At 33.2% G+C, this 115,343-nt stretch carries 111 protein-coding genes, 3 tRNA genes and 2 pseudogenes (1 of these 116 running past the window's edge); 59 read left to right on the forward strand and 57 right to left on the reverse strand.

Annotated elements, in window-relative coordinates:
• Window positions 1-341: 341 nt before the first annotated feature.
• Together F1Z66_RS01900 and F1Z66_RS01905 are read right to left on the reverse strand one after the other, a co-directional pair.
• Window positions 342-2,018, reverse strand: coding sequence for an acetolactate synthase large subunit (locus F1Z66_RS01900; RefSeq protein WP_438502936.1), 1,677 nt, complete (start codon window positions 2,016-2,018; stop codon window positions 342-344).
• A 347-nt stretch (window positions 2,019-2,365) separates the two neighbouring features.
• Window positions 2,366-2,575 carry a hypothetical protein gene (locus F1Z66_RS01905; RefSeq protein WP_201448613.1) on the reverse strand — a complete coding sequence of 70 codons (210 nt, stop codon included), beginning with the start codon at window positions 2,573-2,575 and terminating at the stop codon, window positions 2,366-2,368.
• Window positions 2,576-3,479: 904 nt separating this feature from the next.
• Between F1Z66_RS01905 and F1Z66_RS01910 the strand changes: the two genes are divergently transcribed.
• Window positions 3,480-3,905 (forward strand): hypothetical protein, encoded by a 426-nt coding sequence (locus F1Z66_RS01910; RefSeq protein ID WP_149861921.1) that lies wholly within the window; start codon window positions 3,480-3,482, stop codon window positions 3,903-3,905.
• 201 nt (window positions 3,906-4,106) lie between these two features.
• On the opposite strand, the gene F1Z66_RS01915 is transcribed toward F1Z66_RS01910, so the two are convergent.
• On the reverse strand, window positions 4,107-4,811 hold the full coding sequence (locus tag F1Z66_RS01915) for a cupredoxin domain-containing protein (protein ID WP_195907448.1): 705 nt from the start codon (window positions 4,809-4,811) through the stop codon (window positions 4,107-4,109).
• 1,523 nt (window positions 4,812-6,334) lie between these two features.
• On the opposite strand from F1Z66_RS01915, the gene F1Z66_RS01920 reads away from it, so the two are divergent.
• Window positions 6,335-6,568, forward strand: a complete 234-nt coding sequence (locus F1Z66_RS01920) for a hypothetical protein (RefSeq protein WP_149861923.1) — start codon at window positions 6,335-6,337, stop codon at window positions 6,566-6,568.
• Window positions 6,569-6,835: 267 nt separating this feature from the next.
• On the opposite strand, the gene F1Z66_RS01925 is transcribed toward F1Z66_RS01920, so the two are convergent.
• The gene (locus F1Z66_RS01925; RefSeq protein WP_149861924.1) at window positions 6,836-7,897 is read right to left on the reverse strand and encodes a PDC sensor domain-containing protein; all 1,062 of its coding nucleotides are present in this window, start codon (window positions 7,895-7,897) and stop codon (window positions 6,836-6,838) included.
• Window positions 7,898-9,179: 1,282 nt separating this feature from the next.
• On the opposite strand from F1Z66_RS01925, the gene F1Z66_RS01930 reads away from it, so the two are divergent.
• On the forward strand, window positions 9,180-10,634 hold the full coding sequence (locus F1Z66_RS01930) for an NAD(P)H-binding protein (RefSeq protein WP_149861925.1): 1,455 nt from the start codon (window positions 9,180-9,182) through the stop codon (window positions 10,632-10,634).
• A gap of 512 nt (window positions 10,635-11,146) precedes the next feature.
• Here F1Z66_RS01930 and F1Z66_RS01935 read toward each other — a convergent pair.
• Window positions 11,147-11,350 (reverse strand): hypothetical protein, encoded by a 204-nt coding sequence (locus tag F1Z66_RS01935; protein WP_149861926.1) that lies wholly within the window; start codon window positions 11,348-11,350, stop codon window positions 11,147-11,149.
• 201 nt (window positions 11,351-11,551) lie between these two features.
• Here F1Z66_RS01935 and F1Z66_RS01940 point away from each other — a divergent pair, with 201 nt between their 5' ends.
• Window positions 11,552-12,136, forward strand: a complete 585-nt coding sequence (locus F1Z66_RS01940) for a hypothetical protein (RefSeq protein WP_149861927.1) — start codon at window positions 11,552-11,554, stop codon at window positions 12,134-12,136.
• Window positions 12,137-12,639: 503 nt separating this feature from the next.
• Here the strand turns inward: F1Z66_RS01940 and F1Z66_RS01945 are convergent.
• Window positions 12,640-12,960, reverse strand: coding sequence for a hypothetical protein (locus F1Z66_RS01945; protein WP_149861928.1), 321 nt, complete (start codon window positions 12,958-12,960; stop codon window positions 12,640-12,642).
• 561 nt (window positions 12,961-13,521) lie between these two features.
• Between F1Z66_RS01945 and F1Z66_RS01950 the strand changes: the two genes are divergently transcribed.
• Complete coding sequence (locus F1Z66_RS01950) at window positions 13,522-13,803, forward strand: hypothetical protein (protein WP_195907449.1); 282 nt, start codon at window positions 13,522-13,524, stop codon at window positions 13,801-13,803.
• 119 nt (window positions 13,804-13,922) lie between these two features.
• On the forward strand, window positions 13,923-14,060 hold the full coding sequence (locus tag F1Z66_RS15160; RefSeq protein ID WP_154670465.1) for a hypothetical protein: 138 nt from the start codon (window positions 13,923-13,925) through the stop codon (window positions 14,058-14,060).
• Between the two features lie 400 nt (window positions 14,061-14,460).
• Here F1Z66_RS15160 and F1Z66_RS01955 read toward each other — a convergent pair whose 3' ends face one another.
• The 3 genes from F1Z66_RS01955 to F1Z66_RS01965 all read right to left on the reverse strand — a co-directional run bounded on the left by F1Z66_RS01955 (window position 14,461) and on the right by F1Z66_RS01965 (window position 17,138).
• Complete coding sequence (locus F1Z66_RS01955) at window positions 14,461-14,793, reverse strand: hypothetical protein (RefSeq protein WP_149861930.1); 333 nt, start codon at window positions 14,791-14,793, stop codon at window positions 14,461-14,463.
• Between the two features lie 1,138 nt (window positions 14,794-15,931).
• Entirely contained in the window at window positions 15,932-16,585 is a 654-nt protein-coding gene (locus tag F1Z66_RS01960; RefSeq protein WP_149861931.1) for a hypothetical protein, read from the reverse strand.
• Between the two features lie 349 nt (window positions 16,586-16,934).
• Complete coding sequence (locus F1Z66_RS01965) at window positions 16,935-17,138, reverse strand: hypothetical protein (RefSeq protein WP_149861932.1); 204 nt, start codon at window positions 17,136-17,138, stop codon at window positions 16,935-16,937.
• Between the two features lie 432 nt (window positions 17,139-17,570).
• Here F1Z66_RS01965 and F1Z66_RS01970 point away from each other — a divergent pair, with 432 nt between their 5' ends.
• Complete coding sequence (locus tag F1Z66_RS01970; RefSeq protein WP_149861933.1) at window positions 17,571-17,756, forward strand: hypothetical protein; 186 nt, start codon at window positions 17,571-17,573, stop codon at window positions 17,754-17,756.
• A 345-nt stretch (window positions 17,757-18,101) separates the two neighbouring features.
• Here F1Z66_RS01970 and F1Z66_RS01975 read toward each other — a convergent pair whose 3' ends face one another.
• On the reverse strand, window positions 18,102-19,598 hold the full coding sequence (locus F1Z66_RS01975) for a UbiD family decarboxylase (RefSeq protein ID WP_230207409.1): 1,497 nt from the start codon (window positions 19,596-19,598) through the stop codon (window positions 18,102-18,104).
• Window positions 19,599-19,934: a hypothetical protein gene (locus F1Z66_RS01980; RefSeq protein ID WP_149861934.1), complete on the reverse strand. Its 336-nt coding sequence runs from the start codon at window positions 19,932-19,934 to the stop codon at window positions 19,599-19,601.
• A gap of 91 nt (window positions 19,935-20,025) precedes the next feature.
• Here F1Z66_RS01980 and F1Z66_RS15165 point away from each other — a divergent pair, with 91 nt between their 5' ends.
• The 3 genes from F1Z66_RS15165 (at window position 20,026) to F1Z66_RS01990 (ending at window position 23,713) form a co-directional block, all read left to right on the forward strand.
• Window positions 20,026-20,199: a hypothetical protein gene (locus F1Z66_RS15165; protein WP_154670466.1), complete on the forward strand. Its 174-nt coding sequence runs from the start codon at window positions 20,026-20,028 to the stop codon at window positions 20,197-20,199.
• 90 nt (window positions 20,200-20,289) lie between these two features.
• Entirely contained in the window at window positions 20,290-21,588 is a 1,299-nt protein-coding gene (locus F1Z66_RS01985; protein ID WP_149861935.1) for a metallophosphoesterase family protein, read from the forward strand.
• Window positions 21,563-23,713, forward strand: a complete 2,151-nt coding sequence (locus F1Z66_RS01990; protein ID WP_149861936.1) for an AAA family ATPase — start codon at window positions 21,563-21,565, stop codon at window positions 23,711-23,713. The genes F1Z66_RS01985 and F1Z66_RS01990 overlap by 26 nt, the downstream gene beginning before the upstream one ends.
• Window positions 23,714-24,082: 369 nt before the next feature.
• On the opposite strand, the gene F1Z66_RS01995 is transcribed toward F1Z66_RS01990, so the two are convergent.
• Window positions 24,083-24,376 (reverse strand): hypothetical protein, encoded by a 294-nt coding sequence (locus tag F1Z66_RS01995; RefSeq protein WP_149861937.1) that lies wholly within the window; start codon window positions 24,374-24,376, stop codon window positions 24,083-24,085.
• Between the two features lie 51 nt (window positions 24,377-24,427).
• The gene (locus F1Z66_RS02000) at window positions 24,428-26,041 is read right to left on the reverse strand and encodes a helicase HerA domain-containing protein (RefSeq protein WP_230207410.1); all 1,614 of its coding nucleotides are present in this window, start codon (window positions 26,039-26,041) and stop codon (window positions 24,428-24,430) included.
• Between the two features lie 281 nt (window positions 26,042-26,322).
• Between F1Z66_RS02000 and F1Z66_RS02005 the strand changes: the two genes are divergently transcribed.
• Together F1Z66_RS02005 and F1Z66_RS02010 are read left to right on the forward strand one after the other, a co-directional pair.
• Complete coding sequence (locus F1Z66_RS02005) at window positions 26,323-27,132, forward strand: inositol monophosphatase family protein (protein ID WP_230207411.1); 810 nt, start codon at window positions 26,323-26,325, stop codon at window positions 27,130-27,132.
• Between the two features lie 201 nt (window positions 27,133-27,333).
• Window positions 27,334-27,621 carry a hypothetical protein gene (locus F1Z66_RS02010; RefSeq protein WP_149861938.1) on the forward strand — a complete coding sequence of 96 codons (288 nt, stop codon included), beginning with the start codon at window positions 27,334-27,336 and terminating at the stop codon, window positions 27,619-27,621.
• A 183-nt stretch (window positions 27,622-27,804) separates the two neighbouring features.
• Here F1Z66_RS02010 and F1Z66_RS02015 read toward each other — a convergent pair whose 3' ends face one another.
• Window positions 27,805-28,029 carry a hypothetical protein gene (locus tag F1Z66_RS02015; protein WP_149861939.1) on the reverse strand — a complete coding sequence of 75 codons (225 nt, stop codon included), beginning with the start codon at window positions 28,027-28,029 and terminating at the stop codon, window positions 27,805-27,807.
• A gap of 599 nt (window positions 28,030-28,628) precedes the next feature.
• Here F1Z66_RS02015 and F1Z66_RS02020 point away from each other — a divergent pair.
• A complete protein-coding gene (locus F1Z66_RS02020; protein ID WP_149861940.1) occupies window positions 28,629-29,036 on the forward strand; it encodes a DDE-type integrase/transposase/recombinase in 408 nt (135 codons plus the stop codon).
• 505 nt (window positions 29,037-29,541) lie between these two features.
• Here the strand turns inward: F1Z66_RS02020 and F1Z66_RS02025 are convergent.
• Together F1Z66_RS02025 and F1Z66_RS02030 are read right to left on the reverse strand one after the other, a co-directional pair.
• Complete coding sequence (locus F1Z66_RS02025) at window positions 29,542-30,801, reverse strand: NAD(P)-dependent malic enzyme (protein WP_201448612.1); 1,260 nt, start codon at window positions 30,799-30,801, stop codon at window positions 29,542-29,544.
• A gap of 87 nt (window positions 30,802-30,888) precedes the next feature.
• Window positions 30,889-31,800, reverse strand: a complete 912-nt coding sequence (locus tag F1Z66_RS02030) for a transcription initiation factor IIB (protein WP_159357561.1) — start codon at window positions 31,798-31,800, stop codon at window positions 30,889-30,891.
• A 121-nt stretch (window positions 31,801-31,921) separates the two neighbouring features.
• Between F1Z66_RS02030 and F1Z66_RS02035 the strand changes: the two genes are divergently transcribed.
• A complete protein-coding gene (locus F1Z66_RS02035) occupies window positions 31,922-32,452 on the forward strand; it encodes a hypothetical protein (RefSeq protein WP_149861942.1) in 531 nt (176 codons plus the stop codon).
• 193 nt (window positions 32,453-32,645) lie between these two features.
• Here the strand turns inward: F1Z66_RS02035 and F1Z66_RS02040 are convergent, their stop codons facing one another.
• Entirely contained in the window at window positions 32,646-32,921 is a 276-nt protein-coding gene (locus tag F1Z66_RS02040; RefSeq protein WP_149861943.1) for a hypothetical protein, read from the reverse strand.
• Between the two features lie 180 nt (window positions 32,922-33,101).
• Here F1Z66_RS02040 and F1Z66_RS02045 point away from each other — a divergent pair, with 180 nt between their 5' ends.
• Both F1Z66_RS02045 and F1Z66_RS02050 read left to right on the forward strand, forming a co-directional pair.
• Window positions 33,102-33,302, forward strand: coding sequence for a hypothetical protein (locus F1Z66_RS02045; protein ID WP_149861944.1), 201 nt, complete (start codon window positions 33,102-33,104; stop codon window positions 33,300-33,302).
• Window positions 33,303-33,551: 249 nt separating this feature from the next.
• Window positions 33,552-33,938, forward strand: coding sequence for a response regulator (locus F1Z66_RS02050; protein ID WP_149861945.1), 387 nt, complete (start codon window positions 33,552-33,554; stop codon window positions 33,936-33,938).
• 278 nt (window positions 33,939-34,216) lie between these two features.
• Here the strand turns inward: F1Z66_RS02050 and F1Z66_RS15170 are convergent, their stop codons facing one another.
• The gene (locus F1Z66_RS15170; protein ID WP_154670467.1) at window positions 34,217-34,378 is read right to left on the reverse strand and encodes a hypothetical protein; all 162 of its coding nucleotides are present in this window, start codon (window positions 34,376-34,378) and stop codon (window positions 34,217-34,219) included.
• Window positions 34,379-35,802: 1,424 nt separating this feature from the next.
• On the opposite strand from F1Z66_RS15170, the gene F1Z66_RS02055 reads away from it, so the two are divergent.
• Window positions 35,803-36,069: a hypothetical protein gene (locus F1Z66_RS02055; protein WP_149861946.1), complete on the forward strand. Its 267-nt coding sequence runs from the start codon at window positions 35,803-35,805 to the stop codon at window positions 36,067-36,069.
• 176 nt (window positions 36,070-36,245) lie between these two features.
• Here F1Z66_RS02055 and F1Z66_RS02060 read toward each other — a convergent pair.
• Window positions 36,246-36,343, reverse strand: a tRNA-Asp gene (locus F1Z66_RS02060).
• A gap of 116 nt (window positions 36,344-36,459) precedes the next feature.
• Between F1Z66_RS02060 and F1Z66_RS02065 the strand changes: the two genes are divergently transcribed.
• The 7 genes from F1Z66_RS02065 (at window position 36,460) to F1Z66_RS02095 (ending at window position 42,024) form a co-directional block, all read left to right on the forward strand.
• Window positions 36,460-37,269 (forward strand): helix-turn-helix transcriptional regulator, encoded by an 810-nt coding sequence (locus F1Z66_RS02065; protein WP_149861947.1) that lies wholly within the window; start codon window positions 36,460-36,462, stop codon window positions 37,267-37,269.
• Window positions 37,270-37,358: 89 nt separating this feature from the next.
• Window positions 37,359-37,568 (forward strand): Lrp/AsnC ligand binding domain-containing protein, encoded by a 210-nt coding sequence (locus F1Z66_RS02070; RefSeq protein ID WP_230207412.1) that lies wholly within the window; start codon window positions 37,359-37,361, stop codon window positions 37,566-37,568.
• A gap of 94 nt (window positions 37,569-37,662) precedes the next feature.
• Window positions 37,663-37,851, forward strand: a complete 189-nt coding sequence (locus tag F1Z66_RS02075; protein ID WP_149861949.1) for a hypothetical protein — start codon at window positions 37,663-37,665, stop codon at window positions 37,849-37,851.
• Window positions 37,852-37,892: 41 nt separating this feature from the next.
• Window positions 37,893-38,912, forward strand: coding sequence for a rhomboid family intramembrane serine protease (locus F1Z66_RS02080; protein WP_149861950.1), 1,020 nt, complete (start codon window positions 37,893-37,895; stop codon window positions 38,910-38,912).
• Between the two features lie 149 nt (window positions 38,913-39,061).
• Window positions 39,062-39,676: a twin-arginine translocation signal domain-containing protein gene (locus F1Z66_RS02085; protein WP_149861951.1), complete on the forward strand. Its 615-nt coding sequence runs from the start codon at window positions 39,062-39,064 to the stop codon at window positions 39,674-39,676.
• Window positions 39,657-41,438 (forward strand): cytochrome b, encoded by a 1,782-nt coding sequence (locus tag F1Z66_RS02090; protein ID WP_230207413.1) that lies wholly within the window; start codon window positions 39,657-39,659, stop codon window positions 41,436-41,438. The genes F1Z66_RS02085 and F1Z66_RS02090 overlap by 20 nt, the downstream gene beginning before the upstream one ends.
• A gap of 109 nt (window positions 41,439-41,547) precedes the next feature.
• A complete protein-coding gene (locus tag F1Z66_RS02095) occupies window positions 41,548-42,024 on the forward strand; it encodes a cupredoxin domain-containing protein (RefSeq protein WP_230207414.1) in 477 nt (158 codons plus the stop codon).
• Between the two features lie 8 nt (window positions 42,025-42,032).
• Here F1Z66_RS02095 and F1Z66_RS02100 read toward each other — a convergent pair whose 3' ends face one another.
• From F1Z66_RS02100 to F1Z66_RS02130, 7 genes are all read right to left on the reverse strand, one after another.
• On the reverse strand, window positions 42,033-42,425 hold the full coding sequence (locus F1Z66_RS02100) for a hypothetical protein (protein WP_149861952.1): 393 nt from the start codon (window positions 42,423-42,425) through the stop codon (window positions 42,033-42,035).
• A 78-nt stretch (window positions 42,426-42,503) separates the two neighbouring features.
• On the reverse strand, window positions 42,504-43,118 hold the full coding sequence (locus F1Z66_RS02105; RefSeq protein ID WP_149861953.1) for a hypothetical protein: 615 nt from the start codon (window positions 43,116-43,118) through the stop codon (window positions 42,504-42,506).
• A 69-nt stretch (window positions 43,119-43,187) separates the two neighbouring features.
• Window positions 43,188-43,463, reverse strand: coding sequence for a hypothetical protein (locus F1Z66_RS02110; RefSeq protein WP_201448611.1), 276 nt, complete (start codon window positions 43,461-43,463; stop codon window positions 43,188-43,190).
• A 117-nt stretch (window positions 43,464-43,580) separates the two neighbouring features.
• Window positions 43,581-44,903 carry a serine--tRNA ligase gene (serS, locus tag F1Z66_RS02115; protein ID WP_149861954.1) on the reverse strand — a complete coding sequence of 441 codons (1,323 nt, stop codon included), beginning with the start codon at window positions 44,901-44,903 and terminating at the stop codon, window positions 43,581-43,583.
• On the reverse strand, window positions 44,896-45,177 hold the full coding sequence (locus F1Z66_RS02120; RefSeq protein WP_149861955.1) for a hypothetical protein: 282 nt from the start codon (window positions 45,175-45,177) through the stop codon (window positions 44,896-44,898). The genes serS and F1Z66_RS02120 overlap by 8 nt, the downstream gene beginning before the upstream one ends.
• Entirely contained in the window at window positions 45,161-46,678 is a 1,518-nt protein-coding gene (locus F1Z66_RS02125; protein WP_149861956.1) for a hypothetical protein, read from the reverse strand. The genes F1Z66_RS02120 and F1Z66_RS02125 overlap by 17 nt, the downstream gene beginning before the upstream one ends.
• A gap of 3 nt (window positions 46,679-46,681) precedes the next feature.
• The gene (locus tag F1Z66_RS02130) at window positions 46,682-47,128 is read right to left on the reverse strand and encodes a 30S ribosomal protein S15 (protein ID WP_149861957.1); all 447 of its coding nucleotides are present in this window, start codon (window positions 47,126-47,128) and stop codon (window positions 46,682-46,684) included.
• A 95-nt stretch (window positions 47,129-47,223) separates the two neighbouring features.
• Between F1Z66_RS02130 and F1Z66_RS02135 the strand changes: the two genes are divergently transcribed.
• From F1Z66_RS02135 to F1Z66_RS02145, 3 genes are all read left to right on the forward strand, one after another.
• A complete protein-coding gene (locus F1Z66_RS02135) occupies window positions 47,224-47,649 on the forward strand; it encodes a zinc ribbon domain-containing protein (RefSeq protein WP_149861958.1) in 426 nt (141 codons plus the stop codon).
• A 91-nt stretch (window positions 47,650-47,740) separates the two neighbouring features.
• Window positions 47,741-48,250: a hypothetical protein gene (locus tag F1Z66_RS02140; protein ID WP_149861959.1), complete on the forward strand. Its 510-nt coding sequence runs from the start codon at window positions 47,741-47,743 to the stop codon at window positions 48,248-48,250.
• A gap of 192 nt (window positions 48,251-48,442) precedes the next feature.
• A complete protein-coding gene (locus F1Z66_RS02145) occupies window positions 48,443-49,351 on the forward strand; it encodes a TIGR00269 family protein (RefSeq protein WP_230207415.1) in 909 nt (302 codons plus the stop codon).
• Here the strand turns inward: F1Z66_RS02145 and F1Z66_RS02150 are convergent.
• The 3 genes from F1Z66_RS02150 to F1Z66_RS02160 all read right to left on the reverse strand — a co-directional run bounded on the left by F1Z66_RS02150 (window position 49,348) and on the right by F1Z66_RS02160 (window position 51,345).
• Window positions 49,348-49,557: a hypothetical protein gene (locus tag F1Z66_RS02150; protein WP_149861960.1), complete on the reverse strand. Its 210-nt coding sequence runs from the start codon at window positions 49,555-49,557 to the stop codon at window positions 49,348-49,350. The two genes, F1Z66_RS02145 and F1Z66_RS02150, sit on opposite strands and share 4 nt — an antisense overlap.
• Window positions 49,558-49,725: 168 nt before the next feature.
• Window positions 49,726-50,151 (reverse strand): aconitase X swivel domain-containing protein, encoded by a 426-nt coding sequence (locus F1Z66_RS02155; protein WP_149861961.1) that lies wholly within the window; start codon window positions 50,149-50,151, stop codon window positions 49,726-49,728.
• Between the two features lie 33 nt (window positions 50,152-50,184).
• Complete coding sequence (locus tag F1Z66_RS02160; RefSeq protein ID WP_149861962.1) at window positions 50,185-51,345, reverse strand: aconitase X catalytic domain-containing protein; 1,161 nt, start codon at window positions 51,343-51,345, stop codon at window positions 50,185-50,187.
• A gap of 108 nt (window positions 51,346-51,453) precedes the next feature.
• Here F1Z66_RS02160 and F1Z66_RS16185 point away from each other — a divergent pair.
• Both F1Z66_RS16185 and F1Z66_RS16190 read left to right on the forward strand, forming a co-directional pair.
• Window positions 51,454-52,203 (forward strand): annotated as a pseudogene (locus F1Z66_RS16185) (DUF763 domain-containing protein).
• Between the two features lie 22 nt (window positions 52,204-52,225).
• Complete coding sequence (locus F1Z66_RS16190) at window positions 52,226-52,630, forward strand: DUF763 domain-containing protein (RefSeq protein WP_159357560.1); 405 nt, start codon at window positions 52,226-52,228, stop codon at window positions 52,628-52,630.
• Window positions 52,631-52,651: 21 nt separating this feature from the next.
• Here F1Z66_RS16190 and asnS read toward each other — a convergent pair whose 3' ends face one another.
• Window positions 52,652-53,962 carry an asparagine--tRNA ligase gene (gene asnS / locus F1Z66_RS02180; protein WP_149861966.1) on the reverse strand — a complete coding sequence of 437 codons (1,311 nt, stop codon included), beginning with the start codon at window positions 53,960-53,962 and terminating at the stop codon, window positions 52,652-52,654.
• 559 nt (window positions 53,963-54,521) lie between these two features.
• Between asnS and F1Z66_RS02185 the strand changes: the two genes are divergently transcribed.
• Window positions 54,522-54,785: a DUF4364 family protein gene (locus F1Z66_RS02185; RefSeq protein WP_149861967.1), complete on the forward strand. Its 264-nt coding sequence runs from the start codon at window positions 54,522-54,524 to the stop codon at window positions 54,783-54,785.
• A gap of 46 nt (window positions 54,786-54,831) precedes the next feature.
• Window positions 54,832-55,203, forward strand: a complete 372-nt coding sequence (locus F1Z66_RS02190; protein ID WP_149861968.1) for a Rieske (2Fe-2S) protein — start codon at window positions 54,832-54,834, stop codon at window positions 55,201-55,203.
• Between the two features lie 47 nt (window positions 55,204-55,250).
• Here F1Z66_RS02190 and F1Z66_RS15755 read toward each other — a convergent pair whose 3' ends face one another.
• Entirely contained in the window at window positions 55,251-55,397 is a 147-nt protein-coding gene (locus tag F1Z66_RS15755; protein WP_195907450.1) for a hypothetical protein, read from the reverse strand.
• 56 nt (window positions 55,398-55,453) lie between these two features.
• Window positions 55,454-55,966, reverse strand: a complete 513-nt coding sequence (locus F1Z66_RS02195; RefSeq protein WP_149861969.1) for a hypothetical protein — start codon at window positions 55,964-55,966, stop codon at window positions 55,454-55,456.
• A 55-nt stretch (window positions 55,967-56,021) separates the two neighbouring features.
• Here F1Z66_RS02195 and F1Z66_RS02200 point away from each other — a divergent pair, with 55 nt between their 5' ends.
• From F1Z66_RS02200 to F1Z66_RS02235, 8 genes and pseudogenes are all read left to right on the forward strand, one after another.
• Complete coding sequence (locus F1Z66_RS02200) at window positions 56,022-56,300, forward strand: RpoL/Rpb11 RNA polymerase subunit family protein (protein ID WP_149861970.1); 279 nt, start codon at window positions 56,022-56,024, stop codon at window positions 56,298-56,300.
• 19 nt (window positions 56,301-56,319) lie between these two features.
• Entirely contained in the window at window positions 56,320-56,670 is a 351-nt protein-coding gene (locus F1Z66_RS02205) for a transcription factor S (RefSeq protein ID WP_149861971.1), read from the forward strand.
• A 57-nt stretch (window positions 56,671-56,727) separates the two neighbouring features.
• The gene (gene pcn / locus F1Z66_RS02210) at window positions 56,728-57,477 is read left to right on the forward strand and encodes a proliferating cell nuclear antigen (pcna) (RefSeq protein ID WP_230207416.1); all 750 of its coding nucleotides are present in this window, start codon (window positions 56,728-56,730) and stop codon (window positions 57,475-57,477) included.
• Window positions 57,478-57,592: 115 nt separating this feature from the next.
• Window positions 57,593-58,984, forward strand: a complete 1,392-nt coding sequence (locus F1Z66_RS02215) for an aspartate kinase (RefSeq protein ID WP_149861973.1) — start codon at window positions 57,593-57,595, stop codon at window positions 58,982-58,984.
• Between the two features lie 150 nt (window positions 58,985-59,134).
• Window positions 59,135-59,908, forward strand: coding sequence for a precorrin-3B C(17)-methyltransferase (cobJ, locus tag F1Z66_RS02220; RefSeq protein WP_230207417.1), 774 nt, complete (start codon window positions 59,135-59,137; stop codon window positions 59,906-59,908).
• Window positions 59,909-59,975: 67 nt separating this feature from the next.
• Window positions 59,976-60,590, forward strand: a complete 615-nt coding sequence (locus tag F1Z66_RS02225; protein WP_149861974.1) for a hypothetical protein — start codon at window positions 59,976-59,978, stop codon at window positions 60,588-60,590.
• An 82-nt stretch (window positions 60,591-60,672) separates the two neighbouring features.
• Window positions 60,673-60,797: transfer RNA gene (locus F1Z66_RS02230), tRNA-Gly, on the forward strand.
• Window positions 60,798-61,258: 461 nt separating this feature from the next.
• A pseudogene (locus F1Z66_RS02235) lies at window positions 61,259-61,795 on the forward strand (VOC family protein).
• A 111-nt stretch (window positions 61,796-61,906) separates the two neighbouring features.
• Here the strand turns inward: F1Z66_RS02235 and F1Z66_RS02240 are convergent.
• The 5 genes from F1Z66_RS02240 to F1Z66_RS02255 form a co-directional block, all read right to left on the reverse strand.
• Window positions 61,907-62,758, reverse strand: coding sequence for an ABC transporter permease (locus F1Z66_RS02240; protein ID WP_159357558.1), 852 nt, complete (start codon window positions 62,756-62,758; stop codon window positions 61,907-61,909).
• Window positions 62,742-63,740: an ATP-binding cassette domain-containing protein gene (locus F1Z66_RS02245; RefSeq protein ID WP_149861976.1), complete on the reverse strand. Its 999-nt coding sequence runs from the start codon at window positions 63,738-63,740 to the stop codon at window positions 62,742-62,744. Before F1Z66_RS02245 ends, F1Z66_RS02240 begins: the two co-directional genes overlap by 17 nt.
• Window positions 63,741-63,831: 91 nt before the next feature.
• Entirely contained in the window at window positions 63,832-64,422 is a 591-nt protein-coding gene (locus tag F1Z66_RS02250; RefSeq protein WP_159357557.1) for an FAD-dependent oxidoreductase, read from the reverse strand.
• Entirely contained in the window at window positions 64,385-64,630 is a 246-nt protein-coding gene (locus F1Z66_RS15760; RefSeq protein ID WP_159357556.1) for a hypothetical protein, read from the reverse strand. The genes F1Z66_RS02250 and F1Z66_RS15760 overlap by 38 nt, the downstream gene beginning before the upstream one ends.
• Before the next feature lie 6 nt (window positions 64,631-64,636).
• Window positions 64,637-65,290 (reverse strand): FAD-dependent oxidoreductase, encoded by a 654-nt coding sequence (locus F1Z66_RS02255; protein ID WP_149861978.1) that lies wholly within the window; start codon window positions 65,288-65,290, stop codon window positions 64,637-64,639.
• A gap of 299 nt (window positions 65,291-65,589) precedes the next feature.
• Between F1Z66_RS02255 and F1Z66_RS02260 the strand changes: the two genes are divergently transcribed.
• The 3 genes from F1Z66_RS02260 to F1Z66_RS02270 all read left to right on the forward strand — a co-directional run bounded on the left by F1Z66_RS02260 (window position 65,590) and on the right by F1Z66_RS02270 (window position 68,759).
• On the forward strand, window positions 65,590-66,990 hold the full coding sequence (locus tag F1Z66_RS02260; protein WP_149861979.1) for a hypothetical protein: 1,401 nt from the start codon (window positions 65,590-65,592) through the stop codon (window positions 66,988-66,990).
• A gap of 221 nt (window positions 66,991-67,211) precedes the next feature.
• Window positions 67,212-67,493, forward strand: coding sequence for a hypothetical protein (locus tag F1Z66_RS02265; RefSeq protein ID WP_149861980.1), 282 nt, complete (start codon window positions 67,212-67,214; stop codon window positions 67,491-67,493).
• A gap of 801 nt (window positions 67,494-68,294) precedes the next feature.
• Window positions 68,295-68,759 carry a transcriptional regulator gene (locus F1Z66_RS02270; RefSeq protein WP_230207418.1) on the forward strand — a complete coding sequence of 155 codons (465 nt, stop codon included), beginning with the start codon at window positions 68,295-68,297 and terminating at the stop codon, window positions 68,757-68,759.
• Window positions 68,760-68,832: 73 nt separating this feature from the next.
• On the opposite strand, the gene F1Z66_RS02275 is transcribed toward F1Z66_RS02270, so the two are convergent.
• Entirely contained in the window at window positions 68,833-69,336 is a 504-nt protein-coding gene (locus F1Z66_RS02275) for a hypothetical protein (RefSeq protein WP_149861982.1), read from the reverse strand.
• Between the two features lie 87 nt (window positions 69,337-69,423).
• Between F1Z66_RS02275 and F1Z66_RS02280 the strand changes: the two genes are divergently transcribed.
• Window positions 69,424-69,924 carry a CopD family protein gene (locus F1Z66_RS02280; protein ID WP_149861983.1) on the forward strand — a complete coding sequence of 167 codons (501 nt, stop codon included), beginning with the start codon at window positions 69,424-69,426 and terminating at the stop codon, window positions 69,922-69,924.
• A 33-nt stretch (window positions 69,925-69,957) separates the two neighbouring features.
• On the opposite strand, the gene F1Z66_RS02285 is transcribed toward F1Z66_RS02280, so the two are convergent.
• From F1Z66_RS02285 to truD, 3 genes are all read right to left on the reverse strand, one after another.
• Window positions 69,958-70,722, reverse strand: a complete 765-nt coding sequence (locus F1Z66_RS02285; RefSeq protein WP_149861984.1) for a hypothetical protein — start codon at window positions 70,720-70,722, stop codon at window positions 69,958-69,960.
• A 165-nt stretch (window positions 70,723-70,887) separates the two neighbouring features.
• Window positions 70,888-71,145 (reverse strand): hypothetical protein, encoded by a 258-nt coding sequence (locus tag F1Z66_RS02290; RefSeq protein ID WP_149861985.1) that lies wholly within the window; start codon window positions 71,143-71,145, stop codon window positions 70,888-70,890.
• 122 nt (window positions 71,146-71,267) lie between these two features.
• A complete protein-coding gene (gene truD / locus F1Z66_RS02295) occupies window positions 71,268-72,566 on the reverse strand; it encodes a tRNA pseudouridine(13) synthase TruD (protein WP_149861986.1) in 1,299 nt (432 codons plus the stop codon).
• Between the two features lie 159 nt (window positions 72,567-72,725).
• On the opposite strand from truD, the gene F1Z66_RS02300 reads away from it, so the two are divergent.
• The 4 genes from F1Z66_RS02300 (at window position 72,726) to F1Z66_RS02315 (ending at window position 78,390) form a co-directional block, all read left to right on the forward strand.
• Window positions 72,726-73,619 carry a hypothetical protein gene (locus tag F1Z66_RS02300; RefSeq protein ID WP_149861987.1) on the forward strand — a complete coding sequence of 298 codons (894 nt, stop codon included), beginning with the start codon at window positions 72,726-72,728 and terminating at the stop codon, window positions 73,617-73,619.
• A 149-nt stretch (window positions 73,620-73,768) separates the two neighbouring features.
• Window positions 73,769-75,946, forward strand: coding sequence for a CDC48 family AAA ATPase (locus F1Z66_RS02305; RefSeq protein WP_149861988.1), 2,178 nt, complete (start codon window positions 73,769-73,771; stop codon window positions 75,944-75,946).
• Window positions 75,947-76,025: 79 nt separating this feature from the next.
• Window positions 76,026-77,252, forward strand: a complete 1,227-nt coding sequence (locus tag F1Z66_RS02310; RefSeq protein WP_159357512.1) for a Ppx/GppA phosphatase family protein — start codon at window positions 76,026-76,028, stop codon at window positions 77,250-77,252.
• 79 nt (window positions 77,253-77,331) lie between these two features.
• Window positions 77,332-78,390, forward strand: a complete 1,059-nt coding sequence (locus tag F1Z66_RS02315) for a tyrosine--tRNA ligase (protein ID WP_149861990.1) — start codon at window positions 77,332-77,334, stop codon at window positions 78,388-78,390.
• A 111-nt stretch (window positions 78,391-78,501) separates the two neighbouring features.
• Here the strand turns inward: F1Z66_RS02315 and F1Z66_RS02320 are convergent, their stop codons facing one another.
• Complete coding sequence (locus tag F1Z66_RS02320; RefSeq protein WP_149861991.1) at window positions 78,502-79,320, reverse strand: class I SAM-dependent methyltransferase; 819 nt, start codon at window positions 79,318-79,320, stop codon at window positions 78,502-78,504.
• A gap of 103 nt (window positions 79,321-79,423) precedes the next feature.
• Here F1Z66_RS02320 and F1Z66_RS02325 point away from each other — a divergent pair, with 103 nt between their 5' ends.
• From F1Z66_RS02325 to F1Z66_RS02335, 3 genes are all read left to right on the forward strand, one after another.
• Window positions 79,424-80,071, forward strand: a complete 648-nt coding sequence (locus F1Z66_RS02325) for a hypothetical protein (RefSeq protein WP_149861992.1) — start codon at window positions 79,424-79,426, stop codon at window positions 80,069-80,071.
• Window positions 80,072-80,133: 62 nt separating this feature from the next.
• Window positions 80,134-82,110, forward strand: coding sequence for an AMP-binding protein (locus tag F1Z66_RS02330; RefSeq protein ID WP_149861993.1), 1,977 nt, complete (start codon window positions 80,134-80,136; stop codon window positions 82,108-82,110).
• A 164-nt stretch (window positions 82,111-82,274) separates the two neighbouring features.
• A complete protein-coding gene (locus F1Z66_RS02335) occupies window positions 82,275-83,168 on the forward strand; it encodes a DNA double-strand break repair nuclease NurA (protein WP_149861994.1) in 894 nt (297 codons plus the stop codon).
• A gap of 325 nt (window positions 83,169-83,493) precedes the next feature.
• On the opposite strand, the gene F1Z66_RS15175 is transcribed toward F1Z66_RS02335, so the two are convergent.
• On the reverse strand, window positions 83,494-83,649 hold the full coding sequence (locus tag F1Z66_RS15175; RefSeq protein WP_154670468.1) for a hypothetical protein: 156 nt from the start codon (window positions 83,647-83,649) through the stop codon (window positions 83,494-83,496).
• A gap of 467 nt (window positions 83,650-84,116) precedes the next feature.
• On the opposite strand from F1Z66_RS15175, the gene F1Z66_RS02340 reads away from it, so the two are divergent.
• Complete coding sequence (locus tag F1Z66_RS02340) at window positions 84,117-84,587, forward strand: hypothetical protein (RefSeq protein WP_149861995.1); 471 nt, start codon at window positions 84,117-84,119, stop codon at window positions 84,585-84,587.
• Window positions 84,588-85,532: 945 nt separating this feature from the next.
• Here the strand turns inward: F1Z66_RS02340 and F1Z66_RS02345 are convergent.
• Together F1Z66_RS02345 and F1Z66_RS02350 are read right to left on the reverse strand one after the other, a co-directional pair.
• Window positions 85,533-86,714, reverse strand: coding sequence for a cupredoxin domain-containing protein (locus tag F1Z66_RS02345; RefSeq protein ID WP_149861996.1), 1,182 nt, complete (start codon window positions 86,712-86,714; stop codon window positions 85,533-85,535).
• Between the two features lie 311 nt (window positions 86,715-87,025).
• Entirely contained in the window at window positions 87,026-89,794 is a 2,769-nt protein-coding gene (locus F1Z66_RS02350; RefSeq protein ID WP_149861997.1) for a glycosyl hydrolase-related protein, read from the reverse strand.
• A 1,669-nt stretch (window positions 89,795-91,463) separates the two neighbouring features.
• On the opposite strand from F1Z66_RS02350, the gene F1Z66_RS02355 reads away from it, so the two are divergent.
• A complete protein-coding gene (locus F1Z66_RS02355) occupies window positions 91,464-92,006 on the forward strand; it encodes a hypothetical protein (RefSeq protein WP_149861998.1) in 543 nt (180 codons plus the stop codon).
• A gap of 3,550 nt (window positions 92,007-95,556) precedes the next feature.
• On the opposite strand, the gene F1Z66_RS02360 is transcribed toward F1Z66_RS02355, so the two are convergent.
• The gene (locus F1Z66_RS02360) at window positions 95,557-96,750 is read right to left on the reverse strand and encodes a lactonase family protein (protein WP_149861999.1); all 1,194 of its coding nucleotides are present in this window, start codon (window positions 96,748-96,750) and stop codon (window positions 95,557-95,559) included.
• Between the two features lie 1,289 nt (window positions 96,751-98,039).
• Between F1Z66_RS02360 and F1Z66_RS02365 the strand changes: the two genes are divergently transcribed.
• Entirely contained in the window at window positions 98,040-98,933 is an 894-nt protein-coding gene (locus F1Z66_RS02365) for a hypothetical protein (RefSeq protein WP_149862000.1), read from the forward strand.
• Window positions 98,934-100,005: 1,072 nt separating this feature from the next.
• Here the strand turns inward: F1Z66_RS02365 and F1Z66_RS02370 are convergent.
• The 3 genes from F1Z66_RS02370 to F1Z66_RS02375 all read right to left on the reverse strand — a co-directional run bounded on the left by F1Z66_RS02370 (window position 100,006) and on the right by F1Z66_RS02375 (window position 103,482).
• Complete coding sequence (locus F1Z66_RS02370) at window positions 100,006-101,118, reverse strand: hypothetical protein (protein ID WP_149862001.1); 1,113 nt, start codon at window positions 101,116-101,118, stop codon at window positions 100,006-100,008.
• A gap of 1,348 nt (window positions 101,119-102,466) precedes the next feature.
• On the reverse strand, window positions 102,467-102,634 hold the full coding sequence (locus F1Z66_RS15180; RefSeq protein WP_154670469.1) for a hypothetical protein: 168 nt from the start codon (window positions 102,632-102,634) through the stop codon (window positions 102,467-102,469).
• 458 nt (window positions 102,635-103,092) lie between these two features.
• Window positions 103,093-103,482, reverse strand: coding sequence for a VOC family protein (locus F1Z66_RS02375; protein ID WP_149862002.1), 390 nt, complete (start codon window positions 103,480-103,482; stop codon window positions 103,093-103,095).
• Between the two features lie 567 nt (window positions 103,483-104,049).
• Between F1Z66_RS02375 and F1Z66_RS02380 the strand changes: the two genes are divergently transcribed.
• Window positions 104,050-104,316, forward strand: coding sequence for a hypothetical protein (locus F1Z66_RS02380; protein WP_149862003.1), 267 nt, complete (start codon window positions 104,050-104,052; stop codon window positions 104,314-104,316).
• Between the two features lie 130 nt (window positions 104,317-104,446).
• Window positions 104,447-104,947 (forward strand): 4Fe-4S dicluster domain-containing protein, encoded by a 501-nt coding sequence (locus F1Z66_RS02385; RefSeq protein ID WP_149862004.1) that lies wholly within the window; start codon window positions 104,447-104,449, stop codon window positions 104,945-104,947.
• A gap of 971 nt (window positions 104,948-105,918) precedes the next feature.
• Here the strand turns inward: F1Z66_RS02385 and F1Z66_RS02390 are convergent.
• From F1Z66_RS02390 to F1Z66_RS02400, 3 genes are all read right to left on the reverse strand, one after another.
• Entirely contained in the window at window positions 105,919-106,872 is a 954-nt protein-coding gene (locus F1Z66_RS02390) for an ABC transporter substrate-binding protein (protein WP_159357511.1), read from the reverse strand.
• Window positions 106,873-107,364: 492 nt separating this feature from the next.
• Window positions 107,365-107,898: a hypothetical protein gene (locus tag F1Z66_RS02395; RefSeq protein ID WP_149862006.1), complete on the reverse strand. Its 534-nt coding sequence runs from the start codon at window positions 107,896-107,898 to the stop codon at window positions 107,365-107,367.
• Window positions 107,899-107,960: 62 nt separating this feature from the next.
• Window positions 107,961-108,251, reverse strand: coding sequence for a hypothetical protein (locus F1Z66_RS02400; protein ID WP_149862007.1), 291 nt, complete (start codon window positions 108,249-108,251; stop codon window positions 107,961-107,963).
• Between the two features lie 284 nt (window positions 108,252-108,535).
• On the opposite strand from F1Z66_RS02400, the gene F1Z66_RS02405 reads away from it, so the two are divergent.
• From F1Z66_RS02405 to F1Z66_RS02410, 3 genes are all read left to right on the forward strand, one after another.
• Window positions 108,536-108,961 (forward strand): hypothetical protein, encoded by a 426-nt coding sequence (locus F1Z66_RS02405; protein WP_149862008.1) that lies wholly within the window; start codon window positions 108,536-108,538, stop codon window positions 108,959-108,961.
• A 465-nt stretch (window positions 108,962-109,426) separates the two neighbouring features.
• Window positions 109,427-109,570, forward strand: coding sequence for a hypothetical protein (locus tag F1Z66_RS15185; RefSeq protein WP_154670470.1), 144 nt, complete (start codon window positions 109,427-109,429; stop codon window positions 109,568-109,570).
• 289 nt (window positions 109,571-109,859) lie between these two features.
• Entirely contained in the window at window positions 109,860-111,137 is a 1,278-nt protein-coding gene (locus F1Z66_RS02410; RefSeq protein WP_159357509.1) for a PQQ-dependent sugar dehydrogenase, read from the forward strand.
• A gap of 264 nt (window positions 111,138-111,401) precedes the next feature.
• On the opposite strand, the gene F1Z66_RS02415 is transcribed toward F1Z66_RS02410, so the two are convergent.
• From F1Z66_RS02415 to F1Z66_RS02435, 5 genes are all read right to left on the reverse strand, one after another.
• Complete coding sequence (locus F1Z66_RS02415; RefSeq protein ID WP_149862010.1) at window positions 111,402-111,602, reverse strand: hypothetical protein; 201 nt, start codon at window positions 111,600-111,602, stop codon at window positions 111,402-111,404.
• A gap of 151 nt (window positions 111,603-111,753) precedes the next feature.
• Window positions 111,754-112,110 carry a hypothetical protein gene (locus tag F1Z66_RS02420; protein WP_149862011.1) on the reverse strand — a complete coding sequence of 119 codons (357 nt, stop codon included), beginning with the start codon at window positions 112,108-112,110 and terminating at the stop codon, window positions 111,754-111,756.
• A 552-nt stretch (window positions 112,111-112,662) separates the two neighbouring features.
• Window positions 112,663-112,737 (reverse strand) — tRNA-Val (locus F1Z66_RS02425).
• Between the two features lie 787 nt (window positions 112,738-113,524).
• Window positions 113,525-113,848 (reverse strand): hypothetical protein, encoded by a 324-nt coding sequence (locus F1Z66_RS02430; protein ID WP_149862012.1) that lies wholly within the window; start codon window positions 113,846-113,848, stop codon window positions 113,525-113,527.
• 366 nt (window positions 113,849-114,214) lie between these two features.
• Window positions 114,215-114,478 (reverse strand): hypothetical protein, encoded by a 264-nt coding sequence (locus F1Z66_RS02435; RefSeq protein ID WP_149862013.1) that lies wholly within the window; start codon window positions 114,476-114,478, stop codon window positions 114,215-114,217.
• A gap of 739 nt (window positions 114,479-115,217) precedes the next feature.
• Here F1Z66_RS02435 and F1Z66_RS02440 point away from each other — a divergent pair.
• Window positions 115,218-115,343, forward strand: the start of a protein-coding gene (locus tag F1Z66_RS02440; RefSeq protein ID WP_149862014.1) for a hypothetical protein. Its footprint extends 129 nt past the window's final position; only the first 126 of its 255 coding nucleotides appear in the window; the start codon lies at window positions 115,218-115,220; the stop codon falls past the right edge of the window.

The raw sequence follows: 115,343 nt of genomic DNA on the forward strand, positions 1-115,343 counted from the left end.
CCGAATGCTTTGATGACTACTTTCCGTGTAGAATGAAGAATTGTAAGTTAAAGCATGTAAGCAACTGGTTAAATCTCTTTGTCGATTATCATAACAAGGAGTTAAAACGCGTTAACTGAACAGAGCCCATACAACAGTCTACAATTTAATAATTGAAGAGTGTAATTTCCTAGCACCACAAAAAATTTGTATTTCTTAATCCAATTCATCCCTTGCTCAATAAAGTTCTTTTTGATTTAATTTAATCAAAACATATGCTATAGTTACTTTTTCAAAGTACGACTTTTCCAAACTATGAATAAATAAATTTGAATAGATTTATTTGAATTTATTTGGTTTCTTTACTGAAAATCTGATATTTCTCCCAATCTTTTTGTCAATTTGATGTTTTCTGAATAATCAACTGGACAGGTAATTACAGACACTGATTTGTTGTCTGCTAATGCATCAATCAGGGAAGGAAGAAGATCTTGTGTCTTTTTAACACGGTAACCTTTTGCACCAAAACTTTCTGCATATTTTACAAAATCGGGATTCTTAAAGTCCACGCCGGAATGGTGTCCAAATTCAGTATCCATTTTCCATTTTATCAATCCATAGGATTGATCTTCCCATATTAAAACTACAATCGGAACTTTCTCTCTAACAGCGGTGGCTAGTTCATTTCCAAGCATAAGAAAACCTCCGTCTCCTGTTGCCGCCAAAACTTTGTCACCTGGCTTCGCCATTTTCACTCCTATTGCACCTGGAAGGGCAAAAGACATTGTGGATAATCCGTTTGAAATAAGGCATGTATTAGGACAATAGGTGGGATATAACCTGGCCATCCACATCTTCAAAGCCCCTGTGTCAACTAAACCTATGTCTTTGTTTCCAAGGGCTTTACGTATGTCATACACTATCCTTTGTGGCTTTACTGGAAAAGATTCTGATTGCTTTCCATATTCTAATTCCTTTCTTAAAAGACTCTGAATTTTGCAAGAATTCGCTATGTCCGTTTCCTTTCTGGCTATTCCTTTGGTAAGTTCTAGAAGAGTTTGTGACATGTCTCCTTGGATACCAACTGTTACTGTATAATGAGCATCGACTTCAGCAGGATGAGTTGAGATGTGAATTATTTGCTTATCATCATTCGGATTTATTTTTATTGGGTCAAATTCTTGCATATCATATCCTACACACAGCAGCAGATCAGCTCTATCAAAACCAAAGTTAACGTAATCATGATGCATAAATCCTACAGTCCCAAGGGAATTTGGGTGATCATCAGGAAATACGCCTTTACCCATAAAAGTAGTGGCTACTGGAACATTTGTATGTTCTGCAAATTTAACTAGTGCTTGTTGTGAATCACTTCTTGCAGCCCCATGACCCGCAAGGACAATTGGATTTCTTGAATTTCTTAACAAGTCCTTAGCACGAAGGAGCTGAGATTCAGAAGGCGAACCTGGATATACTCTTGAAACATGTAGGGGTTGAATTTCTTTTCTAATTGTCGTTTTTTCTAACTCTTCTGGAATGGCTAAATAACATGCACCAGGTCGTTCGGTTTGCGATATCTTGAATGCTTTTCTAACCATTACTGGCATAGTTTCAGGAAGTTTGATTTCAGAAGACCATTTTGTTACTGATTTAAACATACTCACCAAGTCTACATATTGATGCGTTTCCCTATAGGAGCGGTAAAGGCCAACCTGTGCACTAATGGCCACAAGGGGTGAACTATCTGTATTAGCATCTGCTGTTCCCAATAGTAGATTTATGGCTCCTGGACCCAATGTAGATAAACAAACTCCTGCTTTTCCTGTAACACGTCCATACATTTCAGCCATAAAAGATGCCGACTGTTCATGATGTACTAAAACGAACCGGATCGTAGATGAGTTATACAATGCATCAATAATGTGGATATTTTCTTCTCCTGGTATTCCAAATACATATTCTACTCCTTCATTTTCAAGGCATCTGACGAAAAGATCTGAAAAAGCCGTCAATATCGGTTCATCAAAACGCTTCATTCTATGATGACCTGATTTTTTATTCATGCTAGGATATCTTACCTGAAGTAAACAAGATTATAAATCTGAATGTGTTACCTATTGAAAGTCAGGAGTTCCTTAATCTATAATTGATAAATACGATTGATTGGATTACCGATCTTGGTTTCGGAATGCAAATACGGTAATGATCATCTGTCTGTAGATAAAGACGATGTCAAATAAACTCTACTAGTATTGCAGTTTTACTAATATTTGTGAAACTGACCATCCTTGTTCTTCAGAGACAAACGATGCATTCTTTAATTTTAAGTGAATAAAAATGCCGTTATGATGATAATTAATCCTCTACCAAAACATATTCTTCATTAGTTTTGAATTCTCTCTAATACGTCTTGGTAATTTGTTAATGGTACTATTTCTACTGTGTTAAAGGTTGATATTCCAGATTCAATACACAGCTGCTCAATACCGTGAGCACTCTCGGAATGAACCAAAATAAACCATTCATGTTCTAAAACTGACATATAAAAGCCGCTAATTTCCTGCACGTTATACTTTGCCGCATTGGATCGCAATTTGTTATATGTCTCTTTAAAAATCTCCTTTTTGTATTATTGAGAGGACATGACTCAGGACTGTGAATAGCAAAAATTCCAAATAGTTTACTTGGTGAACCCACCTGTCTCGATGACTATTGTCCTAATATATTTTAAGGTATTTACATCTGTGGTAATTCTAATACTGTTGATTTATTGACAACTCATAAAAGTTCCAATTCGACTAAGTATTATCAATTGTGAAAACATTTAGCAATACTTCATCATGGAAGTTACAAATTGGTTTAGCAAATTTTTAATGAGTACCTTGCCAAAAAATATTCTTATATTAAATATCAAAATTGAGTTATCGAAGGATTAATTTGATTTCTTGTTTCTATGACAAAAATATGAAATAATTTCCTGCTATGATAGTATAGAAATTGACTCCTTTGAAATTAGTAAATATAAGAATACAATAATATGTTTTGATGAATTTCACTTTATTTACTAAATGGTAAAACCTTACTAGCTGAGTAAATATTAAATCTTTTGGATTTATCATGGTAACAATTAAAATGAGAATTATAAAGGTGTGGCTCAATTGTATAATATCATTAACTCTGAAAAAGCCTTGAAAGATTGTCGTATTTATGTGGGAATCTCAAATATTAGGGTTTATAAATATATTATGGGGATCTTTTCTTATTTTAAATGTTAAAGTTTTAAAACTTGTTCCTGTCTTCTCATATCCTTTGAGTTTTTTGCCGGTTCATTTGATAGATTGAAATAGGCTTTAAGACCAAAAAATTACCTATTATCTTTGAATATCTCCTATTGAATTTTTGAGATTGACCTGTAAGGAAATTATAAAGTAAGTGGAATGCTCTGTTCATCATGTCAAAATTAAACCTTTTATATATCTAAATTCTAGAACAATCTGATGGATACTAATCTAAAGATTCTTTTGATCGCTTTTGTCACGGGCTCAATGACCTTGGCACCAAGTCTAATTTTTATTAATTCTGTTGCCGCTGCACCTTATTACTGTAAAGACTACAAAGGAGTATCTCAGAACTGGATAAATGGATGCCAACAGGGATGGTGGGATCATAATCATTGCAACGCTTACGATCCTGACGGTGAATCCAATGCATTCTATAACGGCTATAATGTGGGGTGGAAAAAAGGTGAATGCCAGTCTGCGCCTCCTTACTATTGCTCTAATTACTCTGGAAAAAGTAACACTTGGATAAATGGATGCCAACAGGGATGGTGGGATCATAATCATTGTTGGGGATACTCTCCAGGTACTGGTGTTTACGCAAAAGGATACAGTGTGGGTTGGACAAAAGGACAATGCAAATAGCTTGAGAATCTTTATCTCTTTTTATTTACATTATCAGGACATTCTCATAATTAGATGGAATCAATTAGTAAAGATTCAAAAGATTGATTGTCAAAAACCTTGCTATCAATACTTGAACTTTTTCTAAAAAAATTGCTTACTGTGATTAAAAATGAAAAGATGATGAACTATAAAAATGAATTTTCATCTTTTTATCATACGCTATTGTACATTAACACTTCCAACCATCCACGGATGTAGGATACAAACGTAGGGGTATATTCCGGGCTTTTCAAAGGTTACAGTAAACGTGTTTCCAGCACCAGGAAATTCTTGTTCGAAACCTTGGGGCAGAAACCAGCCCGAGTTAACATATTTTTCTGTGCCGGTCATAGTGTAATTTGCATTTGGATTCATAAAGTTTGCACTGCCGTTTGAATCTATCACGACAGGGTTAAAGGTCCTTGCGTTTACTGCTATGAGTGTATTGGTGCCATCAGTTCCTGGTATTAATATTGGTTCATTATTAGATCCTGGAGGAAGTGTCATGAATTCTGTGGCGTTAGATACCCCGAGAGGTGATACAACATCCGCCATAGTATTGTTATCACGAACGAACGTTACAGTGTGAGGTTCGCCTACAGTTGTTGGATTATCCCATGTTACACTTTGGCCAGCTTTAATGTTGATACTTTGAGGTATATATATTGTCCATGGAGCTGTTCCATTGCCTCCCCCTGCAGCCACCCTGACTGGTTCGCTATTCTGAGTTTGATTCGAACTGGTTGTTGCAAGAACTATTTCGGTAGCTCCATTTGTTGAAAATATCATTAAGATAGTAATAATTGTCGCTGCTATCATTATTGATGCCTTTGAGACTATTGTTGATGTTTTTGCCATCTTCAATAGCAAAAGAGAGATCCTCATGATATATTCTTATCTGGCAGCATATATTCAATAGAATCTTTTTATCTGTACTTCTAATACCTTACATGTAAAATCTGAGACTAACTGCCAATTGCTAGTTTGTATAATTTAGAACGACCAAAGAAGTCAACATACTGGTAATGTATCTCGGGCTGTTGATTGACATAGGGGAAAGGATAAAAAATACATCATCATATATAATTATGCAATGGAATTTTACAAACTCACTTCCAATCTCAAACTATTGATTTTTAAGATAAAAACCTCTTTAAGGCCAAAAAATAGAACCGGTAAAATGTAGATTATGAGTTGCAGCAAGATGACTATGAACTACAAGGTCTAAAAAATTTTTATTCTATTGCACACCTAATACGAATCAAGTTATACTGATCTGTTTAATTTAACTAATTCACTAATTATAGATCGTTCTTTTACCGTGAATTTTTAATTCATTTCTTACAGTAATTATATTTTAAAAATAATAGAAAATTGAGAGATTTGAAATTATTCGATCCCTAACTTAGGTAAGATAATCTCTTTTCGTGATTTTTTCTAGATCGTTTGTCTGATACTACGAGTATGGTGACTCTATAACACCAATAGCAATAATAATGGTAGGAGTAACATTTCAGTTAAAAAGATTATGAGATTGTAAATTGAAACTGTCCATGTAACCTAAACCTAAGATGGGCTGTAGTATTATCTTGACTAATAGATATGTTTTATTAAATTCTGTAATCGACCTTGAATACGATGCGTATATTGGAAATCGTTGATAAATTTGCAGCAGACTCATTATTGGGTGAAACATTGACGATTGTGGTATTTGTACAAGGAGCCATAACTGAAGGTTAAAATGCTGACTTGAAAACAGGTATCACATAATTGTTATTATAAAACAGAATATTACTTTATGAAAATGCAACAATGGCGCAATTGAAGAAATCCAATGGTCACAATCCCTTTACAATTTTTAGTCAAAAATCAATATTTAAAACTGTCGCATATTCTCATTTTCGTAACTTTTAGTTTTCTTAGTATTTTTTGATACATTAAATCTAATTTGAAATTTAACTTTGATATATTTAGTTAGTAACCTACTTCATAATTGAAAAAGTTAGTTCGCAAATATATATTATTATTATAAAATATATCAAGGTCTCAATAAAATTATTTTAATTAGAACCTGACATAGCGAAACCAAATCTTTTTTTACACTTCACATGAATTCGTGTTCTTTTTGACAACCATTTAGTTTATGATGACCTTGTTTGCATTATTTTATCTTGGATAGACTCCTTTGCCTCATGAATTTAACCTATTTATCAAGTATTTTTAAACACTATTTCGATAGGTGTTTTTCTTCAATTTCAAGATTAGGTAGCATCGGCAAAACTGTACTTGGTTACAAAGTTTTCTGCTTATTTATAATATATATTTACTTCTCAATCTAAGAGATCATTTAAGAAATAAAAGCAAACAATAAAAAAATAAATGTTGAGGGAGCATTTGACAAACCATTAATGGATCCGAATGGCAATGGGTTAAACGACCCGAGTAGATCTCGATGGACAATTGAGATTACCCCTCTTTTTAATCAGGACAAAGTAGAACATGCGTTTAAAGATAAATATTCTATAGTTAGGAAAACTTTTGTAGACGAGAAACTAATAGAATCAGAAAATATTATTGTAAGTAGAAAAAATCTTCTTCAACTAAAAGACAAAATTGAATCGATATTAAATGAATGTATGTAGATCTAAAACAAACATTTTGGGTGTTCATACAATTTAAAATTTTATCTTAGGCTATAATCCTTATCTTTTAGATAATTTTAGATCCTTTAGTAGCTTTGGATCCGGTGAATTGCATTTTTAATATGTATAATTCGTTTTGAAAAATTAATTACAATACGTGGTTCTATAAATATTATATTAAATAAAAATAAAGAGATAACTCAATACCCCTTGTTCGATACTAATTCTTGAGTATTTTAAAGGCTAAAGATGACTTACGAATCTGTTCTATGAGATTAATTGTTTTATCCATAGCAATGTCCATGAATTTGACGGACCTTGTATTGGGCGATAAGAGACCAATGCATCTATACCGTCAATATCTTCAGTCAAAGTCCCGTTTCTTCCCTCAAGTGCTAGTTTAAATGCAATTAAATCGTCAAAAGAAGTTCTATTTGATGAATTCATCAAGTTTGATTTTGAGCTGGAAATAATCGTGCCGTTGCCATCTGTCAATACCATTACTTCTTTAGATTTGTCCAAATTTGCTTTGGTGTTTAGTAACTTATCAAATGTGTTAAAGTTTAGCCCTGAAGATAAAATTCCAGCCAATTGAAAAGAATTTGAACTGTTCTTAAATGATCCATTTACCTTTACATTTTCGAACAATGGTACTGCAAGCTGTGCCTGTTTTTGACCTGACGATGCTGAGATGATTACATTACCTAGAAAAGGCTTGTGAGAGTTTGTGACATTCTTGTAATAGTCTCGAAAGGATAGATTATGAGTCGTAAGATTTATCTGACGTGAAAAAGGTTCAAGCAAATAGACATCCCCATTAGGTAATTGAAACAAAATCGATACAAAATTTTCGGGATACTGGGAAAGAAGATACCTTACCATGTCTCTTTTCGCCAAATCTAATCCCTCTGGAATACCATTTAGTTTTTCTTGATCGATTTGATTGATAAACGACATGTTTCTAATTTGAGGTACAAAACTAGTGGTTTCTAGTATTGCCTCGGATTTATCAATAACGTTTTCTATTTTAACCCCTATTAAATCGAGCAATAATGCTCTTTCTTGAATACTATTATCATAACTTTGTTTGAATTGTTTCTTGCTTTGTTTATTGGATATATCTGAAATTTCGCTTGGTAAATTTGAATCCGTTTGGTTGGAAATTGGGATGTTATTTGGCTTATCAAGACTATTAGAAGTATTTGAACCCAATTGTCCATATACATTTGGGTTTGAGAATGTCAAAATTAGAATTACGATAGTGACTGCTATGATGCCGAACCTAAAAGAGTTAAGATTCTGATACTCATTCAATAAATTTTTAGTCATTATCTAAGATGCATAAATTATTCCTGTAAAATATCTTTCTAATGAGGTTCAGATAGTTATTTTGAAAATTTATTTTTGCCTTTGATTTAATTTGATACTTTTCCTTTTGTCGTACGGGAGTCGAGATGCAACTAAATTACCTTGTATTATATTCTGTTATATTAATATTTTTTCATTTTTATTAATTTACTCTTAAACTGAAATATATATTTAGAACATTTGCCTTCGTTTCCATAAATATGTCTCTCTCTATTTCTATCGTAATACTCTATATGTCATCTACTTTTCCTGATTTTGGAAGTGAGTCGTTGTATTATTATTTTGAAATATATAATTTTCGTGGTTATTATTTATCAACCCAAAATTGTTGTTGATTTATTTAATATTAAATACTTCTTATTGGGTCATTGCTTTGCACGCATTGAATTATTACAATGCAGGCAACCAATAACTCCATTATTGGTTGCAATCTGATTTATTTAACTGTAGGAATGCGAATCAACTGCTTTAATACGTCTCAAAAATTTTTTGCAATAATTATTATAGTAATTTACTGTCCTATCTATAACAATGCCTTATTTAAGTACTATTTGTTAACGTGGCAACTGATTAATAAATTGAAAACAAAATATGTGATATATCTACCTCAAGTTATATTAAATCTCCTAAACTACTGTTTTAAATTGACCATTAGCCGGTTTCATATTCGAATTGGGAGGTCTTGGATCATTGTAAGCATTAATTTTGTTCCCAACCATTCGACCGATACTTGCTTCATTGTTAAAGCAATATGGATGGGATTGATTGATTCTTATACTGAACTAATAATTGGCTTTGTATTGCATGTAAATACTGGAACTATATTTGGTACGGTGTGGTTACTTTAGGAACGAATTACTCTATGTAATGCTTTACATGGGTTAAGGACCGCTGTAATAGGAGGTGTATTTTGAGGATAGTTTTATCCATTCTGTGACCTCCATGTAAATACAATCAATGCTTGGTGTTCTTGATAGTGATGTATCTCTAAATCAATATGTATTATCTATATTTTCAATTTTAATGATGTGTATTTTACGATCATTTTGGGACCTTAGTTATTTCATATATATCATAGAACGTTACTTAGATACATTTTTAACAGGATGATACATATACAGGCGCTATGTATTAAAGGTCAGCTTATTATTGATTAATTTGATATGTATAATGAAATTTCAATTTATAGTTGATATAAGTAATACTGAATAAAAAATAATATGCAAAGGAACGTCATATTACCATGAAGATCAAAACTGAATCTCCAGAACTCTCTGATATGTTCTACGATTGCAAGCAAAAAGGAGTTCATTTGACGATCCTACTTACCGGTGCAAGTGGATTCATCGGCAGCCGATTATTAAAAGAGCTTGTCAAAATCAAGGAGGGCAACCAAAATGACACTCTTGATTCAAAATCCTTGTCCGTAAGATGTGTAACTCGGAATAAGCGTTTTCTTTCATCTGAAACAATCAAGAAATTGGAAAATTTTGAAATTGTTGAAGCAGACCTAAGCAAATATGAAGATTGCAAACGAGCATTGGAAAATATTGATATTGCATTTTATTTGGTCCACTCGATGGAAGGTTCTTCAAGAAATTGGAAAAAATTCTCTGTTAAGGAAGCCCAGACTGCTGAAAACTTTAGTAAAGCGGCAGATGAATGTAACGTCAAAAGGATCATCTATCTTGGAGGATTGACCCATGGTAATGAAAATGAGTTATCTCAACATATGTTAAGCAGGAAACATGTGGGTGAGATTCTGAAAAATTCAAAATCCAGTGTTACTATTTTCCGGGCAGCTGTGATACTGGGTAGTGGAGGTGGTTCGTTTGAAATGTTAAGATACTTGGTAGAAAGGTTGCCTCTTATGGTTTGTCCCAAATGGGTTCAAACAAAGTGCCAGCCAATCTTTTTGGACGATGTGGTAGCATATCTGTCTAAATCAATGCTCGTCAGAGACACCGAGGATAAAACCTTCGATATAGGTGGACCTGACGTTCTTACATATATGGATATGATGAAGATATATGCAAGAATCCTTGGCAAGTCGATAATTATACTTATTATTCCATTTTTGACACCGAGATTGTCTTCTTATTGGGTAGATTTGGTAACTCCGATAAAAGCTTCCTTAGCCAGACCACTTATTGACAGTTTAAAACACGAAGCAATAGTAAAAGATGACTCTATAGTACATCTCATCCCACTCAAGTTAAAATCATTTGAGGAGTCATTGCAATATTGCCTTATAGAAGAAAACAGATACAAGAAGAACAAAGATCCAAATCATGTCAGAAAGGAGAAAACATCACTTTCACTCAACTACAAAATTCTTTTAACATCTTTAATTCTGCTATTGGCCATTGGCACCACATATTACTTCTTGAACTCGAGAACACAATTTCTAGAGCCATTTTGGTTATCCATTGCCATTATTTGGTATCTGTTAATTCTTTTTGCAATTTACTTCATTCGGTATGGAGCAAGACTAGGAGCACTGTTAGCTGGAATTCTTGCTTGGTGTACCCTCGCCTTTTGGCTGTTTGATGTCTATAGTTTTGTGTTTAGATACTCTGTGATAGTAAATGAACCTGGAAACGACGAAATTCTAAGAGATGTAATTGGGATAATAATAGCTTCATTCACGATAATTTCTTCTCATAATATCTTTCATAAAATACATATCCATGGCTAAATAGGCATTTTTTAATAATAATTTATCCAAATGCAAATTGTTTGCCAAATGCATATTTGAAATTGACAAATAATACTTATTCAAATCTCCATCCTTAAAAGCAAAATTTTGACTCTGTAATTGCTTTTTAGCGAGTTGAAAGTCAATTAAATTCTTGCTTGCTTAAAGTTTCTCTCATCCTTTTTTCTATAAACGACGATTCGTATTTGATTTGTTAAGAGGAGTTTTGAAACGAATTTAGAAATAACTACAAGGTTTCAATTTTAGGATTCTTTATTTAAATTATTTGGTATAAAAAATTGTGATAAAATTATGCTTTAATGTTTTGTGTTTTGAAATTATCAATTTTTTACCCTTCAAAATAAAAAATATATCATAAAATGAATTAGACCTTGATATTAGCCTGTATGATAAATACAATGCATTTCTAATTTGGTGGCTTTGTTCTTATTTAGGAAAAATCTTCCAGCTTGAAAGCAATAAAATAAAAAACTAAAAAAAGGATTTTTTGATTATACTGAAGCCGTTAATGAAGACTGAGTATCAAAGAATAGTGCCGAAGAAGATGACAAACATTCCTTTTCATCACCTGCTTGTGATGCATGTGCTTCTGGAATTCCTGTAATCATGTTATTTATCCCAGGGACTACTGCATTTGTTGCAAACAACATTACTGATGCTAAAAGAGTAATTGCCAAAATTTTTGAACTATTCATATTCTTTTATCATTAAACATTTATTTAAAATTGCTGTCTCCACCTTTATGGCATATCTAATAACACACTCTATTTTTTCTGGAAGAGTTTTGATCCCTAAGAGCTTTCGAATTTATTTTATATTTATTCTTGATATGCCGGTTGTTATTAAGAACTAGGATTATCAATAAAGATATTTAGTACTAGTCATTTAGGCAAATAGTGACACATCACAAAAATAAAGTTACAATTCTGTCTGCAATCTTTTTATCAGCAGCATTTGCAATATCCGGGGTTTTGTTCCATACCGTTTTTGCACAGGTTAATGGGACAGTTACTGGATTGAGTGCTCAACCCCAAGCCTCAGACTTCTCTTCTGCCTTTGATACTTTTGTTACCTCTGCTAGCGGATATGGTGTATATGAGGAAAAAAATTCTAATAACTTTAAGCCTGGAGAGGAAATAGTTTTGTATATCGAACCGGTTGGGTTTGAATACGGAACTGTAGGGGAAGGTAGTAACAATGATGACGAAAGTGGCGATGGCCAACAATTACATACCATCAACTTTTCAGCAGACTTTATAATTTCAGACACTGACGGAAATGTCCTGACTGGACAACAGGGAATTCCAGTTAGCGAAATCGTATCACATCATGAAAATAAGGAAGTCTTTATTCCCTTCACAATAACCCAGACTTCTCCATTTCCTGAAGGTGATTATGTAATTACATATACGATACACGATGATAATTCTGGAAATAGTTTTAACGTAATAAAGGATATTACTATCTCTGACGAGTCTTAATATTTCAATTTTTTTGCTTTATTTTTACCAACGTGAGGATAACGGTGAAACTTATACGTTCAGATGACAAGAGCTGATTATCGTCAATTCTATTAATTACATCATATTGTCTTTCGATAATTGTGATTAAATTCAATTACTGTTAGTAATGCTTTTACTTTGCTAATGTAATAATGCTGGCCCTATTAACATCGATCTATATACCTAAAAAGCACGCCAGATACATCAGCCTAAAGGGCATGTTAGAATATCTTTACAAAAATCCGATCTCCTTTAAGCAGGGACGCAGAAGATGATTTGGGGTAGATGTATTACTATTATTCTCTGCTCTAGGCTAGTTTGATGAATTTTGATTGCAAAAGCAGGACCGCCATTACCTGTCAGATGAGTATCTAAAACCACATCTCACTGGGTTTGTTTAATTTGTTCTCTTTTTGAAATTTGTTGTAGGCATGGGTTGCTGAGGTTGCGGATGCAATATCTATTCCTTTTCCCTTTAAGAATCACCTTATTAAGGTCAGAGGATCTGGTTCAGATTGTACGACTGAAATACGCGCACTATCATCCTCTCCATTAAACTGTTCCTTTGCATCATGAAGAAACGAAGATTGTTTAGTGGTTCTCATCCGCTTGAACCACATAATTACCTTCTCCGACATAGTAATGAGTTGGACCGAACATAGTAAGTTGTAATTGTGAGCAACAGCAGACTTTTCTGAAATCAAATGGCTATTCCTTAATTTTCTTCCTACAGATTCACAGTCATGAAATTTTTTTTGCTTTCCAGTATCTGACACATTCATTTCGCCTATTAAATTACCCAACTTTGTACAACATTTCTTAAATTCATGCATCTTTGACCAAAGTAATTAGGTTCCAATAGCATATTCAGATTAGCAAAGGATGTTAACATTGTTGTTTTTCTTTTTGTCTTTTTATAAGGTGGAGACTATTATCCTAAAATACAATATAGATTTCAGTCTACCTGCTTAGACGGATAATTGTTAGAACATGCTTTAATCACTTCTGAATGAATAAATCCATTTTTTATTGCCATATCGTTGGCAACAAAATAGATAATATATTTTGAAAATTGCTCAATTAAATTTGAAATGTAACTTCTGAAGGATTTCTAAAGCTGTTTCCATAATTACAAGTGATTCAGATGTGAAACTTGAACTTCCTAACCTTTCCATATTATTGTATTGGAGATAAATTTATTCTATATATCTGGTCAGCCAGAGCATAACTGTGAAATATACATAGTCCAAATGATGAGAGAAAGCAGAAATATAATTGATCTAAATTCTATATATTATGGAATTGCTTTTGGTTTACTTGGTATTTATTGAATGATTAAAGAATTTGAGGTCATAAGAAGCACAATGACTTGCATTCATATAATAATAGGAAAAAATCCTGAGAAGGAACCTGTATTTAATTCTATTGACGACTTACTTGACAGTATCTCTAAATGCCTTGATCATGAGAACAATGCCGCCAATAGTGGTTACTACGGAAAGGAGATTCTTGATTCTTTTCTAAGCAATATTGAATGGATGAAAGCCAAAGGTATTGTCACATCAGTAAGGATAAATGGTTCAAACTATGATGGGCCAATTAGAATAGATAAAAAAAAGCTTGTTAAACATATTGTTAACTCTTAATAGTAGTAAACACAGTAATTGAATCTCAATATGAAAGACGAATTTTTATAAACTTTGCTCTGGTATCCAGGATGATTTGTTATATGATCTATTTATAAAATGATATCTAATAGTAAAACATGAGTGTAAGTACTCCAGAAGACTTTGTAACATGCAGAATGTGTAATCATCCAAAATCGCTTCATGTTACCGTGGAATTAGGTGATGCTCCACCGATTTGTAAATCCGTTGGTTGTAACTGTCCTGGATTTGCTTAAACCCAACAAAGCGGTTCCACTAACAAAAATCAAAAAAGTAAATCTAGAATTAGATATTGTCATGATGCAAGATAATCCTTCTTTCATGATCTAGCTTATATATTAAATTAATTTATATTATGTCTTATGGTGTGGTTTGTATATCTCATCTTAATTACCTTGCATGCATGCATGTAAGTATATATGATATATATTCAATACTTGATTTCTACCTGTTAATGGTTATAATGTAGTTTTGTATTATTGATTTTTGAATTAGTTTTTCTGAAGTTATTTTTTATATAAGTGTATACCTGTAGTTTTGCATCGGCTGTTATTTATATTGGAATCGTTAAATAGGGAAATTGCATACGCGATACCTGGAAAAAAAGTGGAGCCACTCTAGGGTGACTGAAAATGACTAATTGGTTATACCTGGAATTGTTGAATCTCCTACAGGTGGTTGATCAATGGTAGGAATACATTCACCATTTTGTTGGGTCTGCAATCCTAGATTATTAGCTGTTAATGCATTAAATTCAGGAGAGACTGATTGTGCACCTGATTCTGCTCCTTGCCCTTGTTCTGCTTCTTGACCTGCAGCACTGTTGCCTTTTTGTCCGGCAGCTTCATTTCCACATAGTCCCAGAGACTCATCATCAGATAATATCGTAGCCATTACGTTTGGAACATGGACTGCAATAATACCTGCTGCAATAAAGACCAAAAGAATTCCAGTTATTAATTTGTTCATGCCATTACCTTAAACTCATTATATATACTACTTGTCAAGAATAGTAGCATTTCTTTGTTATTACACAAAATTAAATTCATCTGTTTGTTATATCTATTGCTGTTAGCAATTAATCCATACGAATCAACAGTCTCGCATGCAGAATTAAAGTATTTACCTTTTTGAAAAAATAGAATTCTGTCTTTGCATCTTCACGGTCAATAATCTTTTTTTAGTAATTACTGCAATCAGTGAAAAATAATGAATTATTATTTTTTTCTTTTGGTTTCTTTCGCTAATATTTCTTGGTTCTTTTTATTTTAATTTGTTTGAATTAACGCCATGATCGAGTTACTTTAGATTCTGCAAACAAAAATAAATAAAAACTTTGTATTGTTTCTCCTTTAGATTGGAATAGGACGACTGGTAGTTAAACAAGGAGGGAGGGGCACAGTATTATTGGATTTAGCCTGAAGGTAATAGAATTAACTTGCGTACATGAATTTATTCAAAAATAATGATGTCAGCTGCATTCTGAGGCGTTTTATGAAATTCTTTTGTCTAGTTATTATGTCTGCGACCTTGAAAAAAGATATCTTTCCGTTTGTTATGTCTCGATAGGAAAGCCGAACATTAAAGCATGCCAAACTCTTTTTCTTCTGGGAAATCGTGGGTATAGAATAGAAACTTGTCTGTCCAATTTCAATTCGTTTTGAAAAATACTAAATCTTCCTGTGAGGTTGCTTATATCTATGTTTGTACAACAATGAATTTACTAGATTTCTGATAAGTAGGTTTAAGATCCGATACCTTGGACATGTTGTTTAAATTCTGTTCGCAGAATAAAATTGATAGGATGGATTCTTTTAATCTCGTCCTCACACACGAGACGCGAAAGTGGTAAGATGATTTCTTTTGTATTTTTCAATAAAAAATTAAAATCTAGATCGGATACCATTAAATTTTTCTATCATGGTCACTGAGTAAAAATAAAAATTCATTTGCCGGTGATGAACATATTTTATTATTAAAAATATCAACATCGTCCAATCCGATTCTTATTTAATATGTCACCGATACTATATGGCAATGGTATTTCAGGGCGCCGTTGAATGTTGCTATAAATCTATTGGGAAGATCCATCTAGTAAAATGAATGGTTATTCCCATAACCACGTTTTGGTCCAATCAGTACCATTAGCGTCCTTCCAGTATAAATATAGGCCCACCTTGCCATCAATAGATTTCATTTCATCGCTATCCGATTCAAAGAACATACTGCCTTTTAGGAACAAATTACCAAAGCTATCATATTTTCCAGTATCCTCTGCCGTAAAGGTAGCTACATTATCATTTTGAACTATCATGCCTTTACCTGTGCTACTGATCGAAGGTGAGGAGTAGGTGGATATATATGTTCCATATTCTGTAACATTTCCTATTCCGCTCATATTTCCGGTTGCTATGTACGAATCTTTGGTTTGCTGAGGATGGATACTAACCACCTCTTTTCCAGTGTCTTTTGAATCCGCAAGTTCGTAAAATGGCTTTCCAAATGCTGCTTCCATTTTTGCTAATACCGCCTCGGGATCATATACACCTGTCTCAGTAATTTTACTTAGAGTCGTATTAGTACCGTCCTCATTGCTTGGTGCAATTGACCCGCTAACTTTGGTGAAAATATCTGGAGATAAAATCAGAAAAGTTGTCATAATTCCAACAAAAGTGATTCCTATCCATAAAGTCAAAATTACTGCATTTTTTATAACTGCAGGTGGATTAGGATTATTGTTTATATTGAATTTATTAATCATTATGTATTAGCAAAAGAAGATTTGTATATAAGATTTTACGGTTTCAGTTAGATATGTTTTCATAGTTTGACATATTACACTCCTATTGAAAACAGAAATTTAATTGATAAATAAATTGATAACCAGGTAAATTTTTTGTGAAGGGCCACCTACATAAATAAATATCCATAATTAATAACTACTTTGAAATTCATTTGGTAGGCTGGAGCTATATAGTTATATGCGAAAAGTGTGGTTATATCTCAACGGAAAAATTATCAGAAGAAAAGGCAAAAGAACTTTTGCTTGAACATGAGCAGGGTTCAAAAACATGCACCACAGGAAATCTAAAATTAATGAAAGTTAGAACCTAAATAGCATTCACAACGCCCGCGCTTTTGTACAACATTTTAACACATTCTGAATAAGTTCTATATTTGAATTTTATTTCACTAATTGGTACGTCTTCATCTAAACGCTCTTTGGTCGTATCAATCTTGTACTTTTTAGATATATCATCCAAAATCGTGTTTATTGTCGAGTTCGTATACGATTCGACTATCAGGCGGTTCATACATAAATTATTCTCTTCCTAGTATTTATTCTTCTATATCAATCTCACAGAATTGTCATATTGCCCAAGTGTAAAGCCATTCTAAAAAGATCCTTTAGGCAACTTCCACCCCCGTGCTACACCACTTTTCTCTCAGTAAATGACAATATTGGTACGGTATCCTGTTTACTTACTCACGCCAATCCAGCCCAAGGATAATTTGTACAAGAAAAAGTGTATTCTTGTCCAAAAAAAAAAACAAAAAAATATGTGTCTATTAGACATTGACTTGGGCTCTAACAGCGAACTAAAAATAAAGAGTCTTCTTAACCTAAAGCCAACCTAAAAGAAGTTCTGAATCATTTTATTTTGCGACCACAAACTAGTTTGACCATGGAATACTTGACTTCTGCTATTATGGGATTTTTTGCTGGTCTATTTTCAACATTTTTAATGACACTTTTTGAGTTACTTTTTTGGAAAAAATGGGGTTTGCAAGGCATTTTTGAGTGGCATGAAAACCAAATTTTGGTTAGCAAATTACTAAGAAAAGATCCAGATAAACTAATCTTTCATGGCATTTTTCTTTTGCATTTTCTAAATGGTGGGTTGGGCGGTACGGGCTCTTCGTATTTGTAGGAATATTTCCGATTTTAGTTAAATACGCTTACATCCTTGGCTTGGGATATGCCATATTTTTATGGGTTCTAACGTTACTTCAAATCCACAAGCCAATAACAGGTATTAATCCATTGAGACATCCGCAGCGGATAGGACCGCTACTTGCCAGTCTTGCTGGTCATGTTATTTATGGAATATCTTTATCATTAGTTCTGTTAAATTATTCTTTATGACACGTAAAGCGAATTGATCCATTCAATACTGGTGCATCCATTCGATAAGCAAACTGATCTAGATACTTTTGAATGGAAGTGACAAAAAACCTTATTCAACTTACCTAATATTGATAAATTTAAAATTTTCTCAGAGGTATTTTCTGACATCAATGCTGTCCGCTCCTGGAATTTTTGCTACCTCAAACCTTTCTCTGTCTTTTAAAAGAGAAATGGTTGCATCTATTCCAAGCTTTGTAGTCAGCAAATTTTTTTGGTCACTTGATGGGTCCAGACTTGAACCTTTTGTATTTGGTATTATGATAAAATCTTTGTCTGCTTGAGTCCTAGTGGATATGGCGTAATCAACCTCCACAGGGTCTAAAGGGTTGATGTCGTCATCTACTACTATGGCCGATTTAAGTGATGGATGGCCTGCAAAAGCTGCAAGAATTGCATTTTTTGGCTCTCCTTCAAGCCTTTTCTTTATTTGTATTACTGCTGATAGCCAATTGCTTCCTCCATCTGATAAATGTACCATCTTTGTAGTAGGAACAGTATTTTTTACCACACTAAAGATTTTGGCTTCTATTGGTAGTCCCATTAAGAGTCTATGTTCAGTATAGCCTGGCAATATATCATAATAAATTGGATTATCTCTATACCAAATTTTACCTACCTCAAAAACTGGTTGCATTCTTATAAAATCATATGTCCTAAGCATTTCTACCATACGTTCTTCTGCGACCTCATCATACAAAATCCTTCCTTCTATAACAATCTCGCTGTTCTTTGGAATTTGTAAATTTGAATAATTATTATTTGTCAATTGCAAATTGCCATTTAGCAAATAATTTGCAATTGATAGCTCGTCTATTCCGTAGGCTGCCTGGTACGCCGCAGCAATATTTACAGCCGGATGGAGACCAATAACTATACATATCTTTAAATCTTCCTTGTGTTCTTTGGCAAAAGTAAAACATTTGTGCAGATGTCTGCCTTCGACCATCCTAATTACCATTTGACTATTGTTTAGCAGTAACATTCTATGAATCGATGAATTTTGGCTTCCACTTTCTTGATCTTTAACATAAACAGTGGATGATGTTATAAAAGGACCAGAGTCTTTCTCAAAATGAGTAACAATAGGTAAATCGTACAAATTCTTGGTATCGTTATTATAAAAAGGTGCATTTGCAGAAATTTTCTTTGGAAAAAACTCTTGGCCAATATTGGCAAAGTTAGATATCTTTGCCTGCTTATTTGATGATTCCACTGCGTACAAAAAACGTTGTCTTGTTCCCAAAATATTGCATACAACATTAAATTTTGATTCATCCACATTGGTAAATAACACTGCTTCTTTTTTGTCAAATTTACTCACAATGGCAGCAAGTTCAAACTTCTTTTTAACTTTCTTATTTATAGTTAAGAGTTCCTTTTTGCTCCTTATGTATTGCAAAAAACTTCTCAAATCTTGTACCGAATCTACCTTGTTCTCTATCGCCTCAGAGCTATCCGTTTCTTCCATGTGTTTAGATGAAGAACTTGATTTTGATGTATCCAGATTCTGTGCCCATTTTCCCTCCTTATTGAAGTCGCCAACATTAATTGAATTTTTAATATAATTTTTTGCTACTTTCATCATTTATTCCTCTACTGCTGATAGCACCTTTTCATTGATTATCTTCATGTCTTCTAGTTGTAATTTATTTTTTGTGTGAAGTGAAATCATGCAGATTCCATTTTTCATCAAAGAAATTCTTGAAGATAAGGTATCGATAAATAACTGATCGTTTTTATCTGGTATCACTTTAGCGGTATTTGATTTGTTTGTTACAGCTAGTGAAACCGAAATCGAACCCAACTTTAATTCAGTCTCTGAAATTGAAATGAAGAATCCGTTATCATATTTTAGAATATTAATCAAAAACTTTCTTCCAAAAGAATCAGAATGTGCCTCAAAAGATGTGAAAATTGACATTGTAATAGGTAAAAGAAATAATACTATTCTTGTTAAATCTTTCCATTCAATCTATACTTATATTATGAGGAAATAACATTAGACTTTATCAATGAAGATTTTACAGATTGATAACACAACTTATAAAAGATTACAATCCTTGCTCGATGAATTTATCTCTATAAAGCAACAAGATGTGGATATGAATGATTTGTTAAATGAATTAATCGATAATTATCAAGAATCTCACTGGGGTGCCCTTGGAGCTGGAGCTGGAGGTGGGTAAGTTGCTTAATCAGGGTAGGCGGATAGACGAGTAAACTAGTTGATTAAAAAAATTAATGAATAAAATAAGGATTTGATCTAAATTTCCTAGTTGCTCATTTCTCATATCTCGGATATCCATCTAGGTTATGCCCAGTTTAACCTGCAAGAAAGAGAAGAGGATTTATACGAAGTATTTGATGAAGCTATCGATAAATCTATCAATGAACATGTAAGAGCGGTGATTCTTGCTGGCGATATTTTTCACAATCCAAAACCAAATGGCGCAGCAATTATAAGGCTGGCACGACAGTTAAAAAAACTTAAAGAAAAATCCATACCTGTTTTGTTTATTTTAGGTGAGCATGATATTAGCAGATCAAATGATGTTCCGTTGCCATACTTATTTCATAACTTGGGACTTGCAAGAAGACTTAAACCCGATACACCATTGCAAGTTGACAACACACTTTTCTACGGTTTTAATAAGGAAAGAAGATCGAATATCGATGGTGGTTTATTGGGGCCATTTAAGAAATTGGAATTAATTCTTAAAAGTGATGTCGAAAAATACTCTATAGAAAACAGAAACCCAAAAAAGATTTTGGTATTACATCAAGGTTTGTCTGATTTTAATAAATTTGCTGGGGAGATCCAATCAAGTGACCTACCTAAGGGATTTGATTATTATGCAATGGGTCACTATCATGATCATATTGAAAAGTCCTTTCCTTATCTAAATGGTGGAATAGTAGCATATCCTGGCTCCATAGATCTTGGCCATAACGAAATAATTTCAAACGTTGAAAAGGGGTTTATAATTGCAGATACTTCAGGCGAATCTAACAATATAAATATCAACTGGATAAGGCTTGATAGACGTCGCCCCCAATTAGAATACTATATTGATTATTCCAATTTACAGACCAACATTGATACTATTTTAGAAGAAACGAAAAGATTTGATAAAATGCCTGTAGTAAACTTGAATATAAATGGTAGCGAAATTGATCAAAGGATTTTAACCAAAAGTCTTGCAACTTTGGAAAATTCTGTATTATACTATAATTGGAATATTCGTGATGAAAAGTCAATGGATACCACCGGTTATTCTTTTGACTCGGTTAAGACTTTTGAATTAGAAAAAGAATTATCGATCTTGATTAAAAAGTCTCTATCAAAGGATCATTTGGTTGAATTGTCATTGGATTTGATGAACATGATTAATGAATCTGATTCAAGTACAGAACCTAAATACAATGAATCCTTTAACAAGTATCGAAAAAATGAAATCATCGACCATTTGTGGAAAGCGTATGAGAATAACAAACTAATTTATGATTCAAAACAACTAGACGAGGAAAAAGGCGGAGCAATAAAACGCTATGATAAAAAAACTAATATTGAATAATTTTCTGTCGCATACAAAAACTACGCTTGATTTTCATCCGGGAATCACGGTATTTGTTGGACACAATGGCTCTGGAAAATCCAGTATTATAGATTCTATTACCTTTGCCCTTTTTGATGAACATACCCGCAAATCGAACAAAAATCTATTGAGTAGGGGATTTGAAGGATTCATCAATAATGAGTCAGGTTCATACGTTATTATGGATTTTTCAGTCGGATCCAATCATTATAGGGTACAGAGACAGATAGATTCCCAGGGACGTCTAGTTTCAGCTAAACTAGATCAAATGATAAAGGAAGAAAAACGATCAAAAACCATCGTAGGCAATGAGCGTGGTTATAGACAAGTCATTTCTGGAGAAAGAAAACAACTGGGCGAGTCTGTAATTAAAGAAGTAGAAAAGGTATTGGATATGAGCTATACTAAATTGCAAATTGCTGGTATAATTCAGCAAGGTGAGATGAGCAAAATAATCGATTCGCAACCTAGAGAATTTAAAGAACTATTAAATAACATGATTGGCCTTGACCGATTAGATAATTCGCATTTGCATATGCATGGAATTATTGAAGAATTCAGAAAATCTCTAAGAAACAAAACTGGGGGATATGACGATAATCATCTTGATGGTTTAAACTTGAAAATAAAAGACAATAAATCTAAAATTCTAAAATCTCGTCAATTGCTGGATGACGTGATGGTTAAAGTATCTAACGTTGCCAAAGAACTGAGTAAATTAGACAATGAGATCGAAGTATTGGAACCTAAAATAATCAAACTCTCCGAGCTAAAGTCCTTGGAAAATTTGCTAGCGAACTATTTCAAGGAGAGATCAAGGTCTTTGAAGGTTGAAATTGACAAACTAGGTAGAATGATAAACGAGGTGGAGAATGCTTTAGATGTTTTGGAAAATAAAGACGAAGTCTTGATAACGATACAAATGGTTTCCTCTGAAAAGGATGATGTAAATAAAAAGTTAACCGATATCTCTGGAGAAATTGGAAAGTTAGAGGGATTGACCGAATGTGCAAGTAAGCTCCAGATTAAAGACGGAAAATGCCCTGTGTGTAACTCAAATATACTCTTTCTTAATCAAATGTTTGATGTCGGACATATCGCAACAGAGCTTAAACAAAAGATTCATCTAAAATCTAAAATGAGTTCTGAATTGAGTAACCTTAATAGGGAAGAACTTGATCTCAAGAAGAAAGAAAGAGCAATAGTAGCTGCAGAGAGAACAATACAAAACTATGACTATAATCCTTCCGTACAAATTAACTCTTTAAAGGACAAGTTGTATAAATTAGAGAAGGATTTTCAGACTGTTCATGATCTTGTTCCTGAGAGCCTTGATAAAGTTGAATTGTCGGCATACAAAGTGGATGAATATTCTTCTGACTTGATAGATAAAATAGCGAATTTAAGAGATGATGTGGTTGATGTGGATTCAAATCTATTTCAGCAAAAGAAGATAACCAAAAACAAGGTATCAAATGATCTGATTGAATTGCATAAGGATCGAGCAGTATTGGAAAAAACAATTATTGATCTAGAAAAGGAGACTTCACTTACAGATTCTTTAATTTCAAAGATAGAAAGTGTGTCACGGTTTATTGATGATCTAGAAAAAATTAGATCAAGGGTATTTAATAGAGACGGTATTGTGAGCTCTAGTTTAAGGACTTTTGCCATGAATCTTATTTCTTTAAAGGCTTCAGAATACATTCAGATATTCAATGTGGGTCTATCAAGGATTTCATTGATCGAAAAACCACGTGAAATCAAGATCGTGTGTTATGGTAAAAGGGGGAAAGTAGATACTGTTTCCTTAAGCGGGGGTGAAAAAGTTGCAGTCTCATTGGCCATCAGACTTGGTATTTCGTTTTTAATGGGATCTTCTAAAACCGATTTCATCATATTGGATGAACCAACTGCTAACTTGGATGAAGAAAGGAGAAAGACGTTTGTAAAGATTATTTCAGATGTTTTTAATAAAGGGACCAGTCCATTAAATCAATTGATCATTATTACTCATGATGAAGAAATATTTGAAAATTCTGAAATTGAGCAAGTATATAAATTCGAGATGACTGAAAGAGGATCCTCTGTTAAAGGCATTTAGGTAAACTAAACATTAATTTGTTTTGAGCAGAAAATATTAATACACTACTTGCTCATATAGACTTACATATCAGCAATGAAGCTAACCAGATTGCCACGAGAGGCACGTAGAACTCGGAAACCCAAGCAAGAAAATTGGACTAAATATCCATCAAAATCACTATGGATTCAGTGTACATATCATAGATGCAATTACTGTTGGCGTTATTCTGGAGGTAAGAATTGGGCAGAATGTCCGATATGCCATACCATCAGTAAGGTTTCAGTTGCTCGAAAATATTATAAATTCAATAATCCTGAGATGTGAATCTAATTCTATATAGAACTAAAATTACATTATCACAACCTGCAAGTATTTTGCTTTCTTTTTTCATTCTCCAATGAAATATGAGTTTTCTTTCTGAGCAACTATCAACTGTAAGTTGTTACCATTCGGTAAGGGTTCGCTATGATTGTTTGGTTTATTTTCTTGATTACAAATTTTTTCCAAGTCATTATATATTAATAAAGTTTTTTCTTCCCCAAATTTTTTAGGAATTGTCTGAAGATAGAAATTTAATGAATACAAGTCTTTAAATGATTCTTCATTAAGTTTTAACAAATTTTCGTCATATAAAATCAGGGAAATTTCTTGAATATACCTTGTTATGAGTGCAATTTTCATGATCTTAATTTTGGAATGTGGATATTAATTTGTATTTTTATTCCCCGTATATTATTCTATGAACTCTTCCTCAATATATTCTTCCCTAATGTGAGACTGGCTGTCTTCAATAGCCATTTCCTTTTTTTCATCTATTTCTTTCCATTCATTTACTGGATCGGGGTCTTTTCCCATAGTTCTTTCGACAACCTCATCAATTTTTATGAAGGAAGGTAAATTAACCCACTGTCCAACCAACAATGCCTCACCAGGATTTAAGGAAGGTAATTGTTCGATTATCTTTCCGTTAATGGATTCACTTGAAGATTCTATTTGTGATTGATCTTCTTGTTGCACTAATTTCATTATAGCCAGAGATCCCATTTGACTTAAGACATTTGGATCCAAAGTTCTGGGTCGCTGTGAAACTATTATCATTCCTACACCGAATTTTCTGCCCTCTCTGGCCACTTTGGATGCAATATATTTTGTATCTGTGTTCTCACTCTTGGGGATAAAAACATGAGCCTCTTCTATTACTACTATGACTGGGCCGTGAAATAAGATTTGAGTAGATGTACCCCCATTTGTTTTCATACCATGACTTTTGGCCAATTTTCTTTGATATAGAATTGATTCTAAATAGAAAGATATTGCTACATTGGCCTGTTTTTCTGTAAATTCTATTAGATTTATTATATTTATACATCCTTCCCTAATTTGTGAAACTGGATCTAACGCGTCAGCTACAAGAATGTTGTCGAACCGTCTTCTCGCATCTTTTATTTTGTCTAGAACTCTCTCTGAGGATGAAGAAAATCTTTTCTCTTTTATTCCTATGTGTCTAATATTATCTTCTAAATATTCCCAAAAAGGATCACCTATCTTCTTCTTCAATTCATCATCTTCAAAGGCTTTTAGCAATATTGTATTCTGTATATCGGCATTTTCTCTTATTTCAATAACTTCTCCAAACTTGTCTGCTGGAAGCAATCTGGGATTAATCTGTGCCTGGACAAAGTTAACATTCTTTCCACTTAGAAATCTGTACTCGTCGTGATAGTCGAAAATAACCATTGTCCCTGGAATATTTGCGACTGATTTAGCTATGACGGAAACAAGGTTACTTTTTCCCATACCTGTCATCGCTAAAATACCAAGGTGTCTTGCTGTAAGCTTGTTTGTATTTACACACACGTTGACATTGTTATTCCTGAGCAATGTTCCGATTTTGATCCATGATCCATCTTCTGAATCAAAAATTTTACTGAGAACCTTTCTATCGGCTCTAAATACCTCTGTTCCAGGAAGGGGTGGAATTTCAGGTAATATAGCTTTTGATTTTACTAGTTGTTCTTCAACCCCTAAAATCTTTACATTTACTTTGAAACTCTTGTCTCTCTTATTTATTTCCGCTACTATTTTGCTTTCTACTGCCTCTTCAAAATTAGAAATTTCATTTAATGCATCACTCTTAATAAAACAAGATTCTACGACACCTAAAATTGATTTATTTTGATTGTTAATTATGGTTATATATTCTCCCAATCCGATGGGCTCCTTGCCTTCAAATGTAATATATCCAGGCTTGGTAACTCCTATAACTATGCCCAAAAGGTCTCTATCCTTATTTTCATTGGATTGATTCTCCTTCTGGCCGACCTTTAGTCCATTGGTATATTCCATCAATTAATAGATAAGTACTTAGTGTTCTTTATATTATCATCTCTATGCATAATTTTCTTATATGATAGAGAGATTTAATGAGATATAGACAGGATTGTTTTATCTTCGCCTAATAACATCAAAATTTTGACTATATTCTATCATCATCGTTTATTTATCATGTTTGTTCAAAATAATTTCTTATTACAATCAACACCTATCAGATCGGGTAATTAGATCTTTAAAAAGCTAGGTATTTCATGGTTTTTATTTGCTATAACATAATAATATTGTGATTTGATGTGTCTATTTTAAATATTTTGAAAGAATGCGCTATTGCTGTGTTTGATGATACCAAGGATATTGTCGGGACCATCGAAGGAAAAGAGAAGTTCAACGTTGGAGCAGGTGGCGACATATCGACAAGAATAGACCTAAAAGCGGAAAGTGCTGTATTTGAGACATTAAAGAAAAATGGTTTCAAACCTACTATTATTGGGGAGGAATGTGGCGTAGTGGAAGGCAATGATAATGGATTTATAATAATGGATGGGATTGATGGTACTACAAACGCTAACAGTGGACTACCCTTTTACTGTTGTTCGCTAGCCTATTCACCTGACATACATCTTGCTTCTGTTACTGATTCTGTTGTATTTAATTTGGCAACTGGAGATATGTTTTATGCCGTTAAATCTCAGGGTTCTTTTATGAACGATATCCGAATTCATGTTGCCAAAGACTATTCTGCACCAATCAATGATATGGTTATCGGTTTGAATATTTCTGGCCTTTCTGAAATACACTTTGGATCTATTTCTAAACTGGTTTCATCGGTAAGTCATATTAGACACTTGGGTGCAAATGCCCTCGAGTTATGTTATTTTGCTAGGGGATCTATCAATGCCTATATTGATATTCGAGACAAGATTCGAGCAATCGATATGGCTGCATGTTATTTGATAGCAAAGGAAGCAGGTGGTTTGATTTTTGATATTTCAGGAAATGTTCTCAATTGTAATCTTTCTGTAGACTCTAGGATGTCATTTATTGCAGTAGGCAATGAAAAAATGTATGGATGGATTACTTCCTTACTTAAATTACCTGACTAAATTATTTTATTGAAGGATTCTTACTTCGGACGTGCAAACAACAAGTCCAACTTATTAAAAACTGGTGTCAAGAATAATTTGGATTAAACGACTTTTATATCGGAATGGAGTTTGTGTATAACTCGCTATTTATTAAAATACTGAAACTCAATTTATTATAATGATAAAAGAATTTAATAACTCCTTTAAGGTATAAGCTGTGTGGACCTTTTTCATAAGAAGTATTCATGTGAGATAGATGGACAAAAATTTGAATCTGAAAATGACCTAATGGATCATTATCATACAGTTCACCACAAAACGATATTGAAGTGCCACAAATGTGGCAGACAATTTATCCATGAAAAGGATCGATTACACCACGTTAGAGAGGAACATGAGAAGGAGATGGATGCTAGAGTCCATAAAGGCGAACACAAACACAAGGAGAATCTTAGTCCTCAGGACCAAGTAGACGCTAACATGCGAAATTTTGGAGATAATTTCTAACATACAAAATTTTTAAAAATCTTATTTGTTCAATTGTAGCATATTTGTAGATCTTTGTCTTTTTTATTTAGACTGTTAATCGTCTCTCATATTTTAGACTGCATGTATTTTCGTACATCTTAATCGATTGCTTAACTGTTTTTACTCCTGATTCTGGTGTGAAATTTGAAATCACTTTTATTATTAAGGATAAACTTTTCCACTTTGCTCTCTTTTGGATTGCGATTGTTGATGACAAGGCTGCCCCAATAATATGAGATTATGAATACTTTCTTCCTCTTCCAATTCTCTTATAAGAGGGACTGCTGATCTAAGGTCTTCATATAACGTAACTGAAAGCAAAACAATCGAACAGTTGATTACTTTTACCTCTTTTACTTTCGATTCGATTGGAGTAGAAGGTGACATGTTAATATCCTATATCTTTTTTTGAGTATCATTGATTATATAATAATAAATACATTGTTATCCAGTTCTCCCTCTGGAGTGTTAAATAAATATTTTTATATTCTTATTACTATTTCCAGTTAAATCTGGGAGTTTGTGTTTTGGCTTGTTTGCTTTTATCACAACAAACATATTCGACTTTAGTATATAGTTCATTATTTTTCCAATGATTATCAATCTCATACATGCCTGGCTACAATATTTTATTATAGAATCTTGACAAACCTGTTTATTTTCACACTAGTAGACGATCCTTAAAATGAGTTCAATACATCCGGTTTTTAAAAGCCCAATTACCCTTCCATGAGCTCTTTATTGTTTGAGGAGATGTTCTAATCGATTTTCGATATGGATTCAAGTTGGGATACCGCATTACCTCATTCTTATATCCTTCTGGAATACAGTCACTTGTTATATCTGGTGCTTTGCCTTAGTATTTTATAGTTCTTTGTATGGATGTTTTTATACTGGTATTACATTGACTCTTCTATATAATAATAGTTCAAACGGCTCTGTTCAGTTAAGGAAAACCTATAGCTTGAAGACGCCTTACGCCAAGTGTGCATATTAGAAATAAAACGTCTCCAGAGTATGTATATTGGGCTCTATATTTGTACTTTTCAGGCTTATCTCTTAGGAGAATATCTGCAAGATTATCATACTGCATTAAGCGAAACCACGTCACAATTTGGAATTGGATTCAAAAGTACCAACCCAAGCTTATCAAGACAAAACAAAGAAGGATATTTGAGTTCATATTGGATGAGACTTTACTCAAAGTAGGAGCAGAGTTAATATGGTTATGGATTGCCATCGAACCAGAAAACAGGCAAATTCTGGCACTATCCATTTCCAAGGAAAGAAACATGTTTGTAGCAGAAAGATTTCTTGATGGTTCGATCAAAGTTCATGGGAAGCATGTATCCAGTTTCTACAGATGGTGGAACATGGTATCCTCAAGCTTGTAGATTCTTAAATCTTGATCATCATATTCATTCCTCTCTAGAGAAAAGTTTGATAGAGAAAACAATGCAGTATATCAAGGATAGAACCAAATGCTTTTATGATTATTTTCCTTGTAGATTAAAGCATTGTAAACTAAATCATATACGGAACTGGCTAAACCTATTTGTTGATTTTCACAACAAAGAGTTAAAATCTGTTAACTGAACAGAGCCGTTCAAACCATTTACCTTCTTAAATATAATAAATACCATAAATCATATCTATCGTATCACTTCGACTGTTATTAACATGATGTTATTTTTTTAACAAGTGCTAACACTAATCTCTTGTTAACATCGTGACCATCTATAATTTTATTAGAATAACCATTGACACTTTTTAATACATTTTTTCTTATTACTTATTATTTATTACATCACAGCTACCTATAGCTAACCGATGTAATCTGTCTGACTAACTAAACGAGGCTACGCTTGGAAAGGTGGAAATGTGCTTTAGATTATGCAATTAGAATGGTTGTTGATTTGTTAAATATTCTTTAACTGATTTAGTAACTATGGGAAGTATTCTAGGATCATTTATTTTAGGAATAATATATAATTCATTCAAATGTTTGTTGTCAACCAAGTCTGCTATAGACTTTGACACTGTTATCAAAATATCTTCATCCAAATTTTTCATCCGAAGATCTAGTAATACTCTAAATATTGCTGGGAATACCACTGCATTATTTATTTGATTTGGGAAGTCTGATCTACCAGTTGCCACAATACTAGCACCCGATTTTTTCGCTACTTCGGGCATGATTTCAGGATGTGGATTACTAAGAGCAAATATTATTGGATTCTCATTCATAGAGTGTATTAGTTTTTCATTCAGCATGTCTGCTATTCCAGATGTGCCAATAAATACATCTGATTTTGATAATGCAATTTTGATATCGCCATTTACGTTGCTTTTATTTGTATTTGAAGCGATCTCAATTTTAAATTCATTCGTAGTGGAATGTTCTAGAAGAGTTTGGTTTTTTTGACTTGATCTATCGTTTAAACTGGAAGCAATGTCCCTTCTGTTACTACTGATAATCCCTCTGCTGTCTAGGACGAGTATATCTTTGATTCCCACCCTATGCAGGATCTTATATATTCCATATCCTGCAGACCCCGCTCCTGCAATAACCACTTTTACATTTTGGATTTCCTTTTTGACTATTCTTAATGCATTTATCAAAGCTGCTAAAGTAATTACAGCTGTACCATGTCGGTCATCATGAAATACTGGTATTGATAATTCTTTTTGAAGCTGTTCGACTATCTCTAAAACTTTGGGTGATTCGATATCTTCTATATTTATGGCTCCAAATGAGGGTTGAATTGATTTTACAAATTCTATTATCTTGGATTTGTCACTCATAGAGATGCAGAGTGGATACGCGTTTACGTTTGCTAGCGTTTTAAACAAAACTGACTTGCCCTCCATGACCGGTAGTGCTGCTTCTGGTCCTATATTGCCTAATCCTAAAACTCTAGTTCCGTCACATATTATAGCTACATTATTCCATTTTGAGGTATACTCGTAAGCTAATTCAATATTTTTTTTTATCTCTTCTGACACGAATGCCACGCCTGGAGTGTAAATCGAGGTTAATGTTCCTTGATTATTTCCTTCATCGTCGTCAAATATGTTATCGGGAGAAACTCTACTTGTAATTTCAATTTTTCCTCTCAGCATACGATGAAGGTTAATTGCATCTTCCTTTTGCGTCAAACAGTTCTATTTGGTTAAATACTTATTAAAAATTGATCTTTAGGAATAGGACTACTGCCGGCCGAGAGGATAAAAATTTATTTTAAATTAATTCAAAAATGACGCATTTACTATGACGTTTCTCACTTCCGATAGCCGTTTTCTCAAGGTCATTATGTTGATATTGGCAGCTGAAGCGATCCTAGCTTGGGATATTTTTTGTTTGTGCTTCCTGCATGTTATATAAAGAATAGCAGCAGCTATAGAAAGTGAGTTTTTGCCAGAAAATACGTTTTCATTTTGTATAGCCATTAGAGTATCGATAGATTCCCTTGCTGTTCTTTCACTTATTTCGGCTTCATCGGCTATCTTTCTAATAAAAATGGTTGGCTTAAATTGCACGTGTTTTATTTTGAGTTCTCTCATAAGAAGCCTATAACATCGTGCGGCAAAAATTTCGTCTGCCTCAACAATGGTTGAGATTTCTGTAAGAGTTCTTGGTATGTTGCTGCTTTTACATGTTAGGTACACACACGATACAATCATTTCTTTAATTGATCTACCTTTAATCAATCCCTTGCTTAAGGCCTTTTTGTAATATCCAAGTGCTTCCTCTATGCATACTGAAGAAAGAGAAAGTTTGTCCTTTATTCTATTTAACAAATCAATTACTATTTTCAAGTTTCTCTTTTTGTTCGAACAGCTTACTATTTTATTGAGAAATTCGATTTTGTTATGTTCTCTTCGATTTGAAAATCTTTTAGAAGTAGAAGTATCATAATTAGCAATGGAAGTTGACATTCCTTTATCATTTAATATGATTGAATGTGGTAATACTGTGTTTGTATCGCTCTTGATCTTATAAAAATCAGTATCAAGCTCTGCATCATATATCTTGTCTTGAACAATTATTCCACATAATTTACAAAACTTTTCTCCTTTTTCATAATCATAGATAATTGAGTGAATATGTTCTGATGATAATTTTTCTAAATTGTCAAGTATTAATTGATTAAACATGAATTTAGGTTGTAAGAAAAGGTATATCATGACAATGTTTACAATGTAATACATATTTCATATTAATTACACACAGCTACAATCAGTTACAGTTTTAAATATTGAATTCCTATAATAGTATATGAAAAATTCTTCCTCAACTGTAAGATCGTTTAGAATCGATGAATCACTTTCAGAAGTTTTAAACGGTGAGGCAGAAAGGATGGGTGTTTCTGTGAATGCGATGATCAATTCTATATTGAAACAGTATTCTGAATTTACTAGATTTCAGGCTAAACTTGATATGATGACTATAAGTCGAGAAATCTTTAAAAATCTATTGGGTCAGCTTAGCGAAAGTGAATCATATTCAATTGGGTTGGAAATGGGTAAGGATATTCCTAATGATACTATTTTATTTTGGAAAAAAAATGTATCTTACGAGTCTGTTCTAGAATATCTTGAAAAGATAATATGCACATATGGATATGTTGGTACTTTCGATGAATTAGAAACCGACAAACAGAAAATAATTGTAATAAGACACCGTTTAGGCCCTAATGGATCTAAATTTCTCCATGGGTATCTAAAATCTATGCTCAAGCAGACAGTTGATCTAGAACCTGATATTGATGTTACTGATTATTCTGTAAAGTTACAACTAAAAGTTTAACCTGACGTTCTTCGATTACTTAAAAAAAATCATCATATAATTAAATCACTGAGAAAACAAATCAACCATTTCTAGAGTGAACCGGAAAGTAATGTATAATTAATTTCTGAATTCTATTCCCGATTCTCAATAGTCTTCAAGGGTTAATAAAATAGCAATATTATAAATAATTGTAAATCTATTTTAATAATTTTTATACATCAAAATGAACTCTGATAGGGAAGTTTACTGATTCATGAAAATGAAGGTTTTTAAGCCCTCTTTCATTTATTAGGAATTCTTCAATTTTACCTGAATATCGGACGATATTTGCCGTTGTATCTGGATTAATGATCTCTGTTACATTTAATGCAATTCCATTTTGATAATCAATCTCCCATAATTCATTCACGATGCCAGTTAGAAGAACATATTCCACAGATTTAGCAGCAGAAGACGAAGGAAAATCACTTTCTTTCTCTGTGTTCAACCAATTTACTATATGGGGATATAGTTATTATATCTATTGTTGAAATTCCAAAAGAGATTTCAGTTCCTAGTTCAAAAGCCAAAATTGCTTGCCTTTTTTAATTTTTTATTCTGTGGATCTTAATAAAAGTTGTTATATATATGATTCATGTCCGAAAATTCAAAAATCAAGTGGTCGGATATGATTAAGAAGGAAGCAAGAGGAATAAACGACTTTGATTTAGGCGAGGTGCAAGAAATAAGTGAAGATTACGTAATAACTGAACGAGGATTAGCACAAAAGAACAAGTTCATTATCCCAAAAATTTTGAGTTCTTGCTACGATGGTCACAATTTGCATTTTAATATTTCTGAGCAGGAGGCAAGCAAATACATGCAGTAGTTAATTAATCCAGATTACCGTGATAGGATTTTAGTTTTCGAAATAATTGCGGAATGACCGCACTGGTGCATTTAGAACATGATTCAAGAGTACTGGTTTTGATTAAATTCCTTTCATATATCTCACTTTTAATTATTTAATTCCTAAGATAATTATTTCTTCATTTGTAAAAAATCAAATCCTTCCCTTGAAATATTATGGTTTATTAATACTACTTGTGTTTATACCATTGCAGAAGTGATCCGCATTATGATTATTGAAGATGAGCAGGATTTACTGAATCTTTACAAGGATTTTCTTGTCAATAAGGGATATCACATTTCTGTAACAAATACCACTGCTTCAAACATTATGGGCGACTACGAAGAATTTAAACCGGATTTAGTTATTCTTGATTACAAGCTGCCAGATGGCAAAAATGGACTGGAAGCCGCGAATGAAATTTTTGCTAAGTATCCACTTGCATCAATTCTTATTATTTCTGCTTATGATTCAGTCAAACAAGCTTTTAATAGTGAGAAGAGGTTTGTTTCTAAGAACATCAAACTTCTTATCAAACCTTTTAAACTTGCAAAACTAAACGAGCTGACAATCGAATTAGTCAATAAGCAAACTAACAAGCGAAACAGAATATGATTTGTTAAAAATATTTTCGTGATAAAGAATTTAGAAATTTTATAGGAAAATGTGGTATATTAAGATTGTATATATACCTTCACTATGATACATGGTAAATGCACCATCTTTTAAAATTCAAAATATCAGAACTAATATTAGATCTGGGTTTGGTTGGAAAAAGTATTTTGAGCAAATGAGCTTACAATGATTAGTTAAAAGTGGTTTAATGCAGATGGTTATATGGAAATCATTTCAATTAGATGAAGTGTTTCGGTAGTGAGACCTAATAAAGGATTTCAGCCTCCTCCTCCATCCTTTCCACCTGCAGAGTTTTCCACTTCCAGTTCCTTCAATTCATCATCCAATTCTGACTTTGTTTTAGTTATGGGTTTTAACATCTCTTTCTTTAATTTGTCATTCTCAGATAAATCGTCCTCATTATTCCTACCGTCGTCCATTTCTCTAAATACTACACGATTATAAATAAACTTAAACTGTTCTTATTCCTATTATATGATATAAAACAGGTATTCGAACATTGATATTCTCCCAAGTTGAAACGGCCCACATAAACGCCGTTTGTTCATTTTCGCGTTGGAAGTACTATGACATTCAAATCCCGTAGCAATCCCTTACCTAGTTCGTGGTTTAGATATCTAATTTAGTGAGATTCAATTATACTAACATAAGCTATTCACTTCCATTATATTTTTCATCCATTATATTACTTTAAAAGGCGGTTCTCTATTAAAAAAATTCTTCAACTCTTATCTGGTCAGTAGAAAAAAACTTGTTTTTTTAGTTTTATTTATCTGATGGGGTGTTATTAACGAAAACACACATCTATACATTGAATATGTCAATTTCAATCAAGTTGGGCAAAAGTTGCAGAATGCGTTCTAACAAACATTTGCCATCATCTGAATTTGCACTATCTTGACTTTCCATAAATAAACATTATCGTGTTATTATATCCGTATGTAGTTAATTGGGGCTGGGTTGCCGTTTGGAGGTAGATTCTACACGTTCTTATACTATCCCTTTTATCTAATCTAGTGGAGTATTTGAGTTCAATGGGCGAGATTTTACTCCAAGTTGACTTGACTAATATAGTTGTGGCTGACCTTTGAACCAGAAAGTAAGCGTACTCGGATCACTTTTGTTAATAATATCCATAGACATGGAAACATATTTGATGCTCAAAGATTTCTATTTGAATTTACAAAGGACTAAGTAAAACATCTTTTTTCTACTGAAGGTAGATCTCTCACTCCTGCCTAAACTCCCGCAGTTAAAGAATCACTTTCATTGCTCTTACAAGAAAAGCATTTTTAAGAGAGGTAACCAAATGGTGTGATTGAATAGGTCTAATAACCTTATGGTTATTTTCCTTGCAGAATAAAAAATTTCAAATTAAATAAAGCGCGGAACTAATCGAATCTAATTATGACTATCACAAAAGAAGTCAAAACCAGTTATAAGAAAAGAACCATTCTAATCCCATAATAAGATAAACCCCAGATGCTGATGCATTTTTTTCTTTATCTTTAAAAGTTAAGTGGTATCTTTTAAAAAGAACATGAGTCATCTTCACCTTAACAAACCTATCTAGTTTGTTAGTTGTCAATCCTAGTTAAACCGATTTAGAAGTTTGAGCAGATATTGGTATATTGGCCAAAATTGATTAGGTATTGGGTCAGAAGAGACACAAGCTTTTATACTTCTCTCACCCAGTAGTAAAAGCAGAAATTTTACCATTAAAATATGGTTACTAGTATTAGAAATATCTGTAGTATTTTTAACTCAAAAGAGCTCGTATGTTAACGAAACCTAAAGTTAATTAATTTAAAAACTTATATGTGAAAAACGATATTCACAATCAATGGTTAGTTATAAACCAGTTATAATCGCTGGTGCAATTCTGGCAGTTATTGGCCTTGTTGGAGTAGCCATCGTGGGACCAGTCGTAATTACCGCTGCTATTCCTGATACTGACTTTAATATACAATCTCCCCCTAATGTTACTGAATTTAATAACCCGATGGCAAATCTTGAAATTGGGTTTATGGGATTAATTATAATCGGTTTAATCGTGGGTCTTTATGGGTGGGATATGAAGAAAGCCCAGAAGGCTGCTCTCACGACTTAAATTTATCAAGCTAAAATCCAATTATCTCCTGTTTTTTTTGATTCGTTTGTAAAATATAATAATGTTATTTTGATATTTAGAATCATAAAATACCTGTCAATCTTTTAAAAGCTATGTAAATCCTACGAACCGGCTTCCACGTTGGATTAAGATTGTAAGTTCTTGTAATAAACAAGCGCCCGGGCCGGGATTCGAACCCGGGTCAAGGGAGTGACAGTCCCCCATACTGGACCGGATTATACAATGCCTTCTTGCATTTCTATACTACCCGGGCACTACCTTTTCCTGATTATAAAACTAATTAAAACGTTTTGTTTTTAAATTTTATTCCAAAAAACTGGATGTTTTATACTTTTTCAAGTTTAAATCCAAGTACATTCAACCTATTTTATGCTCAGTCAGGCCGATGATGATTTTCAATCAGTTTTTTTTGAACTAGCAGGCGATCTGAGGATATATATGTTGCTAAAACTATCCGTTAAACCTTACAGATTATCCCAACTGGCTGCGGACCTAGACGCTACAATGCAAGAGTCACATAGAAATATCAATCGTTTAATCGATTCGAAACTCGTAAAAAAGACTGGTGAGGGAGAACTGTTGTTAACCCCTTACGGTGAGATAATTGTATCACTTATTCCAAATTTCAATTTCCCATTTAGGCATAAAGATTATTTTCAAGAACACACTCTCAGCAATTTACCATTAAAATTCGTTCAAAGAATCGGTTCTTTGAATAATTGTGAGGTCGTAATCGGTGTGATGGCTGTGCTCCAGAGATGGAAAGCAGTGTACAACAACTCTCGCGAATATATAAAGGAAGTAATTTCTCAAGTTCCAATTGATCTTATCGAAACAATCGCAGATCGTGTAAATAATAATGTAAAGTTTTCATATATTTTTCCGTCTGATGTCGTAATACCAAGAGGTAGAAATGAAATCTTAAAGAAATTGGGGTGGAAGAACTTGGTTTCAAAAGGGATAGTGGAACGACGAATGGTCGATAAAGTCAATATTGTCACGGTATTTAATGAGAAGGAATCATGTTTGTCGTTTCCAACTCTTAAAGGGGAACCAGACTTGAATATAATGTTTTATAGCAAGGATGAATCCTTCCACGATTGGTGTGTAGATTTTTTTGAATATGAGTGGGACAAAGCCAAGTTATTTGACGAATCTAAACTAGGTCCTGAGATTTAATGTAATGAAGGATGGTAGTGCCTTTATAAATATCACCTTTTTATATATGTTCAAATATTACTTGGTATATGCCAGAAGCTTTTGTGCTTATGAATGCAGAATTGGGAAGTGAGGAATCTATTGTTAATGAATTAAAAAGGATAGATTTGGTAAAACATGTTTATCAAGTTTATGGTGTTTATGATATAGTTGCACTTGTAGAAGGTGAAAGCATGGATAAAGTCAAAGAAACTATAACTTGGAAGCTACGAAAACTGAATGGTGTTAAATCTACACTGACTATGATTGTGATGGAATAATTATGTATTATTTTTTTAATTGACTTGTATAAAAAAATTCTGGTGAAATATTGTTACAGCAACTTTAATCTATTTCTTTATTTTTTAATTTATTATGAAATTATTCTCAAAAAAGAATAAGAAAGAGAAAACTAACAAGGCAGAAATGCAGCCTCATCAAAAGAAGTGTCAATATTGTGATATGGTTTTTGATGATGAGGATCGATTAAAGCGTCATACTAGAAAGGCACATAATGATAAAAATGGTGATATGCCCAATTTTAATCCGTTTGGCCCAAGTTAGTTCTAATATGATTTAAATTTGATTCAAAAGCAGTACTGAATATGTTTCCTATTCATGATGATACCCCAAGAATGAATGGGCGGCCGTATGTTAACTACGGTTTGATTGGATTAAACATTCTGGTGTTCATATATGAGGTCATACTAACTTCAAATTTTGCCAATAGATTGGCAGTAATCGAATTGTATTCAAATTATGGTTCAATCCCTAACCTAGTACTATCGGGTGAAAACTTGGGGTCGTTATTTAGCTCTATGTTTATGCATGGAAGTATTGCTCATCTCTTGGGTAATATGTTTTTCTTATATGTCTTCGGTGATAATCTGGAAGATCGTTTTGGTCATTTTAGGTATTTAATACTATATCTCTTCTGGGGAGTGTTGGCTTCATTTGCTCATGGTATATATGCAATTTCAACAGGAGATGGAAATATCCCAGCTATAGGCGCGTCGGGAGCTATATCAGGAGTACTCGGGGCATATTTAATATTCTTTCCTCACGCAAAAATTCATACTATAATTTTTGCATTCTTTATTACCACTGTTCGGATACCGGCAATAGCTTATATTCCGTTTTGGTTTATTATGCAACTCGTATTTGCCATTATTGGTCAATCGGGAGGGGTGGCATATCTAGCACACATTGGAGGTTTCATGATTGGTCTCTTGTCTGCTTATTTGTGGAAGCTCATTCACAATATACAATCTGGCACGTCACTTTATCAAAGACATAATTATCGACCTAAACCTTCATCTCACAATTTTAATACTATCTCTACCCGGAAATATTCCAACTCTAATCACGAAAGTTCAAACGAAAATATATCTCATCCGGAGGTGATTGTTGGTGAAAATTTTGTAGACATCATTTTCGAAGCTAAATATATTAGCGATGTAGGTCAGATAGAGGTCGAATTTAATAAAACCACGAAAACATTGTATATTCGTGATACAAACTCAAATATTATTACCTCCGTAATTGTCCCAGGCGAGAATTTGAAGAAATATATGGTCTCAAATTTTTCAGCCAAAAATGGGATAATAAAGATAAGAATAATCTAAATTTCAGAAATTGGGAGTAAATAATGCAGTAAGAAGACCGCCCTATCTGATAACAAGATTTTATTAATCAAGTGTTTTCTGGGAATATGAAGATTGAAAAGAAACTTATATAAAGATTTATAAGATATCTTTCTGCATTTTTGGTTATAATGTCTCAACGACAACCTCCAAAAGTTGACGGAGGAAAAATTTCCCGTAGAGATTTTTTAAAGTTGCTTGCTGCTGCAGGTACGGTCATGACTTTTACACCATTTGTAGAATGGGGAAAATTTCTGCCCAATCCGAGAGAATCGAATGAGGAAAGATCTAAGGTTGTTTTACCTGATGGAAGCCAAGCAAATGTTAATACTTTTAAGGTTAATCACGCTGAAGCAGTGGTTTATCCTCTGTCAGAAGATCCTGTATTAAATGAGGAGGCCTTTAGGACCTGGCAATTCATTCGTCTTCCACCAGAGTTAGGTGGTGAAAAGAATGATGCAACTGCGTTTCGTATGTATAGTATGGTTTGTTTGCATCTTTGGTGTTTGTGGAAATATTGGCCCGAAGATGGAAGGAAACGTGGGGAGTGCCCATGTCATGGGTCAATGTATGATCCATTAACCGGAGAAGCCTTTGCGGGACCTGCTTCATTACAAGCTCCTCCCTCAAACGTGTTACCAAGTTTGGATTTAGAAGTAGATGACGAAGGTAATATATGGATAAAACCTCCTAATTGGTCGCCATCCGGAAATGGTGTAGTAGGATATGGGCGTTTCCTCGCTTAGTAGAGATAATAGCCTCGTAAGGCTGTTCAAGTGGATCTATGCTGGGTTCGATCGAACTATATTTATGGGATTAAAATTTACAATTCCTACCAAGTTTGTCAGTCCTTTGGGCTTTTTGGGGATGCTTACCTTTGTTGTTTTCATAATCTTGGGGATTACCGGTGCCTTTTTGATGCTGTGGTATGAGCCAATTTTGGATAGGGCTTGGGATAGTGTAGAAAAAATTAACGACACCATTCCTTATGGTTTCCATATGAGAAATATCCACTATCATGCTTCAAATGCTATGGTGATGCTTGCTATACTTCATATGTATTATCAATTCTTTAGTGGTAGATACAAGATTAGAAATGAAATGCTTTGGGTCACCGGTGTCCTTTTGGGTGTTTTAACTATACTTGAAGCATTCACTGGATACGATATTATCTTTAGTGAAAGAGCTGAATTGGCAATTTCTATAGCGGCGTCTTTGACCAATTCGATTCCTATACTTGGCCCAGATATGATGAACGCGTTCTTTGGGTCTGGATTTCATGATTTCGTGCTTAGATTCTATGCTTTCCATGTGTTCTTCTTGCCTATAGTACTGTTAGGGTTGATGGTAGTACACTTTCCAAGATTCTTGGTATTCGATGTGCCTATGGTCATGGCAGTAGCTGGAGCGATCATGCTTACAGGTGGGGTCTTTCCAATCGATTTGGGACTTAAATTCGATCCCAACGTACCGCCTGGTATTACTGTACCCGAATGGTATTTGACAGGACTTTATGCATTTTTAAGAAGTGCGTTTGACAAATTTACAACCGGTGTAGCGTGGCCAGGGCTTTTTATTTTTACTTTGTTGATTATGCCTTTTATCGACAAATACAAAAAGTTCTCCTGGAAGGATCGGCCAATCATAAGTGCATTGGGCATTACTAGTATAGCACAGATTATTGTTACAACCTACTGGGGGTTTTATATTGATCCAGATAGGACCAAGTCGTTGCTTGAAAGATTGATGATCGATCCAATATTTTTGTATACTGTAATGGTACTGCTCGTGCCACTATCATTTGGTTTTACGTATTTGATGATCAAGATAGCAAAGAATGCAGAGGCAAATGCGAAGAAACAAAAACCATCTGAAAAGAATCCTATCCAGCTGCCGGCGAAGTGGTTATACATATTGTTTGTAGCTTTAATCGGATTTCAAGTATACTTGAATATAGCCGCTTATTATGCGGTCTTGGATGGTATGAAAAACTATTCTCTTTTCCTGATTGGTATATTAATGCTGGTCTTTGCCGGTATGTTCCATTTGTACAGATACGGCCGAGGATTATCAAAATCTAATGTAGAGATTGTTACTACAAATAAACGAAAATTTATCTTCCCTTCCATTGGAGGTTCAAAAAGGAAATCTTTGGAGGACAGATCAACTTCTATGGATCCATCAAAAATTGGACCTACTGAGGACAACCCTCTCCTTTCATCAACTGAAAAGAAGGACATACCTGTACCAGAAATTGGGACACATAAAGGCGGTAAGTCATCTCCTATGTATTCAAAAGATACAAGTCCTACTGATACCAGAAATGCAGACATTGATTTACCCGAAAATAGTGTGAGCAAAACTAAGATTAATAAACAGAGTCAGACATCAAATTTGGATCAAAACGTGAGGAGTTTTCCATACGATAAATTAAATGACGGTCAAAAAAGAGATGATGCATTTGTTGAAACCACTAGAGATGGGGATAAGTCTACTCCTGTTAGATAGGGATAGAGATTTATTCATAATCCCATGCTGCGAATCAGTGATTAAAGTAGAAGTTGGATATTAAATGAGAAATAAAATATTTATTATTGTTAGGAGGAGTACCTAACAATTGGAAAGAACTAAGAAACAGTCTCAGATTGGTGGAATTAGTATTATTTCCTTTATAGTAATTGTGACGATTAGTTTGGCTTATTATCAATTCGTTTTTACACCTGCGATGAATGCAAAACCTGAGGTAGCCGCAGAAGTTTTGAATCCTCCTGGTTCAACAGAAATCTCGATCGCGGAAGGGTCATCACAACCATCAAATCCTATCTTCTTTACACCTAAAGAGGTTCGTGCTACATTAGGTGAATCCAATAAAGTGATTTGGACCAATCATGATGTAACTGCCCACTCTGTAACAACGGATGATAATTATGTTGACCCCACTAATGGTAGATTTGACACTTTGTCTACAATCGGTTTAATTCCTCCACAGGGTACTTTTGACTTCACTTTTACCCAAGAAGGAGACTATCTATATCATTGTGAACCTCACCCGTGGATGACTGGAAAGGTGTCTGTCACAGAGAGCTTTTCTTAGTTATCAAATTATTTTTTTATTTTAATATATTTTACATCCGAGGCTATTTCTTTATGTTCTTGGATTAGCGTAACTCTAAATTTCACATTTGTAAAGTCCTTTTTGGGTATATGTTTTGTAACTATTCTAAATTCAAAATTTTTAGGATCCTTTAATTCCTTTTTCATAATAGACATTCTTGCATAAGGGTAACTTTTTTTCTTACCTTCTATCTCTGTATATGTAAACACATCAGAAGAGTCTTCAATTTGAGAGTTAATGCTAATACTATCATATCTTCCATCATAGTTGATTGAAATATTTCCTGTCGTTTCTTGATCTGGTATTATGACTGTATCTTTAAATTCAAGAGTTATGGTTTTATCTTTTACTTTGTTGTTGGCAGGCCTGATCTTCTCCAATTTATATTGATTTTTTGTAACGGTCTTTTTTATTTTTATGGATTATGAAGATTTCTAGAATTTTCAATTAAAATATCATTAAAGATTTTTCCATACTCTTCTTTCACGATCAAATACAAATATGAAAAGATGGATTTGACTAAAAGTGCTTAATTGATTAGCATAGATATCTGTGTTTAAAGGTTCACAATTGATCTCATCGGTTAGGGGTGGTGATTTTACGATCTTATTTAACACGTCAGTAAGGTTTTCAATGGTTATCTCTATCCTTTCTAGTCCTTTAATGAAATCTGTATCTCTTTTTTCCACGAGTAAAAAAATTAACTTTCGACAAAATAATAATTCCTTCTCTACCTCATCGTATTGGAGTTGTCGTTGCTCAATAATTTTCTCATTGCCTTGAGTTGACAGTGCTATTGTATCCTCAAGGTATTCTGTAATAGTTATCTTTAACTTTAGACCTTTATTTCCTCTTCTTTTTTTGATGTTTTTTGTTATCTCAACAAGTTCGCTCCATTTTTCCATTGGAATGGATCCGAAGAAATCTTCTGCGCTATTTTTGATAAATTCTATTTCTAAAGTACTAGCAAAATCGGGGGTTTTCGAGACATTGGTTTCGATTATATCATGATTATTGAATATGCTATTAATGGTTTCTATTTCGCCTAGGGAAAGACCCCAATGATTCAGCATGATTTGATACAACTAACGAAATTACTTAATAAAAAAAGGAAAATGTGAGTATTATTAAAGCCTCGCTCCTTACCAATGGTGTTTTTCGTCTGGCATTAATCCTATCTGTTCTTTTTGGAAATATTTCTCTAATTCTTGGGTCCATTTCTCCTTTGCAGCTTGACCCCCAAGACCTTTTCTCCTTAACCAAAATGAAATTGCACTCAGTAAGAACACTGCAAATAACATAGTTCCAACTATGTAAATCATTACATCATAGAATAAGGGGTCGTATTGGGGCCCGATTTGTAGGCCAAAGTTTTGGAACATACTACCTGCTTGAGACACTACATTTAACAAGCTCATTATATTATGAGCCTGACAACTAAGATATATATATTTTGGTTGCTTGTTTATCTAAACTCGCATTATCTTGAGCTGTCTTTGCCTCGCTCTGCAATACCTAAATATAAAATCTGACAATTATATGATTTCCTTTAAATTTCCCATATAACTTTGGAGCACCTCTGGTATCCTAATTGTGCCGTGCTCAGTTTGATAGTTTTCCAAAATGGCGACTAAGGTTCTCTGTACTGCTACTAGTGTGCTGTTCAATGTATGAACAAAATTAGTCTCTTCATTTGGATTATTTCTATATCTAATCTTAAGTCCTCTTGCTTGATAATCGGTGCAATTTGAACATGAACAAATCTCTCTAAATGCCATCTGAGCTGGAAACCATGCTTCAATATCATAGGTTTTCGCAGAGACTTTGCCCAGATCTCCACTACATAAAACAATAGTCCTATATGGAATATCTAACATCTGATAGAATCTTTCAGTAACTTTTAAGAGTTTCTCGTGTTCTTTCCACGACTCTTGTGGATCGCAGAATATGAATTGTTCTATCTTGTCAAATTGGTGGACTCGAAATAAACCTTTCATGTCTTTACCGTGTGCTCCAGCTTCTTTTCTGAAACATGGGCTAATTGCAGCATATCTAATTGGAAGTTTTTTACCCTCTAAAATTTCATCCATATGCATAGAAGCCATTGGATGTTCGGAAGTACCTATAAGATAAAGATCTTCATTTTCTATTTTATATATGGTTTCTTCGAAATCGCTCAAAATTACTGCTCCTTCCATCGCTTCTTTTCTTATCAAATATGGTGGTTGAATTATTGTATAACCCTCTTTTGACAAATAGTCGAGAGCAAAGGTGGATAATGCTAGACCTAATTTCACAAGTTCATTTTTGAGGAAATAAAAACGCGCACCTGAAATTTTCCCTGCTCTCTCTAAATCTACTAAATCATGGGCATAAGCGATTTCGATGTGACCTTTATCTCCTAATCCGCCACTTTTTTTACTTACTTTTGCCTCATCTGCATGTAATCTCGTATCGTATATTTTCGAAGTGTTCCCACTAAAATTACTAAGAATGACATTATGATTTTCGTCTTTTCCAATGGGTACACTCTCATGTGGAAAGTTTGGGATACTCTTGATTAATGTAAGATAAAGTTGTTCGTTATCTTTGTATTCTTCCTCGAACTTTTTGATTGTAGATCCAATGTGCTCCATCTCTGCAACACTGTTTGAAACATCTTTGTTATTTTTTTTCTTTAACGCGATTTCTTTCGCTATTTTATTCTTTTGTTGTTTAAGTTTTTGTAGTTCTATGATTAGAGAACGTCTTTTTTTATCTGTTTCAAACAGCTTATCAGTTTGAAATTCCACATTTCTTTTGATTAGCATATCTCTAATTGCGTCAGGATTCTCTTTGATTATTTTGGAGTCAATCATTTTTAATCACATCCCTTGCTAGCGCAATATGTTCCATAATCTCATCAATTGTGTTTATTAATGTGTTAATATTATTTTCTTTGATGATATTCTTTTTTTCATATTGTAAATCAATGATAAATACTTCATCATGTATATTCATATTCAGACCCAAGTAGGGGGGTAAATTTATGTTGTCGGCTGTTAAAGTTTCTAATAACATTGACGCCTCCTTTCGATTCGCGCACTTTATTTTAACGCTAGTATCTACACATAAATCAGGATTTTCTGGCATTATTTAATAATCCTTTAATTTTTGCCAAAAATACTTCCAAATCTTTCATTGGTACCAATATTTCTAATATGTCCAGTCCCGCTCGAAAATAATGATTTAAGAATAATGATCCACTATATGTTGGGTCTATTTTCTCTAACATTTGTTTAAGGTTTTCAGTAAATTCAATAAAATTAATATCACACGATGCTCCTTTTACGATTATATATTTATAAACCTCCTCATTTTCCATGTCAATGTATCTCAGACAGGTCATTCTGTCGCTATAAGAACCTGACTTACCTAACATGATTGCGAACATTGGTGCAACTATGTTATCAAATACCCCTTCTCCATTTACAAAAACGACTGTCAGATCTTCATAAAATCTCCATTTTTCACTAAGAATTCTAAGTCCTGTCTCTTTGATTGTTTCATCTTCCTTTTTCATAAATTCACTAATCTCTGCCAAAGATTCTTCCCGGTCACCAAGGGCTAGGGAAAAAGCAGTTCCAATTTTCTTGGCATAAATGCAAGATTCTAAAACTCTGGAAAAAGAATAAATCCCGCTACATATACTGCTTATCTCCTCAAACGTGAGATGATAGTTATTCCTCCATGATTGGATTAAATTAGATTTAATTGTCTTGCTAGTTTTACCTGTGATTCTGTTTTTAGTCCTGCTATCTTCTATGCATTTTTGAAGATAATCTAAAATAATTCCATAATCGTCATCATCTAGCTCATTGGTGCTTTTGATCCTGTTTTCCTGTACAAATTTTACCTTGGTTTCTTTGAGACCTTCTATTATCTTATCTCTATTCCAGGTCAATCCTCTAATGAAGTAGGATGTATTACTTTCTAGAGCATTAACAATTGATTTGTTCTGTTTGTTTACAAAAGTAAAACCCTTTTGTCTTTGAATCAAATGCAAATCAGATGCAATAGTAACTATTTCCTTGTCCAAATCGAATAAATCAACGTCATTTTTTACTCCTTGTTTAGAGACTTGCGCAACTAAGAGTAAATATATCTTTAAGTTTATATTTCTATCAAATTCATTTACTATATCGTAGACACATTTTGATGTTGTAGTTACATCTTGATTGTCAATATCCTTGTCACTTTTACTATTCTTCAAAAAATTTGAATTATTCTTTTCTATTATTCTGTTATTAACCTCCACTATCGTTTCAGAATTTATAAACAAACACCTGTTATCTGGTAATAAAGTCTCAAGCGAACTTAATACTTTGTTTTCAAAATCCAGAAATATGTAATAATAATGTCGTTCTTCCAATACTTCTTTGAGACCATCTTTATTCAGAAGTGTTTTGGGGTTGATACATCTAACGCACGCATTTCCTATAATATCAGATATTGACTGTAAGAGAATGGTACTACCAATAATTCCATCAACAGTTTCGTTTGAAATAATAAAAATGTCTTTTTTTTTTCGTACTGAATCTAAAATTGTTTGAGCTGCTAGCCTCTGGGAGTCTTTGATATCAACTTCTCCCATTCTCTACTCTAATTTGGCAATAACTGATTTATATTTCCAATCTTTAGATATCATGCCCTCTCTCTTATAATACCTGGATAATCTATGTATCTTTGATTCTATCAGTTCAAGAGACCTGACGTTTCGCTTATCACTATTGTGCACGCCCAGATGTTTTTGTAGTCCGAGTGCTTTTCTCACAAGCCTTTCAAGGTCTTCAGGCATTGACCTTTTAATATCATTCTCTTCTAAAATTTGAGATATGGTCATTCCGATAATTGGTTTAACTAAGGGTACTGCAAATTCATCCCTTAGTCTTAAGCCTATCTCACTTGCTGGCATTCCATCCTTTCCAAATTCTACTATCTTCTTAACAATCTCTTGGCCGTCGATCGTCCAAGTTGGAGCATTTTTTGAAGTAGGCCTTACTGAATGTGATTTACCGTGTGTATGTGCATGCGTCCTTGCCATTATTCTCTGAATTCATATGTTAAAGTGCATATCTTAAATGTTGTTATTTTTATTAACATAAAAGTTATATAATTGCTGTATGAGTAAATTTTAATATGAACAAGGCACACTTAATGGTAGCGGCTTTTTCATTGGTAATGGGTTCTATACTATTATTACCAGCTTTAAATATTGCATTTGCACAGTATGGTGGTCAAGGAAATCCCGGAGCATCAACTCTAGAAGAGCAGCTTCAATTGGCTAAAGAGAAAATTACTAACGCTCAGCAGCAAGGTGCATACGGTTCTGGAACCGCTATGTTTGGATCAAACTTGGATAGCACTGTTTTGACTATAATTGTCATTGTTGTGATTATGGGTGCTATATCAGGTGCATTCTTCGCAGCTGGAAAAACTGGCAAGAAAGCCGTCGTTTCAGCAGGTTCTGGTGGATCATACACAACTGGTAAGTTTTGCACTAATTGTGGTACCCAATTGGGTGATAACCAAAAATTCTGCGGAAGCTGTGGTACAAAAGCCTAAACCTTTTATTTTTTTCCAAATAAAGGTTTTAAATGGAATTTGACGGTTTTTTTTGGTAAAGTTTATAAGAAAGATCTACTAAGTTTATGCTATGAGTAATGAAATAAAACAAACTAATTCTGTTACATCAAATACTATCGAAAAGAATGTATCGTCGTACATAAACTTAACAGAACAATCTGTTGAAAAGACATTGGATACTATTAAAGAGAACTTGATAAAATCAATTGATGAATATGTAAAGATCCAGCCTAGATTCCTGCAGTCTGTATCAGATTTTCAACTAGAAATTATCCAATCATCAAAAGATGTCATCAATAAAACAATTGCCCATCAAAAAGGTTTGATTAAAGAATTTGTAAACGTGTCACAAGCACAGCCAAACGAAACCTATCAACAATTATTTAACAAAACAAATGAAAATGTGGATAACTTTGTAAAAGCTTTTACTGCTGGAAACCAGTTTAACTTTGATGCTATAGATACCACTCGCGAAAACGTCAAGTTATACAATAAGGCTCTGGATGCATTTACTGATTATAGCACTAACACATTTAATGCATGGACATCATTTGCTAGATCCTTTTACAGAAATAAATAACTTTTTTCCATCAATTATTTTTTCTTCTGCTTCTACAAGCCTGCACAGGATTATCTCTCGTCACTCTATAATGCTTAATTATTAAATATTGGACATTTGTCTTTCTCTATTTAACATTTTTAAATTCTCACAACGTAATGGATATCTATCGCATTGATTCCTTGCTGTAATAAATGCCATAAAAATAATGCTGTGTTCAGCCGCCAATACTCGGGAGAAATCCTCTGTAAAAGGTGCTTTCTAAACTCTATTGAAAAAAAAACCATTCAGACAATTTCAAAATACAGTATGATTCGATATGGTGAAAAGATTGCAGTAGGAGTTTCGGGAGGAAAAGATAGTCTCGTACTACTCCATATACTTAACAAAATAGCAAATCAAAACAACTATAAATTAATCGCAATAACAATAGATGAAGGAATTGAAGGTTACAGAAATGAATCATTATCAATAGTTAAAGAATTTTGTAACAACATCAACGTCCCATATTTCATTTTTAGTTATGACGAATTGTTTGGTATAAACATGGATGAAGCAATTGAAACAAGACCGTCAAAGAAGACGACCTCCTGTTCAATTTGTGGGACATTCAGACGAAGGGCGTTGGATTTGGCTAGTATAAGAATTGGAGCTGGTGTGTTAGCAACCGCACATAACTTGGATGATTATTTACAAACTTTTATGATAAACTTGTTTTCTGGCGATGTAGATAGAATTGGATGGATGTATCCACAACCCATCGAATACCATAATGGATTGAAGAAAATAAAACCTTTCGTAGAGCTTTATGAAAGTGAAATTGTATTTTATGCTTTTCATAGTGGAATCGCATTTCAATCTGATCAATGCCCTTATATGCATGAAAGTATTCGTACTGATTTCAGAGAGTTCTTTAATAATTTGGAAAAAATAAGACCAGGCATAAAATACAATTGCTTTAATTCTATGAATAAATTGTCCAAAATAGTAAAAACATTTAAAAAAAACATCAACGTCAAGAATTCCTGCTTAATTTGTGGAGAGACATCTACCAATCAAATTTGCTCAGTTTGCACTACTATCCAGATGCTGGATCTTGATAAAAAAAATTATTATGATTAAAAGTTATTTTTTTTCTCTTTTTTGGAGGATTGCCACCAGTCTAAATAATCTTCGCTTTTATTATTTTGTTCCCTAGTATTTATCCTTTCATGTAGTTCTTCAAATTTCTCTCTGGATGCGAAAAGACCACAACCTCTGCATATAAAGTTCTTTGTAGTAGAATCAAAACTTAAACTTCCTCCACATTCAGGACAAAATTTTACCAATAACGTAATTATTCATGAATATTAAAAAAGGTTTTGAATTCTTTAGGATAAAATTTTACCCCGACACATGGATTTTATTCATCATCCCATCACAATTGGTCCGTTCGCCCATCGAATACCATGTATCGAGGTAACTCTTATTTGGTAAATGTTCTATTAAGATTTTTACTAAGATAGTTTAATTATCTCTTTTTTTGTATCCAGAGTGATCAGAGTCTGTTGTTTGAATGTTAGTGATTCGTAAAATGAAGTTACTTTTTCCAATTCTTTTTTGCCAATAGAAGCTAGTGGGATATTTGAAATTGCACATCCTGAGGCTGTAGTTATGTCCACTATATTTGTACAAATCATGCCATTAGGTGATACGTTGTTTTTTTTAAGTGCAAAAATGGTATAAGCACCTACACTACTCCCACTCGAATTGGGAAAAATCAAAATGGTACCTTTGAGATTTTGTTTAGCATTTGAGCCATGTTCATATGAGAGATCACCAGTAGAGCTGTTTACCATACCAAGAAAATTTATTGGCTCCCTTACCAATAACAATTTGCCCCACGCCTTGCCACTTACTATTCTTTTACATTTAATGTTCAAGTCAAACGATCATTCCATTTATTCTCTAGCAACTCACTGTGTATAGTTATCCACAATTGATTTTAAGCTTGAAAGCTTTACCGATACCTTATTTGATGTTTTCATGTAGTACGAAGCTTTAACGCTATTTGTAATGATGCTGTCATAATCTTTTTTACATATAAGCGGAGTCAAACATGTGCATGCATCGCATACAAAACTAGCACCAGATCTTTCCAAGGATTTTGTTATTCCTAATTTTTCACCTCTGCAATACACCGTCCTTGGACAAAATATTTTGCATGGTTTGGAGAATTTTTTTCCATCCATGAGAGTCTGAATTTTGTTTAATTCGTTCATTCCTAACTGCGGACTTCCAAAAGTTATAATTTCGCCATCGTCGGCTGTACTCAGTTCATCATAGGTGTTTTTCATTTCCTTCTCACCAAAGTCGATTCTTTCTACTGCAGTAGATCTATCCCCTACCCGAAACATTCCACAGGATCCTGAGGTACCTATTCCTGCTGAGAGTGACTTTAATTCCAACATGTCCAATCTCTCAGATACATTACATAAACCAGCACAATTTTTTTTTGCATTCTTGCCTGTGAAGTAACCTAACAACCCATAATCTAATTCATCTTTCAAAACTAGCTCATTTTTGATTTCCAATTGAGGGGTTCGATTTTCTTCGATTCGTAACTCTGAATAAGGTGACTTTCCTGTGAGGGCGCTGGCTAGAGCGCTTAGTGCACTTTCCTTGTTTGTTACTAAGTCTAAATGTGAATTTGCCAAAACTGCTGCATTACTTTCTGCAAAGCTTACTTGCGTCCCACCAATTGGTAAGGACATTATTTCATATGGTATACATGAAAATGTAGGAATAGTGCCTATTTTCTCATAAGATTGGGCTATTTGTATTTGTTTTGCGATAAATTCCGGAGGCAGATCAGGTAAATTCTCTCTGTCAAATCCCATGGGATTTATGGTAGTTCTTACTTTTGTCTTACCCTCCAAACTAATTTGTCTAAGAAACTCTAACCCACTATCACCGATAGTATTATAGTTTACACCTGATACATGTGCCCACTGAATTGGAATTAACTTATCCGCATCAGTCGCTTCGCCAATCGCTACAAGTATTCGGTAAGCAGAAGCTATTGCTTCGCCGTATTCTCCTGATAAGCCCTTTTCTTCTTCATGCGTAAGAAGCATTAATTTACTTACCAAGTTGTAATATAATATTATTTTTCCTTCCAATTATAGGTAACATTTTATAAAATATATAAAGCTATTGACATGAAAGTAACAACAGATGATCTAATGATTCCTGGCACAAATGCTCTAACTTTGCCATTGCATTCAGGGACTCCTCCACGATATTTGGTGAGGAGGATGATTAAACTATCTGGTTACATCTCAAAAGTTCTGATAGATAGTTACGGTACTCTTGAGTTTTTGAAAAGATTGTCAGATCCGCTTTGGTTCCAAGCATTTGGATATGTTCTTGGTTTTGATTGGCATTCTTCAGGAGTAACGACCGTAGTTATGAGTGTATTGAAACAGTCTGTATTACCCGAATCCCATGGCATCTCAATTACTGGAGGCTAAGGAAAAAAATCTAAAGAAACATTGAAGGAGATATCTACCATCTGTAAGGATTCCTTCAATTTTTGTGATTCTATAATAAGTGAATTGTTATATGCTAGTAAAATGAGTGCAAAAATTGATAATTCTGCAATCCAAGATGAATACCATCTATATCATCATAATTTGGTTTTTGATGAAGAAGGGTATTGGTGTATTATACAACAGGGTATGAATATCGACAATCATACTTCGAGACGATATCATTGGCTGTCCACTAGAATAAAGGATAGGTGTTTTGTAATTGAGCCACATACCGGGCTGATAGGGGATATTTATCAAAGTAATAGGGTATTAGATATGACTAGCAAGAATTCTCTTGAGAATCAAAAAATTTGTGTAGATGTATTAAATGATCACAAGAATATTAAAGACCTTTATTTATCAATAAAACCATTAGTTTCTCGTTCGAGATATCAAACTTGATACTTGGATGATAGATAAGGGGATGACTACTGGATCTCTAAATCTTTTGCAACCAATCTCAAACGCGCTGTATTCGATGCCTGCGCGAGTTGACTGGGATTTGGTAAGGCAAATTCATGAAATCCAGCCTAAAAATTATGAAAACTTCTTATCAATTAAGGGAGTAGGCCCTAGCACTGTAAGGGCAATTTCTCTTATAGCTGAACTGATATTTGGATGTAAAGCATCATGGGATGATCCGATCCGTTTTACGTTCGCTTTCGGAGGAAAAGATGGTGTACCTCATCCAATAGATAGAAAAAGCTACGACCAGTCTATTTCATTCTTGCAATCTGCAATCGAGAGTGCTGAAATATCTTCGGATGAGAGGAAAAAAACTCTCAAACGACTGGCAAAGTATACTTCCAAACTTACAAATTTTGACTAACAAACATTCAATGTAAATTTTTTAAGGGAGAATTCTTGACATTGTCCTAGGAAAAAGCACTACATCCTTTATGTCCTCAAAATTCAAAATCCATCGCAAGAATCTCTCTACGCCTAAGCCAAAACCTCCATGGGGGACAGATCCATATTTTCGCAAATCCAGATACCAAGAATAGCTATCTATTTTAAGATCACTATTCTTGATTTTATTTGATAATTTAGTTAAGTCATCTTCACGAATTCCTCCGCCAGCAATCTCTCCATAGCCGAAGGGGGCCAAAAGATCAACTGCCAATCCAGTATTTTCATCAGAAGGGTTCTGTTTAACATAGAAGGGTTTAATGCCTACTGGATATTCTGTAACAAAAATTGGATTGGTCGCATTCTTTGTTAGTTCTCTTTCTGATTCGATGTTTAGGTCATCGCCCCACTCGATTGCTCTTTCATATCCTTCTTCGTCTCTCACTTTGCAATCTAACGATCTCAATCTGTCAATAGCCTTCTCATACTTAATTTTTTCAAAAGGTGTGGAAATTGATTTTAATTTGCCTAAAACGTCTTTGTTCAGAAATTCAATTTCTCTTCGGTTCAATTCTATCAAATTTTTGACAAGACTATAAATCAAATTTTCTTGAATCGTAATCAAATCAGAAAGATCGATCCATGGTATTTCCGCCTCTAAATGACTGAATTCTGCTAAATGTCTGACCGTTCTGGATTTTTCGGCTCTAAAAGAATTGCTGATTGACCATACGGGGCCTAAACTGTAGATCATTGATTCCAAATATAATTGTGAACTCTGTGAAAGATATGCCGTTTCATCAAAGTATTTCACCTCAAATAGCGTTGATCCTCCTTCTACTGCACCTTTCACAAGTAAAGGTGGAGTTACCTCCATCCAGTTTTCTTTTTGAAACCATTCTCTGGCATACCTAAGAAAAGAACTCCTTAGTTTTCCAACGTTAATCATTTTTCTTGTTCTTAGTGTTAAATGCCTAAAATCCAAAAGGATTTCGTCACTCTGATACTCGCCAATTGGATAATCAATGTTCGCTATATTATATACCATTAAGTTGTTCACTTTTATTTCGTATCCACCTTCGATTGCTCGCGGGTCCTTTACCAATCTGCCTTTAACTTCAACCGAGGATTCAATGGTTAAATTCTTCGCCAGATTGGACGGACATACGGCTTGAATTACATCTCCTCTATCATCTCTAATTATGATGAAAGATTTTTCCTTTTGCTTCCTAATTCGATGTACCCATCCTCTAATACAGACGATCGAGTCTACTGTTATATCATTTTTAATGTCATGGATTCTTTTTATCATGATCATTAAAAACTGCAGATATTTTATTTATCTTTGCAAAACAGTATTGTTATCTCATACTTTAATTTTTACTCTCCACTCGTTTCCAAAGTTGAAAAATTTCAAACTAATGCATTTATCTTGTCTAAAATGATCTTTTTGAAATATCCTTAAATCCACAACTCCCCTAAAATCATATTCATTAAAAATATTATTAAAATAATTTCAGATGTTTCTAGGATTAATTTAGAGGCAGATTGATTTTAAAAATAGTTTAAATTCAAAGTACTTTTCAAAATATTCGAATTACGATGTTTATAAATGTGCATAGGGATATCTTGGATTATTCTTACATTGATTAGGATGATATTATATGAGTGTGAAAAATCAATGGGTCATCTATACGCTTGTATATGCTGCTGATAAGAAAGTTAATAATATAAACCTGTCTGTTTGAATTATTAGTATCATCTATATTATAATTTCAATACCATCAAAGCTAAAAAATCACTAATACATACCTATTGGTCTTAGTATTGCTCCGTTTTTATTTTTTAAATTATTTATTATTTTGGATAAAATGAAAAATAGAAGCCGCCTAGAAATTATAGCCATGATCTTGGAAACTGTAGGTGATGACGGTGCAATACAGGCTAAAATAATGTACAAGGTATATCTTTCTTTCCTACAAATGAAAGAATATCTGTCCCAGCTAATGAAGAATGACCTGATCATTTATGATGACGGAGCCCAAATTTACAAAATGACTGAAAAAGGCAGACGATTTCTAACACTGTATAAACAAATGACTGAGTCTATTACAATGACAAAGCCAATCCTTTAATTTTTTTCTTTTATCCTGTTATTTTTGATCATTTATAAATAAGTATTTGCAACAGTCAAATATGATTTTTGATACTGGGTTGAAATTAAGTGATTTGTCCTCGGGTGTATTTAAGAGAATTACTATCGAAAAGGAGGATATTGTAATTGGTTTAAAAAATAATATGTTGTATGCCTTTAATAATGTTTGTCCTCACAAAGGGGCTTCATTATCAAAGGGTAGTCTTAATGGTGATAATATAGTATGTTATATGCATGGGTACGAATACAATATCTTTACAGGTAAATTAGTAAATATGAAGTCCTGGAAAAAGGATGATACTTGGATCGAGCAAAATGAACGATGGAGATATTCTGATGATTTAAAAATCTATAAAACCATGATTGACAATGAAAAGGTCTTTATCGATTTAAACTGATATCCTAAAGTCATATCATTGTAGGGTTTGATTTTAGTATCTGTCTCCTATTCTGGGACTGAATCGCTCACAAGTTTATTGTTTTCAATTTTAACAAATAAAAACCTATTATCCTTGAAAATCAAGGTCAATTCGTTTTCACTTTCTTCAACATCGAGCAATTCTTGCCCCTTTATACCGTCAAATTTTGTCATAATAAAAATCAAATACAAGTCATATTTAAATTAAATTAAAATGTATTATCTTGTCGCTAAAAGTCTATGACTATGCTATTGGATTCTTTGGATATCTGTGATTTTTCGATGAAATCGTGTTTGCCCCAAGATACACGTGCCATGACGGAGATACTATTTTTTCCTTTGCCAAAAGATTCTACGGTGATTTCTAAATCCTTATGAAAGTCAAACAACTGTCGTCTAGCCTCCTCTTCTTCAAGTGGATAAAACGGTTCTTCATCTTTTACAATCATGATCCATATTCTATGATTTATCTTAGGATTTCTAGTCCAGAAAAATATGCCTTTTCTGATTAATTTTATTTTGTCTACTACCTTCCCATTGTTCTTGACATCAAGGTTTATTGACAATCTCAAATAATTATCATGTTTGTTGTAGGCCCTTTCCCAATTTTTTTGAACAAACACATCTCTTATTAAACCTTTGATGCTAAAATCCAGAGACATCGAAATCGAATTTGCTCCAAATACTTTTTCATTAGATTTGGAAAGGCTAATGTCACTAATATAATTGGCATTTTCCGTCAATTTAGATACTGAGAAGGTATCATTTATATCCTCAATATGTAGTTGTCTTTTATATATGCATGCTGAGGTTACACATGCTAAAGACAAGGAATTAGAATTTAAGATACATGATATAGATATCTCTATTTTATACATAATTCAACATGAATTACAAAAAAATCCCGACAACAAATTTGCTGGAGTAGTACTAAAACATCCACTTATACGTGAATACCGGCTCAAAATGTTGACCAACAAGATTGATCCACAAAAGGCATTGGAAGAATCGGTACAATCTGCAATAAAATATACTAATGATCTCGCTGGAATTATGAAATTGACTATTGGGAGTTGATTGAGAGGGTGAAAAACCTATGAAGTTCTGTCCAAAATGCGACTCCCGATTAAGGAATAGACAAGAAGAACAAATTCTGACTTGCCTAAAATGCGGTCACGTTATTGTGGGAGAGAATGAACCAAGTATATCTAATCCGGTTAACAGTGTTGCTACAACTGTATCAAGTTATGATTACTCTGATAACACGCTGAAAATAATGGACTCTGAAAAACCTATTGAAGGCTTACCCACTACAAATATTGAGTGCCCTAAATGTCAGAATAACTTGGCATTTTGGTGGATGTTACAAACGCGTTCGGCAGATGAAGCTACAACACAATTCTTTAGATGTACCAAATGCAGTCACACCTGGAGAAATTACTCTTAATTTTTCATTAATAGTGATCGGACGTATTAAACCACAACTAAATAGTTGATCAAATTGATGTTTACAGCAAAAACAAAATCGCCTGAGGAATGGAAGATAATTAATTCTGCGATATCTACTTTAGTGGATGAGGCAACTTTTGAAGCTACTTCTGAAGGTATCTCTTTTAGAGGTATGGACCCATCTCATGTTGCTCTGATTGATATTTTTTGGCCTAATACTGCTTTTGACAGTTACCAATGTGATTCCGAGCTTAAATTTGGTGTCCGTATTTCTGAATTCTCAAAGTTGATCAAAAGAACAGATAAGAAAGATGAGCTAGAAGTCTCTATTACAGATCAAGATGTATTAAGGATTAGAACTAGTGGAAGTTACAAAAGAGAATACAAAATGCGACTCATCGAAAGTTCTTCGGGGTCTACTCCATTGCCAAAATTATCATTTAATTCAAAACTAGTCTTATCTTTGTCTGCTTTTGATAAAATCCTCTCAGACATAGAGGTTGTATCGGAGTATGTTGAAATTGAATCATTTCCTGAACGAATCGAGTTCTTGGGAAAAAGCGACACCGGCGAAGCAATGGTTACTATGGAGCCTAACAGCGAGGGACTGGAAGATATTGAAGTGAAAGAGGAATCAAAAGCTACCTATAGTCTGGATTACTTGCTTAAGATTGTGAAATCTGTCAGCTCTGTCGGTGTTACCTCTGCAATAGAGTACTCCACAAAAATGCCAATACGACTTGAATTTAGAATCGCAAATATTGGACGTATTCATTTTTACCTCGCTCCTCGAGTTCAGGATTGAGGATCTTATTATTCGATGTTTAACTTTATTTTGTTTGTTTTGACCATGCACAAAGGGAATTATCTATTTCTAATTCACTTAGTTAAATGAGTGATCCATAAAGATGAGAATTGTAATGAAATTTGGTGGATCAGTATTGGATAGTCCATCAAAAATTATGACCATTGTAAAAATAATTAAATCCTACTATGACAATGAAAAAAAACCTGAAATGATATGCGTTATCTCGGCGATGACTGGAGTTACAGACAGGATAATCCTACTTTCAGAACAGATAGTAAGAGGAGATAAAAAAGCAATTGATAATTTTGTTACTGAAATAACTCAAAATCATATTGAAATTTTAAATCCAGTCATTCAAGATCCAATTTTGAGATCTGAAGCCAGGGAAGTTATCTTAGATATTATACAGGAATTTAAAGCTATATTGGATGGATTAGTGTTGATTTCGGAAATCACTCCCAGATCTTTGGATCATATGCTTTCCTTTGGAGAACGTCTAATGGCTCCAATAATTTGTTATTGCTTGAGAGATCAAGGAATTGATACAAAATATTTTACAGGGAAAGAGATCGGAATTATCACTGATTCAAATTACGGCGAAGCTAGTCCACTTATGAATACCACTAAATTTAGAGTGAGTTCAAAACTTGTACCTATGATAGCTCAGGGTATAGTCCCTATTGTGACCGGTTATATTGCTGGTGACCAGTACAATCATACCACTACTTTGGGCAGAAGTGGATCTGACTATACCGCTACAATAATCGCATCATGTATTGATGCAGATGTAGTGTATTTGTGGAGCAACGTAGATGGATTGATGACTGCTGATCCTTCAATAGTAGATGGTGCTAGGGTATTAGAAGAGATATCTTACAACGAAGCTGCGGAAATGGTTTTATTTGGCGCCAAGTACATCCATCCTAGAGCTCTTGAACCAGTACTAGATTCAAATATTCCTCTAAAAATTAGGAATGCATTTAATTTGGATCATCCTGGAACAACCATCACAAAGAATCTCAAAATTTCGAGTAATATTGTCAAGTCCATAATCGCTATTAGAAACACCGCTCTCTTAGATGTTGGCGGTGGAGGTATGGTAGGTGCCCCCGGTACAGCCGCAAGTATATTTGAAACTCTGGCGAATAATAAGGTAAATATTATGATGATATCTCAGGGCCCTTCTGAGTCTAGTATTTCCATAGTCTTAAGACATGATGACTTGGGAAAGGCAATTGCTTCTTTGGAACTAAAACTTTTGGGAAGAATTATCAAACATCTCAATGTATTGGAGAATGTTTCAATTGTGACTGTAGTTGGTTCGGGCATGCGAGGAATAAAAGGTATTGCTGGCAGGGTCTTTACTGCCATTGCTAAGAGTAATGTTAATGTAATCATGATAGTGCAAGGTTCCTCGGAATTAAATCTTGCTTTTGTTATAAACGATAGTGATTGCAATAAAGCGGTAAGGGCGTTGCACAAAGAGTTTGATTTGGATCATTAATCATAAATATACCTGCCCACTACGTCCAGTATAGCTGGATTCACCTTATTTGGATTCTGATAATTCTTAAAACTAAGGGCTACAAAAATCGGAATTTTTTTCTAATAAAGAAAAAAGATAAATGAACAAAGGACTCTAGTTTTTTTTGATTTGAGTACTGGAAAGTTGTACGTCGTAGGGGTTGGTCCCGGCCATCATGATCACATGACATTTCGTGCAAAAGAAGTCATTGAGCAAAGTCAGATTATAGTAGGTTACGATACTTATGTTACATTAGTTGAAGATCTCATTGAAGGTAAAGAAGTCTTTAGATATCCTATGACTCAGGAAGTCGATCGAGCAAATCAGGCTATACAGTTTGCAGAGGATGGTAAAATAGTTTCATTAGTTTCTTCGGGTGATCCTGGAATCTATGGGATGGTTGGTTTGATTTATGAAATCTTGGCTGAGAAAGGTTGGACCAAAAATCATGGAATTGAAGTAGAATGTGTTCCGGGAGTTTCTTCATTAAATTCTTGTAGTGCTTTGATTGGCTCACCGCTGATGACTGATTTTGCTGTCGTTAGTATGAGCGATCTATTAGTTCCCTGGGAAATAATTGTTAAAAGAGTTGAAGCAGCAGCACTTGGAGATTTTGTTACAGTCGTTTATAATCCATCAAGCAAAAAGAGGATACATCAGCTTAAGGATGCAAGAGATATTTTCCTTAGGCATAGGAGCCCTAACACACCTGTTGCAATTATAAAGGGCGCTTTTCGTGAAAGTCAGTCGATTGTAATCACAGATTTAGAAAGAATGCTTGATTATCCTGATCTTATGGGTATGATTACGACTATTATCATTGGCAATTCATCTTCGTATAATTACAATGATTTGATGATAAACCCCCGAGGGTATCGATCAAAATATCAACTAGTAAAGTAGAATTTGATAGGTTTCCAATATTTTTTAGTTATCTATAAATTTGCTGGGTGGTTTATCAAATAACATCTTGTCAGATAATGCTTTTACCTATGGTAATTTAATATTATTATATTCTAACTTTAACTATGAGAATGTAGGCCCAAAACCAGATAGTTTTAGACCTAGTGGTCAATTAACTTATATCGATCTTCCTGATTTCGTTAAAGCTCGAATCACTTTGTGTATTAATACATTTGATATAATTATGAAATCTAAGCCTGATAAGTTTCATACTAAAGTCATTCTGATAGCCGATAGTCAATTTAGCCAAATAATTGTTAATTATTTGAACCAGAATGGTGTATCGAGTCAGTATATCGAACAAGACAATACCTCAAAAAGTATTGAATCTGTGTTAAATAATCTAAATGCTCGGATTAATACGCTTAATAACCCTCCGGCTATTTATTTTGTTGGATCTGTTTGGCAAAAGGAGGTCTTCGACTCTATTATAGTTTCAAATTTTAAAGGTAAATTAAAGGTGGTTTTTGAAGGTGCTCTAGATCATCGACCTTATGATCTTATCCAGAGGGACAAGTTGACGGAAGAACCAAAGAAAGGTTCGAATTATTATAAACAGAAGGTTAAAAACAAAGCCATTGATTCTTTGCTCAATTACATTTTTTCAAATAAGAAAAAGTAAAAGAGCGATAACCACTTCCTGTTAATGTTGATGTACAAGTCAGAAAAGTTAATATCAGCATCAATCAAAAGGAAATGATGTTGCGGTCATCGTCTAGTTTGGTTAGGACACTGGCCTTCCATATATATTATTTATGTGGAGAAAGCCCGTAACCCGGGACTTTGTCGGAATTCAGACAAAGCGGGAATTCAAATCCCGGTGACCGCATATAAAGTAATATGATCTCTCGTGATATTGAATCTAGCGTTCATTGGTGACTTAATCTAAAAATATTGAAAATGTGACTTTGATTTTAAACTACAATATGGAAGTTAAGATTTTAGATAACTAAATGAGGCGTCTATGATGAATTGAAAGTATTGTCATAAATATATTTACAAACGAGGTTGTAGTAGTATATCGATATTAGTTGTAATTCCCTTCATTCAAATTATTTATTGATGATTTTCAAGTTTTTTTATTACTTGATCTCATAGAAATACCCCTGATTACTTATTCTGCCTTATTTTAAACATACTTTAATAGAACTTTCAAAAAATTGCAATTTCTCTTATACTGGGAGGGAAAAAAACTACTCTAAGATCCACGATAAGATTGATATGTTGATTAGGTTTGGATATACATTTGCTCTCCTACCAATTTTTATATCTTTATCTTAGAGTTATTAAATGAGTGAATCTAATCTTGTTAAAACTACTGAGCAACAGCCTCATGATCAAAGAATCTGTCCATGCTTGTGGTTTGATTCACAGGCCGAGGATGCCGCAAACTTCTATGTTTCAATTTTTAAAGACTCAAAGATTGTGGGTGTCACTCGATATGGTAAGGAGAGATTTGAAATTCACCATATGAAAGAAGGAACAGTAATGACTGTAGAATTCCAACTATAGGGACAAAAATACCTCTGATTAAATGGGGGTCCATTATTTCAATTTAATGAATCTATTTCCTTTCAAATTGCATGTGATACTCAAGAGGAGATAGATTATTATTGGACCAAACTTTCAGATGGAGGAGATACCAATGCACAACAATGCGGTTGGTTAAAGGACTGATATAATCTTTCATGGCAAGTAATCCCTAGGTTTTTATCTCAAATGATGAAAGACAACAACGCACGGAAATCCCAGAGTATTATACATGCAATGTTACGCATGAAAAAGATCAATATTCCAGATCTACAGGCTGCATATAATAATGGATGATTTGTTACAATATGTCCCTATCCGAATATCTTTATTTTGATATACTAACAGATATTTTCGGTGTCATTTCCGCCTTTTAGGATTCCATCAGAATTTTCAAAAAAAATAGTTTTAATCGATCTTCAAGGTCTTGTTTGCCACAACAAGACCAGTTAGTGTCATAATACCTGCAAATATTAGCAAATAGTAAAAGTAGATCCAGTTGACACCTGAAAGATTTCCGGATATAATTATTTCTCTACCAAACGATGATGAAAATGAAACTGGATTGAGATTAGATATAAAAAGCATCCAAGGTGGAAAATTGTCATTTGGAAATAAAGCAGTGCTTGCGAACATTAAAGGTAAATTTATAAAATTCGATATAACCGTTGGAATCTGCCAGTCAGAACTGGTCATCGTTAGAATGAGATATATGGAAGATAAACCCAAACTCAGCAGCAATAATGAAATCATGAACATTATGATTCCGTACGCGTCTGGGATTTGAACCCCTAAAATTATCACTCCTAGAAATACTATAGGTACTTGAAGCATACCTCTTGAAGTAGCTCCAAATACTTTTGATAGGAAAATAATATAGTTCCTCGTCGGAGAGACCATAATTCTTCGAACATATCCAGATTTCTTGTCTTGGATTAAGCTTAAGGAACTAAACATTCCTACAAACAGCATAGATGTAGAAAGTTGACCGGCAAGCAAAAATGCAATGTAATTGTCGGTATGAAAAAAGTCTTGAAGGAATTCGAGGGGTGCAAAGGCAAAACTACTTCCAAAGAATACTATCCATAATAGTGGCTGTACTATACTGAGTACGATTACGGCAGGATTTCTGAAAGTATTTTTTATTTCTCTTACATAAAGACCAATGAATTGATTAAAAGACCTAACGATTTTAAACAATGAGATCGATTTTTTATTGTCCATTTTCTTATTCTTGGTTATGTTATCGTACAGTTTCAATCTCTTCAAATCTCTTTCCGGTGAGCTGAAGAAATATTGACTCTAAATTGGGTTTTTCGATCTTAATTGATTCTATATTATTACTGTTGTTAACCGTAATTTTTGAAATCAATTCTGACAAAATAGTCTCAGCGCTATTTACTCTAAACCTTAGTTTCATTGATTTATCTATATCTGGTTTGATACTCTCTGCATCTTTTGGCAATCCAATCTGAGAGATTTCTAATATTCCTTCAATTTTTAGCAAATGGTCAAATTCAAATGTATTAAAAAAGGATATTTCAATGATGTCTCCCATAGAAAGCGATTTCAATTGTGTAGGTGATCCTTTCGCAATGATTTTGCCATTGTTTATGATTGCTATGTTGTCGCATAACGCATCTGCCTCTTCGATATAATGCGTTGTAAGAAAAATTGTAACTCCATACTTAGAGTTAATATTTTTAATTAGCCTCCATAATAGTTTTCGAGTACTTACATCTAGTCCAATCGTAGGTTCATCCATAAATAAAATTTTAGGATCATGCAACAAGGCCATTATGATCTCTAGTTTTTTTTTCATTCCCGTCGATAATTTCCCAACTCTTTTTTGGTCTACATCTTTTAACTCCAAGTATTCAAGAAGATTAGTAGCTTTTTCCTTCCACCCTTTACCTATATTGTGTAACCTTGCTTGAATGTGTATGTTCTCCATTACTGTCAATGACTCGTCCAGTATCACTTCTGAGGAAATCCATCCTATGTTCTCCCTAACTTTAAGTGATTGTGTATCTGCATCATGACCCGCAACATACGCCTTCCCTTTGGTCGGTTTGGTTAAACCCGTTAATATCTTTATAAGCGATGTCTTGCCTGCACCATTAGGTCCCAGTAATCCGAAAATGCTCTCATACTTTATTACTAGATCCAAATTATCAATCACCCTAAGGGAACCATATATTTTTGAAATCCCTTTGCATTGTATGGCGAGATTCTCAGTCATGGGGGAAATATACCGAACCAAAAAATGCTATCATTATTTAATTTTCTAAACTAGATAAATACTTTGGTCCTATTTGGACCAAATAAACAAGTCAGTTTAACATGTATGGTATATCTGAACTACTAGTGGGATAACTATACAAAGTACTATTTCTAAGGTCAGAAGTAGTCAATCCTAGCTTGATTGCAAGCGAAAATATGTTAATTACTTCTTCTGCATGAGGACCTATCAAATGTGCACCTAAAATTTTGTCTGTTTCGTTATCAATTAATACTTTGAATCCGGAACAAGTTTCACACATGCGTTTCGAAGTGTACCCATTAGAAGTATCTTGATAATTTACTCGAAAGTTAAACCCGCCTTTCTTGAGTTCCATTTCATTCTTCCCAACGGATGCTAACGCTGGAATGGTAAATACCACTCTTGGTATCTCATCATATTTCGCTTTAACCGTGTTTCCACTCAGCAAATTACTAGCAACAAGTTCTCCCTCAAACCCTGCCTTGGGAGTTGCATTTGGATTTTTACTTGCGACAACATCTCCTGCCACGTAAACATCTGGATTTGATACACTTTGTAAGAAATCATTAACCAATATCCCATTAGACGAAGATTTGACATTGCCTTTTTCTAGATTCAAGTTTTTAATGTTTGCTATTCTTCCAGCACCATGTACGATCAAATCCGCCGAATTGAATTGACTGATATTTTTCCTTCCCATCAATGGTTTCGGGATTCGAATTAACCAATCGAGCTAAAATTCCTTCACTCCTATCCTCTAATTTTGATTTTTGGATACTTTCTATTGTGGTGTTCATAATCACGTTAATTCCAACGTCCTTGCATTTTTGTAAAAGAAGTTTCACTAAAACCGGATCAAAATGATTCAATGGGCTCTAACCTCTATGTATTATAGTTATCTCTTTTACTCCTGCTCTAGCTGCAATATGAGCGAATTCAAATGATATAAATCCGCCTCCAATAAAAATAATTTTATTTGGCAATTTCTTATGCTCAAAGGCGAGAAATTGATCGCTTGTTGTAATCAATTCCGAACCTTTCATCATCAAGTCAACAGGCTTTGTCCCAGTGGCTATTACTATTTTTTTCCCATAGATGGTTGATTCCCACTCTACCTCTGAATCGGAATTTCTTTCCGAGCGTCTTATAATTCTTATATCATTTGAACCTTTAAACTCTGCTTCGCCGTGATATGTATGGATACCGTCCTTCATGTAATCATTTTCTCTTTGGATTACAAAAGGTTCTGTAAAATTTTTCTCGAACCGAATTAAATTTGACCACTGTATTTTTAAGTACTCTGGAATAAAGATGCCTTTATTCCGATACCTGGCATGGGCATCGACAACTTTGGCCGCTTCAACTAGGATTTTTTTAGGCTCACATTCGCGTAATGCACAGGTTCCACCGAACGGAAGGGAGTCAATTATGGCTAGATTCCACCCTTTAGACCTTATCGTTTGAGCAACAGTAGTTCCCGCAGTGCCAATTCCTATTACTATTAGATCATATTTTTCTTCAGCTTCCAACTTCTATTGTTTGAATTCCAAATTATAAAAAAATTCGAACCCGATGGGTAGTATGACCTGAGAAAAAGGTTAAATGAAGTTTACAAGTTTACACTCTTACTTTCTAAATTTAATATTATCATAAAAATCTTCTTTTTGATACATATTTTTTCTCGAAACTCTTGTATCGCATTTCTGATATGTCAAACTCAGATAGTTTATCTGGAGCTGTGTAAATTTGTTTAAAATATGATCTAAACAATTTCTAAGGATAAACAATTCTTATGAATTAAAATTTTTTGGTTTTCTATTAGTGCTTTTTGAGAATCTCTAACAATTATAAACTGTATGTTGTTGCTACTATACCATTAACTAAAAACATGAACGTTGAAACGTCTCTCAAGAATATTGACGATGGGTGGTATTTTTTTATCGATATTGTTGGTTCATCCAATCCAAATTTATCTATCACTTGCCAATTAGAAAAAATCAACAAAATAAAAGGTTTGATAGCGAAATATCTCGAATCAGTAGGGGAGCCGGCTATTTACAAGTCCTTTACAGGTGATGGTATGTTAATTGTATTCTTAAGGTACGAATATCCTTTAGACCTTTCTATTTTTATTCATAAAAATATCTTGGAATTTAACTTGGTGGTCTTAGAACCTGAGAAGATTTTTGTAAGAATAGGTATTGGTTTTGGATCTTTTTTGTCATTTCAGGATGGGGTTCATAAAGAATTTGCCCCATGGGGACATGAACTAGTCTTAGCCAGAAGAATAATGGATATTGCAAGACCAAATCAAATACTTTTGACAGACTTTGCATATCAGAAAGTTAAAAATGATTATTTGTTTAACAAAAACAAATACGGTTTATGCCTTTATGATAAGGGTAAAATAATGTTAAAGCATCACAATGAACTTGAAAATGTTTATTCCTTCTTTAAAGAAGGCGAATATGGCAACAATTCTGATATCGAATTTAGTTTAGATCTCAAACCCCTAATTCTATATCAAAAATTTGATGACACATTTGTAGCACCTATTCAAAATTTTTGTGAAGCAAGATTTGGTACGATTCTGGGCAAATTTCGTGATTTAACTAACCCATCTAAAGGATTGGAAATTGGCTTATTATCTACAGGTTTAATATATCAAGTTCTTTTTGAGAATGGCCAAGAGTATGTATCTGCTACATATTTGCCCCCTGGAGAATATTGGGAAATCCAAAATAGTGAGCCCCTTAGCTTGCTAAGTCATCAGGAAAAGTCATTAAGAAGGCTAAAACAATCAAAATTAGTTAACAATTTCAGATTCCTTATTATGGAGAAAGAAAAACTAGATAATGATATACGAGACAATCAGAACAGCTCCTTACTTTTCATCAAATGGCATTCTGAAAACAATGTAAATCTGTTCTTTATTGATTCCTCTGAAATTAACACAATACTTGTCAAATATCCAAAAATAGTTCATAACGTTGGATTGGGCTTTTGGGATGGAAAATATGTACTTCAATTCGGGCCTATTATGGAGTACATTAATCCGAAGGATAAAATTCATCCATTGATGAGAAGGCGGTTTTGGCTCCATGCTCATGGGAGTGAAACATATAATCAAACTAGCCAATTTTTTAATGAACTAATTAATTTAGCAATAAAAGGCAAGATGATCAAAGTTGATCATAACTACTACAACAAAATCATAAATGGAAAATGATTTGGTTTTTTTAAGAATAGTACTTTAATGTATTTGTTTTTTAATTTTTTTGATAAGTTCAATGGATCTATCAAAACATTAATGAAAATATCTTCACCGAGTCAGTGCAATCCAATAAATCTATTTCGCCTATTGATACATCAGCAAAATCTTAATCAAGTATTTTTGTATAAAATTATCAATTAGATAATACTTTTATTAGCACAGGTGAAATAACAAGTATGGATTTCATTAGCCATAATCTCAAAAGGATGAATCAAAAATTTACTGTAAATTCTGCCGATCTGAATTTTATTCCAAAGAAAAATTTGTCTGAACTCGAGCAGTTGAACAATAAGATGATGGATTCCATGCGTATTAAATTACAAAACCCTGATGGAACATATGGTGACCGCAGCAGTTTTCAAAAAATGGTTGATCAAACCCTTGGCCATGATTTATCCATAGTTTCGGAATTGACAAGAGATTATCTCGAATCTAAAAAGAAAAAATTGGATGAGTAGATCGAGATTGACTGAACCGTCAAGTTAGAATAAGGAACTTTTTATTATCTGTGAATGATGGTAAGTGGGCTATATCCACACCTTTTACGATTTTGAATGTATTATAATAAAACTAGGCAAATAAGATGTCACCCGAGGTGATCTGACTTTATGGATAGCAATCCAAATTCTAACCCCTTTCAATAATACCTTTATCGGTCTATTTTGAATATTCTCTACGTTTTGTAAAAAAATCGAGGTTTCATAAGGGTATGGCCTTTTTAATTTTTTCAGAAAAATCTTTCAATTCATTTGAGCAATTTGATTGTGTATCTATTTGTGTTCTGCCTTTTATTGATAAGTTGAGCCTGATTTTCCCTTGTCTTCATATGCCATCAGTATGTCAAATATCGTATGAAAATACTATTAATACATTATAATCAATGTTCCTAACAATACTGTCAAAATTTGTTACTTATGAACAAGTTGAAGTCACGCAGTCTGTACTTTTCTAGATCGACGAAAGAGTATATAAATTAAATGGGTGTAATCTTTTTATTTTCTTACATCCTTTTGGATAGCATCATCAAATGTTATATATGATACTTGGAGAAACTTACTCCAATAGCTATATGACAATTACAATCTGTGTTGATTGAATTTAATAGTCTGGATTCTCGCACCTCCACCGATTGAATTAACTGGCATTTCCTTCATAGTGGAACTAATCGTATATCGTACAAATATGGGGTTGCTGTATAATAATTATAAATGGAAATTACCATAAAGACATTTATATCATTTTGTTGTTTATACTATGTTTTGTCATCTGAAATTATTGGTTCAAAATTGTCTGCTCGTTCTAAAAGTGATCTCATTGATAAAGTGTTTGAAGCAATTACCACAAGTGGTGAAGAGGGTGTTTTTCAGACCGAGTTGTGTAAATCTTTTTCACTAGATAGTAGAGATGGATCAAGATTGGTGGGTAATTTAGAAAAACAGTCTTTGATTACACGTGAAAAAGCTCTCTATCGTGGAAGATGGACATACAAATTAGTAGTAAAAAAAACTATATCCATGGAATCTGAAGAGCCACGACCTATCGACGTCAGCATGGTGGAGGGAGCCCCGTGTCTTTGTTGTTCTTATCAACATTTATGTTCAAATGAAGATGAATCAAATCCATATAGTCCCGCAAAGTGCCAGATTATAGAAGAGTGGATTGTAACTTCATTTGATAAATTTATGATAAATCAACAACATGATTCCTCACCAGAATATATCTGACATTCGATAAACAGTTTTTAAATTAATAAAAATTATTTTTTTTAATAAAAATAAATTAAATAAAAACCATTAACTACCATGTTGCATTAAATGTCTTTGGAGCTGAGCTAAATCCTGATTCAATTATTGCATTACCGTTCACAGACCAATCAATGTTTTGCATAGTTTGATTATTTTGTACAAGATTCATCCTAAAAGCTTGATCCGAAATGGGTGTTTCAATTATTGAACTAATGTTTGTGTCAGTGTTAGAAAGTAATTGTGGTCTTCCATTTACAGGAATGTCTATAAAAGATTTTGAATACTCCCCTAATGATTTGCCATCGGCAATTAATTCATAATCGATCTTTGAAGTTGTTAAAGCTTGACTGGTAGGATTCTTGATATTAAAAACGACATTTAGAGTAGCTGTATTGTTGTCATCAGAAATATCTTTGAGCTCTACATTTTTGATAATAATGCTCACGGCCTCCAGATCAGGCAAGGTTATTGTTAATATTAACGGTAGTAAGACGATGACTCCTACTATGACTATAACGGTACCTATTAATACTAATCTACGTCTGCTTAAAAACAATTCTTATCGATTTTATTTGTAAAGTATTGGTATTAAAAAACTTTGTTTATAGTAATATATTATGGAGAATGCTAAATACATTCGCTGATGAATATTTTTGACCCTGTAATTGTATGGATTCACTTGCTGTTTTCATCAATCTGGGTTGGCGGTGCTGTCTTTTTGGGGATTGTTTTGGCTCCATTCTTAAAGAAAACCATACCTGATGCAAATCAAAGGGTATCTTTTATGGTTACAGTAGGAAGGAGGTTTAATTACTTAGGTGGTTCATCTCTAATTATACTTGTAATTACCGGTATATATAACGCTAGGACTTTCTTCAGTCAACCAAATCTATTTCTCGAATCAAATTATGGCTATATACTACTGACAAAAATTATCTTGGTGAGTATCATGTTTGCAATATATGTAATTCACATAAAAATTCTAAACAAAAATGTAGAACAAAAAATAGTTGAAAAGGATGTGCCAGATGAATATTTTACAATTCTGAGAAAACGAATCATAATACTTGGTAGAATTACGGTTGGATTGTCCATCTCTATTTTGTTTCTGGCAGCGCTCTTAGATAGAGGTTTTAGTTTGTAACAATTTTAATAGATTCCATGTCTCTCTCCATTATTATTTGAAATTGTTTTGAATCATTAGTGATTTTATGGCCTTTCCTGTGTATTTGTCATCATCAAGAGTAATTGAAACTTTATCTTTTGTCTTAGGATTCAGGTCGATAATGACGATCTCGTCATCAACCATTACTTCAACAGTCAATATTCGTCGAGTAAGGGAAATGTCTTTTATTTCCACATAAATATTCATAAGACTGCTTTTATCCTTCATTGACAAGTTCATTAAAAAATATAATGCATTGATAAATGATTCTAATAGTGAAAATGTAATTGCTTCATAATCTGTCCTTTTAGTTTGATTGTTTTCAACCTGATTATTTTTTATTTCGTGCTTTTCAGAACTTTGAGATTCTGATTCTGATGACGATACCTCGTTTACAATTTTTTCTGTAATGTTCCAATATATTTCTCTAGTATCTGAACTGAGTGTGTCAAAAATTTTTACAAAATCTTGAATGATTGACTCTATTGATAACTCTAAAACATTATTTTCGAGTATTTTTAACGATACGTTTACAGTGTGATAATTAAATTCGTGACCCATGAATTTGGTAAATAGCATTAACCTCCCATATCTTATATAATGATGATTACATCCTGATATTCTATTGACTAATCTTACAAAATAATCCACCGAAGATTGATTTGTTCCTATGCAATTTAGCTTTGAGATAATTATTAACTTCATGATCTTTTTGAAGTAATGTTGAAATTGATCTGGGTGATCACTAAAATCATAATTAACTACTTCTATTGCCAAGACTTGTACTTTATCGTTTAAAAACCTGATTTATAATTTTTTGACTTTGACTTTTGCGATTTTTATATTTGGTTAGTTATTAGTTACCCCTTGAAGATATCAGAGATAAAGAGTTTAATTTATTATTATCTATTAAAGGCATACATATTATAAGAATTTTATATTTCAAGGTCTATACCATTTTGAGAATCTATCCTCAGCGGTAAGCTTATTCTTGAATTGTTTCAATAAAAATCCTAAAATAATGTGGTATTTGTAAACGAATGACATTCCAATTGTAATGATACCTGCCAAAACAAATCTAATCCCAATTTCTTTAAATCCTGCTGTGAATGCATTAACAAACCAATCAATCATTATGAATGCTATCCCAAAAAGCATTACCAAAATCCCTACTGTAATAAATGCTTTAAATAATGGCAAATCTGTCTTTTTTGATATTTGAATTCTCCATCCTAGATGTATCTATTATTGCATGGCAGATAATTATGTCTATATGTACCTGTCGATTCGTAAATCCAGATCACAGAACTCATTATCGAGGTCTAAAAGCCTGCAAGAATGGGGTCAGGGGGTTTCATCAATTCTCTCAACAGAGAAGTAGCATATGTCCCTTTAGGGGCAGAAAACTGAATTACTAAATGCTCGCCTTCAGCGAAATATGCAAAATCTTTACAAAAATAACTTGCTTGTCTAAAACCACCGGCTTCGCTCAGCTCTTGCATCTCCTTCACAAAAAAATCTTTTGAATTTACTGACTCTTCGTGCATTATTTCCCTAACCAATTTGTCGAATCTATTTTTTCCAGGCTGGAATGAATATCCTGGTAATCTGATAACGGGAATACCTTGAATCTTGTCTTTTCCAAAACTACTTCCTGAATACTTGCGAATTTTGCCAAATTCTAGATCATTCTTGTTTATATCAAAACATAGATCACCATCCTTTGGAATAATCAATGAAAATTCATTTTCAATTGCCGTACTTAAAGTTCTATTAAATAAGTAAGCCTGATATGCTTGAACAAATAATCTGCGAATAGTAATTGGAACAGTCCTAAGTACCTTAATTGATTCACTTCCATTTATAATCTCTCGAGCTAGATTTCTTTCAATATCCATTCCCTTAGGGATTTGTTCTAACAAAGAAGGGTTATTTTTAACATCTTTGAGTTTTTCCCTAATTTCTTTACTATATTTAGTATCGTAAGTACTCGTATAGGTTAGTAATAACTCTACTGCTTCATCAAACCTACGCTTTATTATAGATTTTCCAACCAAGTGAGTCACTAGTCTCTCACTTCCAAACCTCTGTAATCCATAATAATTCCCTATTTTATCAATTTCTGAAGCAAAATTATTCAGGGTCTTTGAATTAGCTTTAAGTGGATTAGTAATTTTTATTCTAAATGCATTGCCAATTAGAAAGTTTTTTCCTATGGGTCTTTTTGCAAATCCCAGAAGTGTCAGTTTTATTTGGTTAGTAGTGAAATCTTTAATCGCTTGTTTTGTACCTTTTTTGAATCTATTTGATGTAGCATACTGGATAGTGGTTGCCTTTGCATCTTTTAGGCCCACAATCTTCAAGATAATGCCTGTTCTTCTCCTTATAAGGAATATAGCGTGTGCAGAATCAATACCATTTTTTTCTAATTGATAAAATGGAAATATGTGGGTATCGTCTTGAACTTTCTGTATACTGGCAAGATATTTGCTGCTAAGTAATTCCTTGACCTGAAAGTCTTCATTTTTTTTCTTGATTGATCCTCCAATACCTTGACTGCTTGTAGCATACAAGTTAATTCCTGCAAGCCTGTCTATAGAGGGGGAAGGATTTGAGATCATGAGGATCTTGTTCTTTCAGATTCAAATAAATAGGATACAAAGAATAAAGATAAAATCATTGATAATTATTTTCTATAAGAAATTAGGCTAATATAAAACCATATCTTTTATTCAGTAAAACATAAATCGTATTTTGCGTATATCAATCAAGAGTAATTAATGTTTAGAAGAATAATCCATTCCTTAGGAAGTGATCATAGAATATTTGGAATACCGAATAACAATATTATTATTAATGATGCAAAACAATTATTTCTTATTACGCTTTTGTCTGTTTTTTTGATTTCTTCATATATTTCTATTAATATGAATTTTGCTAATGCCCAACTAAATTTTGATGATTTTATGAAGCAAACTCAAAAAAGTATTCAATCTACTATTGAAAATAGCAATAACAATGATAATAACGACAACAATGAGTGTAACAACAACATTTCTATTCAATCTCAAACAAACGATAATGGTAAAACTACAAGTACTACACGAAGTACTTGTGATGACAAAACAACTACAAGTACGACCACCAATAATGGTCAATCAAATGCACTAAACAAAGACTTAAACGGCACTATATCGAGTTCAGAGATTAACCCGGTCAATGGTACTGTCATAAATAGTTTATATGGAAATTGGTCCCTCTATGCTCGAGATAACGGAAGTAAGGACTTTAATGCAAGTTTTATCAAACAATCTAATCATCCTATTGATACAACCGCCACAAATGTAACTAATACTATCACTCCTAGCAATACACCTCAGAATAACGAAACATCTGGGTTAACATCGACAAACACCACATCATATAGTTTATCTAATTTCTTGGCAAATTCGGTCCAACAACAGAATAGCGACGTTACGTATTCAGGAAAAATAGATGTCATAAAAGAGACTCGCTCTATTAACGCCACCGTTTCTAACGAAACAAACAACTTTAAAGGTGTTGGTGTCTCAATTTCAATCGCTGACAATAGAATCTTAATAGTTAACTTTGATTCCGCTAGTCCACTTTACAAAGAATTTGAAAATATTCCAGTTATAGGTTTGGTAAAGTAGCGGGAATTTTGGTTTAAAGTTTTGTGATTCTCTGGCCTAACTTTTATTTCATCTTTTTGAATCATCAGAGGATACAATAGTTGCCAAATTGTGCAGTTTGATTTACAAAAGTGTATAAGTAGTATGTTATTAAATATTAAGTAGTAATCATGTCTCAGAGTAATACTCTTTCTTTAAAGGTGCTTGAAGCATACACACGAGATGTTGGTCGTGGTGTTGCCAGAATTGATTATGATTCTATGGATGCTTTAAGCGCATCTACAGGTGATGTCGTGGAAATTAGGGGGAAGCGCAAGACAGTTGCAAAATGCTTACCTCTTTATCCTTCAGATGAGGGTAAGGGCATTATTAGAGTTGATGGTTTAGTTAGAAATAATGCCGGTGTAGCGATTGGTGATACAGTAATTGTTAGAAAAATTAAAGCAGTTCCCGCAGAAAAGGTAATTGTAGCACCATTAGAAGCTATTCCACCAATAGATGAACGATATCTAGCAGATGCTCTTGAAAGTGTACCACTTATCAAAGGTGACAACGTTATGGTACCGTACTTTGGTGGTAGACTTACTTTTCAAGTTATAGGTGTTACACCTGGACCTGGTGTAGATGCTGTTTTAGTTACACAAAAAACCGTATTTCACATTGCTGAACGTGGAGAAACACTGCGTGGAGTACCACAAGTAACTTATGAAGACATTGGCGGACTAAAAGATGAAGCACAGAAAGTTAGAGAAATGATAGAGCTTCCTCTAAGACATCCTGAAATATTTGAAAAATTAGGTATAGAAGCTCCTAAAGGAGTGCTGCTTTATGGTCCACCAGGAACTGGTAAAACATTATTGGCAAAAGCAGTTGCCAATGAAAGTAATGCTCATTTTGTAAGTATCTCGGGCCCAGAAATTATGAGTAAATTCTACGGAGAATCAGAAGCAAGATTACGAGAAATATTTAAAGAAACAAAGGAAAAGGCTCCTTCTATAATGTTTATAGATGAAATTGATTCTATAACTCCAAAGCGTGAAGAAGTAACAGGCGAAGTTGAGAGAAGAGTAGTATCTCAATTATTATCTCTAATGGATGGTTTAGAAGCTAGAGGTAAAGTTATTGTTATTGCAGCCACAAATAGACCTAATGCCATAGACCCAGCATTAAGAAGACCTGGTAGATTCGACAGAGAAATAGAAATCAAGGTTCCAGACAAACGTGGCAGGTTAGAAATCCTTCAAATCCATACAAGAAACATGCCATTAGACTCCGATGTAAACCAGGAAAAAATAGCATCAGTAAGTCACGGATTTGTTGGTGCTGATTTAGAATATCTGTGTAAAGAGGCTGCTATGAAGTGTCTAAGAAGATTACTGCCTGAATTAAATCTTGAAGAGGAGAAAATCAACCCTGATGTATTAAACAAATTAGTTGTTACGATGAATGACTTTGAAAATGCTATAAAGGAAGTAATGCCTTCCGCAATGAGAGAAGTGTACCTTGAATCCCCCGATGTAGAGTGGATAGATATTGGTGGGTTAGACGAAGTAAAAAGAGAACTCCAAGAAGCAGTGGAGTGGCCATTAAGATATCCTGACTTGTATACCAAATTGGGTCACTCTGTTCCTAAGGGAATCTTGATGCATGGTCCATCAGGTACAGGAAAAACAATGCTTGCCAAAGCAGTTGCTACAGAGTCTGAAGCCAACTTCATAAGCGTAAAGGGACCTGAGCTGCTTTCAAAATGGATCGGTGAATCAGAAAGAGGAATTAGAGAAATTTTTAGGCGAGCAAGACAAGCAGCACCATGCGTTGTTTTCTTTGATGAAATTGATTCTATTGCTCCTATAAGAGGGATGGAAGGAGTAAACGCGGGTACAGAAAGAATGGTTTCACAATTGCTAACTGAGATGGATGGTATTCAAGAATTAAATGGTGTAGTTATAATAGCTGCTACGAACAGGCTGGACATGATTGATAGTGCATTACTTCGACCTGGAAGGTTTGACAAAATTGTGTTTGTACCAAAACCAGATATTAGTACAAGGCTTAAAATACTCGAAATTTATGCAAAAGAAAAGCCTCTAACTAGTGACGTCAATTTACAAAGAATTGCAGAACTCACTGATGGCTTTAGTGGTGCTGATATGTCCGCAGTCGCAAATACTGCTATCTCATTAGTGCTACACGAGTACCTTCAAAAATACAGCAATCCTGAAGATGCAGCAAAACATGCCTCTGAGGCTCATGTTACTATGAAGCATTTTGAGGATGCTGTAAAGAAGATAAAGACCCAAAGAGATATGAAACCAGGCGAGAAGCTTACTTTGTCACAGTATAGGTAATCTCCACCTTTTTATTTATTTTATTCTTGGGAAAAAATCAACTCATCTATTTCAAAAAAATTAATTTATTAACTGTTATTTGAAATCTGATATATTGTATCAAGGCTATTTGGAAACCAAGATTAAAGAAAGTCTTGCAATAATTGACCTTGGGTATAATTCTATCAAAGTTTCTATTTATGATATTTACAAAAATGGACATTATAAGAAACGCTTTCAAAAACAGGAATATGTACAAATTGGACATGAATTAAACAAAAACAATAATCAGATTCCAGAATCTAATATTGGGCGTACAGCCAAAGCTGTGGAGATTTTTAAAAAAGAGTTAAAGAATGAAGGTGTAGATAGCTTAATACCTATCGCAACGAGTGCTGTGAGGGATGCGAGTAATCAAAAATTCGTAGTGGAAGAGTTGAGAAGACAAACTGGAATTTCGTTTAATATATTATCAGGACCCGAAGAGGGATTTTTTTCTTATTTGGGTGCACAATCTTATATTCATGTACCACACGGTTTTTTTTTCGACTTGGGTGGTGGTAGTTTAGAATTGATGCATGTTGTTGATTTTAAGATAGTAAAGACATTGTGTTTGGATTTAGGTGTATTACGGTTATCTGATAATAATGTTGTTTACAATAATCGCCGTGACGATGTTGATGGATCCAACTCCCGCATTAATTATGAAAATTTGGAGTCTTTTCTTTATAGAACCATTCCATCCATGAGTCAATTAGGTTTATCTGGTGTTAAAGATTTAAAATTGGTATCAATTGGGGGGACAGTAAGAACACTATACAAATTCGTCTCTCGAATGTTTGAACTTCCTGTTTCTTATTCGCATCAAAATATGGTTCTAAATAAAAGAATGATGCACCTTACGAATAAATTTCTTGGACAACTTTCACTAGATGAGTTATCTAATTTAAAACTAATTGAAAAGCAGAGATCTAAAACCATCACAGTAGGAAGTTTTGTGGTAAAAATATTGATGGAAAAAATGAAATTCGATAGTTTATTAATCTGTCCTACTGGTCTGAGGGAAGGAGTTTTAGAACATTACCTTTATTTTAAAATGGATAAGCAATATCGTAAGAGAAAAAAGTTTGTTGAAATAAATAGTGAACCACTATTTGTGATCGAAAACAACGGGAATAATACTTCGAAGACGAATAACGAAGTATCTATAAAATCTAGTGAATATGCAGATTTGTTTAATAAAGGCAAGTCATCGTCCTTGTTGGAATCCAATACCTTTGCTTTTCCTAGAAAACTAACCAGTTTCAAGATAAATAGGTTAATTTAAGAAGAGACTAAAAATTTTAAATATTTAGAATCGGATTATGTTTGTTAATTTATAATATTCTATAGCATAAACTCTTTAAATGGATGTTGTCACTAGGGCTGAACTAATACAGAGGCCTCCAACTGAAGAAGTCGTCACCAAGGAGGAATTGATCACATTGTTAAAAAATAAGTCCTCTCCCAATCATTACATAGGTTTAGAAATTTCCGGAAAACTGCACTTGGGCAGCTTAATATTGACGGGGTTTAAGTTAAACGATTTTATAAAAGCAGGCTTTAGAACTAATGTATTTTTAGCTGATTGGCATACATATATCAACAATAAACTAAACAATGATTGGGATCTGATCTCCAATGTCTCAAAGTATTATGAAAAAGCATTTAGTTTTTTTTGTCCAGGGGTGAACATACTACATGGAACAAAGCTCTATGAAGAAAACAAAGATTACTGGAAGAATTTTGTTCTTTTTTCTAAGCAAATAACTCTTTCAAGAGCTCTCAGGTCGCTCACCATAATGGGTAGGACTGAACAAGATTCATTGGATTTTTCGCAACTTTTGTATCCATCAATGCAGTCTGTGGATATCAAGGCGATGGATCTAGATATCGTGCATGCAGGAACAGATCAGAGAAAAATTCATATGTTGGTTAGGGAGGTTTTCCCAAAACTAGGTTGGAAGGTTCCAGTTTCTGTTCATCATCACATACTGCCTGGATTAACTGATCCTAATATGTCAACAAATTCATCAATTGAACGAAATTCTGAGGATGCTAAAATATTTACAAAAATGAGTAAGAGCAATCCGTCTGGAAGTATTTTGATTCATGATAATGCTGAAGAAATTTCAACAAAAGTTAAGAAGGCGTATTGTCCATCTAAGATAACTCAAAATAATCCTATTTTGGAAATCATAAACTATGTTATTTTTCATGAATTTGAGGAGTTTATATTGGAAAGACCTACAAAATATGGTGGAAATATTTCTTATTACTCATTTGACGAACTCAAAGTGGATTTCGAAAATGGCCGGATTCATCCCATGGATTTGAAAATGTCAACCAGCATATACTTGGATAAGATTATAGCACCAGTCCGCAATTACTTGGAAAATGATTACAGGAAGACTTTTCAGTCGTAATATTGAGAATAATGGTGATTTTTTACTTTTAGAATCTCTCTTTAAGCAGTATATTGAATATCATGAGTTTTGAGTTACAATCATAATACTATAACATTTTCACGAGTTCAATCAACACAGAGCTGAAATATTTAATCTAACGTAATCGATGATCCATTTGTTACTGAGGCTGGAGAATTTGGTTTGTAATGCTTTTTCTTGTAAAAAGGCGTCTACAAAAGCATTTCTTATACTAGAGTCTTTATCAAGAGGTAAATAAGATAAATAAGGTTTCATTACTACTGTTTGCATAAACAGTTTGTATTCTTCCAACCTGGAAAAATGAGCAATTTTTTTAGTCAACGTCGTCTTTATGTTACTGAATCCAATTTTTTCTAAAATCAACCGAGTCTCTTCATCTGAGGCAAAATTCCATGGTGTCACCCAATCAGTAAAATATCTACTGAATTCATTTTTCTTTCTTACTTTCTCCAATAATCTGTGAGTATCTCTCAAATTCCCCTTACCGCCACACTGAACAAGTATCTCTCCATTGTCTTTTAGGATTTTTCTAAAATTTGAAAACAATCTATAGTGGTCCGCAATCCAATGAATTACTGCATTGGAAAAAATGACATCTACTCTTTCTTCCAGTTCTACAAAGGAGATGTCTGAGATAACGAACTTGATGTTCTTTACATCACCTAGATTGGATTTTGCCGTGTTAATCATATTTTGATCCAAATCAACAGCATATAATTTGCCTTTTGGAACAAGATTGGATAGAATTTTTGTAACTCTACCACTTCCACATCCTGCATCAAGTACCACCTCATCACCATTCCATTGTCTGCAAGATAAAAGCTCTTGAGCCCATGTTTCTTGAACATTTGAAACTTTGTGATAAGTCTTGGCATCCCAATATCCATAACAATGTTCAGTTTCTTTCACTTGGTTTCTCCCTAGTCGATAGGACTAATAAGTAAGTAAACCTTTCAAATTGCGAACACTTTGTAAACCATTTTATAGGCTCAGATAAATAGTCCATATATTTATGAATACAAAGGTTATTTATGCAGTGGGCGCGGGTATCATAATCATCGGAATTGTTTTTTACTTTCTCTTTAATTCAGGATTTTTGGGACAGAACTCCAATAATGATGATATATTAACATCTCCTGTAAACACAACAGAAGGTGATGCTACTGAACCTATTTCTTTACCCTCTCAGGGTACTGGAAATACCCAAATGACTCCTCAGCAGCTCAATAATCAGAACCTTTCCATTGCTATTAATTCCGTCAAGATTGTACCAGTAAATAACGAATCAAGATTGGAAGTTGCGTTTAATGCATATAATCCTAATAAAGGATCAGCAATACTTGAAACAGTTACTTATAATGTATTTGTGGATGGAGTAAGATTGAGTTCAGGAGACCTGGGTTCTAGGACAGAGGGTTTTGTAGATTCTCTTGAATCGGTTTATACGATAATTGGAAATCAAACAATAGTGTTAAGAGATAGAGAACCCTTAACCGAAGAAGGGCTGAAATTCTTTGATTCTCAAGGAAATTGGATTGGAGGATCTTCTAATGCGACGCAATTTGATGTAAATGGTACATATTTCTTTACGCTTAACCGGGGTAGTGAAACACAAGCAAGGGAGAATTCGTTTAATTTCCAATATCCAATCACTTCCTGATTTCTTCTCATTGTTTTATACAAATTGTTATATTTGCCTGCGTGGACTCCTTTTAAGCGCCGATGACCTCTAACGATCCGCGAGTTCCAGACATTTCTATTTCAACCTTGCTGGACTCTTTTGCATATATTGGCAAGAACAATTTGATTAGTTTTATGCAAAAAAATGGCATTGAAACTTTGAAGGATCTTTTGGCTAAATCAGTGGGTGATACCGAATGGTATTGGAACGCTGTGAACACAGATCTTAACCTACGGTGGAAGAGACCGTTTACAAAAGTTCTTGATATTCAAAAGGGTTTGGCTTGGCCAGAATGGTTTAGGGGTGGAAAATGCAATATTATTGATAGCGTAATACAAAAAAATATAGATCTCCATCCAAATAAAACAGCTTTTATCTTCGTTAATGAATACGGAATTCAATCCCAAATCTCATTTAAAGACTTGGGATTGCGAGTAAAAATTTTTGCAAACGCATTGAAAAAAATAGGTGTAAAAAAAGGAGATATAGTTGGTGTTTATGCACCAATGAATATTCGATCATTTATTGCGATTTATTCTATTTCTTTACTTGGTGCGGTTCACGTGCCAATTTTTTCGGGATTCGGTAAAGTAGCCCTAGAACAGAGATTGATAGATTCTAAGGCACAGTTTCTAATTTCGGCAGAAACTATGAGGAGGAAAGGAAAAACTATAAGCCTGAGAGATCATTGGAATTCCACATTTGAGACTACTGGAATAAAGAAAATTATTCTACTTGATAGTAAAGTGATTGATACTTTTACAGATGGGAAAATACTTTCATTTAAAAAAATGTATGAGAATTCTTTGAATGACTTTGGAATATATGACATGGATGCACTCAGTACCCAGTCAATGGACTCTGGTGATCCGTTGTTTATTCTTTATACTTCTGGAACTACTGGAAAGCCAAAAGGGACGATCCAAACTCATGGTGGATTTTTAGTATTCTCTGCTCACCAGTCTGCTTATCTAATCGATCTGAGAGTAGACGATGTACTTTTTTGGTATGCCGATATGGGGTGGATAACTGGCCAAACTTGGGTTGTATATGGATCACCCATAATAGGAGCAACTACCGTAGTGTTTGAGGACACACTAGATTTCCCATATGTGGATTACTGGGCAAAATATATTGAACGACTAAAAGTTACAGTTTTTGGAATGGCTCCAACCGCCATAAGACAGTTCATGCGCAATGATATTAATTTTTCAAAATATGATTTTAGATCACTTCGATTACTTGTATCTACAGGAGAAAGACTCAACAAAGAAGCTTGGGAGTGGTATTTTGAAAAAATAGGAAACAGTAAATGTTCAATCATTAATTTGACCGGAGGGACAGAGGTGGGTGGCGCAATCCTCAGTATGTTTCCATTCTTAAAAAAAGTTCCTAGTTCTGTAGGAGTTCCAGTACCAGGTTTAGATGCAGATATTTATGATGATTATGGTAATTCTGCTAAAGAGGGTTATTTGGTAGTCAAAAAACCTTGGCCAGGGATGACTAAAGGATTACTTAATGACGATAAAAGATATATCGATACTTATTGGTCGAAGTTTCCTAACGTTTGGTACCATGGAGACAAAGTCACATTAGATGACAAGTATATGTGGTATATAACAGGTCGTGTTGATGACGTCATCAAAATCTCTGGACACCGAGTAGACCCAGGAGAGATTGAGCAGGTTGTTACACGTTTCCCTGAAGTGATCGAATCTGCTGCTGTAGGCATTCCTGATGAAATTACTGGCGAATCTATCTATGTATACTGTGTATTACGAAACAACAATATCTCGGAACCTAATTTATTTATCGTGAGGGAGAATATTCAAAGACTCTTGATATCTGAGATTGGAAAATTTCTCCTTCCTAAAAGCATTAATTTTGTTTTTGAACTGCCAAAAAATAGGTCTGGAAAGATCCTTCGTAGATTGATACGACAAAGGATCATGAATGAAAAAATTTCAGAGAATGACCTACTGTTGGTTGAAAATCCGGAATCTTTAAAGAATATTTAAAATGTGAATTTACCTTCCCTTTTTTTATGTCAAATAACAGCAATATTTAATGAACATTACATGGGATTCTTATCCCAAAGTTGGAATCTAAAATTAAGCAATCGTGTTTAAACGATTTTAGCTCATCGTGTTAGATTGCAGTCAGCTCTACAAAAAAATCATAAATGTCAGTCATCCCTATCTACTTAAACATGCTTCAGGAACTCTTTTTAGATGCTATAAGGAATAAAGAAAATAAATTATCTTATATACATGGAAAGGGATTTGAAAGGGTTCTAGCAATCGCAAAGGGCAGATGGATTGATTACTGTCCTATGGGAACTACTTCGAAGACTGTTGGTGTGGATAGTAGTTGGAATAAGAAATCGTTTCAAGGTATTGATTTTTATGTAATCGATAGCATTGCAATAGAATCAAACAACGATGTATCCAATTCCATCTCTCAATGGGATTATGGTGTTGGAAATATGTCCGGTGACTCATTAGGTTCACGTGCGATGAGAATGGAAATTGAAGTTGCTGATATTTCGATAAATAGGAAACCAGATATTATATGTTTGGATGGTTCCTTGGTTTCAAATTTAGTCCATAATAAAAGTAATTCATACCTAGAAAGTGTAAAAAATCTTGTAAACAATATGTCGAAAACATGTGTGATTTTTATTTCAAAGAATTCTTCCTCCAAAAATCAGTTTGGGGAATTCGGATCAAAGGCGGCAGATATCTACTACTACAATAAACTTGGATTTGAAACTGGTTTTAGCAAACCTTTGTATAATAACTTTGTATCAAAAACACTGGGTATAATCGAGATCTACGCAAGACTCGCTTCCTTTGTTCCGCTAATCAAAATTGAGATTGTAGGTAATTTGGACTACTCCATTGATGAAATAAAAAACCTGTTAAACGGATTATATTGCCATAGTATAAAAGGATATCCATACTGTTTGAAAGCCGCACATCAAGCATGTAAAATATCTAATAACGATGTCAATAGATTGGCAAATTTATATGGATTTAAGAACGAATTTGGGTCGAGAGATTCATTGAATGAATGATTTCACATACCTCCTCAAAAACATGCAAGTCTTTCTAGTATAATTTGAGAAGGAACATATATTGTTATCGCTGGATAGTAGCTAAATCATGATATCTTTTTTCTTGATTACTTGAGAGTGAGGCTGTCTACAAAAATTAATAATAATCTTTTTAGATTCGTGCTTATATCTCATTCAAACAAGGTACCATTTCTGACCAAAACTAACTTTTTGCGTTTTTCCTTCCAATAATTTCAAAAATATGAAGTCAGTTGTTTGTTCTCTGAACCTTGCCTTTTATGATTAGTTCTGTGATTAGTTTTTTTTTGGTTTGGAGTATCCATTTTCACCAGTGGTTCTGAAAGACTTTTGGGAGTGTCCTAACTCCCGCAACTATTATTACTATAATCATCATCATCATCATGACTTCACGATCGTTAGAAATTCCTAATTCGGCTTTAGCTTCCTTGTTATTAGATCCTGCTATACTATAAATTGCCAATCCTTAACTCAAGGCTTCAATAACTATGCTTTCCGATGCAAAATCATATTGAGTTGGTGCATTCTTAAAATTTTCAATTTTGTTCGTAATTCTTTCTGGAAATTACAATGATATGTTCTACTGCATTTTTAATTTATAGGCGATTACCTTCCATAAGCAAGTTCAAAAAAACCTCCAATTCTTTTGATTCTCTTGTTGAATAAATAAATCTCTATTGTTGACTATTATATGGCGATGCTGACTATCTAGCACCTTCAAATAAAGCCATGAGGATGATTTCATCAATGGATTCGCTGCTGATTGATCTTGGCAACTATTCATTTAATAACAAAGAATTTATGTTACAATTTAATACTAGATAATTTTTTTCTGATGTTGTTTCTTCCAATTTAATAGCCATCTTTTGATACGTTTAGCAATTTATAATCCTAAGAAATAAAGCAAATTTCTTACAAAATGATTTGAAAGTGATTGAAAAAAGACGTACAAAACTTATTTGTATCCTGCTACTCAATTGTGTTACAATGGGACGATGGGATGATGGCAGTGGCGATGGCTTTTATGGGGGTTATCATAATGGAGGGGACAGCAATCGCAAAAAAAGAAATTGGTATAGAATAATAAAAAGAGTTATTTTTGTTGGATTTGCTTTAGTTGCAGCAGTAGTACTTTACGTATATTTTACCACTGCAGGATTGAATGCAGAAGTAATACAAAGGGGGGGACCTGTCGAAACCATTAGTATAAAATTGAGTAATAACAATTTCTATTCAATTAGTAACGTTACTGTCCAATTTGATACTGGACAGGTACAGAAATTAGGCGATTTGGGTCCTTTTGCATCTGTGTTCATAACTCCAGATGGAGGAAGTTCTAATTTCAAACAATTGTTGGTCAAAGCTAATAATGGACAAATCGAATACATAAAAAAAAGATAATCTTTACACTTTTATTTCATTTTTTAAATAGTACATAATTACTGCTATTGGCCTTTATTTTGAATCCTGGTTCGGCTCTCCATCTATATATGTTAAATTGGCCTATTGCTTTTTTTACTGCTGAAGATACAAATATGCTATGAGGATCTATGCATTCGCTTTAAATTAAACAAACACTTTTTGTATCTCGAACATCGTTACTGTTTAGAAAGTATGGTGCTGATCCTTTGTCAAATTGTAGGGGTCCATTGATGTTATTACAAATCGCAGTATGAACTTGGAAATGCTGGGCGCAGTAAATAGTGAAGCATTTTATGCATTTACAGCTAGATTGATTCTTGCAATCAGGGAAATTACATATTGATCCAATAATATTTTGATTTGTCCAATCGTGATTTGCGGTTTCCAACGGTTTTACACCATTTACTATTACGGTCGTTATAATATAAAAAACCAGTTAGTCTTTTTAATTATGGGCAAATATTGTAATGATTTCTTAAATATATTTCATATAGTTTACATATTTTATAAATTTTTTAATACTTTTAAATTATTACATAAAAAAGGAACAGATATAGTATTTGCCGGGAAAATGGCGAAAAAGAGCACTAAACGCTACTAGATGAAGAATTTCGTACTAAAACTATGATATAATCTTATATCCGGTTAAAAAGGCCGATATTCGTAAATATTATATACGAGATCAGTCGTAGTATATTTATGGAATATAATAAATTATGTGAAAACTATGGCCACAGATTATGCGACTGCGGATGTTGCTGTCAGGACGGTTAGTTTGAAATACTGATATAATAAAATTCTAAATATATTAATACTTTCATCCTATCGTCTTATTTTTTTTACATGGGTTGCTGGTTGTTGAAATTTTTAATAAATAAAAATTTTTTTAAAAAATGAATTGGTCGATCTAGATCGTAATCAGACTTAGTTACAGGGTGGAAATATTTCCATATTTGGTCCAGGAGTATCGGAGCACGGCGTCAAAGAAGTTACAGTTCCTAAGACCGGTTGTCCTGCAAAGTGGTGATCGGTATCTTCATGATCCACGTCAATCGTTATCGTTTTTCCACTTCCACCTATGTTTATTGTTGTATCAACACCTTTCCATGTCACAACTCCGTTCGAAGCTACGTCCATGTCCCCTTTGATTGTAACCATGTTATTTGAAGGTAATGTAATATCACCATTTTGGTCAAAATTTATGAAGTCATGGGTGTGTCCCGAAGTACCATTAAACCATGCCATATTTGTTACAAAATTTTTCATTTCTCCGTCTTCTACTATCATTGTCCAATCTCCACTAGCATTCCAAGTGCTTGTACCTGTAACTATGATTGTATGAATCTTCCCTGTAGCTTTAAAACTGTCAATATCGCCGTGTTGGGGTATAATAAGTTGCTGTGGAGCAGTTTGAACTGGTTGCTGTTGCTGTTGGTCCAGTGGCTGTTGCTGTTGGTCCAGTGGCTGTTGCTGTTGGTCCAGTGGCTGTTGCTGTTGGTCCAGTGGCTGTTGCTGTTGGTCCAGTAGCTGTTGCTGTTGCTGTTGTATAGGGATTTGCTGTGGAGCGTTCTCACCAATAATACCAGTTTGAGACTGTTGTGTTTGTACCGGATTATCTGAACTAAATCCATTGTTTGCTTCATCTTGGGCAAAAATTTGAGAATTTGCGTTCAAATCTGAAAATTCGGTACCGAGTGTAGAGTTGTTGTTATTTGTCGATGCTACGTTAGTTGGCTCTGTTGTAATTACTTGACCTTTGATATTAGTCCAAATTGGGTCATAGTAGTCAATGGTTCCTGGTGTATCAAAGGTGACATTATATGATTCATTAGGTCCAAAAAAGTCGCCATAGAAAATGTTGGATGGGCCTTGATCAGGATTTCCAGATACTATCTGATGATACACAGAGTCCTTATTTTCCCAAATCACTGTTGCTCCAATTGGCACGGTGACGTTAGCAGGCTCAATGGGATTTTGGCTGTCACTATTCGTAGCTCCTGGATGAATAGTAATAGTAAATTGCTCTTCTTGGGCTGATGCTTTGGATTGAGTGAGACTAATTGAACAAACTAGAAGTAACATTGCTAACACTAAAATAATTTTCATATATGGTCATTTGGTAAATAATAACACGAATATATATCTGTGATCCCTTATGAAAGTGCTGAGGTTGTTTGAATGCTTTTTTTGATTTCTAAATCTGATTCTAACCATAGTATCATAATATATTGTCTCTCTAATGAGAATCTATTTTGCACTCATAATTACGTATTTTTATCATCTTCAAAAGCGACTATAATTTTGCGTCTAACCAATAAGTTATCACAATAGTTCGTACTGAATTCTCGATCTAAAAATATTACCTTAATTACAAGAATGGCTTTGGATATTACCAATTGCCAACGTCAAAGATATTTTTATAAATCTATATCCAATTTTACTCTTATTGTGTATATCTTAAACGGTTTTAATGCTAAGTTGAGTGAATTGTTTTTTTCGCCAAAGACCGTGATTTCTTTCTTTGCCTCAACATGAGCTTTTTCCAATAAATCTACGAAAGTTGCAGATATTATTGGAAAATAAAATGATATTCTTGCGTTAACTGTTTTGCCTTCTGTTTCATAAATTCTCAAGATGATGGTTTTGCCGGATTTTTCGTCTTCCTTTATCTGCGGTAATTTTAATGTACTAACAATAACGTTCTTTGGTGATACTGACATGAATGAAATCCCATTTCCTATGGGATACTTGTTTTCTTTCTCTAAATTGTCTGATGACCTTTTATCCTCTTTTTCCCAGTTCGCTAGATGAATAGCGATAGGTTTCATATTAAAAGCGATTCCTTCTCTATAACTGGATCCGTCACACCAATTCCCTTGATGGGGCACTAGTGAATATTTGAACATGTATGGTCTTTTTTCAGCAGCATCTGGAGTTGCAATGCACGGACCTTTGGTACCATCTGCTGACAATGTTTCGACACCTCTGAGTAGTGTAAAGTAAATGCTATTGTCCCTAACTTCATGGGATGGAATACCAAAATGGGTGAAGGTAACACCGATGTCTTGTTGTTTGTTTGAATAATCAAGCCATTCTATCGATGGAAACGTACCGCTAGGAACCTCTTTCCATTTCTTAGTTACCTCTGGATCTTTGTTGAGATAGTATAAATTGGTTGGTCTTTGTATTGCTCCGAATTGAGTCCCTGTCCAATAGGTATAACCTTTAAAAGGAACATCAAATTTGACTCGTATTCTAACATGTGGATGATTATTTTCAATAAAAGTTCTGCAATCAATTCTAGATAATCCCTTGTATATTAAAACCTCTTTTCGTATAGTCAAAAAGCTATGTTGATACAAAACAGTTGGTAATTTTTCATTTAGCCTATATGGCCATCTAATTGCGTAGTATTTATTTTGAAAAACTATTTTGGTCCTGATTTTACCATTTTCCACGCTATATTTTTCTTTTTTAAATACTCCAAAAGGAATACCTTCTCCGCTCTCTGATTTGATGATGCCTGTTACATCTTTATGATAATAAAGATCCCCTAATTCTTCCTCTATTCTAACCTCATTGCCAATAAAGTATAACCGGTCGGATTTCATTAAAGAAAAAATTCCTGTTTCTGCGTCTATTTCTAATGTATAATCATCAAAGTTGAATTTTGTTTCATAGGATCTCGGATATGCTAGTAATGGAATTCGTTCCATTCCCCCGTTTTTCCCCTTTTCTTTCTTACGATAAATAACTTGGTAAATCGCGTAACCTAGTGCTGGCAATCTTGCTATAAACCCTATTTGGACACTTTTAATTCCCCGATCTTTTTCATGAAGCTGAATGTCCAATATTTCAACATCTATAATTTCGTTACTACTTAAGGATCTTAACTCCATTATTTCAAAGGCTTCATCTATGTCAAATCTGATGGTTGCTTCAACCCATTCCTTTATCTCCCATGAAACAGAGTTGAACACTATTAGACAATGTTCTTTGTCATTTTGATTAAATGTAGCCTTGATTACCTTTGTCAAACATTCGTTGAGGGTTTTTTTAATGGTATTGTCCATTTTGTCAAAAGCTGATCTCATTTCATCGTATACTGAATCTATACCCGTGCCTGGTAAGGAATCATGCATAGCAAAAAACAGTGCCTGTTTCCAATACTTTTTCAGATCATCGCCAAAATCATTATTAGAAGAAACCAGATTCAATATTGTATTCCAGCGCTCAAGCATAAGTAAATTATTTTCATATTCTTTGAAACCTTGCTTTATCCATGATCTTGTGGACGTGCTGTCTGGAAATACAAAGGAAGCTTTTCCAGAATACATTTCTCCAGTTTTCGTAGAAATTCTGATGTTCTTTTCCTTAATTTCTTGCTCAAGATCTCTGAAAAACTCTGTTGGGGTTGATACCTTCATTAATGGACTCTCGATCGAGTTTTTAGTTGATTCATTATAATTTAATAATGTGTTACATAGTTCCGGTTGCGGCGGTGTTGATCCACTTCCAGAGGGCATCAAAACATGCCTTGTTGTAGATAGCCTCCGAAGCTGTTCAAATGTTTCGGGTAGTAAATTGAGATCCAATCCTGCTCTATATCCTAACGGCATCCAGTGCGATAGGATTTCCGTGCCATCCAGTCCCTTCCAATAAAATTCTGAAATCAAGGGTTCGGCTACTCCTCTTCTAAAGGCGAAGTATTTGTAGCCACTTTCTTTTAAAATCTGAGGCCACTGGGCATTATATCCAAATTCATCTGCTCCCCATGCTACTATTACATCCTTTCCAAATTTTTCTTTTACATAATTTTTTCCCTCAAGAATTTCACGTATTAATACTTCACCAGAGGGTAGCATAACGTCGGACATTAAATATTCGCCCCCGGCAATTTCAATTCGACCTTCTTGAATGAATTGCTTTATTTCAGAAAATAATTCTGGATAATTGATTTCTATATTTTCTAAAAGGTATGTTTGTTCAATTATAAATTTGAAATCCTTTTCTGTTTTTAGAATTTCGATTGCCTTTTTGATTATATAATTACAATTAATGTCAAAATTTTCCTCCTTACTGAATATCCATATCGCATCATAATGACTATGAGGAACAACATGAACTATGGGTTTATTCAATTCTATGAATTTTGCAGGGCTTAAAGATATGTAAGTTTTGCCCACTCAAAATTTTGGACATTATTTTATAATTAACCATAACTTGATTCAATTTCAGATTGTTTTGATTATTATTCTTTATTTTTGCAAAATATGTGTCTATTTTAAGTCTTCTTATGTGAACATGGTATTCACACGGTAATTGAAATTTAATATAATTTTACCTTTCGAGATTCAAGAAAAAATAACAGTTTCTGAAAAAAAGGTAAATTTTTATATTTTTATGTACCCTATTTGTGTATATGGTCCTTATAAAATTTCATGAATAAAATTCTATTTGATTATGGTAATCATAAATTATGAATGATTATCGATCATCAAAGCCTGTCTTATAACTCAAAAGCATTCTTATGCATTATATTTTAGTTTGGAGTCCAGCAGTGATGGATGTTATATACGCCTAGTATTTCATGATGTTACAACCGTATACAATTTTTACTATTCCCTGCCTACTTCTCTTTTTCAGTTGATTCTATTGATTCAAAATAAAATACAAAATACATTGTTCCTGTGCGAGGATTCTCTATGCTTTACATAATAAATTTTGCTTCCAGCCTCAGGACCCTTTCAATAATGACTAATTGCATGCAATGTCAACACACTATCTGAGAAATATTATGTTAATATTATATCCCAAAGCTTTTAGTCTAAGAAAAGATTTCGTTTTCTAGGTCAAGACCAGAAAAAATACTGGATCAAATATCTGTAGTGGATGCTATTATTATCGTTCTACATTCTGAATTAATCTCCAAGTTTCTTCAAACATCTTTGTTGAGCAAAGTGCCTGATTCATCGTTTGAGATGTTTGTTTCTCTCTAATTGGGTAAAATCAACTTATTGATGTTAAACGTCTTTAAAAAAAAATTTGAATTTTTTTAATAACTATATATATGCTTTTTTCCTCCTGCTAAAATTGAATAAACTTGTAGACCTACTTCTGAGTGGGAAAACTATCAAAGTTGATTATTCTATTGTTTGGAATATTTTTATTTCAAAAATCGGGTGAATTAATTTTGGCCAAGGATGCCCGGAATATCTTGATATTTTACAATTCTCGATCTCGCCAATTTTTCCGTTTACTTTGATGATTGCACAAACCAAATATTGGTTAATTGCCTTTTTTTCTAACTTAGTCGAAATTACCAAAAGTTGATATCGGTTTTCTAATCTTATATAAGGTTCAACTACCAACAAGCATTATGTTTGCTTCTTTGAATTGTACGTATTTAATTTTCTACCTGTATGTATATCATACCTTGGACCATTTCTTTAAACTTAATCTTAAAAATGAAATATCAAAATAGAAGATAAATATTTATTTTTTTATTCTTTTTTTACCGGATGATTTTATCTTTAAATGTTCATAATTGCGTTTATATTACTTCATATGTGTATACCTTGATATTTGTCCTCCAACAACTATCGTATCATAGTGATAGTTTAAATTAATCAAACTACGCAGTTTATCATTAAAATGACATCTTATGTCATAGAATGAGCAAATCTACGGTGACATATCATAGAAATTGTTTGTCTTACTGTATCTTCTAATTCGTTAAGATATTGCTCGGATATTTTATTTACATATCCATAAAAAATGTGTACACAATGTTTTGCTTACTTGACGAGCGCCGTATAGAATAATACTGGGATTAGTAATTCTTATAGTATCAATATGACATCCGATATTCAAAGGGCCAGATGGGGAAGTAGATTCATTATATCTGCCATAGCCCAAGGTGGAATTTTGACGTCCTTTGCAATTTTTTTTATAGTCTCACAGTTTATTTTCTCAAATAAATTAGATATGATTCAATTTCTATCACTTTCCTTTGATGGTCCAGCCAAATGGTTTTTTCTAGGGATCATTTTTTACTTGATCTTTATTGTTGCAATAGCTGTAACTGCCATTTTTTATATCCAATTGGAAATAAATCTCCAAAGAAAATTGTCTAAATTCATAAATGCTTTAGTGTGGATTCACCTCTTTGGAATGAATATAGGAGGGCCCCTTGCTACCATTTTAATGATATTTGCAGGGTTAGCTGGTTCTGGAATATTATCAGTTTTCTCTGGGGGGGATATAGGTCCTGAGGACGTGAACATTATGACATCTTTCATAACTCCGATAGCCATTTCAATAAGTATACTTAGTTTAGGTGTAATTAGCGGAGGAGTTGCTTACATAAAAACTTTTTTTATAAGTAAGCGAGTATAGATAAAAATAATTTATGTTTGAAAACGATAATATCAGTACCTTTTACTTTGTAAATTGTATCAAACAATTAATACTCGTGACTGTCAATAGGGCTTGTAACAGATCTGTATCTTCCGACTAAACTTTTCTTTCAAAAAGAGGAATTTCGCGAAATTCCTACACAATTTGAAAAAAACTCAAATAAACCTAACCTTGTGTTGAATGTAGCTCCATATCTGAAAAGTTAAGGGTCAAATCGAGGATGAGTAACAATATCAACAATAATAAAGACAATAATCACAATGATGATCGGAATAGAAGGAGTTTGACTGATTACAAAGGCAATTCTCATTTAAAAATTGCATCATAACAATGTGCCTATTCCTTTGATGGTAGTTTATCTAGATGTAAAAAATCTAAAAGGGGGAAACAAGAAAACCAGGATAATGAGAATGGTCCAGCCAGTAATGGGGATTCTTATACATATGACGTTGACGACGATGACAATGGAGGTGGTTTTATTTCCGATAACTACTGTGATATTAGTAATTCCAGAGATAATATTATGAGGAAGGCAAGAATGATAACAGATATGGTAACAACCAGTATGCTACCAATGAGTATAAAGGCTGAAAACTATGCTTACATTTTTCATCTTTTTTAAATTTAAGATAAATTCATACTTTTTGAAGACTTGAAACTAAATTTTAAACCTAGCAAAAAGTAGGTCCAAATATCAATAAGTCGAGGCTAAATATAACCATCAATACGCTTATTCAGTTATAGTATTTAGTAACAGATTATCGTCAACGACTTGACATCAACAATTAAAAGTGATATAGGATGTAATTGATGCATCTAAAAAATCTATTGTTCTTTTTTGGTAAACTTTAAAGATTTTTTTACAATACTGATATACATACAAAACACCAGGAATTTCGGATAAAAAATTATTGCGGATAAAGGTTGTCCACCTTGGGGGATTTCATATTCAAAGCATCTCTTTAAACATTAGTAGCCTGGATATCATTTCTATAAATATTTAGGCACTTTATTTACTAATTTGTGATAACTTTAATTTCACCTTTTAAAGTATATGTAACCACAAATGGCTTTTTTTGAAGATTGTGGAATGCTAAGGTGTTTCACGCAAATGCAAAAGAGCCAACGTTAAAAAATGGTTCTGTATGTTGCTTGATTATCGAGGATGTATACTTTTTATTTTCTAATGATGCCTCTATTATTTGTCTGGACACTTGGGCTTTGTCCTTGTCTCTGCTAGAGTAGAATAACTACTTCATTTGGTTGGTTTTAGGTGTAAGATAATATTCTAAAACATATTCTTCCATTTTCTAATAGTAGAGCCGCTAGTACTACTTGATGATATTTATGAAGACGCAAAAGGATCAATGGTGGAATTGAGTGCTTTTGAATTATATATAAAACAATTAATTCTTGACTTTTCAGATAGATTACTCTCAAAAAATTTACGGCTGTTAGAAATAAAACCAAGGAGATGTAATAAAATGCTTTGCACTTAAATCGTCACATTGCACTCAATTCATCGAGATGCGGTATTGTGATTTAATGTTGTATCGTCACAAATGTATATGAGTGAGAAATATTAAAACTAATGCAAATCCTTTGTGAAACCCCGATTTTTGGTAAAGTATATTTCTGATTCAACCTTTACCTATATCTGAACAGGCTAGATTATTTCACAATTCTGATACATTATTTTGTTATTTTAATATATATTAAAAAAGGATCGTATTAAAGATCAAATTCTTGGAGAATTTACCTTAAACTACCACTGTTTCTCTCTTACGTATTTTAGATCAACCAAACCCTCTTTAGTGACCTGAGTAATATATTTCTTCGATTAGTGTACTCAATCTGCATCTTATTGGTCTTATGGTAGTAGAGTTTTTAAATTCAATTGCTTTCTTAGATTTAATCCATTTTAGATGGTTTCGTAATAATGACATGGTTTTTGCTTTTTCTTTATTTTCGCTCGGATAAAGATCCTCATAAATTTCTTCAACGGTCCAATAATCCTTTTCGGGGTTAGAGGAGTTAATAGCAAAAAGATGGACTATAGTGCCGCAATTCCATTTTTATGAGGCTTTTCTACTTTGGAGTCCATTATACTACAAAGTATCTACTTAACTATTTTAAATAGTTTTCATTTTTTTTTCGAATAAATTAACATTCAGGGGTATATTTTGAATACTTTTTATATAATTATTATATATTCATTCTTTTTTTATATCTTGATATAAAAAACAAATTATTGTTTAAGAATTTCTATTACAAATAACTGGTTAGTTTTGGTTTGTAGGTCTTTGGATCTGAGGATAGTTGTTATTGAGTGCTCATAGTCAACCTTTCATACCGATTTATATCTATGCACAATAATGCATAGTAGTAGCAAAAAATTATTCTTTCCTGCCCGCTTTTTAGACTAGTAATGACTCTTGATTTGATTATATAGTTTTGGTAACACTAATACTCTTACACTGCTTTGTACCTCTAAATATTTCTTTGTCACAGTAGTTTAAAATATAAAATATAGGACAAGTCTACTTGAATGTTTAAAAGATTGATTCATTTTACAAAGATACTTGTTCTAGTTTGCTAAAACTTTCAAATTAAATGATATAACTTTGCGTATTCATCCTTTGAACTCTTAATGACGAAATTCGATACTTTTGTTATTCTTTATATTCTAGATGATCTCATTAATATATTGCAAGTCTCTACAAGTCTGAACTTCTATCCACACCTCTTAGTTATCGACGACATAAATCGTCTTGGAAAGATTTGAAGTCCATGGTGTTTTTTTAATGCTGAGTAAAAATATTTAATTTAACATGTTGTGTTATCTGAAGAAATTTATCGATTGTCCAATTACTGATCAATTGCGCCATATTTCTGTGTGAAGGTTAGATATGGAAAAATTATTTGCTTTTAAATTTCTGTCTGCTTGTTTTCATTTGATGAACTATTCATAATTTTCTGTCTCAAATCAAATATAAAAAAAGAGTATGGATCAAAAGTTTATCAAAGCAGTTTTATATTATTTACTTCATAATAGTTGAAATGTCTGGTTTATTATTCATAATGTCGTTTCTATTAAACTATTTAATATTAAAGATCAGAATATTTGAACCCCATTAGGTATGATGACCTTATTTTGATAGTACAACTTAATTCTAAAATGGTTGAATTTTCGAAAAGGGTTATCTAAAAGTAATTATCTATAATTTAATGTATTGATTAACCAATAAATATTATTAAAAAAAATTCGAAATCTATTTTAAAAATTTTGTAAAGTATTACCAAGTATGTGATCTACTCTTTTATGTTAAATTATTTGTTTATTACACTTGCATAGTTCAATATTGCATCATCAACTTGAATTGTCAGTATTTTGAGAATTACACTGTAGTGTTAAAATCCCAATTGGATTCGAATAGACTTTGAAATAAAAAAATGATAAAAAACTATCGCATATCTTATGATAATGATACAAAATTGATTTATTTGACAATAATGCGGTTCTGACTATTTATTTTCTTCCTACATTAATGGATTCTATCCAATTTGGATCCTTACCTGATTCAACCCTGTCCTTAAATACTAATGCACCATTCTGTTGATCTATTTCATACACGGATACGTAACCTGATTTTTGTCCAGCGGCTAATAGATATCTACCTGTAGGATCTATGTTAAAGCCTCTAGGAGTGTTTTCTGTTTTATAGTTACCGCTGTAGGTGATATTACCCGTCTTATCTATCGAAAAAAGTGAAATTGTATTTTTGACTCTCTCGCTAACATACACCCATTTTCCATTAGGGGCGACGTGAATATCTGCCACTCCTGCATTTGCAAATTCTTCTCCTTCTCCTTCTCCTTCTCCTTCTTTGTTTGTATTTGAATTAGTATCTTTGTTTGTCTCCAAAGAATTTTCCATTCCATTGTTTGAAAGTAAAACCGGTAGCCTTTGGATTTCTTCCAAAACACCGGTTTGTTTATCTATTTTAAATGAATAAATCGTTCCATCTTTCTCATTAGATACAAATAAGAAGTTGTCGTCAGGTGAAAAATCAAAGTGCCTAGGACCCGATCCTGATTTAGTGTATACCTCGGGAGGATTGTTTGGAGTGAGATTTCCCGAAGCATTGTTAAACAAGTATTGATTAACTCTATCATTTCCTAGATGTGGTACGTAAATAAATTGATTGGTCAGATCAGTTCGGATTGAATGAGGATTATCTCCTGACAGGACGGTTTGAATTGGTTTAGATTTTACAGTTCCATTTATATCAATTGAATTTACAACAATCTTTCCACCGCCGTTTGACACCGATAATAAAAATCTGCCTGATTTGTCTACAGAAATAAATACCATATTGTCCGGGAGCGATGTTTTACCTATTTGAGTTAGATTACCTGACTCGGGATTTATAGAATAAGAAATAACTGAGTAGGGCTCTGAACGAATTGAAGCATATAAATAATTCTGGTCTGGGCTCAACGCCATGTGCATTACCTTTGGACCTGCAGGAACTCTATCCAACATAGCTAACTCACCTGTTTCTTTATCTAGCTTCAATATAGAAATACTACCGTCATCACCATTTGACACATACGCAATAGTCTCTTCTGCACGAACTTTACTCGTTTCTATAGCGGATAGTGTAACTATGACCAGTGCAAGGGCAACAATAAGGATATATTCATCTTTAATTCTGATCATCTTTTTATCTATTCAAAAATGTTCTTTTATTGGCTTAAAAGTTTGTTTTCGTTGATGGCTGTTATTTCAAATATTACTATAAAATTCTTGTCCTCAAAAAGGGTCAATATTGAATTATGAGGTGTGAATCCATGATAGTTCATAGATTATATGTGATCTTGAAATCTGTGAAACTTTGTCTATTTCATTCAAATATTTAATAAATTTGCTAGTTTAAACAAACGACTATACTTGTGTTTTGAGATTCGTTCAGGGCTAATTAAATGAACATATTTTATAGTTTGGTTATTCAATGTTTAAAAGATGGTTATTAAATTATTCTATTTATTTAATTCGATTTTATTGTATATTAATAAGTAAAAATATCCATCCCATTTTCATGGGGTTTAACTATTTAGATTCAAACCTTTTTTTCTTTCGGTAAATCAGAATGTTGAGTTATTAAATTTGTTATATCATAGTTATTGTATTATAATCTTTATTGTAGGAATAGATAATTGTGGTACTATTGACCCTCCTTTTCTAGTTTTTCAATAACTTTTCTGACACCTTCTAACAGTAAGGAATACCGTCATGTCATTAATATCTAGTCAAAATTGATTCTGGGCGGTATCAGAAGAGATAAATCCACTGTAAAAGGGTTCATTCGTTTAAAAAAACCAAGAGGTTTCAGTTTTTTTCTGTATTGTTGATATTTTCATCAGATTGTGTGATAAAATAATTAACTCATACTTCCGATCAAAACGCCTATGTTGCTAATTAATCTCATCTATTCATATATTTTGAGTAAAAGATGAGGGAAAGACAACAATAGGGGAAGGTATTAAGATAATGGATAACACTACGGTTATGGATATAGAACAATCTAACAACTTATTAATCAATTTCCAACTCATAAAACCCAAAAATTAAAATTTATGCTAAACGAAAATAATTTGAAAAAGTTCTGTCATGTAGAGAACTTTATGATTTGATCTAATTATCGTTTATCAAAGTGCATCTCAATTTAATTTTAAATATTGGAATGCCATGGTATTTGCATTTTATATGGATGACTATACTATACTTGTAGCTCCATATGGGTTTTACCCAACTATACATTATGTTGATGGACATAGAGCTAAAACTTTACTTATGACAACATGTACAAAATGATGTCTGACTTCTTTGGTTAATGGGCTAAAATATATCTTGACAGTTTAAATAAAGTAACTATGTTCTATTAGTTTTTAACAATGTTCCTATATGTTCTATATAAAAGTCATGTTATAATGATTTTTGAATATTATATGGAAGAAAATAAAAAATTTTCTTTTAGGAATACAGTGGGAATCCCTGCCAATACCTCATCAAGGTATCACCAAAAAAAGTTAAAATCAATGTTCTTAGTTATTCTGTTTTCTTCTGCTATTTTCTTTTTCAATAGCCTTCTAAATGTCCACAATGCTGTTGCAATTCCCACACTAGGTCAGTCAATAAAACAATTCCAAGAATCCTTGGAATCATCTATTAACAAAGAGATCCAATCAATTCATAAGATCGCTGATAACGTTACAAATTGTACCTACAACATATCTTTCCAATCTCAGACACATAGTAATGAGAGCAATGACATTTATGCCAATAATGGTTGCTTTGACAACCATAAATTTCCATTAATCACCATGAATATGCCTATTAAGAACAATCTTACCGGTCAAATAACTAGTGCAGAATATGATACCCAATCCGGAAAGATTGTGAGTAGTATATATGGAAATTGGTCATTGAAATCTGATACTGGAGAACGAATTAATTTTTCAGCGTTTTTCAATAAGGAACCATTTAGAATTGATTTAACAAATCAGTCATTATTACCTACTCACCAAATTAACAGTAGTACAAATAATTCGTCTCTACCAGTCCAAAGTCATTCTGCTGTGGGGGATATAAAGGCATATAATTTATCAAATTTCAGAGTTAATGCCATAATGCAGCAAAACTATGATACTACATACAAAGGCACAATCGACGTCACAGAGAAGAATATTTCGTCTAACTCTGCCAACCAAACTAATACATACGATAACCTCAACGTGTCTATTTCTATCTTAAGCGGTAGGATTTTAGTGATCAACTTTGAAAATCAGAATAACTGGACTAATGAATTTAAGAATATACCATTGGTTGGATTGATTAACTAGGGGGGCTGTTTGTGTTTATTGGCAATACTAACTCTACAAAAATCATGTTTCTCTTTTATTTTCTTTGGATAGAATAGATCATAGTCTGTTAAGACTAGTAATCAATAATAACACATTATTTAGGTTAATTTATTACTATGGGCTAGAACTTAACATGCATGACTTTGCAATACACATTAAAATAATTTTAATTTTACCTAATTTCTGAACCCATTCTATATTATAATAACCATAAACAGATCTGTAAGTGAATGCATGGAAAATTATGTTCATAATAAATAAAAGTTCATTATATGAGTTATTCAATTAATTTCAAATTGAAACAAAAATTGTTTTCAAAAAGGCATTTGCGTCAGCAACATTTGTGACTAATGCAAGCCCTTTTGAAAATACTATGGAAGTTAACAGATTATTATCAGGTGAGTTTAAAAACTCTATGTATCTATCGTCTTGCTTAACCATGGTCAATTCTTGTGGTTAAAAATAAATATATGAATGAATCTGATGAGTGACTTCCTATTATCGGAGTATATAGAAATCCTTGACTGTTTCTTATTTTATTGGTTCAATAAATTTTGCGAAACTTATGTATCATTCATATCTATTTTCATTACATTAAATTGCTAACAAATTAATCAGCTTGCAATAAAAGCTTTGAATACTGTCTTGTCATTATCTTTGTGGTCGATATGCTACTTGGTTTTTTTTGAAATTCATCAATTTATGTAATAATATTGCAAGAATCAAAACTTGGGTAATTCACTTTAATGCATATTTAAAAACAATTGTTCATTCTGAAATGATATTGGAGCTTTCTAAATTGTTCCTTGAAATAAGATTAATTGAATATTGATTTTGGAAGTAGTAAATAATGAAAATCACAGTGGGGTTGAATATATACTAATTAAATAAATTTTAGATCAGTCGATAAAGAGGAAAGCACTATTGCTAAGATCTTGTTACAACCCACTGAAGTTAAAAAATCCTGTTGATAAAGGGAATGAACATCGAATAACTCTAATGAGGCAGATTTTTAAATACTGCAATAAAAATATGTTATGCTTTTATCCGCCTATAGATAGGATGGTTTTGCACCCATAATCGAAGATGACAAACCATCTATCGATTCAGAAAAAGTTCTATTTACTACATCTTTATACGATCTAAATGCATCCAATTCGTCCTCAAGCGATCTGGATAAAAATTCTGTTGAGATTTGATTCTTTGTTTCATTACCTGTGAGGAGATAGTCTTTAAATAATTGATAACTTTTTATTTCATTTTTAAACGAATTTGACATATTAGCCTTGGTGGGTTTGAATTCTTTAGGTGCCTCTATTTGTTCAAATTTCTCTAGTTGATTTGTAAAGTTTTTTAAGTATATTGATGTCAGCTCTGACATTGAGGTATTTGTAATTTTTCCTTCTTGGAACTCTCCAATCTTTTTTTGATACTCGCCGGTCAATTTCGCTGCCTGTTCAGTTATTGAGGCGAAAAAATGTGAGTATTTGTCAATATTATTTAATATAGAAATTAAGCTGGTATTTTTTTCAGGCAAGATTACAAATGAATCAACCATATTCCTAAAATCATTGATGTATTGGTTAAACGAGCCTGGCTGAGCTATATAAAAAAGACTAAACAATTCTCCGTCTTTGATGATATTAATGGTGTTTAGTTTCATTGTTCTATCATTACTATAATCATAATATACCTGATCAATGACTTCATTTCCGTTAATATGTGAAATATTATAACTAACAGGTCTTATTATTCCATTTACTGTACTTTGATAGATCAATGAATGGTAATCGTGTACAAAATCAGAAATTGTTGCATTTGTGGATAGTCCAGAGCGGACATAGATACTAATTTCAACATCAGGCAATTGATGAATGTTATTTGAAGGAATGGTAAACTTTACCACTTGGTTAGCATGTAAATTGGTCTCATCGGCATTTAGAAAAGATGGATAGTTTATTTTAATGTGATAGTCAGGATTTTTGTAGATCAACCACTCATTGGTCAGATTTGAATATTTATAATTTTGAAAAGAATTTCGAACTTGACTAATTTGATCTTGAGGTGAATGAGTTTTTCCTACACCTAACGGAAAATAGATTGCTGAAGTAACTAATACTACTATAAAACACAAAAATGTTGTCGCTACTACCGTCTTTTGCACATTACATAAACCTCGGTTTAATTATTTAATTCTTAATTTTGTCTCTATTACTACCCAATTTGAACTAAAGTAGGATGTTGTAGGTAACAAAAAAGTTTGTTATTTTTGTATTTAATCTATCTCTCCGTTAGATGAAAATTTATTTTCCACAATAGGGACAAACAAATCCATGTATTTTTAAGTCATATCTGGATTTCTTTGTCTCATAATTTCTTTTGCAATTTGAGCAAAATGATGATTGATGTCTGGAATTGGATTCTTTTGTTATGGATGTTAATATTGGACACATAATTATTAACTTTGCTATTGTAATTCAAACTCAATTAAAGACCTTCTTTTACAATGATATATTTTTGAGTTAAATGATTGTATATTATAGAAATTCTCAATCTACTCAGTTGAGCGCTAACCAAAGCTCATTATGGCTTACAAATTGTTTGGCTAGAATATTCTAACACTTTAAGAAAATTATTACTATGGATAGATAGGTAGTTGAATACAGATATAATTTGATTTTATGTATCTTTTTCATGTGTTATGGTCGCCTGCCTAATCTTTTTATTTTGAATTTTTTTGTTCCTTGATGTTAGATTTAATGAGATTTTTTTTGATCGTTTTATCTTGATCCAAAGTATGGAAGTTTCTAATATTTTAAAATGTAATATTTCTGAAATCTTGTGATTGAAACTTGTACTTTGCCTGATTGTTTTGTAGCAAATATTAAAACATCTTTTTAGTGGCACAATCGATCACCATGGTCGCGACTTGGGACCTAAAATTTGGTTGCACTTATCAAACACTGACTATGTCGTATTAAAAGTCCATTCGGATTATTCTTTGCTTTATCAATCTATCGGTAATTTTATGAATGCTTTACAAATGTTTATGTCAAAATGTTTGTCTCATCAAAAATATTTCACGGAATCGACTACCACAAAAGAGAATCTTTACGACAGTCTAATTCATTACTTTAACTTTGTTAAATGTACATTTTAATTGCATCTTTTTAACAATTTCAACCAACCAAAGCACAAGATTACATAATTGAAAAAAGGGATATATGAGCTGATGGCCGACAAGTGTAAGATTTCAGAGTTCGAATTTGTCCCATATTATTAAGGTTATGGACCTTTACATAGTTTATTTGTCATGCATTAGTAGACAGGTATCATTATCTAGTCTATATTTAGAATGCATGGAGTTTGAGTATATTTTCACAAATTTCCAGAAATGTAAAATGGTGTAGTCGGTTACAAGTAATCTTCATTTGCAAATCCTATTTAAAAGTCGCTAATACCGTGGGACAGGGCAAACGGACTACTAAATTATCTGTTTGATGCAATACTTGTCAAGATTCCTTATTGTCCCTTTCAGCATCTTGTTCATTGCTATCGCTTTGAGAGTCACTAACATTATAACTGTTTTCATCATCGTCTAATTCTTCCTCTTTATGGATTTTTTCTACTATTTTATCTTGCACATCCTCCTCTATTCTTACATTTTCGTCGATGCTCATGGATTGTAATGCGCAAAATAGTATTTAATATAAACACAAGCCCTATACTTTTGGCATAAAATGGGTTTCCCCATTCCTAAAATTATATGACACTAAATTATTATGACAGTTATACATAATTATGATAGTATTGGATTGGACGCCTAATGGTTAATTTCCATTGAAGTAACTAAGTTAGATTGCTAAATAAAAAGAAAAAAAATTATTTGACCATTACTTTTGCATTACTATGTATGTGGCTATATTTTTATTGATTAACAAAGTCGCAAGAAAGTGACACTAACCAAAACCACTTGCAATTAGTGGTGAGTAGATTATGTTTTGAGATAATCTCCTGACCAAAGAAGCGAAAAAACCCAAAGACCAGGCCTTTGGCTGATAGGATAAAGAATTTTTGTTTATTTTATCGGCCAAGTTCAGACGTACAATGATCTGGATGAAACTTGAGAATTCTGCAATTACTGTGTTTTAAACTGGCCCCGTGGTGGCAATTCCTGGAGTGCCCAGCCATTGCCATCTGGATCATTAAAATAAACGAACTTGCCCCACATTTGAGTATCAACTTCGGTGACTTCGACTCCTTTTTTTTTAAGTTCATCGTGGGCTGCTTGTGCATCCTTCACAACCATTTGTAATCCTTTGATGGAACCTGGTTTCATGTTGTCAGTGATGCCAACACCAAAACAAATTGAACAAGCGGAACCTGGAGGTGTCATCTGAACAAAACGTAATTTCTCATTAACGGTGTGGTCATGGTCTAAGTTGAATCCCACCTTATCTTTATAAAAATCACGTGAACGATCCACATCTGTTACTGGAATTGCTACTAATTCGAGTTTCATTTCCATCAAAAATCCATACTCCAATGTTTTAGATTAACAGTGCAAGAACAAAGTAGAATCTGTTCGTCAAGCGAATTTCGTAAATAAATTTCCATGCTTCTACAATATGTATTCTTGGATAAAAAGATGCAGGAAAATGGATGTTGTAAGCGAAACTACCATACCAATCTGTCTCTCCATATGAGGAAAATTATGTCGCTTTATTGATTGATGATATCACTGATACAAAATCCTATATTTAAGAATAGTTATTAAAAGGGATTTAGATGCCTGATTATGATCCAAGTATATATTTGAATTAAAGAGGCAATTTTGTTGCTTATCATACGAAATTATTCAGTATGTTTGGATGACTATATCGACTAGAAAGCAAAACATACTGGAAAGAAATATGAAAAAAGGCTTACTTTCAACAATTTTTAAACTCTAAATGCTGGCGATATTTGTGGTCATAGAAGGGCTAAAAATGACATTTTGTTTTCTCTTATGATATCATAATTGGATTTCAATTTTAAAATTGTTGAGAAATATGCTAAATACTACAATTATAAATTATATTCATTAGTAGACTATGTGATAGACTTAACCGAAGTAGAAAGAGAGAATAAGGTATATGTAAATGATAATGCGATAATCCTTGATAAAGAATCTATAAAGCCACCAGAATTATTAGAATTGGCAGGTTACTCATCTCTTGTTTATGATTGCTATTTAGTACAAAACAATGAGGGAAATGCAAAGAAGAAGAAGAAAACGCCCTATGAAAATAAACTTCTAAAAGAAAGCAGGACCATTCATATCGAAACGGGTATGAGGTTTAATGCAATACTTAAGCAATAGTAACATCTAATTTTTTGATTGATATGTGATAAACAGTTTATGAAAAATGCAAAATAAGATTAAAATACTCACATTCGTTTGCAATTAAATGTCAGTTGGTTAAATAGTAGTATGTTTAGAGAATTGTGATATGCCTATAGATCCAGAGTTTCCGAAAAATCACAATGTGATAGGTAAACATTCTACTTCCGATGGTTCATACTCTCATTTTGTATGGGGCCCGGGAAGGTCTGATGCAGAGTCTTCAACCAACAAAGAAGTTCAAGACGCATACAAAGCAAGAGGTGAGGAGTACCTTCCTTTGGGGGTACATGGAACTTTTGTGGCAGTAGATTGGGATTCTTGTATTTCTGATGGTGCGTGTATTGAAGCCTGTCCTGTTCAAGTTTATCAGTGGTACAGATCAGAACAAGACGTTCCCGCTATCGAAATGGTAAATGCAGTAAGTGAAGGGATAGGTGATGATCATAATAGAGAAGGAAGGAGAGATTACACTGATAAGCCCGATCCAATAAGAGAAAGTGCGTGCATTTGGTGTATGGCGTGTGTTACCGTATGTCCTACTAATTCGATCAAAGTGGACGAAGCTAATCTGCAAGTACATATGGAGGAGGCTAAAAGAAGTGCTTGATGCAGTTTTGACTTACAGAAAGGAAAAAATTAAGTTTTTACAAGTGTCAGTAAATTGCTTTTTCTAATTAAATATTTATTCGATAATTTGGAATTATGATTTCTGGTCAGAAAATAATCCTTTTCTGATGATGAGTAAATGTTTATAGTTAGATAGCGAAGTGTTAGTATAATATTAAAACGGTATTTCTCATTACTGATTATATTTCTTGTTTCAATAAACAATGGTTTTATCTGGAAAATAAAATGTGATGAATAATTCGCCAATAGATTGTATTCTGTTTCTTTTGTCTCCTTTGTGATCTTGTAGACTACTAATCCATATTGTATATTTTGACCTATACTTGGGACCAGATCAGTGACCCTTGAGTGGCTTTAAGCATCCAAAGGTAATAGAACTTAACTTATCTTACAACACCGTTTTTAAATATACAACAAAGCCTTATGTTTCCATTAATGATAACACATGGACAAGATATGAAAAGCAAGTCTGATCATGTATCTATTGCCGTAATCATAATAGTATTGTTCCTCCAACATCAAATGCTGGATCTGACCAAACAGTGATCCGGCGAAACTGTCCCCCTTAATGGAAGTAATAGCTTATCAAACGGTTCTTCATTGACATATTTGTGAATCCGGCTAGATTAAACCCCGTTGAATTAAGTGATTCAACATCTTTAATCCGTCTTTTACAGTACTAGAGGTAATGTCCAAACTGGTCTCACTTTCCAATTAGCCATAACCAATGTGGAAGAAATAATGAGTTAGCCTGACAAATTTATTATTACTATAAATCTTATTTCTCATCTTCACCAAATGAAAAATTTAGTTTGGATTTGTAGGAAAATCAGTAACAATTGATAAAATGGGAAAACTGCAAAGGCTATTTTATCTCTGTTTTTGTTTGATTCGCTATTATATCCATTTTTATATGGCCTTTTGCAAAAGGACCCAAAGTGCTTTCTCAGATTATTTTTTTTCAATTAATAATTCATTGACAAATTTTGGTTCAATAATGTATTGAAAATTGGGATATTTACTTATTACACCTCTTTCGGCAAAAAAATCGGCAATCGAGTTTCCAGAGGTGTACAGCGAAGCTGAAGTATTTAATTCCTTATTCATTGAAATTTGGCTGTTATGTTCCAAGTCCATAACTTCGGCATCATCCAACCCTTTGATAATGTCCGTTTTGTTTACACCCGTTTTTACGGACATTATTTTTATATCTTGCTCTTTATTCTTCTCATAATCTTCCTTTGCTTCTACCAGAGATTTTATGATATTTTTAATATCATTGGGTCTTTGTTCGACTACATCTGAATGAAATGCCAATACGGTAGTCAAAACACCGGGTACAATAGCACCTGTGGAGAGAATTTTGAATTCACTCTTTAACGCATCTAATGAGTATGGATTATAGAAATGCCCTGCATCGATCTCGCCTTTCTTTAATGCATCTGACATATTTTGAACAGGAATGCTCGCGAATTCAACATCGCCTTCATCAAGACCAACTTTTTTTAGTGATTCTAATATATAATAATGTGAAAAACTGTTGATCCCATCGACACCCACTTTTTTACCCTTTAATTCCGTGAGGTTGTCTACATTGCCTATAATTGGATCTGCATCTTTTGCTATATCGGTATTGAATACTACTTTAGTATCGATTCCTTCAGAGTTCTGTATTATTGCATCAGAATATACTACAAACATCCCATCATATTCTCCATTAGCATAATCTGTAAGCGTACCAGCATAATCTTGAGCTAATGTTAGGTTTACGTCAACATTATTTTTTTCAAAATATCCCTTTTCTTGAGCAACATAAGCCAAAAAATTTGGAGGCCATATTCCTACTGAAAGTCTTAGTGGTTTTTCATTTGATGTTTGAGCAGATACTATATTGAATGAACTCAAAAATATTATTATTATAATACTGGAAATTACAATCATATGCATTTTCTTACTTGGATTTTCAAACAATTTATTATTTCATTACTATTGTTGTACGTATGTTATATCAATTTTTATTGAACTTTTGGAACATTTTTAATCCTCATACAAAGAATACGGATTTTAGTCTCCGCAAGCTAAAACAAAATGTATAATCTTTTGACTTGTGTATCATGTTACTAAAGGGATACATGAAAAAGATACCTTCAGTGTAAAGATTCATATTGTATAGCACATCTAGAATAATAACAGTATTTACAAATTACTTAATTTAAATATCGAGTCGTCACAATATAGATTTCTTGATCAGAAGCATGTGCCTACTAAACAAATATTTCAATACATTATCGCATTATATGTAGTAGCAGTAACTCTTTTGTTTAACCGTGTCCCAAGCTCATTTTTCAGACATTTGAATCTAATAGAGTACCATCAACCCTTGATGTTATCTTTTTTCTAAACTGTAAGTTTCAGTCTATCAATCAGTCTTTGATTCTGGATTATAAGACAAAAAAAGAGGTAAAGTGATAATGAATTCTTTGAATCTTTTTCAATTACAGTCTTGGCAGCACCTTCACTTAAACCATTACAACAGTTAATTAGCATATTATGCAAAACTTCTCGATCACCTTGATGAAGTGCGTTGATTAGTCTATGCCACTTATCATAGGTTTTATCAAACAATTCTTTACTATGTGGTTTGTATATTTGCGATGTAACTATTTCTTTAACTATGGACTCATTGCTTGTATTCCTGTTCTCAATATCTACAAGTGTCTTGTAATGATGCAATATCATTCCCATCATGATTGGTTCTATAGGTATCGGCCTGTCTGCAGAAGAAATATAAGATGTATAAAGTTTAGCATTATCAAATAGAGAATCAAAAGTCTTTTTGGCATCCTTGGTCTTTAGTTCCTTTTTAAATTCAGACCAAACTATCTTTTCTATTTCCATGAGTTGTCGAAACGATGGTATACTGCGGCCCACATAGACATTACAAAGTCGATGGATTTAACCATTACGCAGTTATACGCAGTGTAATTCTATAATTAGTAATCGGAATATTCATCTATTGTCTTTTGTGTTAGATAGATCGAATTCACATTTGTAGGATCTACAAAGATAAAACCATTGTTAATTAGATCGTTTCTAACGTGTTGTCTAATCTCTAGGTTTGATTCTTCTTTGTTTCTGTTGCCCCCTCTTTCCAGGCAGGCTTCATTATAAATATCAACAAACTTTACTGGTACTTTCAATTCGCCGCTTGTACTCTCAATCAAAACCTTGACAAAAGTTAAAGTCAAACTCTCAATCTTATCAGATTTGTCTTGTGATTCCAATCATATTGATCTACACAAAGTTACTTATAACACTGTATTGCTATGAGCCGACAGAAATATCTGAAAAGAAGAAATCCCAACCAAAACTATTCCTACTATTACTTACTATTTGGAAAAAGCTTAATTCTTCTATAGACCTACAAATTCTATCTCCATGTTATCAAAAGCTGAAATCCAATACCTTCAAGGTCATAAACTAGCTTCCAAAACTTATGAAAGGAAGTTAATATGTTTAATCAAAAAAGGTTGAAGTTTTAGAAACGGAACTGCCACTCTTAACAAGTATGTTTGGGGAAAATATCAAATCCGTATTTTCTGAAATTCTACACGGGAAGGCAGTGGCGCCCCACTCCGTGAAGCAGGAGAAAAACGATGACAATACTCAATATTCTAACTATGGAAAGGCCGCTACTGAATTTAGTAATCCATACAATGACCAATTCCATCTATTTAACGGAAAAGGCGACATGCATGAAGGCTTACTCAATTCATTGAGGTTGCTTGGCCAGCACAATATCAATGGTGCTACAAAATTTAGTAATGGAAATCTAGCATCCGCTACTGAATTTAGTAATTTCAACAATATGGATGATTCTTATTCAAAACTTGTAAATATTTCAGCAATGGAATTGTATCATACTAAAAATTTCAGTAAATCAACTACCGATTGTTTAATTTCTGAGTGGACCGGGTCGGATTTATATTGTTAACGATATAATCTTTGGGTTAGATAATGAAAGACCTAAATTTATTATATTTGAGTTTACATATATTATGGCCCTCTGGTTCATGGTCTTCATTCAAATTAGTTTTGAGACGGTCAGATAAAATGGATTTAGCGATTCTTCACAAATAGGTTTATCAGTTAAAGTGTAGATCATGTGGTAAGTCGGGTTTATTGATGCAATAGTACAAAATAATATGCAATACCTTTAATATTTTAAGATTGAATATATGCAATAACTGCAATCAAAATGAATCAATCTAGTTCGTATATTAAAACAATATCACATAGAAGGGAAAGAGTAATTGCATTACTAACAAAAGGACTCAAAGGATTTCAGTTTGCAAATGATTTGGTGGTTAGATTCTGTTACTATTAGTAGATATATACATTTCCTGGAGAAGGAATCCAGTGATAGTCTTAATTCCTTGGTCAAGGAAAGATGCCATTTTTGTATCAAACAACTATCGAAGGCATCAAAACAGTACTGAATGAACGTTGGAATATTTACAATAAGGATGTCGATAACGAAGTCACATGGAGGAACAAGTTAAATGCTTTAAAACTAGAGAAAGAATGCTTTGAGATTTCGTAATAGATATATTGCGGGCCCAACTTTGGACCAAATTTAATATTAGATGGTTTTTATGAACTTGGAATAAAGTCACAAGATCTAATCTAAATTATCGATATACACTATTGTTGTAGAATAGAAAAAAACGTTTCAATTATTTTTTACCATTATTAAAATTTTTCATAGGATTATAATATTTTAATAATACAAAAACTAAACTGATATGATGAAGTTAGTTGATAGCATTTTTAAAAATTATATAAATATATTTTCACAATCAAAATATTTTCTTGGTTCTTTAATTATCATAATGATCATCTATTTTGGCAATAACCATATTCCTTTTACTTTTTCTCAACAACAACTACCAAATGTAAATGATCCTTCTTTGAAAATAGATCGTGTGGCCGATGGATTACAATCTCCAACTAGCATGGCATTTCTGACGAACAATTCGCTTTTGATAGCGCAAAAGGAAGGAACCCTATCAATGCTAGATCTTAACAATCCTACCAATATAGAACCCATATTGGAGTTAAGCAATGTCAATAGCAAAAATGAAAGGGGACTTTTAGGAATCACAATTGACAATAACAAAAGTGGAGAATCTAGCATTTTTCTTTATGTTACCGAGACTAGAACTCAATTGGATCAGGAGACGCAGGATACTGCAAGTAATGATGATTTGAGAAATAGGGTTTACAAATATGAATGGGATGAGGTAGAACAAAGACTTTCAAATCCAAAGATTATTTTAGACCTGCCAGCAGGTCCTGGAACAAACCACCAAGGTGGAAAAATCAAAATTGGTCCTGATAATCAACTCTACGTGGTAATTGGAGAATTACAGAGAGAGGGACAGTTACAAAATTTTAGAGAAGGGCCAGAGCCTGATGACAGTGGTGTTATATTCAGGGTAAATCCGGTGGATGGCTCGCCGTCAAATAATAATCCTTTCATAGAAGCAAATAACGGCGACAAAGGTGGAAATAATAATCTATTGGCTAAATACTATGCATACGGAATAAGAAATAGTTTTGGGTTTGATTTTGATCCCATCACAGGAAAGTTATGGGATACAGAAAATGGTGAGAATCTCTATGATGAAATAAACATAGTAGAATCAGGGTTTAATAGTGGATGGAAATTGATTATGGGACCATTTTCTAAGTCAGAAGCCATAACAGAAAATGATCTAGTTAACTTTCAGGGTTCACATTATTCTGATCCACTTTTAAGTTGGGAACAATCCAGAGGGATTACTGACCTTGAATTCTTTAAATCAGACAATTTGGGCCAAAAATATGCAAATAACATATTCGTAGGGGATATAACTAGAGGGAATTTATTCTTCTTGCAGGTAAATGAAAACAGAAATGGATTGCAGTTTGATAATGAACCAAATATAGCAAATGACCATATTGCATCAAGTGAAGAAGAAATTTCTTCAATTACTTTAGGAACTGGTTTCAAAGGTATAACAGATGTAGAAACAGGTCCTGATGGAAATCTGTATATATTAACCTATAGCAGGGCCGATGGGGGGCAAGGAGCACTTTATAGAATATCAGAAAATACAACCCAATAACTTTCATCCGATAGTAAGCCGGATAAATGGAATGCACTTACATAATCACACCAATTTCTGCAAACCTAGCCCGTCTCGTTAAAGAATCATAATTGGATTATTCGTCAAACACAATTTTAAATTGTATAAAGAAAAACTACCATCCACGCTACCATTATTATTTTCAGGTTCCTGTTACAAATCGTTTTTAGGGTAATTCAATGTAAGTCAATGAAATAGATGACCGTTAGGAGTATCAGAGTTTAATGTTAAATAATTTTAGATCTATAACTTTTTCCTAGTATTATCATCTTTTTCCCATTTTAGGTCTACAAAAGCAACTAGTTCTTTAGTTTCATTATGTATTACAGGATATGCAGATAACACTTTGCGAAGATCTACTGAATCTCTCTTTACAATGATCCTATGTTTAAATTTGTGTGAACCATCAGGTAAATACTCAATGTCACCGGTTGAACTAACCACAATTATGATCACTATTAGAATCCCATAAGGCGTCAGTAAAATTTTACTGCTAAATTGTAAATCTAAAAAGGATAATATGTGTCACTGGGGGGCTCGTATCCCTTATACTATAAGATTAGTTAACCAAGAGTTGAAGTATATACTCTCAGTTTCATGGTGTTATGTCTAGACACCTGGCGAAACCCTGCAAGAATCCATCAACGTCTAAGTTGTCGAAACGTGCAAATGTCCACCATGCGTGATCGCCCGCCGGGGCGCTCTCTAAGATCTCTAGTCCGTCTATTTCTCCTGTGCTCAATTGAATGCTATATCCTCCGCCCATGACTATATCGACTGTTTCACATGTAGCAGTAGACGATACTAGACCAGAAAAAATTCCTGCTTTCGGTCCAAACACTGTATATACACTCTGAGCAAAAGATTGTTCAAATGAGATTAGACCCATAGAACTCATAAATGCAGTTAATACTAAAAGTGATAACATAGTAACCTTGTTGCTTGTATGCATATTATCTGGTTATACGTATATTTAATAGACTTTGTGAACAAGACCGATTCTTATTTCTACAATTATATTTCATATTATAATAGTTATGGTTAATCTCTATTAAATTGTTGAATAAAGAATAATCTATTATACAAACATGAATTTTTATCTTTAACTTTGATCTTGATGGATTATATTACTAAAAATAATGTCGACTGGAATCAACAGAAGCGGGTTTAAATCCCGCACTTCCACTAATTCGTATTGACATGGCCCAGATCAATCCTTTTATTCTGGATTTTAAATCCTTAAGGTAGTTGACGAGCTGTTTGATTTGTCACAAAGGCTTCAACTCGACCTATATTAGAACGGGTTCTAACGGTGCTCTTAAGAAGATGGACTCCTACTGTGATAAGTGTGCTATCCACTACGATTTAGAAAAAAACTGTTTACAGTATCTAATTCCTTATACAAAATACAAATCTCTAAAGCAGACCCAGATATCATAACTAATAATTCAGTTTACTCAAATAATCCTAACAAAACCTCCGAAACAATGGAAAACGTACAATATGGGCCGGGTCGGATTCGAACCAACGACCCCCGCCATGTCAAGGCGGTATCTTAACCAGGCTAGACCACCGGCCCCAATTTGATATTTAGTGAGTTCTTCTTTGTCTTTTATATATAATTGTTGATTATATTCTCCGTCAGTGGATTCTATGGGTTTAGTTTGGTTCTTGATGGATTCCAGAACCGCAGTAGCATTTTCTCTTTCTAATTGCTTTTTAATACGTATAGAATTCTTACTGAATTTAGTAAGATTAATTGAAGTTTCTTCCATGTTGTGATTCTTACCAAATTTAGTAAGATCTAGATTTGGAAATAATGATAAAAGGAGAGGTAGATCCTTATCTAAGAGGTTAGAAATCTTCTTCTTTACCACTGACTTGAGTTTGTACTCGTATGACTTGGATACAACTTTCTGACCTTGTAAAAACTGAAACTCAGCTTTAGAGAGAAGTGGCATAATATTTTAGGAATTATTCGAAATTAATAAGGATTAGCAATTCAAATAACTAGGAGTATCTGAATATACTCAGACTTAATAGACTACACGTTCCGTTGATTAATTAAGAAATTATCGCATAGCATCAAATAGAAATCTATTTGTTGAATTTTTTCTTTTAATTACATGCCTGCAAACAAGGGAAGATAATATAATAAGAAAAAATGGAGCAAAAAATAATATTTTCTGTCTATTCTATTTTCATTCTGTCCTAATGCCTATTGAAATTTTGATTATTAGTCCATCAATAGACAGTATAAAGGACAAATTTATTATTGATTTATTATATGATCTTATTTGATTGCAAAATTAGTATGTTCAATACAGTCAAAAAAAGGTGATTACGGTCTTGATTATTGTTTGATTTTATCTGGTTGTTGTAAAGTCGGATGGAGGTTGCTCTACCGTTGGGATACATTCACCATTCTGTTGGAAACCTAAATTCAAGTTATTGGCGTTTAATGCATTAAATTCTGGTGCAACTGCTTGTCCGTTTGTTTCTGAGGCTTGGTCTTGTTCTGCTCCTTGTTCGGCTTCACTGCTAGGTTGTTGACCTGCTGCGATATTTCCGCTACACGTTTCCAAAGTAGGTTCAGGAGCAGCAATTGTTGCAAGTGCATTTGGGTTATACAAGCCCAAAACTCCTGTTACCAAGAAAGCAGTAAGAATTCCTGTAAATAGTTTATTCATAGTTAAAGTAGAAATTCTAATTCATTTAGCAGTTTTTTATAATAGTTATTTAGGATTATATGAGAAAAATGTCCTCCTATGAGGAGGATTGACTGTAAGGTTTGTCTGTCTTTGTGATAATCCAATAGGCTAGGAAACAGATTTACCAAAAGAGAATGGTTTGTTGCCTACAAAATTAAATTTTCTTTCTTATTTTGGTTTATAATATACTCACAGGTCTTGATATATTTTTTACCATGAAGAAGTTGAATTTTTTGGATTAGAAGAATATGTTAAAAAGCCTGTAACAGAAGCCAAACATCAAAGTGATGAATTATAGCATTACATTGATCTGTTGGACTGGGGATTTTAACGACAAAAAATAGTTTATTGTTGGCCTAATGCCAAATTGCCCAATTGTTCTTGTAATTGCAAGTTAAAGTTATTTCCACATAATGCGGTAAATTCTCCAGAAACACATTGGCCGTTTTGTTCACTATCTTGTCCTTGTTCAATTTCTTGTTCTGCATCATTGTGTTTACCTGTGGCAAATGCCATGTTGTTGTCACCAAATGTTACTACTGAACCTATGAGAGCTGCTGCAATGAACATCACCGCAATCATTCCGATTTTATTTGTTTTAGTACTCATTTTAGTCGAAATATACAAGTGAAATTTGAAATAATATAGTTTGGATTGTTGTTACTGTTATATCTTTGTGAAAAATATTTCAGGTATTGTCTTATTATAAATAATTTCATACTTTTGTTCTTAAAAATTAAACTCCTAATTTGGATTATCACCGCTCGGGTCTAGCAAGACCCTCGCTATTTGATGACTAGGATAGACAACCAAATGATGATGACCGCGTGGATCTTTATTATTAAAAAAAGGTACTATTGTCTATGTCACCTGGAATTTACTAGATGGTTATATATCTGGAGTATTTATTGGTGCCATAAATAGACGATATGTTTGCTTTCAACTTAGTTGATGTCCAAAATTAGATTGTCACTGGAGTAAATCTAGGCTGGAGATATATAATGTTTTTAAACCTACCAAGATATTTATGTTCAAACCCATAGTTTAAGTCGGGCCTTGCATTTTCTTATTCTCCCACGCCGCTCATGCAAGGCTCGAATCTATTGTAATTCTCTGGAAACAATCCAATAATTATTGAAAGTTAGATGCAGTACATACCATCCTTTCCTGGCCATTAAATCGCAAACTACCTGACCGACCTGTGACCATTTTTTTATTAGCAACTTATCATTAACCTACTTGTTGTTGGTATCTGTAAACTTGGATTGTGCCGAGTTAGTTTAATAGCAATCGATGTTTTTAGAATGAATATAGTCGCTTTTAAACTATGTTCAATGATGATTGAATAATGAACATGATTGAAAGTGAAAGTCCTTATTTGGTTGAAGCCAGAACATGTGGATGTAAGGAAAAAGGCAAAAGTGTCTCATATCATTTTATCGAATCTGCTCATGGTCTTTGTTTAGAAAAGGGG

It is taken from the genome of Candidatus Nitrosocosmicus agrestis, from assembly GCF_008389435.1.
GTDB lineage: Archaea > Thermoproteota > Nitrososphaeria > Nitrososphaerales > Nitrososphaeraceae > Nitrosocosmicus > Nitrosocosmicus agrestis.

Bases quoted from the DNA above. Each gene is read 5' to 3' on its own strand.
- F1Z66_RS02430 (WP_149862012.1), bottom strand. From the start codon at position 113,848: ATGAATAAACTATTTACAGGAATTCTTACTGCTTTCTTGGTAACAGGA.
- F1Z66_RS02405 (WP_149862008.1), top strand. From the start codon at position 108,536: ATGTTTGGGGAAAATATCAAATCCGTATTTTCTGAAATTCTACACGGG.
- F1Z66_RS02365 (WP_149862000.1), top strand. From the start codon at position 98,040: ATGGAAGAAAATAAAAAATTTTCTTTTAGGAATACAGTGGGAATCCCT.
- F1Z66_RS02300 (WP_149861987.1), top strand. From the start codon at position 72,726: ATGTTTAGAAGAATAATCCATTCCTTAGGAAGTGATCATAGAATATTT.
- F1Z66_RS02065 (WP_149861947.1), top strand. From the start codon at position 36,460: ATGCTCAGTCAGGCCGATGATGATTTTCAATCAGTTTTTTTTGAACTA.
- F1Z66_RS15165 (WP_154670466.1), top strand. From the start codon at position 20,026: ATGAAGATTTTACAGATTGATAACACAACTTATAAAAGATTACAATCC.
- F1Z66_RS01910 (WP_149861921.1), top strand. From the start codon at position 3,480: ATGGATACTAATCTAAAGATTCTTTTGATCGCTTTTGTCACGGGCTCA.
- F1Z66_RS01965 (WP_149861932.1), bottom strand. From the start codon at position 17,138: ATGAACCGCCTGATAGTCGAATCGTATACGAACTCGACAATAAACACG.
- F1Z66_RS15170 (WP_154670467.1), bottom strand. From the start codon at position 34,378: ATGGACGACGGTAGGAATAATGAGGACGATTTATCTGAGAATGACAAA.
- F1Z66_RS02120 (WP_149861955.1), bottom strand. From the start codon at position 45,177: ATGCCAGAAAATCCTGATTTATGTGTAGATACTAGCGTTAAAATAAAG.
- F1Z66_RS02185 (WP_149861967.1), top strand. From the start codon at position 54,522: ATGAAAAATAGAAGCCGCCTAGAAATTATAGCCATGATCTTGGAAACT.
- F1Z66_RS02355 (WP_149861998.1), top strand. From the start codon at position 91,464: ATGACATCCGATATTCAAAGGGCCAGATGGGGAAGTAGATTCATTATA.
- F1Z66_RS02055 (WP_149861946.1), top strand. From the start codon at position 35,803: ATGGTTAGTTATAAACCAGTTATAATCGCTGGTGCAATTCTGGCAGTT.
- F1Z66_RS02140 (WP_149861959.1), top strand. From the start codon at position 47,741: ATGAGTAATGAAATAAAACAAACTAATTCTGTTACATCAAATACTATC.
- F1Z66_RS01925 (WP_149861924.1), bottom strand. From the start codon at position 7,897: ATGACTAAAAATTTATTGAATGAGTATCAGAATCTTAACTCTTTTAGG.
- F1Z66_RS02410 (WP_159357509.1), top strand. From the start codon at position 109,860: ATGATCATCTATTTTGGCAATAACCATATTCCTTTTACTTTTTCTCAA.
- F1Z66_RS02265 (WP_149861980.1), top strand. From the start codon at position 67,212: ATGGATTTCATTAGCCATAATCTCAAAAGGATGAATCAAAAATTTACT.
- F1Z66_RS02315 (WP_149861990.1), top strand. From the start codon at position 77,332: ATGGATGTTGTCACTAGGGCTGAACTAATACAGAGGCCTCCAACTGAA.
- F1Z66_RS02200 (WP_149861970.1), top strand. From the start codon at position 56,022: ATGCATGCTGAGGTTACACATGCTAAAGACAAGGAATTAGAATTTAAG.
- F1Z66_RS02325 (WP_149861992.1), top strand. From the start codon at position 79,424: ATGAATACAAAGGTTATTTATGCAGTGGGCGCGGGTATCATAATCATC.
- F1Z66_RS02050 (WP_149861945.1), top strand. From the start codon at position 33,552: ATGATTATTGAAGATGAGCAGGATTTACTGAATCTTTACAAGGATTTT.
- F1Z66_RS02130 (WP_149861957.1), bottom strand. From the start codon at position 47,128: ATGGCAAGGACGCATGCACATACACACGGTAAATCACATTCAGTAAGG.
- F1Z66_RS02335 (WP_149861994.1), top strand. From the start codon at position 82,275: ATGTCAGTCATCCCTATCTACTTAAACATGCTTCAGGAACTCTTTTTA.
- F1Z66_RS02075 (WP_149861949.1), top strand. From the start codon at position 37,663: ATGAAATTATTCTCAAAAAAGAATAAGAAAGAGAAAACTAACAAGGCA.
- F1Z66_RS01920 (WP_149861923.1), top strand. From the start codon at position 6,335: ATGGATCCGAATGGCAATGGGTTAAACGACCCGAGTAGATCTCGATGG.
- F1Z66_RS02305 (WP_149861988.1), top strand. From the start codon at position 73,769: ATGTCTCAGAGTAATACTCTTTCTTTAAAGGTGCTTGAAGCATACACA.
- F1Z66_RS02000 (WP_230207410.1), bottom strand. From the start codon at position 26,041: ATGGAATATACCAATGGACTAAAGGTCGGCCAGAAGGAGAATCAATCC.
- pcn (WP_230207416.1), top strand. From the start codon at position 56,728: ATGTTTACAGCAAAAACAAAATCGCCTGAGGAATGGAAGATAATTAAT.
- F1Z66_RS02205 (WP_149861971.1), top strand. From the start codon at position 56,320: ATGAAGTTCTGTCCAAAATGCGACTCCCGATTAAGGAATAGACAAGAA.
- F1Z66_RS02245 (WP_149861976.1), bottom strand. From the start codon at position 63,740: ATGACTGAGAATCTCGCCATACAATGCAAAGGGATTTCAAAAATATAT.
- asnS (WP_149861966.1), bottom strand. From the start codon at position 53,962: ATGATAAAAAGAATCCATGACATTAAAAATGATATAACAGTAGACTCG.
- F1Z66_RS02160 (WP_149861962.1), bottom strand. From the start codon at position 51,345: ATGCTTCTTACGCATGAAGAAGAAAAGGGCTTATCAGGAGAATACGGC.
- F1Z66_RS01935 (WP_149861926.1), bottom strand. From the start codon at position 11,350: ATGAATAGTTCAAAAATTTTGGCAATTACTCTTTTAGCATCAGTAATG.
- F1Z66_RS01975 (WP_230207409.1), bottom strand. From the start codon at position 19,598: ATGATGAAAGTAGCAAAAAATTATATTAAAAATTCAATTAATGTTGGC.
- F1Z66_RS02085 (WP_149861951.1), top strand. From the start codon at position 39,062: ATGTCTCAACGACAACCTCCAAAAGTTGACGGAGGAAAAATTTCCCGT.
- F1Z66_RS01900 (WP_438502936.1), bottom strand. From the start codon at position 2,018: ATGAAGCGTTTTGATGAACCGATATTGACGGCTTTTTCAGATCTTTTC.
- F1Z66_RS15180 (WP_154670469.1), bottom strand. From the start codon at position 102,634: ATGAGCATCGACGAAAATGTAAGAATAGAGGAGGATGTGCAAGATAAA.
- F1Z66_RS02030 (WP_159357561.1), bottom strand. From the start codon at position 31,800: ATGTTTAATCAATTAATACTTGACAATTTAGAAAAATTATCATCAGAA.
- F1Z66_RS01930 (WP_149861925.1), top strand. From the start codon at position 9,180: ATGAAGATCAAAACTGAATCTCCAGAACTCTCTGATATGTTCTACGAT.
- F1Z66_RS16190 (WP_159357560.1), top strand. From the start codon at position 52,226: ATGACTACTGGATCTCTAAATCTTTTGCAACCAATCTCAAACGCGCTG.
- F1Z66_RS01960 (WP_149861931.1), bottom strand. From the start codon at position 16,585: ATGATTAATAAATTCAATATAAACAATAATCCTAATCCACCTGCAGTT.
- F1Z66_RS02015 (WP_149861939.1), bottom strand. From the start codon at position 28,029: ATGTCACCTTCTACTCCAATCGAATCGAAAGTAAAAGAGGTAAAAGTA.
- F1Z66_RS02110 (WP_201448611.1), bottom strand. From the start codon at position 43,463: ATGAGCTTGTTAAATGTAGTGTCTCAAGCAGGTAGTATGTTCCAAAAC.
- F1Z66_RS02345 (WP_149861996.1), bottom strand. From the start codon at position 86,714: ATGAAAATTATTTTAGTGTTAGCAATGTTACTTCTAGTTTGTTCAATT.
- F1Z66_RS02125 (WP_149861956.1), bottom strand. From the start codon at position 46,678: ATGGGAGAAGTTGATATCAAAGACTCCCAGAGGCTAGCAGCTCAAACA.
- F1Z66_RS02280 (WP_149861983.1), top strand. From the start codon at position 69,424: ATGAATATTTTTGACCCTGTAATTGTATGGATTCACTTGCTGTTTTCA.
- F1Z66_RS02090 (WP_230207413.1), top strand. From the start codon at position 39,657: ATGGGCGTTTCCTCGCTTAGTAGAGATAATAGCCTCGTAAGGCTGTTC.
- F1Z66_RS15160 (WP_154670465.1), top strand. From the start codon at position 13,923: ATGAGTGTAAGTACTCCAGAAGACTTTGTAACATGCAGAATGTGTAAT.
- serS (WP_149861954.1), bottom strand. From the start codon at position 44,903: ATGATTGACTCCAAAATAATCAAAGAGAATCCTGACGCAATTAGAGAT.
- F1Z66_RS02045 (WP_149861944.1), top strand. From the start codon at position 33,102: ATGATTAAGAAGGAAGCAAGAGGAATAAACGACTTTGATTTAGGCGAG.
- F1Z66_RS02375 (WP_149862002.1), bottom strand. From the start codon at position 103,482: ATGGAAATGAAACTCGAATTAGTAGCAATTCCAGTAACAGATGTGGAT.
- F1Z66_RS02135 (WP_149861958.1), top strand. From the start codon at position 47,224: ATGAACAAGGCACACTTAATGGTAGCGGCTTTTTCATTGGTAATGGGT.
- F1Z66_RS01915 (WP_195907448.1), bottom strand. From the start codon at position 4,811: ATGAGGATCTCTCTTTTGCTATTGAAGATGGCAAAAACATCAACAATA.
- truD (WP_149861986.1), bottom strand. From the start codon at position 72,566: ATGATCTCAAATCCTTCCCCCTCTATAGACAGGCTTGCAGGAATTAAC.
- F1Z66_RS01950 (WP_195907449.1), top strand. From the start codon at position 13,522: ATGACTTGCATTCATATAATAATAGGAAAAAATCCTGAGAAGGAACCT.
- F1Z66_RS01980 (WP_149861934.1), bottom strand. From the start codon at position 19,934: ATGTCAATTTTCACATCTTTTGAGGCACATTCTGATTCTTTTGGAAGA.
- F1Z66_RS02215 (WP_149861973.1), top strand. From the start codon at position 57,593: ATGAAATTTGGTGGATCAGTATTGGATAGTCCATCAAAAATTATGACC.
- F1Z66_RS01970 (WP_149861933.1), top strand. From the start codon at position 17,571: ATGACACTTTTTGAGTTACTTTTTTGGAAAAAATGGGGTTTGCAAGGC.
- F1Z66_RS01995 (WP_149861937.1), bottom strand. From the start codon at position 24,376: ATGAAAATTGCACTCATAACAAGGTATATTCAAGAAATTTCCCTGATT.
- F1Z66_RS02330 (WP_149861993.1), top strand. From the start codon at position 80,134: ATGACCTCTAACGATCCGCGAGTTCCAGACATTTCTATTTCAACCTTG.
- F1Z66_RS15755 (WP_195907450.1), bottom strand. From the start codon at position 55,397: ATGACAAAATTTGACGGTATAAAGGGGCAAGAATTGCTCGATGTTGAA.
- F1Z66_RS02070 (WP_230207412.1), top strand. From the start codon at position 37,359: ATGAATGCAGAATTGGGAAGTGAGGAATCTATTGTTAATGAATTAAAA.
- F1Z66_RS01990 (WP_149861936.1), top strand. From the start codon at position 21,563: ATGATAAAAAAACTAATATTGAATAATTTTCTGTCGCATACAAAAACT.
- F1Z66_RS02385 (WP_149862004.1), top strand. From the start codon at position 104,447: ATGCCTATAGATCCAGAGTTTCCGAAAAATCACAATGTGATAGGTAAA.
- F1Z66_RS02080 (WP_149861950.1), top strand. From the start codon at position 37,893: ATGTTTCCTATTCATGATGATACCCCAAGAATGAATGGGCGGCCGTAT.
- F1Z66_RS02105 (WP_149861953.1), bottom strand. From the start codon at position 43,118: ATGCTGAATCATTGGGGTCTTTCCCTAGGCGAAATAGAAACCATTAAT.
- F1Z66_RS02360 (WP_149861999.1), bottom strand. From the start codon at position 96,750: ATGATCAGAATTAAAGATGAATATATCCTTATTGTTGCCCTTGCACTG.
- F1Z66_RS02035 (WP_149861942.1), top strand. From the start codon at position 31,922: ATGAAAAATTCTTCCTCAACTGTAAGATCGTTTAGAATCGATGAATCA.
- F1Z66_RS02420 (WP_149862011.1), bottom strand. From the start codon at position 112,110: ATGCATACAAGCAACAAGGTTACTATGTTATCACTTTTAGTATTAACT.
- F1Z66_RS02435 (WP_149862013.1), bottom strand. From the start codon at position 114,478: ATGAGTACTAAAACAAATAAAATCGGAATGATTGCGGTGATGTTCATT.
- F1Z66_RS01955 (WP_149861930.1), bottom strand. From the start codon at position 14,793: ATGAACAAATTAATAACTGGAATTCTTTTGGTCTTTATTGCAGCAGGT.